Below are 101,017 nucleotides of genomic sequence, written 5' to 3'. Positions count from 1 at the left end.
CTTTGTCGATTCGAAGCGCGCGGCTTATGTTTTATCGTTTTAGATGCTAAGCAAAACGGTATAAGGTAAATATTGTTATAAGAAGGTGCCTTCGTTATGCTCGCCCTTCAGTTGAATCATGCTGTTGCCAGCACCTGGAGGAATGTATGACAAGTCGCCCTTCCCTGTTCAAGCGAGCCAGCCGTTGGGGTGGAGCCCTGCTGCTGAGTGCTGGTCTGTCGATGGGGCATGCCCAGGCGGCTGATCAGGAGCTGCTCAATTCCTCCTATGATATTGCCCGTGAGCTGTTCTCCGCCTACAACGAGCTGTTCGTGGAGAGCTGGAAGAAGCAGACCGGCAAGACCGTGGAGATCAAGCAGTCCCATGCCGGCTCCTCGCGTCAGGCGCAGGCCATCATCCAGGGCCTGCGAGCCGATGTGGTGACCTACAACCAGGTGACCGATGTGGATATCCTCCACGAGCGAGGCAACCTGATCCCGGAAGATTGGCGGGACCGTCTGCCCAATGCCAGCTCGCCCTACTATTCGACCATGGCGTTCCTGGTCCGCAAGGGCAACCCGAAGAATATCCAGAACTGGGACGATCTGGCGCGTGCTGACGTGAGCTCGGTGCTGCCCAACCCCAAGACCTCGGGTAATGGCCGTTACAGCTACCTGGCAGCCCTGGCCTACGCTCAAAAGGCCTTTGGCGAGGATAAGGCTGCCATCGACAACTACCTGCGTACCTTCCTCGGCAACGTGGCTGTATTCGACACCGGCGGTCGCGGTGCCACCACCACCTTCATCGAGCGCGGTATCGGTGATGTATTGCTGACCTTCGAATCCGAGGTCAACAACATTGCCGCCGAGAACCCGGACTACGAGGTGGTGGTACCCAAGATCAGCTTCCTGGCCGAGTTCCCGGTCACCTGGGTTGACCGCAGCGTCAAGCACAACGGTACCGAGGAGCTGGCCAAGGCCTACCTTGAAGGTCTGTATACCGAGGAGGCCCAGCGTCTGATCGCCGGTTTCTACTACCGGGTGCATGATGAGAAGGTGAAGGCCGAGTTCGCTGACCGTTTCCCCGAGCTGGAACTGGTGTCGGTGGAGCAGATCGGTGGCAGCTGGGAGAACGTGATGAAGGAACATTTCGCCAGCGGTGGTAAACTTGATCAACTCCAACGTCGGTAATTAGCCTTCCTCAGATGAATCGATCTTTATTCGGCCTGTTGCCAGGTCGTTCCAGCCAGCCCGGCAAGCGCGTCTTGCCGGGTTTTGCTTTGAGCCTAGGTATTTCGCTGTTCTTCATCAGTGTGGTGCTCATCCTGCCGATCACCGGCCTTGTTGTTCATACGGCGGGCATGGGTTGGGACCAGTATTGGGCCGTCATCACTGATGAGCGGGTGGTCGCTTCCTACAAGGTCACCCTGTGGACCGCGGCGCTGGCCTCGGTGATCAATGCGCTGGTGGGGCTGCTGCTGGCCTGGGTGCTGGTGCGCTACGAGTTTCCCGGCAAGCGCATCATGGACGCGCTGGTAGACCTGCCTTTCGCCCTGCCCACGGCGGTGGCCGGCATTACCCTGGCCGCGCTCTTTGCCCAGGATGGCTGGTATGGTCAGATCTTCAGCCTGCTCGGCATCAAGGTGTCCTTCACGCCGCTGGGTATCATCGTGGCGATGTCCTTCACCAGCCTGCCCTTCGTTGTGCGTACCGTCCAGCCGGTGCTCGAGGATCAGGCCCCGGAGGACGAGGAGGCCGCAGTGAGCCTGGGGGCGAGCGACTGGACGGTGTTCCGGCGCATCCTCTTTCCGGCGATCTGGCCCGCTCTGCTCACGGGCTTCGGCTTGTGCTTCTGTCGGAGTCTGGGCGAGTTCGGTGCTGTCATCTTCATTGCCGGCAACATGCCCTATGTCAGCGAGATCACCAGCCTGATGATTTTCGTGCGACTGCAGGAATTCGACCATGCGGCGGCCAGTGCCATTGCCTCCGTGGTACTGATGGCGTCGCTGGTGCTGCTGCTGCTGATCAACCTCTGGCAGGCGCGCTACCTGCGCCGGTTGCATGGGAGATGAGCATGCAGCAACGTAGAACAATGCGGGCCGGTGATCAGCCGCTGGTGAAGTGGACGCTGATAGGTCTGGCCATCATCACTACCCTGTTGATGCTGGTGATTCCGCTGGTACTGATTTTCGACATGGCGTTTTCCGCCGGCGTTGGCAACTATTGGGATAACCTGACCAACCAGTACACCCGCCATGCGATCGGGCTGACGCTGCTGGTGGCGGCGCTCACGGTGCCGATCAATCTGGTGTTCGGAGTGTTTCTGGCCTGGCTGGTTACCCGCTTCGAGTTTCCCGGCCGCAAGGTGCTGATCACGCTGATCGACATTCCCTTTGCCGTCTCGCCGGTTGTGGCCGGTTTGCTCTATCTGCTGCTGTACGGCAGCAACGGCTGGATCGGCAGCTGGTTGACGGAGAATGACGTACAGCTGATGTTCTCCTGGCCGGGCATTGTCATGGTCACGGTATTTGTTACCTGTCCCTTCGTTGCCCGCGAACTTATCCCATTGATGCAGCAGCAGGGTGGGGAGGAAGAAGAGGCTGGGGTTGTCCTGGGTGCCACCGGCTGGCAGCTGTTCCGGCGTATCACCCTGCCCAATATCCAGTGGGCGCTTCTGTACGGCGTGGTATTGACCAACGCCCGCGCGGTGGGCGAGTTCGGTGCAGTCTCGGTAGTTTCCGGCAATATCCGCGGCGAGACCAACACCCTGTCGCTGCACGTCGAACTGCTGTATCAGGATTACAACGTGGTAGGTGCCTTTGCCGCCGCCTCGCTGCTGGCCGGCATTGCCCTGATCACCATTGTCGTCAAGAGTTTTGTGGAGTGGCGCCAGGCCCGACAGCGTGCCCCCCTGGCTGAATTATCGGATGGTCGCTGATGAGTATTTCCATTGAAGGTATCACCAAGAACTTCGGTTCCTTTCAGGCGCTGAAGACCATCTCCCTCGAGATCCCGGATGGCCAGCTGGTGGGGTTGCTCGGGCCCTCAGGCTCAGGCAAGACGACCTTGCTGCGCATCATCGCCGGGCTCGAATCGGCTGATGAGGGGCGCATTCTGTTCCATGGCGAGGATGTCACCCGGCTGCACGTGCGCGAGCGGCGCGTTGGTTTCGTATTTCAGCATTACGCCCTGTTCCGCCACATGACGGTTGCGCAGAACGTGGCTTTCGGGCTGGATGTTCTGCCATCCCGCGAACGGCCGCCGGCCGCCGAAATACACAAGCGCGTGCAGATGCTGCTGGAAATGGTTCAGCTCGGACACCTGGCCGACCGGTACCCGGCGCAGCTGTCGGGCGGACAGAAGCAGCGTATTGCCCTGGCTCGGGCGCTGTCCATGAAGCCGCAGATACTGCTGCTGGACGAGCCTTTCGGCGCGCTGGACGCCAAGGTGCGCAAGGATCTGCGCCGCTGGCTGCGTACCCTGCATGAGGAATTCCATTTCACCAGCGTGTTCGTGACCCATGATCAGGAGGAGGCACTGGAGCTCTCCGATCAGGTCGCGGTCATGAGTGCGGGCAAGATCGAGCAGGTGGACACCCCGCAGAAACTGTATGCCCAACCTTCCAGTCGCTTCGTGTTCGACTTTCTGGGTCAGGTCAACGTATTCCGCGGCGAAAGGTCGGACAGCACGCTGCGCCAGGGTGATGCCTGGGTTCGCTTGCCGGACGCAGCCGGCGCTACCAGCCTGCAGCTGTACATGCGCTCCCACGAGGTACGTCTGCAGACCACGCCCGCAGCACACGCCTATCTGCCGCTGCGCATCGAATCGGTCAGTCTGGTCGGCGCGGAGGTTCGGCTGGAGCTGTCCCCGGTTGGCTGGGCCAGCGATGAACCCTGGGAAGTGGGCATCACCCACGCCCAGTTCAATACCTGGCAGCCCCAGCGTGGCGACCAATGCTTCGCTGTGCCGCAGGTGGCCCACCTTATCGAGGTCGATGCCCATACACCCCATACCCTCCGCTGGGAAGCAGGGGAGATGGACGACCCCGCCGCGATGATATGAGCCAGTCGTGATATTGGAATGTCATCGGGATGACATTTTTTTTTCCGGTGATACCATGGCAGCGCGCCCTGTTCGGTGCGTTGCAAGAGGGCTGTCATGGGGACGGCCACAAAGGATGGTTGGAGTAAGGGATAATGTACAAAACACTACTGGCGGTGCTGATTGCCGGGGCAATGGTCTCCGGTGTGCAGGCTGCAGAGAGTCATGTGAATGGCTATCTTTTCGGCCATGTTGGCCAGGCCGACTATGATACCGGCAGCTTTTATAGCGGGGTTCCGGGCTCATTGGACGAAAAGGATACTGCGTTCAAGATCGGAGCCGGTGTCCAGCTCAACAGTTACGTAGGCATCGAGTTCCAGTACGTGGATCTGGGTGAGCTTACTTTCAAGACTGCCGGGTTCAGAACAAGGGATAGTGCGGATGGCCTGGGCGCCAACCTGGTAGCTACCCTGCCGCTCGATCGCTTCAAGCTCTACGGTAAAGTGGGTTATCACAAGATGAAGTACGAGGTCACCGAGAAGGATGGTTTCGGCAGCTGGAATGAGTCCGAGAAGGAGTGGGTGACCTCCTATGCGATAGGTGCGACCCTGGCACTGACGCCTGCTTTTGAGATCGTCGCTGAGTATGAGCGTTATCAGGATGTCGCTGACAATTTCAACGGCAGCGGATTTGATGCTGACGTGGATCTGGCCTCCATCGGTCTGCGTTACAACTTCTGATCCTCCCGCCCGGGTCTGGGCCCGGGCGTCCTGCCTTCCCCCGCACCATTCGACGACTTTCCGGTCGAAATTCCCCCAAGTGCTCGATTCTTTGCTCTATAATCGCGCGTTTGCGTAATGCCCGGCCCCTGCGCCGGACCGATTGAGGGCCAATCATCGTGATCAAGACGCCGTATTACCTGATCGACAAGAGCAAGCTGCTGCGCAACATGGAGAAGATCGCCTATCTGCGCGAGCACTCCGGGGCAAGGGCGTTGCTCGCTCTCAAATGCTTTGCCACCTGGTCGGTGTTTGATCTGATGAGCCAGTACATGGACGGCACCACCTCGTCCTCCCTGTACGAGGTCAAGCTGGGCAAGCGCAAGTTCGGCGGGGAAACCCATGCCTACAGCGTCGCCTATGCCGACGACGAGATTGAAGAGGTGCTGGCCCACTCGGACAAGATCATCTTCAACTCCATCGGTCAGCTGCAGCGCTTTGCCGACGCCTCTGCCAACCATGTGCGCGGCCTGCGTCTCAATCCCCAGGTCAGCAGTTCCGACTGGCTGATTGCCGACCCGGCACGCCCCTTCAGCCGCCTCGGCGAGTGGGATGCCGACAAGGTTGAACAGGTGATGCCCCTGATCTCCGGCTTCATGATCCACAACAATTGCGAGAACAGTGATTTCGACCTGTTCGACAGCATGTTGCAGAAGATCGAGGAGCGTTTCGGCTCGCTGCTCGAGCGCGTGCAGTGGGTGAGCCTGGGTGGCGGTATCCACTTCACCGGCGAAGGCTATCCGCTGGACCGTCTCTGTGCCCGCCTCAAGGCCTTCGCCGAGCGCTATGGCGTGCAGGTCTATCTGGAGCCGGGTGAAGCGGCCATCACCAACAGCACCACCCTCGAGGTCACGGTGCTCGACACCCTGTACAACGGCAAGCAGCTGGCGATTGTCGACAGCTCCATCGAGGCCCACATGCTGGATCTGCTGATCTACCGGCAGCAGGCTCGCATGGAACCCTGTGACGGCCCCCATGAATACATGGTCTGTGGCAAGTCCTGCCTGGCGGGCGATATCTTCGGCGAGTTCCGCTTTGATCGGGAGCTCAAGACCGGTGATCGGCTGTCGTTCATCGATGCCGCCGGGTACACCATGGTCAAGAAGAACTGGTTCAACGGTGTGAAGATGCCATCCATTGCCGTACGCCACCTCAACGGAGAAGTTGAGCTGGTACGCGAGTTTGGCTACGACGACTTTGAAAGCGGCCTCTCCTGAGGTCATGGTCCCCAAGCCCAAGGAGGCGTATAGAGGAAAAGTAATGAAAAGAAACGTTCTGATTATTGGTGCCGGAGGGGTTGCCCAGGTGGTGGCGCACAAGTGCGCTCAGCACAACGACATACTGGGTAACATCCACATCGCCTCGCGTACTGTCGAGAAGTGTCAGCAGATCGTCGACAGCGTACGGGAAAAGGGCAGCCTGAAAACTGCTGGTGAATTGCAGGCTCATGCCCTGGACGCGCTGGATATCGAAGCGACCAAGGCCCTGATCGCCGAGACACAGTCGCAGCTGGTCATCAACGTCGGATCGCCTTTCATTAACATGTCGGTCTTGCAGGCCTGTATCGAGACCGGCGCGGCCTACCTCGATACTGCCATCCACGAGGACCCGGGCAAGATCTGCGAAACCCCGCCGTGGTACGCCAACTACGAGTGGAAGCGCCGTGAGCTCTGCGAAGAGAACAAGGTCACTGCGATTCTCGGTGTGGGCTTCGATCCGGGTGTGGTCAACGCCTATGCGGCGCTGGGCATGGATTACTTCGACAGCGTCAGCGATATCGACATCATCGACATCAACGCCGGTGACCACGGGCACTACTTCGCGACCAACTTCGACCCGGAGATCAACTTCCGCGAATTTACCGGTCGTGTCTGGAGCTGGCAGAACCGCCAATGGGTGCAGAACAAGATGTTCGAGATCAAGCGCACCGATGATCTGCCGGTGGTGGGCAAGCGTACCAGCTACATGACAGGTCACGACGAGCTGCACTCGCTGTCCAGGAACCTGGATGTACCCAACATCCGCTTCTGGATGGGCTTCGGCGACCACTACATCAACGTCTTCACCGTGCTCAACAGCCTGGGGCTGCTTTCCGAGCAGCCGGTGACCACCGCTGAAGGTCTGGAAGTGGTGCCGCTGAAAGTGGTCAAGGCCGTGCTGCCCGATCCGGCCTCGCTGGCCCCGAACTATACCGGCAAGACCTGCATCGGTGACATTCTCAAGGGCAAGAAGGACGGCAAGGACAAGGAGATCTTCATCTACAACGTGGCCGACCACAAGGAAGCCTACGAGGAAGTGGGCAGCCAGGGTATTTCCTACACCGCCGGGGTGCCGCCGGTGGCTGCGGCCATCCTCATCGCCCAGGGCGTATGGGATGTGCAGAAGATGGTCAACGTCGAAGAGCTGGACTGCAAGCCTTTCATCAATCTGCTCAACGACATCGGTCTGCCGACCCGCATCAAGGACGAGGAAGGCGATCGCCCGCTGAGCTACTGAGCTCTGGCGCTCGTGTAACCTGAACAATCCCCGGCCTTGGCCGGGGATTGTCGTTTATGACTGTCAGTCCAGTCCCTGGGTTTCTGGCGTACATCCAGCAGATTGCCGTCAGCATCCGAGGCTCAGCCCAACCCGCGGATGTGCGGAAAAAACGGAGCAGGGGGATGGTCGGATTATTCACCGGCGGCCTGATGGGGTAATATCGACGACTTTCCGGGCAGGTAGCTGTCGCAACAAGGTTCTTTCACATGACGTCCCTATCCGTGGCGCCGACGCTGTCCGAGCGTCTGGCTGGTATTGCTGAGGTCGAGTGCGTGATTCCCGACATGAACGGAATTCCGCGCGGCAAGCTGGTCAACGCCCAGCCCTATCTGCAGGGACGGCGGGTCCAGATGGCCCACGGCGTACTGGTGCAGTGTCTGACCGGGGAGTACCCGGAGCCGCGCTACTACGGATACGATGACAGCGACTTCATCCTGCACAGCATTCCGGAGCAGGTGCATGTGACCCCCTGGACCGCCCAGCCCCGCGCCCTGGCGCTGTGCGAAGCATTGGAAATGGATGGAACGCCCTCGCGCCTGTCTTCCCGCAGCATGCTGCAGCGGGTGGTCGAGCGTTATCGGAGCCGTGGCTGGTTCCCCAAGGTGGCCACCGAAATCGAGTTCTACCTGTTCGAGCACAATCCCGATGTGCAGCAGGCGTTCCAGGCGCCGGTAGGACTGGATGGTCGTCGGGAGGTGGGCAATCAGGCCTTTGCTGCGGGTTCGGCGCATGCACTGCAGCCTTTCTTCACCGAGTTGAAGGAGGGGATGGCCGCGCTGGGCATTCCCTGTGAGGCGGTGATGCACGAGATGGGGTTGAGCCAGTATGAGGTCAACTTCATCCATGACGACCCGCTGCTGATTGCCGATCAGACCTTCCTGTTCAAGTTCATGCTCCATGAAGTTGCCCTCAAACATGGACTGATTGCGGTCTGCATGGCCAAGCCGCTGTCGAAGATGCCAGGCTCTTCCATGCATATCCATCAGAGTGTGGTCGATGGGCAGGGACAGAACATCTTTACCAATCCCGATACCGGAGAGGCCAGCGAGCTGTTCGCGCATTACCTGGGTGGCCTGCAGGCCGGGCTCGGCGATCTGATCCTGCTGATGGCGCCCAACGTCAACTCCTATCAGCGTTACTGCCATGTCTATGCTTCGCCAAACAACCTGTGCTGGTCCCAGGACAACCGGCGTACCGGTCTGCGGGTGCCTTCCAGCGACCCTGCTGCCCGGCGGGTGGAGAATCGCGTACCCGGGGCCGATGCCAACCCCTATCTGGCGATTGCCGCCACCCTGTCCGCCGGACTGCACGGCATAGAGCGCCAGCTGCATCCCGATCTGCCTGCCCAGGGTGATTTCGAGGTCCCGGACGATCTGCGCCTGAGCTGCACCCTGCATCGGGCCATCCGCCGTCTGCAGGTCAGTGAAGTGGCCCGGGATTTCTTCACCCCCGAATTCATTGACGGCTACCTGGCCTGCAAGCAACTGGAGCTGGAGAGCTTTCTGGACGAGATCAGTCCGTGGGAGCGGCGATATCTGAGCCAGGTGTAGCTTTCAGGGGCAATGTCCCCACGACACACAATGTCGCAGGTTGCTGGTAGGCTGTGGAAAGCGCCCTGTCCATGGACTGAATCAACGGAGCCTCCATGTCACACACCCCGGATCTGACTCCCGGTCTGATGATCATCCACGGCAATCGCCTGGAAAGCCTGCGTGAGCTGGTCGTCGACTGGCTGCGCGCCCACCCGTTGGGGCCGCTGGAGAACGAGGTGATGCTGGTGCAGAGCAACGGTATCGCCCAGTGGCTGCAGATGGCGCTGGCGGCGGATCCGGAGCAGGGTGGCTGCGGCATTGCCGCGGCTCTGGATGTGCAGCTGCCGGCGCGTTTTCTCTGGGACACCTACCGCAACGTGCTCGGACGGGAGGCCGTGCCCGAGATGTCCCCGCTGGACAAGGAACCGCTGACCTGGCGTCTGATGCGGCTGTTGCCGGGCCTGCTGTCGCAGCCATCATTTGCTCCGCTGCAGCGGTTCCTCGCCGATGATGCGGATTGTCGCAAGCGCTACCAGCTGGCCCAGCGCTTGGCGGATCTGTTCGACCAGTATCAGGTGTACCGGGCCGACTGGCTGAACGACTGGGCGCAGGATCAGGATCGCATAGGGCTGGCCAGGGAGGGCATGCTGCCGCTGGAGGCGGAGTCCTGCTGGCAGCCTGCGCTCTGGCGGGCGGTACTGGCGGATGTCGGTGCCGAGCGCCTGAGTGACAGCCGCGCCGGTATCCATCCGCGATTTGTCGAGCAGATGCTCGGCGCTGATCAACGTCCGGCGGGATTGCCCCGGCGGGTAGTGGTCTTCGGTATCTCCTCCCTGCCGGCCCAGACACTGGAGGCGCTGGCCGTCATGGGGCGTTTCAGTCAGGTACTGCTGGCGGTGCTCAACCCCTGCCAGTACCACTGGGGCGATATCGTTGCCGATCAGGACCTGCTGCGGCATCAGTATCGCCGCCAGCAGCGGCGTCCGGGTGTGCCGCTCGAGCTGGATGAGGCCTTGTTGCATCAGCATGCCCATCCGCTGCTGGCGGCCTGGGGCAAGCAGGGGCGTGACTATATCAACCTGCTTGACCAGCATGACGAGCGCGCCAGCTACGAAGCGCGGTTCGCCGCCATCAACGGCGGCCGGGTGGATCTGTTCGAGCCGCCCCCGGGTAACAGTCTGCTGCAGCAGTTGCAGCAGGACATCCTCGAATTGCGTCCCCTGGCCGAGACGCGGGAACGCTGGCCGCCGGTGTCGGCGGATGATGGCTCACTGCGTTTCCAGGTGGCCCACAGCGCCCAGCGGGAGGTGGAGATTCTGCACAACCAGCTGCTGGACGCCTTCGCCCGGGACCCGCAGCTGCGACCCCGCGACGTGATCGTCATGGTGCCGGACGTGAATACCTATGCCCCCCACGTGCAGGCGGTGTTCGGCCAGTATCCGACCGATGATCGCCGGCATATCCCCTTTACCCTCGCCGATCAGGGCCAGCGTGGTCGCGAGCCCCTGCTGATTGCCCTGGAGCACCTGCTGCGGCTGCCGGACAGCCGCCTCAGCGTGAGCGAGGTGCTGGACCTGCTGGATGTCCCGGCCGTGCGGCATCGACTGCAGCTCACCGAAGCCGATCTGCCGGTGCTGCAGCGCTGGATCCGCGGGGCCGGCGTGCGCTGGGGCCTGGATCAGCAGCGCCGCGCCGCCCGGGGGCTGCCGGCCGGGCTGGAAGCCAACAGCTGGCGCTTCGGCTTGCGGCGCATGCTGCTGGGCTATGTCAGCGGGGATGCTCCCGCCTGGCAGGGCGTGGAGCCCTATGACGAGGTCGGTGGGCTGGACGCGGCACTGGTCGGCCCGCTGGCGCAGCTGCTGGAACGGTTGGATCGGCATGAGCGGGCGCTGGGCGAATCCCTGTCGCCAGCGCTGTGGGCCGAGCGCCTGCTGCGCCTGCTCGAGGACTTCTTCCTGGCCGAGAGCGAGCGAGACCAGCTGCTGCTGGCGCAGCTGCAGGAAGCGCTGGAGCACTGGCTCGAGCTCTGTGACTCGGTCGGGCTGGATGAGCCGCTGCCGCTGACCGTGGTGGCCGAAGCCTGGCTCTCGGCGGTCGGTCAGCCCTCGCTGAGTCAGCGCTTTCTGGCGGGGGCGGTAAACATCTGCACACTGATGCCGATGCGCGCCATTCCCTTCCGCCATGTCTATCTGCTGGGCATGAATGACAGCGATTACCCGCGCGCCCAGCCGCCGCTGGATTTCGATCTGATGGCCCGCGACTATCGCCCCGGTGACCGATCCCGGCGCGAGGATGACCGCTATCTGCTGCTCGAAGCGCTGCTGTCGGCACGGGATGTACTGAGCATCAGCTGGGTTGGTCGCAGCATCCGCGACAACACCGAGCGTCCCCCCTCGGTGCTGGTCGGGCAGCTGCGCGATCATCTGGCGGCCGGCTGGCAGCTGGACGGCGGCGGCGACCTGCTGGCCGCGCTGACTACCGAACACCCCCTGCAACCCTTCAGCCGGCGCTACTTCGAGGGGCGCGGTGATCTGTTCAGTTATGCCGGTGAATGGCGCCTGCTGCATGGGACGGAGGCGGGTGAAGAGCAGGCGGATGTGCCGCTGGAAGAGTTGCTGCCGGACGGGCCCCTGGATGCCAGCCTGCTGCAGCGGTTTCTGCGCAATCCGGTGGAGCAGTTCTTCGCCTGGCGGTTGAAGGCCTTCCTGCGTGAGGAGCAAGACAGCATAGAGGACGACGAGCCCTTCGCCCTGGATGGGCTGGAAAGGTATCAGCTCAGCCAGTGGCTGCTCCAACAGGCTCTGGTTGACGGAGGGGCGACCTGGGAGCAGCAGCTGGAACAGGCGGCCGGCCGCCTGCAGGCGCGGGGGCAACTGCCGCTGGCCGGCTTCGGCAGCCTGGCGCAGCAGCAGATTATCGGCCCGCTGCGCAAGCAGCTGGAGCGCTACAGCCTGCAGCGGCAGCAATGGGATCAGCCGCTGGAGCAGCCCCTGACACTGGCCTGTTCGGACGCTGTCATCCAGCTGACCGGTGCGCTGGGCCAGGTGCGCAGCTCATCCAGCCGTGACGGCCTGACCCGCCTGGTATTGACGCCCGGCAAGCTGCTGGATGCAAAGGGCAAGCTGCGCTGGTCGCGATTGATGGCTGACTGGTGCCTGCATGTGCTGGCGGCGGCCAGCGGTCATACGGTGCGCAGCTGTCTGGTGGGCGCCAATGGCACCGTCGAGATGGCACCGCTGGACCCGCAGCGGGCCGAAGAAATTGTCGTCGCCTGGCTGTCGGCCTGGCGCGAGGGTATGCGCCGGCCTCTGCCGGTTGCTGTGGAGACGGCATTCGCCTACCTCTGCGCCAGGGAAGATCAGGCCGAGCAGCGGGCCCGGGAGTGCTATCAGGGCTCGGGCTATTCCGTGGCCGAGGTGCAACGCAGCCCGGCGCTGCAGCGCACCCATGCCGACTTTGCCAGCCTCTGGGCAACCGGGGAGTTCGAGCACTGGGCGCGGCAGCTGTATCAACCGCTGGTGCAGGCCGGCCAGGACCGACTGCTTGAGTACAGCATGAGCGTGGAGGAGTCGGCATGAGCATGGAGCGACCACTGGCCCTGCGCTGTCCGCTGCGTGGCAGTCGCCTGATCGAAGCCAGCGCCGGCACCGGCAAGACCTTCACCATTTCCGCTCTCTATCTGCGCCTGGTCATCGGCCACGGTGGTGTGGACGGCTTCGTGCGGCCGCTGCTGCCCCCGGAAATCCTGGTGGTGACCTTCACCGACGCGGCTACCCAGGAGCTGCGTGACCGCATCCGCGCCCGTCTGGTCCAGGCGGCCAAGGCCTTCCGTGGCGAGCTGGAGGACCCGGACCCGATACTCTCGGGCCTGCTGCAGGACATGGATCCCGAGCAGCACGCCGCCTGCGCGCATCGACTGGAAATAGCCGGGCAATGGATGGATCAGGCGGCTGTCTCCACCATTCACAGCTGGTGCCAGCGCATGCTGCGCGAGCACGCCTTCGACAGCGGCAGCCTGTTCGAGCAGACGCTGGAAACCGACCAGAGCGAGCTGCTGGCCGAGGTGGTGCGCGATTACTGGCGTACCCACTGCTACCCGTTGCAGGGCAGCGCGCTGGACTGGGTCAACAGCCACTGGGGCCATCCGGACGAGCTGGCGCGGCGGGTGAGGGTATGGCTGGATACGGCGGGCAGTCCGGTCGAGCAGGACCTGCAGGCGCTGCTGGCCAGCCGTCTCGAACAGGCGCAGCAGCAGCTGGCGCAGATCCGCGAGCCCTGGGCTGATTGGCTGGACGAGCTGCAGACCTTTCTGGCCCAGGCCTGCGAGGCCGGCAGCTTCAATGGCAACAAGCTCAAGCCGACCATCTACGAGCCCCGTATCCAGCAGCTGCGGGCCTGGTGCGAAGGCCGTGGCACTCTGGATTTCAAGAAGGGCGAGCAGTTCAAGCGCTTTACCCACGAAGGGCTGCAGGATGCCTGCCGCAAGGGCGTCCAGCTGGAGCTGCCGGCGGGCGTCTGTGCTGCTCTGGACGCCATGGCTACCCTCGAACAGCGGCTGGCGCAGCTGCCGGATCCCGCGCAGGATGCGCTGGAGCATGCCGCCTGGTGGATCGGCCGCCGGCTGGAGCAGGAAAAACAGCGGCGTGCGCAGATGGGCTTCGACGACATGCTCAGCCGGCTGGATACCGCATTGCAGGGTGCCAACGGGCCGCGGCTGGCCGAGGTGATCCGTCAGCAGTTCCCGGTGGCCATGATCGACGAGTTCCAGGACACCGACCCGCTGCAGTACCGTATCTTCGACAGCATCTATCGGGTAGGACTCAACGATCCGGACAGCGCCCTGCTGCTGATCGGTGATCCCAAGCAGGCCATCTATTCCTTCCGCGGGGCCGACATCCATACCTATCTGCGCGCCCGCGATGCCACCCATGACCGGCACGAGAACCTGGACACCAACTTCCGCTCCAGCCAGCAGATGGTCAGCGCGGTGAACGGGGTGTTCAGACTGGCCGAGGAGCAATGGTCCGAGGGCGCCTTCCGTTTCCGCCACGGGCACGGCAATCCGCTGCCCTTTCTCCCGGTCCATGCCCGGGGGCGCCGGGAGATCTGGACCTGCGAGGGCCGTCCCGGCGCGGCCCTGACCGTGTGGCACCGCTCCGGTGAGCGGGTATCGTCCGAGGATTACCGTCAGGACATGGCCCAGCGCTGCGCCAGCGTCATGGTCGCGCTGCTTCGCGGCGGCCAGGCCGGGCATACCGGCTTCATGGATGCGGAACAGCGGCTGGTGCCGGTGCGTCCGGCGGACATGGCTGTGCTGGTGCGCACCGGCCGCGAGGCACAGATCATCCGCCAGGCTCTGGCGGAACGGGGGGTACGCAGCGTCTACCTGTCGGACAAGGACTCGGTACTGGCCACCCAGGAGGCGGCGGATGTGCTGCGCTGGCTGCGTGCCTGCGCCGAGCCGGGCAATGACCGACTGCTGCGCGCCGCTCTGGCCAGCGCAACCCTGGCGCTGAGCTGGACCGAGCTGGAACAGCTGAATCAGGACGAACGCCGCTGGGAGCGCTGGGTGGAGCAGTTCCGCGAGTATCGCCAGTGCTGGATGCGCCAGGGCGTACTGCCCATGCTGCATCGGCTGCTGCACGAGTTCCGGCTGCCGGCCAGGCTGGTGCAGCGCGGTGATGGGGAAAGGCGCTTGACCAACCTGCTGCATCTGGCCGAGCTGCTGCAGCAGGCTGCCCGCGAGCTGGACGGCGAGCAGGCGCTGATCCGTTACCTGAGCGAGGCCATCCAGCGGGCGCTGGATGGCGCCGGGGGCGATGAACAGATACTGCGCCTGGAAAGCGACGCGGACCTGGTCAAGGTGGTGACCATTCACAAGTCCAAGGGCCTGGAATACCCGCTGGTATTCCTGCCCTTCATTGCCGGCAGCCGACCCGTGCGTGCCGGTGAACCGGTGCGCCTGCAGCAGGGCGGCCGGTCCCGGTGGGTGCTGGAGCCTGACAGCGAGCAACTGCAGCAGGCGGACCGGGAACGCATGGGCGAGGATCTGCGACTGCTCTATGTGGCCCTGACCCGGGCCCAGCATGCCTGCTGGCTGGGGCTGTCCGATCTGCGCCGGGGCCGGGCCAGGGACTCGGTGCTGCATGAGAGTGCCATCGCCTGGTTGCTCGGCGGAGGCGAGCAACTGCAGGAGCCGGAAGGCCTGGCGCGCTGGCTGGCCGCCTGGCAGCAGCTTGACGGCATCAATGTGGTAGCCGCCCCCGAGCCGGATGATCAGCACTATCAGCCCGTGCAGGCCGAACAGGTTGAGCTGCATGAGCGTACACCGGCCCACGCTCCCTTCGAGCACTGGTGGATCAGCTCCTACAGCGCCCTGGCCATAGGTGGAGAAACCCCGGACTCGCCCCTGTCCGCGCAGATGGGCGACGACGAGCGCCGGGCGCAGTTTTTGCCGCTGCGGGCGGGGGAGACGCCGAGCATTCACCGCTTCCCCCGGGGCCCGCAGCCGGGCACCTTCCTCCACGGGCTGCTCGAGCTGGCCGGGGCCGAGGGCTTCAAGCGCTTCGCCGATCCCCAGCTGTGCCGGGAGCGGCTGCGGCCACGCTGCCAGCGGCGCGGCTGGGGTGACTGGAGCGAGTGTCTGGCGGACTGGCTGAGTGCACTGATTGCCCGTCCCGGACTGGTGCCCGGCACTGCGCTGGCGCTGGCCGATCTGCGGCCGGGGCAATACCAGGTGGAGATGGAGTTCCTGTTCAGTGCCCGGTGGGTGAAGGTCCAGCAGGTGGATGAGCTGGTGTGCAGGGCAACCCTGGCAGGACAACCCCGGGCCGCGCTGGTCGCGGATCGGCTCAACGGCCTGTTCAAGGGCTTCATCGATCTGGTGTTCGAGCACGAAGGACGCTATTACGTGGTCGACTACAAATCCAACTGGCTGGGGGGCGACGCCTCGGCCTATACCCAGGACGCCATGACCACCGCGGTGCTCGAACACCGCTATGACCTGCAGTACGTGTTCTACCTGCTGGCGCTGCACCGCCAGTTGCGCGCCAGACTGCCGGACTACGACTATGACCGCCATGTCGGCGGCGCGCTCTACTGGTTCATCCGCGGCAGCGGCGGGCAAGGCACCGGGCTGTGGCACGATCGTCCACCCAGGGCGCTGATCGAGGCGCTGGACCGGCTGTTCGCCGGCCAGGCGCAGGGGAGGTGCAATCATGACGCGCAGTGATCTGCCGGCCGGGCAGCAGCTGGATCTGCTCGATGCCGTGGCCGCCGAGCCGCCGCAGTTGACTCTGGATCAGCTGCTGCATCAGCTGCAGCAGTGGGTCGAGGTGGGCTGGCTGCGGGCGCTGGATCGGGCGCTGGTAGTGTTTCTGCTGGACAGCCAGCCGGATACCCATCCGCTGGTGCTGCTGGCCGCAGCCCTGACCAGCCATCAGCTGGGCCATGGGCACGTCTGCCTGGACGTGGCCGCCACCCTGGACAGCCCCGACCTGAGCCTGTCACTGCCCCCGGAGGGCCAGCAGGCCGGGCGGGACGTCCTGCTGCCCTCGGACCTGCTGCAAGGCGTCGAGGCCGACCACTGGTGCCGACAGCTGGCCGCAAGCCCGCTGGTCGATGCGCAGGCCGCCGAGCAGGGCGAGCGGCCGCTGGTATTGCAGGGGCGGCGCCTGTACCTGCGTCGCTACTGGCGCTATGAACGCCAGGTGGCGAGCATCCTGCGTCAGCGTCTGGCAACCAGACTGCCGCTGCCCCAGGGTCTGCCGGAACAACTGCAGCGCCTGTTTGCCGGCAGCAGCCAGCAGCCGGACTGGCAGCGCCTGGCCTGTGCCCTGGCCGCCCGGGGGGCGTTCAGCATCATCACCGGTGGCCCGGGTACCGGCAAGACCACCACGGTAGTACGTCTGCTGGCGCTGCTGCAGGGGCCGGCGGTGGCTGCCGGGCAGCCGCTGCGCATCCATCTGGCGGCTCCCACCGGCAAGGCGGCAGCGCGGCTGACCGAGTCCATCGGGCGACAGGTCGGTGATCTGCAGGTGGACGAGGCAGTGCGTGCGCAGATCCCCCGCCAGGTCACCACGCTGCACCGGCTGCTCGGCAGCCTGCCGGATACCCGCCATTTCCGCCACCATGCGGGCAATCCCCTGTTGCTGGATGTGCTGGTGGTGGACGAGGCCTCGATGATCGACCTGGAGATGATGGCCTGTCTGCTTGACGCGCTGCCGCCCCGGGCGCGGTTGATCCTGCTCGGGGACAAGGATCAGCTGGCCTCGGTGGAAGCCGGGGCCGTACTCGGCGATCTGTGCCGTGATGCCGACGCGGGCTGCTACAGCCCGGACACCCTCCAGTGGCTGGAGCAGGTCAGCGGCCAGTCGCTGGCCGCGGCCGGCCTGCAGGAAGGCGATGAGCAGCGCCAGCCTCTGGCCCAGCAGACGGTGATGCTGCGCTACTCCCACAGGTTCGGCGCCGGCAGCGGTATCGGCCGGCTGGCCCGGGCAGTAAACCGGCTGGACCCGCAGCAGGCCCGAGCGGTGCTGGCGGACTCCGGGTTTGCCGATGTGGGTTCGCGTCTGGTGCAGGGGCCGGGTGATGCCGCCTGGGCCGACCTGATACTGGGGCAAGGGCATCAGCCCGGCTATACGGCCTATCTGCAGGAGCTGCGCCAGCGCCCGGCAGACTCCCTCGAGGCGACGGACCCTGAATGGGAGTGCTGGGCACAGCGGGTGCTGGCGGCTTTCGATCGATTCCAGGTGCTCTGCGCGGTGCGCAAGGGCCCCTGGGGCGTGGAGCAGCTCAACCAGCAGATCGCTGCCTTGCTGCACCGGCGCGGCTGGCTGCCCGAGCCGGTGGGCTGGTACGAGGGGCGTCCGGTGCTGGTCACCCGCAATGACTATTCCCTCGGCCTGATGAACGGGGACATCGGTATCGCCCTGAGGATCAGGGAGCCGGCGTTGCAGCCGGGGGAGCGCGAGCGCATGGTGCTGCGGGTGGCCTTTCCCCGTACCGATGGCTCCGGCGGAGTGCGCTTTGTGCTGCCCAGCCGCCTGACCGCCGTGGAGTCGGTGTTCGCCATGACGGTGCACAAGTCCCAGGGCTCGGAGTTCGCCCACGCGCTGCTGGTGCTGCCGGACAGCCGCAGCCCGCTGCTGACCAAGGAGCTGGTCTACACCGCCATCACCCGGGCCAGCGGACACTTCACACTGGTGGAAACCCGCAGCGGGATCTTCGAGGCGGCGGTGACCCAGCCAGTGCGGCGTATCAGTGGTCTGGCGCTGGAGTGGGGCTGACTTGCCGGCAACTTTTCATGATAGACTCGACGGGCTCCTGCAGGTCTGCCGGAGCCCGTGTGACCGGTGACGCTTCCTGCCTGACGTCATCCCTGTGCCGATCCCCGCTGCCCTGATGTCACTGAACTCAGAAGCAGACGACGGGTCAGTTATCAGGGCAGCCTGCCTGGCTGCCGCAAGTGGATCACCGCTGTTCACGGTGCCCTGTTTTCTGAATACATCACTGCCTGCTCAAGCTTCATCGCCGTCTGCCACAACCTGTGGTCTGCTGTGGCCATGATCGCGCCGCGCCTCCCTGTGCGCCGCAGGCACGTATCCATTCTTTGAAGGTTAAGCATGACAAAGATCAATGCGTTCCGGGAAATCGAGCGCAAGCTGGCCGACAGCCTGGCGCAGCTTGAGGCGACCAAGAAAACCGAGCGTCAGCGCGAGACCCGGGAATTTGCCAGCGAACTCAAGACCCTGATGAAGGAGTACCGCATGTCCGCCGCGGATGTGCTGAGTATCCTGAACGCCACCCCTGAAGCGCGCTGAGCCAAGCTCGTTCGCACACCGCCGCGGGGGGGCATGGTGAAACAGGATTATCGGGCGAGCTGCACGAGTGCCTGGATGATTTGCAGGACTACCTGCCAGATGCGTTACCATGACTGGCGCACACGCTTTATCCGTCAGCAGCTGCAGTGATAGCTGGGTGCGGCAAGCAGAACGCTATACAAGGAGTACGTCATGGCAATCCAGCCTCCGAAAGATCTTCCATCCGAGCCGACCAATGACGACGGCATTCCTGCACCGACCGGGGAGGCCAACCTGATCGATACCGACTATGTGATCGGGCAGGACAACTTTTCAGGGCAGATCACCCTGAGTCTGGACATCCACAGCAAGGTCTTCCTGATCTCCGCCGGCAGCATCCTGCTGTTCGTGCTGCTGACCCTGGCACTGCAGGAGCAGGCCTCGGAGGTCTTCACCGGCCTGCGCGGCTGGTTGACCAGCAATCTGGCGTGGTTCTTCATCAGCGCCGCCAATATCTTCGTGCTGCTGTGCCTGCTGCTGGTGTTCTCGCCACTGGGCAAGGTGCGCATCGGTGGCAAGGATGCGATACCCGACTATTCCTACGTGGGCTGGTTTGCCATGCTGTTCGCTGCCGGCATGGGCATCGGCCTGATGTTCTACGGGGTCGCCGAACCCATGGGGCATTTCAATGCGGCCTTCGAGGGGGTGACCCTGGGGGAGACCGGTGAGCGCACCGACTGGGCGCCACTGGGCGGTGCCGAAGGGGATGCCCGGGAAGCCTTCAGGCTGGGCATGGCGGCCACCATATTTCACTGGGGCCTGCATCCCTGGGCGATCTACGCGGTGGTGGCGCTGTCACTGGCGATCTTCGCTTACAACAAGGGCCTGCCCCTGAGCGTGCGTTCGATCTTCTATCCGCTGCTGGGTGAGCGCATCTGGGGTTGGCCGGGCCATGTGATCGACATCCTGGCGGTGTTCGCCACCATGTTCGGCCTGGTCACCTCGCTGGGTCTGGGGGCGCAGCAGGCGGGGGCCGGCATGAACCAGCTGTTCGGCATTCCCAGCGGCAACCTGACCATGGTGCTGCTGATCATCGCCATCACCGCGGTGGCCCTCTGGTCGGTCATTGCCGGAGTGGACAAGGGCGTTCAGCAACTGTCCAAGGTCAACATCGCTCTGGCCTTCCTGCTGCTGTTGTTCGTCATTGTCTGCGGGCCGACGCTGGCCATCCTGAAGGGTTTCTTCAGCAACCTGGGCGCCTACGCCAGCTATCTGCCTGCTCTCGCCAACCCGGTGGGGCGCGATGATGCCAACTTCAGCCAGGGCTGGACGGCCTTCTACTGGGCCTGGTGGATCAGCTGGTCGCCCTTCGTCGGCATGTTCATCGCCCGCGTCAGCCGGGGACGCACGGTGCGGGAGTTTCTGATATCCGTGACTCTGGTGCCCTCGCTGGTGTCGGTCCTCTGGATGACTGCCTTCGGCGGTACCGCCATAGATCAGCTGCTGAGCGACAACTTCACCGGGGTGCGGGATGCGGCACTGGAGCTGCAACTCTTTACCATGCTCGGCCAGCTGCCGCTGTCGGCCATTACCTCCTTCATCGGTGTGGTGCTGGTCATCATGTTCTTCATCACCTCCTCCGACTCGGGATCGCTGGTGATCGACGCCATCACCGCTGGTGGCAAGATCAACGCGCCGGTCGGCCAGCGGGTGTTCTGGGCAATAGTGGAAGGGGTGCTGGCCATCGCGCTGCTGCTCGGTGGCGGCCTGGTTGCGTTGCAGGCGATGGCGGTATCCACCGGGCTGCCCTTCACTCTGGTATTGCTGGCTGGCTGCGTGGCCATCGTCAAGGGGTTGATGAGCGAGCCGCGCTAGCTCACAGCGGCGACCTCAGCAACAGAAGTCGCCCAGCCGATGCGCCGGTGAGAAGTGGGTCGCCACCTGGGCCTGGAACAGTTCGGCGGTGGCCAGGGCATCGGTCAGGGCGTGGTGCGCCTGATACAGCGGCAAGCCATAACGCGAGCGGCTGTCGGCCAGGCGAATGGATAAAGGCTGTTTGCCGGCGAGCCGCTGCCACCAGCCCAGCCGCCGGCGCGGGTGCAGGTTCGCCTCGATCTGCATGGTGTCGATCATCGGAAACTGCAGCCCCTCGCCCAGCACCCGGGTGGTGGCCCGATCCAGGAAGGGCCGCTCCATATTGCGAAAGTGCACCACGGCTATGCGCCCGGCAAGCTGTTCCAGCAACCCCTGCAGAATGTCCTCGAAGCGCGGCGCGCGCTGGATATCGGCATGGGTGATCTGGTGAAACGTGACCGAATCTGCAGTCAGATCCCCCACCGGTCGTACCAGCTGGTACCAGGCCTGATGGCTGCGTATCCGCTCCAGAGTGAAGGGGATCAGCCCAATGCTGACAATGGCATGCTGGCTGGGATCCAGCCCCGTGGTCTCGATATCCAGCGCGGCGAACTCCAGCTCGGCCAGGGGGGTGTCGGCACCCGGCCAGTCGGCACGGTAGAAGTCGCGCAGCAGCGGGTGCCGTGCCGTCTCCGCGCGGCTGGCCAGATACTGCGGCCAGTCCGTCGGTCGCCGTAAGGCCGGACGGTTCATGAGGGCCGTCCCGGCGCGGTGAGCGGATAGCGGAAGCGCAGGAATTTCTGGGCATGGCTCAGGACCTGAAAGGCGTCCTTGAGGCCGTGACGCTCGGCTGCAGAGACATTCTCCGGTTCGATATAGTTGTTGGGTTCGCGGCCTTCCTGGATGTCCAGCGCCTGGTGACGTATGCGTGCCAGCGACAGGAACTCCAGCGCATAGCGCAGCCGCTCCACCTGCTCCCGGGGCATCAGACGGGTCTGGGCAATATCATCCAGTCGATCGTGGGAGTTCTGCGCAGTGGAACCAATGGCCAGTGCGTGTACCCGGATCAGATCAGTCAGCGGCGCCGTTCCCCGGCCCTTGAGGTTGATGATGTTGCGCTGTTTGCCATCCTGTTCCATGACAAAGGTGCGAAATATCCCCAGCGGCGGGGTGCGGTTCAGGGAATTGCGCGCCATCAGCGCGAGGAAGTTCGGATTGCGGCTGGCTTTGTGGGCGATCAGTTCGCGCAGTTGCTCCACATGATCAGTCTGGCCGCTGACCGAGTCGAGGTCAAAGAAGATATTGCTGTTGAGCAGGGCCTTGGGGTTGGGTCTTTCGATCCATTCGCTGAAATAGCGCTTCCAGACCGCCAGCGGCTGGCGCCACTTCGGGTTGGTGGCCATGATCTCGCCCTTGCAGTAGCTGTAGCCGCAGGCGGCCAGCCCATCGCTGACAAAGGTCGCAAGCCGCAGAAAATAGTCGTCATGCTCAGCCGGCTCAAAGCGGTCGTCCAGCACCAGCGCATTATCCTGGTCGGTAACAATCAACTGCTCGTCACGGGCCATGGAGCCCAGCACCATGAAACTGTAGGGCACTGGCGGCGGTCCCAGCTCCTTCTCTGCCAGATCGATCAGGCGCTGGATGAAGCTGCGTCCGATACTCGACAGGGCGCTGCCGATCATCCGGGCGGTGGCTTCGTCCTCGACCATGCGCACAAAGGTGGCCCGCACATCCGGCAGCAGCTCCTGCAGCTCACTGACCGACTGGCGATTGAAGATGTCGTTGACCAGATACAGGCTGTTCTGGGACTGATAGCGGATCACATCGGCCAGATTGATCAGCCCCACCGGCCGGCGGCGGCTGAGGATCGGCAGATGGTGGATGTTGTGCCGCAACATGCAGAGGATGGCGTCCAGCACCGAGGCATTGGCCTGCAGGGTAATCGGCTCGGGGGTCATGATGCTGTGCAGGGGAGTTTCCGGCGGCAAGGCGGCGGACACCACCCGGGTGCGAAAGTCGCGGTCGGTAATGATGCCCGCCACGCGCTGCAGTTCCGGTTGCTGTGGATCCGGCTCGGTAATCAGCAGCGCCGAGACGCTCTGCTCGGTCATCACGGCAGCGGCGCGGTGAATGCTCGACTGGGCATCCAGCATGACCGGTGGCCGGCTGATCAGCCTGTTCACCCGCACCTTGATCAGCTCACTGGCCCGGCCCTGGGACTGTACCGCTGAACGCAGCCGCCCTGCGCCCTCGGTATCGACAAAGTCGGCGAAACTGTCGTGCTCATCGCACAAGCGGAAGAACAGCTCGCCGGGGATGAAGTAGATCAGGCTGTCTTCCAGTGCCCTGGCCGGGAAGCGTACCCGACGGTTACGGCGCAGGCCTGCCTGGCCGAAGATGTCACCTTCCCCGAGACGGTTGAACAGCTCGCCGTTGGGTCGGTAGATCTCCACCGCGCCACTGCGGATATAGTGCAGCTCGTTGAGGGGAGCGTCCTTGTCCAGAATGGGGGAGCCCGCCTTGAAGTAGCGCACCTGGGTCTGACTGGCGATCTCATCCAGGGTCTCGTCGGGGAGTTCGTCAAAGGGCGCGAAACGGCTGAGGTGGTCGCGGATCTCGATCAGTTCGACTTGCATGGGCATCTTCCGGCCAGAACATTGGCATCAGTGTAATGCCTGTGCGCGGGGAATGCCCGAGGGCGGCCCTGTCGCCTGGCGGCGACAGGGCCGGGAGGATCAGCTGTCGAAGCCGGGGCTGTCCCGTTGTGCCTTGCGCAGCAGCGCCGGCCAGGCCAGATTGGCCCCTGCGCCCTTGGTGACCTGACGCATGCTTTCGATGGCTCCGTCCAGAATGCTCTGGGGAATCGGGATCAACTCGCTGCCGCCGGCCTGGGCGTTGATCTGGATCTCGCAGCAGCGCTGCAGGGTGTGCATCCCCAGGAAGGCCTCGGCCACGTCGCGGCCGACGGTCATCAGCCCGTGGTTGCGCAGCACCATGTTCTTGGCCCTGCCCAGATGCTGCTGCAGACGCGCCTTCTCGTCCTCGCGCAGGGCAACGCCCTCGTAGTCGTGGTAGGCCAGACTGCTGAGTACGAACAGCGCCTGCTGGGAAATCGGCAGTATGCCGTTCTTCTGCGCCGAGACGCCGACGCCTGCCGCCGTATGGGTATGCAGGACGCAGCCCGCATCGTGACGTACCTCATGCACGGCGCTGTGGATGGTGAACCCGGCCGGGTTGATCTCGTAGGGCGAGTCCATCACCTTGTTGCCCTGCAGGTCGATCTTCACCAGATTGGAGGCGGTGATCTCCTCGAACATCAGCCCGTAGGGATTGATCAGGAAATGCTCGGTACCGGGAATCTTGGCCGAGATGTGGGTGAAGATCACGTCATCCCACCCGTTGAGCGCGACCAGACGGTAACAGGCGGCCAGATCTACCCGGGTCTGCCACTCTTCGGCGCTGACCTGATTGCGGACGTCCAGCACCGGTTGTTTCTGCACTGCATTCATTGGCTGTTCCCTCGTGATGATAGGTCATCAGGCCGGCATCTCGCCGGCCTGACATTCATCGCAGTGTAGATGAGGTCATCGCCTGCGACTGTCACGCAGATGACAGTGGTTGCAGCTGTCAGGTCCGGGGAGTGACTCTGAGCAGGGCGCCGTTGCCACCACGCATGCCATCCTCCAGCAGCCACAACGCGCCATCCGGGCCCTGTTCCACCTCGCGGATACGCCTTTGCATGTCATAGCGCCCTGCTTCCCGGGCGGACTCGTCCTCCAGCGCCACCCGCACCAGCGACCGGGAGGACAGGCCGCCGATGAAGGCGTTGCCCTGCCAGTCGGGGAAGAGTTCGCCGTCATAGATGACCAGCCCGGCGGGGGAAATCACCGGGGTCCAGGTGATCAGCGGCGCCCTGAATTCGGGGCGAGTGTCGTGATCCGGGATGGGGGTGCCGTCGTAGTGCTCGCCGTTGGAGACCAACGGGTAGCCGTAGTTCTCACCCTTGATGATCAGATTCAGCTCGTCCCCGTCCTTGGGGCCCATCTCGTGGGCCCAGAGACGACCCTGCGCATCGAAGGCCATGCCCAGGATGTTGCGGTGACCGAGGCTCCAGATCTGGGCCGCCACCTCACCCTGATCAACGAAGGGGTTGTCTTCAGGCAGGCTGCCGTCGTCATTCAGACGGATGATCTTGCCCAGGTTGCTGTTCATATCCTGTGCCGGATCGAACTCCTGGCGCTCGCTGGAGCTGATCCACAGCTTGCCCGCATCGTCGAACAGCAGTCGGTAGCCGAAATGACCGCCACCTCTCATCTTGGGTACCTGACGCCAGATCACCTGCAGGTCCTCGAGGGCGCCGCCCCCGTCGTCATCCAGCACCAGGCGGGCACGGGCCACAGCGGCCCCACGGCCGCTGTCGTCGGCTTCCACATAGCTCAGATAGATCATCTGATTGCTGGCAAAATCCGGATGCAGTATCACATCACCCAAACCGCCCTGACTGACCAGTTCAACCTCGGGTACGCCGCTGATGCTGCCGGTGCTGTTGGCGGTAAGGTCGTGCAGGCGCAGGGCGCCGGCCATCTCCGTCACCAGCAGGCGCCCGTCAGGCAGGAAGGTCATGGCCCAGGGCGCATCAAAGCGGGTTATCTCGGCTACCTCGAAGGGCAGATCCGCTGCTCCCGGGTTGGCCGTGGGCTCGCCAGCCGCGGCCAGGCGGGCGGCAGTCTCCTCGGCTTGCTCGGCGACAGCCGCTTCATCCTGACGGTCGGTCGGGCCCGCCGATTCACTGGCGGCAGTAGTGGTATTTGCCTGGTACGGTGTGTCGCTGGCCTTGTCGCAGGCGGACAGCAGCCCGAGCATGGCCAGGAAAAGCAGGGAATGGCGAAAACGGGGCATGGTCGCTCCTGTTCTGATCTTGAAGGGGTCGGCTATTTGAACCTGTACGCCGGCAGAGGTTGCGCAATCCCCATGATAGCCAATGCCGTGCAGCATCTTTGGCCTCCAGCCGGCTACACTAACTGCAATTGACCACATGGCGGGAGCAGGGCATGGACTGGCGAGGCAGACGGCAGAGCAGCAATATCGAAGATCGGCGTGGGCAGCCCTTGAGTGCCGGCGCTGGCGGCGGCGGGCTGATCCTGCTTCTGTTGCGCATCCTGCCCTGGTTGCTGCGCACCCGCCTGGGTCGGATCGTGCTGGCGGTGGGGGTGGTGGTCTTCTTCGGCGCCAGAATGCTGGGCATAGATCTGCTGCAGCTGGGCGGCCCTGTTCCCCAGCAGACCGCCAGCTTCTCCGCCGAGGAGCAGCAGCTGGCGGAATTCGTCTCCGTGGTGCTGGCGGACACCGAGCAGACCTGGCAGCGCATCCTGGCCGAACAAGGGCAGCGGTACGAGGAGCCGGTGCTGGTGCTGTTCAGCCAGCGGGTGGCCTCGGCCTGCGGCACCGCCAGCTCGGCGGTAGGCCCCTTCTACTGCCCCGCCGATCGCAAGGTGTACCTCGATCTGAGCTTCTTCCACGATCTGGATCGCCAGCTGGGCGCCCCCGGGGACTTTGCCCAGGCCTATGTCGTCGCCCATGAGGTTGGGCATCACCTGCAGACACTGCTCGGCATCTCTCAGCAGGTGCGTGATGCCGGGCGCGGCAAGTCCGCCGCTGTGGTCAACGCCCTGTCGGTGCGTCAGGAGCTGCAGGCCGACTGCCTTGCCGGGGTGTGGGGCCATTCCGCCCACCGCTTCAGCGGCATGCTCGAGCCCGGTGATCTGGAGGAGGCCCTGCAGGCCGCCGCCGCCATCGGCGATGACCGGCTGCAGAAACGCAGCGGCGGCGACGTGGTGCCGGACAGCTTCACCCATGGCACCTCTGCGCAGCGGGTGACCTGGTTCAAGCGCGGCTTCGAAAGCGGCGACATGCGTCAGTGCGATACCTTCTCGGGGCAGATCTGACCCTCGGGCTCTGGCGGTGGCATCTTTACCGGGGTGGCGGTACTGTCAGGGCATATTCTGCGGAGGATAAGAACAATGTCAGTCGAAGCGCAGTTCCGTACGCATGAAGTCCATAACCAGCCTGACCCCATGCCCGGCTACAACCTCTGGCGCAGCGATCTGCCGTTGCAGCAGGCAATTGCCCGGCACGGTGCCGAGTGGGCGGCGGACAACCTGGATGCCATGGGCCAGCAGGTCGGGCATGAGCTGATGGAGGCCGGCGAACTGGCCAACCGGCACAGGCCCGAGCTGCACAGTTTCGACCGTTATGGTCGGCGCATCGATGAAGTCGAGTTTCACCCGGCCTATCACCAGTTGATGGCCGCGGCCATGGCCAACCAGATGCACAGCTTCGCCTGGAACAACGCCGAGCGTCCCGGAGCCCACGTTGCCCGAGCCGGATTGATGTATCTCTACGGCCAGGCGGATGCCGGCACCTGCTGCCCGCTGACCATGACCTACGCCTCCATTCCCGCGTTGCGCCACAGCCCTGAACTGGCCGCACAGTGGGTCCCGCTTCTGCTGTCCTCCGACTATGATCCGCGCACCCTGCCTGCCGAGCAGAAGCGTGGTTGCACCATTGGCATGGGCATGACGGAAAAGCAGGGTGGCTCTGACGTGCGCAGCAATACCACCCAGGCACTGCAGCAGCCCGACGGCAGTTATCGGCTGATCGGCCACAAATTCTTCTTCTCCGCCCCCATGTGCGACGCCCATCTGGTGCTGGCGCAGACCGGGCAGGGCATCGGCTGCTTCCTGCTGCCCCGGGTGCTGCCCGATGGCAGCCTGAACGCGGTGCGGATCCAGCGCCTCAAGGACAAGCTGGGCGACTGGAGCAACGCTTCTTCCGAAGTGGAGTTTCTCGGCGCTACCGCCTGGCTGGTAGGGCAGGAAGGGCGGGGTGTGGCCACCATTCTGGAAATGGTGGCACTGACCCGACTGGACTGCATGATAGGCTCGGCGAGCATGATGCGACAGGCGCTTACCCAGGCGTTGAACCATGTGCGCCAGCGCGCGGCCTTCGGCCGCCTGCTGATCGATCAGCCGCTGATGCGTAACGTGCTGGCCGATCTGGCGCTGGAGAACGAGGCTGCAGTGGCACTGACCATGCGGGTGGCCGCGGCGGTGGATGCCTCCCCGCGGGACGAGCAGGAAGCCGCCTTTGCGCGCATCACCACCGCTATCGGCAAGTATCTGATCTGCAAGCGCGGCCCGCTGGTGACCAATGAGGCGCAGGAATGCCTCGGCGGGCTTGGCTATGTGGAGGAAAATATCCTGCCGCGCCTGTACCGCCAGGCGCCGCTGAACTCCATCTGGGAAGGCAGCGGGAACGTGCAGTGCCTCGACGTGCTGCGTGCCCTGCGCCGGGAGCCGGAGACCCGGGATGCCCTGTTTGCCGAATTGACCGCAGCCAGAGGCTTGAACAGCGATTATGACCGCCAGCTTGACTGGCTGGCGCAGGGCTTTGCTGATCCGAACGAGTTGGAAATGCGTTCCCGGTTGCTGGTCGAGCGCACCGGCATGGCCCTTCAGGCCTCCCTGCTGCTGCGCTCGAGCCAGCCCGGGATTGGTGATGCATTCTGCCGCGCCCGACTGGGCGCCGAGCGCGGCTTTGCACTGGGCTGTCTGCAGCCCGGAGATCCGGTGGATCTGTTGATAAACAGGGCCATGCCGCAGTGGGGCGGCTGATTGGGGAGAGCGGAACACAAAAAAACCTACCGCTAACGGATGGGATTTGTGTGTTTGGTGGTGGGGCGGCAGCCCGCGCCAAACGACCGTTGAAAGTACGCGATACCGGCGTTCCGGCAAGTTGATAAGTTCTGCTGGCTGCTGCGAAAAGCGGGGGTTGGCAGGCCAGAGGCGGCGGACGATCAAGCGGTTTTTCCCGTGGATCGGTCACCGATATGGCCGTTCAAATTCGTATGCTTCTCTGGTCCGGTTCGATTCCGGAATCGGGAATTGAACCTGCGTCCGTCCCCCCGACCAAGAGCACACCCATTCACACCCATTCCGGGGTAAGGCAGCCCGGGGTGCGGGGAATTGCACCTTCTATCGCCGCATTATATGCGGTGAATAGCTTGCGCATGCGGAGAATGAAGCCCATAATCTCCGCATGAACAGCGGCGATTACAAGTACATCTGGCAGGCCGGCGACTGGCCGGACTGGCGCTTCGACCTGGCGGCGCTCGCTGGCCCTATGGCGGATGTGAGTCGTGCTCAAGGGCTCTTGCTGGGGCGTCTGGCCGACGTGGGCATGGCGCTGCGCGATCAGGCCAGCCTGGCGGCGCTCACCGAAGACGTGGTCAAGACCAGCGAAATCGAGGGCGAGCAGCTCAACGTCGAGTCCGTGCGCTCAAGCATCGCTCGCCGGCTGGGCGTCGACATCGGGGCGTTGGCTCCAGTCGATCGTCATGTCGAAGGCGTGGTGGAGATGGTGCTCGACGCCACGGTCAACTGCGCGGCGCCGGTGACCCGCGAGCGGTTGTTCGGCTGGCACGCGGCGCTCTTTCCCACTGGTTACTCCGGCCTCTCCAGGATCAAGGTCGGCAGTTGGCGCGACGACGCCAGTGGCCCCATGCAGGTGGTCTCCGGCCCCATCGGCCGCCAGCGCGTGCATTTCGAGGCGCCGCCCGCCGATCGACTGGAGACCGAGACAGGTCGTTTCCTCGAATGGGTCAATGCGGACTCGGGTGAGCCACCGCTCGTCAAGGCGGGGCTTGCCCATCTGTGGTTCGTGACCTTGCACCCGTTCGACGACGGCAACGGCCGTATCGCCCGGGCCATCGGCGACCTGCTGTTGGCGCGCGCCGACGGCAGCCCGCAGCGCTTCTACAGCCTGTCGGCGCAGATCCAGCGGGAGCGCAAGGCCTACTACGATATTCTGGAGCGCACCCAGAAGCGGTCCATGGACGTCACCGAGTGGCTGGCCTGGTTCCTCGACACCCTGCATCGCGCCGTCGATCAGGCGCAGCACACCCTCGATGCCGTGCTGACCAAGGCACGCTTCTGGCAGCACTGGGCAGCCACACCTTTGAACGAGCGACAGGTGAAATTGCTCAACCGGCTACTCGATGGCTTTGAAGGTAAGCTCACCAGCAGCAAGTGGGCGGCGATCGCCAAGTGCTCGCCAGACACGGCGCTGCGCGACATCAACGACCTGCTCGCGCGCGGCGTGCTGCGGAAATCGAATGCGGGCGGGCGCAGTACCAGCTACGAGCTGAACGATCTCCCGTAGTAACCGCGCGTCTTCTGAATTGACTTGGCTGGCGGACCGAACAGCGCCTTCCTGGACTCCTGCCAACTCATGCGGAAGGAGACCAAGATGGACGTCGTTCACCTCAATCAAAAACAACTGGCCGCCCGCTGGAGTATCAGCGAAGCCACCTTCGAACGCTGGCGTAGCGTGGGAATTGGGCCGAAATTCCTGAAACTCTGTGGTCGGGTGATGGCACCCCGCACCAAACTGCTATTTGAAAGTACGCAATCGAAGCGCTGCGGGCTGCCGCGAACCAGTGCGAACTCCATCGAAAAGCCTGCCGGATTGTAGACCTGCAAGCAGGTTTTCTAGCTGGGCTGGTCGCCGGGAGCGGGCGTCAAACTCGTCTGCGATTGGAGGCCGGTTCAATTCCCAAACCCGGAATCGAACCCGCGTCCGCATGGTGGTTCAAACGGAGGGCTCGGCGACTGCGTCATTGTCGGCGGCGGGGTCGGTGAGCCTCCGAATCGTCAGGGCACAGCGTTGCTCAATCAAGGTATTGATTTGCTCAACCACGGCATTGCCAGCAAAACGGTGTCCGGGGTCAGACTGGAGCTTGCGCGCCGTCGCCGGCAGTAACTTTGCCAACTCCAGAATGCGCCGTTTGGCCTGCGCCTTGGTAAACCCTACGCCTTCTGCAAACTGCTCCCAATGCCGCGCCTGGACTTCGCTGAATTTGTACTTGCTGCCGATTTTCATCGCCATCTTCTGCGTCAGGGTTGGATACACCGCCGTCGAGAGCGTGTCGTAAAACGGTGCCAGAACGGGTGTCTTGCCTGAGTACAGCAGAGAGAAATTCTTGGCGTGCGCATCATGGTTACCGATCAGCGCATTGAAGATCACGTAATCGAGCAGTCGCAGGACTTGCGGCGCACTGGGGCGCGTCGCACTGCGCACCAGATCAAAACACTGCACCAGATCCGGGCCACCTTCATTCTGGTATTTCATTTCCGGCACCACGCCCAGTGCCTGGCAAAAGTCCTCTTGATGAAGACGTTGCCGCTGCCCCTGGGCATCGATCAGTCGGTCGTAGCGCTCAACCAGTAGAAAGGAGCGATCCAATACCTGGTGAATTTTTGACTTTGCCGGTTTGAGCTGCATGGCCTCAGCCAGTGCCATGCAAAATCCTTCGTTGATCACGCTGTCTTTAACAGCGTGGATGGCCGGTTTCAGGATGTGCGAGCTAGGCGTGCCGTTGAGGGGCAGCCCGATGCGCGCGCCATCGAAAACCACTGGCAACTTGTCTTGGGCGCCAGCCAAGGACAGCCGCAAGCCGTCTTTGCCTGCCAGCATAGGTCGATGCGGCAATTCATCCAGGATGGCAACGACTTCGTCGTCGCTCAGCCATTGAACGTCATCGCTGCGTGTTGGCACAGGCAAAGCCTGGCCGGGCTCGAGGAAGGTCACGGCCCCGGCGCATTCGCCGCCGATGTGGTCCAGCAGCGCAAAGTCGTTTTGGCCAGACACCTGGAACTGCTGCGCAATCACGCGGCGCATTTGCCCTTCAGGTAGAAGACCCGCAAAGAAGGGACGCGTTTTGCGATCGTCGAACGGCTCTGCTTGCAGGGGGAGTGAGGCGGACAAGGCAACGGCGTCTTTGTGTGACAGCCAACCGGGGGCGTAGCAAAAATTTAGCCGCCCATCGACCAGCGCCAGCGTGCCGACACGATCTGCGAATAGCCAGACTTCCAGCTCAGGCGCCATGGTCGCCACCCTCATGTTGATCATTGGTCACAGATGATGGCAACCCGCTCAACTGGACTTCTCCACCCAATGCATCAATGACCCGCAGTACGTTTTCCAGTCTTAAGGTGGGCTTGCCTGCTTCAAGGTCGACAATGAAGCGCACACCCACCCCAGCCGCCAGTGCCAACTGGGGCTGGGTCAGCCCGAGCTGCTTGCGAGCGGCACGCAGTGCACGCCCCAGTTGTTGAGGAGATCGAATGGATGTCATGGTTGCTCAGTTTCCCGTTCGGGAAATTATCGGGCACAACCGGACTAAGTGCAAGAGATATTTCCCGATCGGGAATGTTCGGTGTGCTTAGGGCATGATTCGGGCCTTTGCTTCCCGATCGGGAAATAATGAACCGCTCTCAATTCCAAATTGACACCCATTTACACCTAATGTGGCGCGGTTTTCAAAACTGCGCCACGAATTCCTCTTTGCGGCGAATGGGGCTGCGCCACATATCGCTTGGCTCACGCGCGGAACAGCGCCTTCATGGACTCCTGCCAACTCATTCGGAAGGAGACCAAAATGGAAGTCGTTCACCTCAATCAAAAACAACTGGCCGCGCGCTGGCATCTCAGCGAGGCCTGCCTTGAGCGCTGGCGCAGCGAAGGCATCGGGCCGAAACTCATGAAGCTGAAGGGGCGCGCGCTGTACAGGCAGGTCGACATCGAAGCCTACGAGGAGTCGTGCCTGGCGACGTCGACCAAGACCTCAACGGCTCAAGCCAGTGCTGGCTGATGTGTTCGGTTTAGTCGGCAGTTATTGATAAGTGCCGACGTTTTGCAACATGAAGGGGGCTCTCGACGGCCGTAATGGGCCGCATTGAAAGTCCGCAGTCCACAAGCTTGGACTGAATCACACCGGGTTTTATGGAGGCCATTTCGTTTAAGTCAGGCGGCCATGGCCTGTCCGATCCGCGCACGCTGACGCGCGCTGCCCGTGACTATGTCGAGTGTGCAAATTCCGCTGGGCCATTACAGACACGAACAGAAAGCAGGGTAGGTCTGCTGGCTCTACGCGAGGGACGTTTGCCCACTCCGGTAGCCAATGCTGCAATCCAACCGCTTGATTCGTCCGCGCGTAACCTATTGACCTGTAACAGGGTCTGTCACGGACTTTGCGGACTTCGTGCCAATTCCGGAGAGCGAGTCCGGAGCGAGGAATGGCCAGGAGAGAGTGGAATGTGGCCGGGAACGGCTAATTCGGGCGGCTGGCGAAGTCCGCAGGCTTCCGCAGAAATCCTCAACAACACGCGGGAGCTGGCGCGATCAGGCAAGAAAAAACCCCAACCGCGAACGGTTGGGGTTTGCTTGTTTGGTGGAGCCGGGGGGATTTGAACCCCCGTCCGCCAGTCCGCCACTATCGGTTCTACATGCTTAGCCATCTCTATTTAGTTAACTCGTCGCGGCCCGAGTGGCAGGGCGCTAGGAGCGAGCTGTATGAGTTTTAGCCGTTACGTCTACAGCGAACTTGGCGGCGATCCTGTTCTATATGACAGCCAGATCTTCGGGTTTACAGGCATCCCCTAGAGGCTGCTGACCGACTTAAGCGGCCAGGGCGTAGTTGTCGTCGTTGGCAACTATTAGTTTGCAACAGTGGATTTACGAGTTCTGTTACCAACTCGGCATGCCCCTCAAGCTTTGTAACCGTCGTCGAATCCTGATCGGCCCCAAAACCCTTGGTACTTGTGTTGCTCGATGAATCAGACGCCATTCTACGGGAAAGGTTCCCCGACGTACAGCGGCGGCGCTCAGCGGTTGGCTTCGCGTACCAGGCGCTGCTTCTCGCGATCCCAGTCCCTGTCCTTCTCGCTGGCGCGCTTGTCGTAGTCCTTCTTGCCCTTGACCAGGGCAATCTCGCACTTGACCAGATGTTTTTTCCAGTAGAGCGCCAGGGGGACGCAGCTGTAGCCCTTCTGCTCGACCCCGGCGATGATCTTTTCCAGCTCCTTGGCGTGCAGCAGCAGCTTGCGGGTGCGCGTAGGGTCGGCAATGACGTGGGTGCTGGCGGTCTGCAGGGGGGTGATGTGGGCGCCGAACAGGTAGGCTTCGCCATCCTTGAGCAGGATGTAGCTGTCCACCAGCTGTGCCTTGCCGGCGCGCAGGCTCTTCACTTCCCAGCCGGCCAGGGCGATGCCCGCCTCGAAGCGCTGTTCGATGAAGTACTCGTGTTTGGCCCTTTTGTTAAGGGCTATGGTGCCGCCGGTGGGCTGGGATTTCTTTTGTTTGCTCATGGGCGGGTATTATAGGGACTGGCGCGTTCTTCGGCTATCACGTTGAAGTGATGACGGCAGCGGTTGGAGTCGTCCTTCGTGCCGGGTCGCCGGGCAGGCGGTGAGGAATTGCCCCTGCACCCTGTGGTCTATTCGCTGGTAGGCTATGTTCTGCCCAAGCAAATTCCTGAGCAACTAAGTGATCATTTATGACGCATATCAAGCGTTCGGCTCTGTTGCCATTTCCAGCAGAGCGTCTGTATGACCTGGTGAACCGGGTCGAGCATTACCCCGAATTCCTCCCCTGGTGCAGCAAGGCGGAAGTTCTCAGCGAGAGTGACGAGCAGATGCGCGCCCGGCTGACCGTGGGCAAGGCGGGGATCCATCAGAGCTTCACCACCCGTAACGATCTGGTGCCGGGCAAGCGCATCGACATGCACCTGGAGGACGGTCCCTTCAGTGAGCTGCACGGGGTCTGGGAGTTCCAGGCGCTCAACGAGCAGGCCTGCAAGATCACCCTGGACCTGCAGTTCAACTACTCCGGCACGCTGGTAAAGGCGACGCTGGGCCCGCTGTTCAACCATGCCGCCAATACCATGGTAGAGGCGTTCTCCAAGCGGGCGCACGAACTCTATGGTTGATAAGGGCATCAGTGTCGAGGTGGCCTATGCGCTGCCGGACAAGCAGAAGGTGATACGGCTGACGGTTCCGGCGGGCACTACCATGCTGCAGGCGGCACAGCTGTCACGTATCGCCGAGCACTTTCCGGGGCTGGATGTGGAGCACAGTGCCATGGGCATCTTCGGCAAGGCGGTGGCGGCGCCGGCCGAGCGGGTGCTTGAGGATGGTGAGCGGGTGGAGATCTACCGACCGCTGATTGCCGACCCGAAGGAGGTGCGCAAGCAGCGCGCCGCGCGGGCCAGGGAAGGTCTCAAAAGCGAGTGAGCCGGGGAGCGGGGCGAGCCGCCGCTCCCGGGATATCATTCGCCGGTGCCGAGCGGGGCGCCGAGGTCGATCGGGTAGCTGCGGGCTGCCGGTTCGACGTCCTGTGTCGCGGAATCGGCGGTGTTGCCCATGATGGCCTCGTCGCGGCTGGTGCCGGGGACAAAGTCGCCGGCCAGACCGACCAGACGATCATTCTCGAACATCAGGCTGATACGTTCCTGCTCGCGCGGGTTATGCCCCGACTGCATGCTGTACAGGTAATCCCAGCGGTTCGGTTCGAAGGTGTCCTGGATGAGCGGGGTGCCCATGATGAAGCGCACCTGGCGGGTGGTCATGCCGGGGCGCAACTGGTCCACCATTTCCTGGGTAACGACGTTGCCCTGTTGAATGTCGATCTTGTACACGCCGGGGAATCCGCAACCGGAAAGGCTGGCGCTGGCGGCACAAAATACCAGGATACAAAGGGCACGGTTCAGACTATTTGGCATCGCGTGGTAACATCCACTATCGAAAGTTTGCTGAATGGCCCTGAATCATACCCGACAGATCCAGCGCTGCGAAGCATTGTGGAGAGAAACTGAACCATGGTTGAAAATCACGAACTGCGTAAGGCCGGCCTCAAGGTCACGCTGCCGCGAGTCAAGATTCTGCAGATGCTGGCCAATGACGATGACCGGCACATGAGTGCGGAGGATGTCTACAAGGCGCTGATGGAAGCGGGGGAGGACGTGGGTCTGGCAACCGTTTATCGGGTGCTGACCCAGTTTGAATCCGCAGGTCTGGTGGTGCGCCACAACTTCGATGGCGGACATGCCGTTTTCGAACTGGCCGATGGCGAGCACCACGATCACATGGTCTGTGTGGATACCGGCGAGGTGATCGAGTTCTTCGATCCCGAGATCGAGCGGCGCCAGGAACAGATCGTGCGCGAGCACGGCTACGAACTGGTCGACCACAATCTGGTGCTCTATGTGAAGAAACGGGATATCTGATCCCTTCCTGCCGATCGGTCGGGTCTGTCGTCAGGCCTGACCGGTTCTCGGAGCAGCCAGTTCGGCCGCTTCCTCTTCCTACCGCGCCAGCTGCCGGCGGGCGTGGGCCAGCGACTCCTCCGTCAGATCCACTCCGCCCAGCATGCGGGCCACTTCCTGAACCCTGTCCTCCCCCTCCAGCCTGTCTATGCAGGTGCGGGTCGAATCCCGTCGCTGCTCCTTGCGCACGAACAGGTGTTGATGCCCCTGGGCGGCGACCTGCGGCAGGTGGGTGACGGTCAGAACCTGGCCACGCTCGCCGAGATGACGGAGCAGTTTGCCGACGATCTCGGCAGTCGGGCCGCCAATGCCTACATCCACTTCATCGAACACCAGGGTCGGTACCCGGGAGGTCTGGGCGGTGATCACCTGGATGCCCAGGCTGATGCGTGACAGCTCGCCACCTGAGGCCACCTTGGCCAGCGGCTTGGCCGGCTGACCCGGGTTGGCGCTGACCAGAAATTCGACGTTCTCCAGTCCCTGCAGGGGGTACTGGGCGCTGGTGATCGGACGCAGTTCGACCTGTACCTGGCCGCCCGGCATGCCCAGCTGCTGGATCTCGCCGGTCACCGCCTTGGCCAGCTTCTGCGCGGCCTTATGGCGGATCGCGGACAGCTTCGCGGCCAATTGCTGATAGTGCTCGCGGTACGCGGCCAGCTCCTCGGTCAGGCGGTCCTTGTCCGCATCGCTCTGCTGGATGCCTTCCAGCTCTTCAATCAGGCGTTGCTGCAGGGCCGGCAGCTCCTGGGGCAGAATCCGATGCTTGCGCGCCAGGTCGTGGATCACGCCCAGACGCTCTTCAACCTGTTGCTGGCGCGCCGGGTCCGCCTCGAAATGATCGAGGTAGCGACTGAGTTCTCCGACGGCCTCCTCGATCTGGATCTGCGCGCCGGTGAGCAGGTCGTGGGCCTCGCCCAGGCTGCGGCCATGGTGATGCAGGCCGTTGAGGCGGTTGAGACAGGCGCTGAGCGCCTGCAGCACGCTGCCGTTATCGCTTTCACTGCAGATATTGATGATCTGCTGGCAGGACTGCATTATCTGCTCGGCGTTGGCCAGCTGGCGTTGTTCGCTTTCCAGCAGCTCCAGCTCGCCGTCCTGCAGGCTGAGATTATCCAGCTCCTCCAGCTGGTAACTGAGCAGTTGCTGGCGGGCATTCTGCTCCTCGCTGATGTTGCTGGCCTGTTCGAGGGCCTGTTCGGTCTGCCGGCAGCGCTGGGCAGCCAGCTGCACCTGCCGCGCCAGCTCGCTGGCGCCGGCATAGTCGTCCAGCAACCGGCGGTGGGTGTCGGTCTTGAGCAGGGACTGATGTTCATGCTGGCTGTGGATGTCGATGAGCATCTCGCCCAGCGCCTTGAGGTCCTGTTGCGGACAGGGGCTGCCGTTGATGTAGCCCCGGGAGCGGCCTTCGGCGGTGACTACTCGGCGCAGTATCACCTGATGCTCGTCACTGGCCAGGTCGCGCTGCTCGAGCCACTGTTGCGCTTCCGGAATGTCGCTGATGTCGAAGGTGGCGAGGATGTCTGCCTTGTCCGCACCGGGTCGCACCGCGCCACTGTCGGCGCGGTCGCCGAGGGTCAGGGCCAGGGCGTCCAGCATGATGGATTTGCCCGCACCGGTTTCGCCGGTGATCACGGTCATGCCGCGATCGAGCTCCAGTTCCAGATGATCGACGATTGCGTAGTTATTCACCGCCAGGTGCAGCAGCATGGAGTCATCTCCGCAGGCTTGTTGTTCTGGTTGTTTATACAGTAGTCGTGGTTTGTTGTTCAACCCCCTTGAACATCCCTCCGGCAGCCCCATATAGAGGTCATGCGCGTGGCCTGAGGGCCTCGTCACCCATTTGCTGACAGGAGGAGACATGGTGGACGAACAGAAACAGGAGCTGCAGGACGAGGAGATCGGAACCGAGCAGCAGGAAGCCGCGACTCCGGCCGGGGATGACCCCGCTGCCCGTATCGCCGAGCTCGAGGAGCAGCTGGCTGCCGCACAGGACCAGGCGCTGCGTGCCGTTGCCGACGCGCAGAACGCCCGCCGCCGGGCAGAGCAGGAAATCGCCAAGGCGCACAAGTTTGCCCTGGAGCGGTTTTCCATGGATCTGCTGGCGGTGGTTGACAGCCTGGAGCGCGGTCTGGAGCTGTCCAGTAACGAGGATCCCGCCATCCAGCCCATGCGTGAAGGCATGGAGCTGACCCTGAAACTGTTCACCGACACTCTGGCGCGGCATCAGGTGGTGGCTGTGAATCCGGAGGGTGAGCCCTTCAACCCCGAGCTGCATCAGGCGATGGCGATGGAGGCCAGCGACAAGGTCGAGCCCAATACCGTGCTCAAGGTGTTCCAGAAGGGTTACACCCTGAACGAGCGCTTGCTGCGTCCGGCCATGGTGGTCGTAAGCAAGGCCGGGTCTGGCCAGACTGGCGGAACAATTGACGAACAGGCGTGAAGTTGTACTTGAAATAGCATTTTCCGGCCTTATCTAGAGTTCAGAGCAGATTGAACAGCGCCGCCGGGTACGTGCGGCCAGCATATTCGGAGACATAAACACATGGGTAAGATCATCGGTATCGACCTGGGGACCACCAACTCCTGCGTCGCTGTCATGGAGAACGGTGCCGCCAAGGTCATCGAGAACGCCGAAGGCGGGCGCACCACTCCGTCCATCGTCGCCTACACCAACGACGGCGAGACCCTGGTCGGCCAGTCCGCCAAGCGTCAGTCGGTTACCAACCCGCACAACACCCTCTATGCGGTGAAGCGCCTGATCGGTCGCCGCTTCGATGAGGACGTGGTGCAGAAGGACATCAAACTGGTGCCCTACAAGATCGTCAAGGCCGACAACGGCGATGCCTGGGTCGAAGCCAAGGGCGAGAAGATGGCGCCGCCGCAGATTTCCGCGGAAGTGCTGAAAAAGATGAAGAAGACCGCCGAGGACTACCTGGGCGAGCCTGTGACCGAAGCGGTCATCACCGTTCCGGCCTACTTCAACGACAGCCAGCGCCAGGCGACCAAGGACGCCGGGCGTATCGCCGGTCTGGACGTCAAGCGCATCATCAACGAGCCCACAGCGGCGGCGCTGGCCTACGGCATGGACAAGGCCCGTGGTGACTCCACCGTGGTGGTCTACGACCTGGGTGGTGGTACCTTCGACGTGTCCATCATCGAGATCGCCGAAGTGGATGGCGAGCACCAATTCGAGGTGCTGGCGACCAACGGTGACACCTTCCTCGGTGGTGAAGACTTCGACATGCGTCTGATCGACTATCTGGCAGACGAGTTCAAGAAGGAAAACGGCGTTGATCTGCACAACGATCCGCTGGCGCTGCAGCGTCTGAAGGAAGCAGCCGAGAAAGCCAAGATCGAGCTGTCCTCCAGCCAGCAGACCGATGTCAACCTGCCGTACATCACTGCTGACGCCTCGGGTCCCAAGCACCTGCAGGTCAAGGTAACCCGGGCCAAGCTGGAGTCGCTGGTCGAGGATCTGGTCAAGCGCAGTATCGAACCCTGCCGCATCGCCATGCAGGATGCCGGTCTGGACGCCTCGGAAATCAACGAGGTGATCCTGGTCGGTGGTCAGACCCGCATGCCGCTGGTGCAGAAGACTGTTGCCGAATTCTTCGGCAAGGAGCCGCGCAAGGACGTCAACCCGGATGAAGCGGTAGCCGTTGGCGCTGCCATTCAGGGCGCGGTACTGGCCGGTGACGTGAAGGACGTGCTGCTGCTGGACGTGACTCCGCTGTCGCTGGGTATCGAGACCATGGGCGGTGTGATGACCACCCTGATCGAGAAGAACACCACCATTCCGACCAAGAAGTCGCAGGTGTTCTCCACCGCGGACGACAACCAGACAGCCGTGACCATTCATGTGCTGCAGGGTGAGCGCAAGCAGGCTGCGCAGAACAAGTCGCTGGGTCGCTTCGATCTGGCCGACATTCCGCCGGCGCCGCGCGGTGTGCCGCAGATCGAGGTCAGCTTCGACATCGATGCCAACGGTATCCTCAATGTGTCCGCCAAGGACAAGGCTACCGGCAAGCAGCAGTCGATCGTCATCAAGGCCAACTCCGGTCTGTCGGATGAAGAAATCGAGAAGATGGTGCGTGATGCCGAGGCCAACGCCGAGGAAGACCGCAAGTTCGAGGAGCTGGTGACCGTGCGCAACCAGGGCGATCAGCTGGTGCATGCCACCCGCAAGACCCTGTCCGAAGCCGGCGACAAGGCCACCGAGGAGCAGAAGGCCGCAATCGAGAAGGCGCTTGCCGATCTGGAAGAAGCGGTCAAGGGCGATGACAAGGCAGAGATCGAAGCCAAGATCAATGCGCTGTCCGAAGCCTCTGCCCCGGTTGTGCAGAAGATGTATGAAGAGCAGGCAGCCCAGGGCGATGCCCAGGCCAATGCCGGCGAGGGCAAGGCTGACGCAGATGATGTGGTCGATGCCGAGTTCGAAGAAGTCAAGGACAACAAGTAGTCCTTGGGTGTTCCGGGCCTGCCTCAGGGCGGGCCCGTGCACAGCGCGGCAGGGCAACGCGGGAGCTTATCCCGCGTTGCTGTTTGTGCCGTAGGATATTCCAAAGGAAACAGGACATATGGCCAAGCGTGACTATTACGAAGTGCTGGGCGTGGAGCGCGGCGCCAGTGAAGCCGAGCTGAAAAAAGCCTATCGCCGGTTGGCAATGAAATATCACCCGGATCGCAATCCGGATGACAAGGAAGCGGAAGAGAAATTCAAGGAAGCCAACGAGGCTTACGAGATTCTGACCGACGCCAATAAGCGGGCGGCCTACGACCAGTACGGTCATGCCGGCGTGGATCCGAACATGGGCGCCGGTGCCGGCGGTTTCGGTGGTGGCAATTTCTCCGATATCTTCGGCGACGTGTTCGGCGATATCTTCGGGGGTGGCGGTCGCGGCCGTTCCTCGGTGCAGCGCGGCAGCGATCTGCGCTATACCCTTGAGCTGGACCTGGAAGAGGCTGTGCGCGGTACCACCGTGACCATCAAGGTGCCGACCCTGGTGGGCTGCAAGACCTGTGACGGCAGCGGTGCCAAGAAGGGCACCAAGCCGACCACCTGTACCACCTGTGGCGGTCATGGTCAGGTGCGCATGCAGCAGGGCTTCTTCGCTGTGCAGCAGACCTGTCCGCGGTGTCATGGTACCGGGCAGATGATCAGTGACCCCTGCCGCGACTGCCATGGCCAGGGCCGTGTGGAAGAAACCAAGACCCTGTCGGTCAAGGTGCCGCCGGGCGTGGATAACGGCGATCGCATCCGTCTGGCCGGGGAGGGCGAGGCCGGGGTCAATGGTGGGCCCACCGGCGACCTCTATGTGGTGGTGTCGGTGCGAGAACACCGGATCTTCCAGCGCGATGGCAAGAATCTCTATTGCGAGGTGCCGATCAACTTTGTCGAAGCGGCACTGGGTGGCGAGCTTGAGGTGCCGACTCTGGACGGCCGGGTCAAGCTGAAGATTCCCGAGGGAACCCAGACCGGCAAGCTGTTCCGTCTGCGTGGCAAGGGCGTGGTGCCGGTGCGTGGTGGTGCCCCCGGCGACTTGCTGTGCCGAGTGGTACTGGAAACCCCGGTTAATCTGACCAAGCGGCAGCGCGAGTTGCTCAGCGAATTGCGTGATACCCTGCAGGCTGAGGGCAGCAATCAGACGCCGCGAGCCAAGAGCTGGTTTGAGGGCGTGAAAAATTTCTTTGAAGACATGAAGTTCTGACCGGGGAAAGCATGAGAAGAATAGCGGTAATCGGCGCAGCCGGGCGCATGGGCAAGACCTTGATCGAGGCCATAGGCCAGGCTGAGGGGGCGCGACTGACTGCCGCCATCGAGCGGCCGGAGAGCAGCCTGATCGGCGCTGATGCCGGCGAGCTGGCCGGTGTCGGTCGGCTGGGCGTGGCCGTCGTCGGGGATCTGACCCAGGTGCTCGACGATTTTGATGTGCTGATCGATTTCACCCATCCGACCAGTACCCTGGTCAACCTGGAAATCTGCAGCGCCGCGGGCAAGGCGATGGTCATCGGTACCACCGGCTTTTCCGAGGAGGAAAAGCAGTTGATCAGCCGGGCGGCCGAGCAGGTCCCGGTGGTCTTTGCGCCCAACTTCAGCGTCGGCGTCAACCTTACCCTCAAGCTGCTGGACATGGCGGCCCGGGTCATGGGCGATGAGGCGGATATCGAGATCATCGAAGCGCACCATAGGCACAAGGTAGACGCTCCCTCCGGTACTGCGCTGCGCATGGGTGAGGTAGTGGCTCAGGCGCTGGGGCGAGACCTGCAGAAGGTCGCGGTGTACGGCCGCGAAGGCCAGACCGGCGCCCGTGATCGGCAGACCATCGGTTTCGCCACTGTGCGCGCCGGGGATGTGGTGGGTGATCACACCGTGCTGTTTGCCACCGAGGGTGAGCGGGTGGAGATCACCCACAAGGCCTCCAGTCGCATGACCTTTGCAAGGGGCGCGGTGCGTTCGGCCATCTGGCTGGCTGCCCATGATAGGGGGCTGTTCGACATGCAGGATGTACTCTCGCTGCGTGATTGAGACTTGCGGTACAAAAAGAGCCCGGTCAGATGTTCTGACCGGGCTCTTTTTGTTACTGAATGCTGCTCAGCTCTGACGCAGCTGATCGCGGGCCATCTGATCCAGTGTCTTGGTGTTGCGCAGCAGATAGAAGGCTGCAATGGTGGGCACCCAGTTGTCGTGGTGGTTGATCAGTCGCGGCTGGATGAAGCCGTACTGCTTTTCCAGATCCTGCAGCGTCGGGTCCAGATCCGGCAGCAGCTCCCGGAGGGTTGCGGCTCGCGCGGTAATGCGTGCATCTATGGTGTTGAAGATGCCTTCACTGGTCTCCATGAAATACACGCCGATCGAGCTGAACATGTTGTTCTGGTACAAAAGCAGGATCTGATTGGTCTCCAGGCTCTGCTGGTGCAGCGCGAGCAGACGCTCATCGCCTCCTGCAGCGGCGCTCGCGTAGCGTGCCGCAATAGCCTTGTCCATCTCTGCATGGGCCATCATGGTGCGGTTGACGGTGGCCAGATGATAGTGCGCTTCGTCCTCGCTCTGGTTCTCGATCTCGCGGATCAGGCTGACGAACTGGTTATAGGGCGCGCGTACATCGCTGGGGTTGTCCAGCTGACGCAGCAGTTTCTCCATATTGAGCAGGGCTTCGTTGTAGGCTTCCCGGTTGCCCGGTTCGCGTACCCGCTCGTAGAGGTTGTTGTCGATCAGCAGATAGGTGGCCGCGCGGTAGCCTTCACTGCGCAGCTCGTGAAGACTCTGAGCCAGCTGTGCATCGGCCTGGGCCTGGGCAGCAAGTCCGAGGAACAGCAGGAACAATACATACTTCAGATAGGTTTTCATGGTTGAAGTCCCTGTTCTGGTTGTTGAGCCTTGTGCCGAGCCGCCCGGCCAGCAACGGGGTGCTGGTGCGCCTGCACAGGTTCGTGATCCAGATGCAGTTTTAACACGTCCGCCGGGATTATGAAACAGAACGGCAGAACGTCTTGGTCGTGTGGATGTAAGGGGATAACCGGTGTGGATATTTATTGGTCAAGCCGGTAAAATATCGGGCTAATCTGTCTATCTCAGCGCGTATCTGACAATGCCTTTGCAGTGGGGTGAAGTGGAAATCACATCATTCCCGCTTTTGTGCAGCCCGCGTTCGGCAAAAACGTGTCAGTCTTTCGGAGGTTTTCTTGTCCAAGCCCGCCATTCTTGCTCTCGCCGACGGCAGCATCTTCCGTGGTGAAGCCATCGGCGCCGACGGCCACAGCGTCGGCGAGGTCGTATTCAATACGGCCATGACCGGATACCAGGAGATCCTCACCGATCCATCATACGCGCGTCAAATTGTCACGCTGACCTACCCGCATATCGGCAATACCGGTACCACCCCGCTGGATGCCGAATCCGACCGTGTCTGGGCTGCCGGTCTGATCATCCGGGATCTGCCGCTGATCGCCAGCAACTGGCGTAGCCGTCAGCCGCTGGGCGAGTACCTGAAGGAGAACGGTACCGTCGCCATTGCCGGTGTCGATACTCGTCGCCTGACCCGCATTCTGCGGGAAAAGGGGGCGCAGAATGGCTGCATCATGGCAGGTGCGGATGCAACCGAAGAGAAGGCGCTGGAGCTGGCCAGGGGGTTTGCCGGCATCAAGGGTATGGATCTGGCCAGGGAAGTCACTACCACCAGCGTCTACGAGTGGCGGCAGAGCGCCTGGGATCTGGCTACCGACAGCTACCCCGAGATAGACGCAGCGCAGCTGCCCTACCATGTGGTGGTCTATGATTACGGCGTCAAGCACAACATTCTGCGCATGCTGGTAGCGCGCGGTTGCCGCCTGACCGTGGTGCCCGCCCAGACGTCCGCTGCCGATGTGCTGGCGCTCAATCCCGATGGCGTACTGCTGTCCAATGGCCCGGGAGACCCGGAGCCCTGCGACTACGCCATCCGCGCCATCCGCGAGCTGCTGGAGACCGATACCCCGATCCTGGGCATCTGTCTGGGTCACCAGCTGCTGGCCCTGGCCTCGGGCGCGCGCACGGTCAAGATGCCCAGCGGGCACCACGGTGCCAACCACCCGGTACAGAATCTGAAGACCGGTGAGGTCATGATCACCAGCCAGAACCACGGGTTCGCAGTGGACGAGAGCGCCCTGCCGGCCAACGTGCGGGCAACCTACAAATCACTGTTTGACGGCACCCTGCAGGGGATCGAGCGCACCGACAAGGAAGCCTTCAGCTTCCAGGGTCACCCCGAGGCCAGCCCCGGCCCGGGTGACGTGGCTCCGCTGTTCGAGCGTTTCATTGCAGCCATGGCCAAGCGCGCCTGAGTCGCCGGCACACCCAAGGATTAATAGCACACATGCCAAAACGTACTGACATCAAGAGTATTCTGATCCTCGGCGCCGGGCCCATCGTCATCGGCCAGGCCTGCGAGTTCGACTATTCCGGCGCCCAGGCCTGCAAGGCGCTGCGCGAAGAGGGTTTCCGGGTCATCCTGGTGAACTCCAACCCGGCCACCATCATGACCGACCCGGCCATGGCCGACGCCACCTATATCGAGCCGATCAAGTGGCAGACCGTGGCGCGGATCATCGAGAAGGAGCGCCCCGACGCCCTGCTGCCGACCATGGGCGGCCAGACCGCACTGAACTGCGCGCTGGATCTGGAAAAGCACGGCGTGCTGGAAAAGTTCGGCGTCGAGATGATCGGAGCCAATGCCGACACCATCGACAAGGCCGAGGACCGTTCGCGCTTCGACCAGGCCATGCGTGCCATCGGTCTGGAATGCCCGCGCTCGGGTATCGCCCACAACATGGACGAAGCCTACGGCGTGCTGGACAAGGTCGGCTTCCCCTGCATCATCCGTCCCTCCTTCACCATGGGCGGCACTGGCGGCGGTATCGCCTACAACCGTGAAGAATTCGAGGAAATCTGCACCCGCGGTCTGGATCTGTCGCCGACCAAGGAGCTGCTGATCGACGAGTCGCTGATCGGCTGGAAGGAATACGAGATGGAGGTGGTCCGCGACAAGAAGGACAACTGCATCATCGTCTGCTCCATTGAAAACTTCGACCCGATGGGCGTGCATACCGGTGACTCCATCACCGTGGCTCCGGCCCAGACCCTGACCGACAAGGAATACCAGATCATGCGCAACGCCTCCCTGGCGGTGCTGCGCGAAATCGGTGTGGAAACCGGTGGTTCCAACGTCCAGTTCGGCATCAACCCGGTCGACGGTCGCATGGTGGTCATCGAGATGAACCCGCGCGTGTCGCGCTCCTCGGCGCTGGCCTCCAAGGCCACCGGCTTCCCGATTGCCAAGATCGCTGCCAAGCTGGCCGTGGGTTACACTCTGGACGAGCTGAGCAACGACATCACCGGCGGCCGTACTCCGGCCTCGTTCGAGCCGTCGATCGACTACGTGGTAACCAAGGTACCGCGTTTTGCCTTCGAGAAATTCCCCAATGCCGACGCCCGCCTGACCACCCAGATGAAGTCCGTTGGCGAGGTCATGGCCATCGGCCGTACCTTCCAGGAGTCCATGCAGAAGGCCCTGCGCGGTCTGGAAGTGGGTTCCTGCGGCTTCGATCCGCAGCTGGATCTGGGCGCAGCCGACGCCGCGACCATCCTGACCCGCGAGCTGACCGTGCCGGGTGCCGAGCGTATCTGGTACATCGGTGATGCCTTCCGTGCCGGCATGAGTGTCGAGCGCATCTTCGAGCTGACCAAGATCGATCCCTGGTTCCTGGTGCAGATCGAGGATCTCATCAAGGAAGAGCAGCACCTGAGCCAGCTGGGGCTGGCCGACGTGGATCGCGACCTGATGTTCCGCCTCAAGCGCAAGGGCTTCTCCGACACCCGTCTGGCACAGCTGCTGGGCGTGAGCGAGAAGAACCTGCGTTCGCAGCGCCACAAGCTGGGTGTGTTCCCGACCTACAAGCGGGTGGATACCTGTGCCGCCGAGTTCGCCACCGATACCGCCTACATGTACTCCACCTATGAGGAAGAGTGCGAGGCCGATCCGACCAGCCGTGACAAGATCATGGTACTCGGCGGCGGCCCGAACCGTATCGGCCAGGGTATCGAGTTCGACTACTGCTGCGTGCACGCGGCGCTGGCCATGCGCGAAGACGGTTACGAGACCATCATGGTCAACTGCAACCCGGAAACCGTTTCCACCGACTATGACACCTCCGATCGTCTGTACTTCGAGCCGGTGACCCTGGAGGACGTGCTGGAGATCGTGCGGGTCGAGCAGCCCAAGGGCGTGATCGTGCAGTACGGCGGTCAGACCCCGCTGAAGCTGGCCCGCGCCCTGGAAGAGGCCGGCGTGCCGATCATCGGCACCAGCCCCGAGGCCATCGACCGTGCCGAGGACCGTGAGCGCTTCCAGCAGATGGTCGAGCGTCTGAAACTGCGTCAGCCGCCGAACGCTACCGTGCGCAGCGAAGACGAGGCCATCAGCGCCGCAGCGAAGATCGGCTACCCGCTGGTGGTGCGTCCTTCCTATGTGCTGGGTGGTCGCGCGATGGAAATCGTCTACCAGGAAGAGGAGCTCAAGCGCTACCTGCGTGATGCGGTGAAAGTGTCCAACGACAGCCCGGTGCTGCTGGATCACTTCCTCAACTGCGCCATCGAGATCGATGTGGATGCGGTGTCCGACGGTACCGATGTGGTCATCGGCGCCATCATGCAGCATATCGAACAGGCTGGCGTGCACTCCGGCGACTCCGCCTGTTCGCTGCCGCCGTATTCGCTGTCCCCAGAGATCCAGGACCAGATGCGCGATCAGGTTAAGCGCATGGCGCTGGAACTGGGCGTGGTCGGTCTGATGAACGTGCAGCTGGCACTGCAGGGTGACACCATCTACGTCATCGAGGTGAATCCACGCGCCTCGCGTACCGTGCCCTTCGTGTCCAAGTGCATCGGCCAGTCCCTGGCGCAGATCGCTGCCCGCGTCATGGCTGGCAAGACCCTCAAGGAGCTGGGCTTCACCCAGGAGATCATCCCGAACTTCTACAGCGTCAAGGAAGCGGTGTTCCCCTTCGCCAAGTTCCCGGGTGTCGACCCGATTCTCGGGCCGGAAATGAAGTCCACCGGTGAGGTCATGGGTATCGGCGACTGCTTTGCCGAGGCCTTTGCCAAGTCCCAGCTTGGCGCCAGCGAAGTGCTGCCGACCTCAGGCACCGTGTTCATCAGCGTGCGCGAGGATGATAAGCCCTTCGTCGCCGACATGGCCCGCGAGCTGGTTGATCTGGGCTTCGAGATCGTCGCCACCGCCGGAACTGCCCAGGTCATCGAGGCCGCCGGTCTGCCGGTACGTCGGGTGAACAAGGTCACCGAAGGTCGTCCGCATATCGTCGACATGATCAAGAACGACGAAATCCGTCTGGTGATCAACACCACCGAAGGTCGTCAGTCGATCGCGGACTCCTATTCCATTCGCCGCAATGCGCTGCAGCACAAGGTGTACTCCACCACGACCCTGGCCGGTGGTCAGGCTGTCTGCATGGCACTGAAATTCGGACCCGAGCGGGCGGTGCGCCGTCTGCAGGATCTGCACGAGAGATTGTAAGCATGAAGTATCCCATGACCATTCAGGGCGCCCGCGCCCTCGAGGAAGAGCTCAAGCACCTCAAGACGGTGATGCGTCCGCAGATCACCGCCGCCATTGCCGAGGCGCGAGAGCTGGGAGACCTGAAGGAGAACGCCGAGTATCATGCCGCCCGCGAGCAGCAGGGCATGGTGGAAGCACGCATCAGTGATATCGAGGGTCGTCTGTCGGCGGCCCAGGTGATCGATGTGACCACCATTCCTTATACCGGCAAGGTCATCTTCGGCACCACGGTCACCATCGCCAACGTCGAAACCGATGAGGAAGTGACCTATCGGATCGTCGGCGAGGACGAGGCCGAGATCAAGGAAGGCAAGATCTCGGTCACCTCGCCCATTGCCCGGGCGATGATCGGCAAGGAAGAGGGTGAGATCGTGGTGGTCCGTACCCCCAGTGGTGTCGTGGAGTACGAAATCGTCGAGGTCCAGCATCTGTGATGCCGGACGCTGCCTTGCCGGCCATGCGCAGTGGCAGGGTGGCCTGGCAACTGGCCCAGACCCTGTGGGTAGGCGGTGTCTGGATGCTGCATTTCGTTCTGCTGCCGGCGCTGGAGAAGTTCGGTCTGGCGCCGCTGCTGGTGCAGGAGATCGCCGGCTTCATGCGTCCGCTGGTGGTCGGCTTTGCCGTCGCCTGTGTGCTGCTGCAGTGTCTGCTGGCCTGGGTGGTGTTGCGCCGCCCGGTATGGCGGGATCTGCGCGGGCAGATGCTGTTGCTGGTGCTGGTCGCGGCGGCTGGCTTCTTTCTGGTGGTGCCGCTGCCGCGGGGTGATTACTGGCAGCTGTTCAGCTATCTGGTCATTGCCTTTGCCGGGCTGGTGCTGATCCTTCAGCCCCGGCCGGACGAGGAAGTGCCGCGCCGGGGCGAGGCTGCTCAGAAGTCCTTGTAGCGCACCAGATTGGACAGGTTGGGGTTGGGGGTCTTGCTGCGGCGCAGCAGTATCACCATCTTGCCGATGACCTGTACCAGCTCGGCACCGGTAGCCTGGCATATCTCGCTGACCAGCAGCTGCTTGGTCTCGCGATCGCCGACCGTGACCCGGATCTTGATCAGTTCGTGATCGTTCAGAGCACGGTCCAGCTCAGCCAGAACGCCCTCGGTGGTACCCTGTTCACTGACAATGACCACCGGTTTGAGGTGGTGACCGATGCGTTTGTAGGCCTTCTTCTGTTCAGAGCTGAGCGCCATAATAATCCGTATGATTCCCGTTTGATGAGTGTCTGTTGTCAAAGGGCTTAGTATAACCGGCGGCGCTGGACGCTGCATGAGGTATTCCGTGGCAAGATCAAAGACCAGCAAGGGTTGGCTGAAGGAACATTTTGACGATCCCTATGTGAAGAAGGCCCAGAAGGACGGCTATCGCTCCCGTGCCAGCTACAAGCTGCTGGAAATCCAGGAGAAGGACCGCCTGCTGCGTCCCGGCATGACCGTGGTGGATCTGGGCGCCGCCCCCGGAGGCTGGTGCCAGGTGGCCAGTCGCCTGATCGGCGAGAGGGGCCGTATCATCGCGTCCGACATACTGCCGATGGACGGCATCGCCGATGTCACCTTCATCCAGGGCGATTTCACCGAGGACGAGGTGTTCGAGCAGATCCTTGCCGCGATCGGCGGTCAGCCGGTTGACCTTGTTATTTCCGATATGGCCCCCAACATGAGTGGTACACCGGCTGTGGATCAGCCGCGTGCCATGTATCTGTGCGAGCTGGCGCTGGACATGGCGGCCAGGGTGTTGCGCCCGGGTGGCGACTTCTTGATCAAGGTCTTCCACGGTGAAGGCTTCGATGATTACTACCGGGATTTGCGCACACGCTTCGACAAGGTGCTTACCCGCAAACCGGGCGCGTCCCGGGACCGGTCGCGGGAAACCTACCTGCTGGGGCGCGGCTTCAAGGGCGAATGACTCTCAGGATGACACAGGGCGTTACACTGCTGAAACTGCCGCCATGGTGGAATCTGGTGTAATGTAAACAGGTCGGATAAACAGACGAAATACAGCCATGCCCCGACCATCATGCGGGGCAAGAGGATAGCGATTTGAACGACATGGCGAAAAACCTCATCCTGTGGTTGATCATTGCCGCGGTGCTGGTGACCGTGATGAACAACTTCAGCACCACCGCCGAGCCCCGCACGATGAACTACACCGAGTTCCTCGAGCTGGTGAACGATCGCCAGGTCGAGCGGGTGACCGTCGACGGTTTCGTGATCACCGGCAAGCGCCGTGACGGGGAGACCTTCAAGACCGTCCGGCCGGCCATTCAGGACAACGGCCTGATCGGCGATCTGCTGGACAACAACGTGGTCATCGAGGGCAAGCAGCCCGAGCGTCAGAGCATCTGGACCCAGCTGCTGATTGCGAGCTTCCCGATCCTGATCATTATCGCCATCTTCATGTTCTTCATGCGCCAGATGCAGGGCGGGGCGGGTGGTCGTGGTGGGCCGATGAGCTTTGGCAAGAGCAAGGCGCGGATGCTGTCCGAGGATCAGGTCAAGACCACCTTTGCTGATGTCGCCGGCTGCGACGAGGCCAAGGAAGAAGTGGCCGAGCTGGTGGAGTTCCTGCGTGACCCGGGCAAGTTCCAGCGCCTGGGTGGTCACATACCCCGTGGCGTATTGATGGTCGGTCAGCCAGGTACCGGCAAGACCCTGCTGGCCAAGGCGGTTGCCGGCGAAGCCAAGGTACCCTTCTTCACCATTTCCGGTTCTGACTTCGTCGAAATGTTCGTCGGTGTCGGCGCCAGTCGTGTGCGTGACATGTTCGAACAGGCCAAGAAGCATGCGCCCTGTATCATCTTCATCGATGAGATCGATGCCGTGGGCCGCCATCGTGGCGCCGGTCTGGGCGGGGGTCACGATGAGCGCGAGCAGACCTTGAACCAGTTGCTGGTGGAAATGGACGGATTCGAGGCCAACGACGGCATCATCGTCATCGCCGCCACCAACCGCCCTGATGTGCTGGACCCGGCGCTGCTGCGCCCCGGTCGTTTCGACCGCCAGGTGGTGGTGGGGCTGCCGGATATTCGTGGCCGCGAACAGATCCTCAAGGTGCACATGCGCAAGGTCCCGCTGGGTGACGATGTGGTGCCCTCCGCGATTGCCCGTGGTACACCGGGTTTCTCCGGCGCCGATCTGGCCAATCTGGTCAACGAGGCGTCCCTGTTTGCCGCCCGCGCCAACAAGCGGGTGGTGGAAATGGCCGAATTCGAGCTGGCCAAGGACAAGATCATGATGGGTGCCGAGCGCAAATCCATGGTCATGTCGGAGAAGGAAAAGCTCAATACCGCCTACCACGAGGCCGGTCACGCCATTGTCGGTCGTCTGGTGCCCGAGCACGATCCGGTCTACAAGGTGTCCATTATTCCCCGTGGCCGCGCCCTGGGTGTGACCATGTTCCTGCCGGAGGAAGACCGTTACAGTCTGTCCAAGCGCGCATTGATGAGTCAGATCTGTTCGCTGTTCGGCGGTCGTATCGCCGAGGAAATGACCCTGGGTTTCGACGGCGTCACCACCGGCGCCTCCAACGACATCATGCGCGCCACCCAGCTGGCCCGCAACATGGTCACCAAGTGGGGACTGTCGGAGAAGCTCGGTCCGCTGATGTACGCCGAGGAGGAGGGTGAGGTGTTCCTCGGGCGCAGTCAGGGCGCCCAGGCGACCAATGTCTCCGCCGAGACGGCACGCATGATCGATGAGGAAGTGCGTCGCATCATCGATGATTGCTACAGCACCGCCAAGCGCCTGCTTGAAGAAAATCGTGACAAGCTCGATGCCATGGCCCAGGCCCTGATGAAATACGAGACCATCGATCTGGAGCAGATCAACGACATCATGGCCGGCAAGCCGGTGCGTGATCCCAAGGGCTGGAGCGACGATGACCGTCGTGGTCCCGGGGCGGCGGCACCGACCACGGATGACAATCTCGACGCCAAAGATGAGCCCCGTGATGACGGGCTTATCGGTGGTCCGGCCGGCGAACACTGAGACAGGCATGAGCGAAACACGCAATAACTCCCGGTTGTCCTGCGGCGACCGGGAGCTCGACCTTTCCCGTACCCATGTCATGGGTATTCTCAACATGACCCCCGACTCCTTCTCCGACGGTGGCCGCTACAACCGCATGGACGCCGCGCTGCAGCGGGTGGAGCAGATGCTGGCTGCCGGTGCCACGCTGATCGATGTGGGCGGCGAGTCCACCCGTCCCGGCGCTGCCCTGGTCGGCGTGCAGGAGGAGGTGGATCGGGTGGTGCCCATGGTGGAGGCCATCCGCGCCCGCTTTGACACCGTGGTATCGGTGGACACCAGTACGCCCGAGGTCATTCGCGGCTCGGCGGCGGTGGGTGCCGGTCTGATCAACGATATCCGGGCTTTGCAGCGCCCTGGTGCGATGGATGCAGCGGTGGATACCGGCCTGGCGGTGTGTCTGATGCACATGCAGGGCGAGCCGCAGACCATGCAGCAGGCGCCGGAGTATGCCTCGGTGCTGGAGGCAGTGAACTCCTTCCTCGAACAGCGTGTCCAAGCCTGCCTCGACGCGGGGATCCCCCGTGATCGCCTGGTACTGGATCCCGGATTCGGTTTCGGCAAGACACTGCAGCACAATCTCGAACTGTTCGATGCCATGCCGCAGGTTCGCCCGCTGGACCTGCCCCTGCTGGTCGGCGTGTCGCGCAAGAGCATGATAGGGCAGGCACTGGATCGCCCGGTTGATCAGCGCCTGGCCGGCGGGCTGGCGTTGGCGACGTTGGCGGTGGTCAAGGGAGCGCGTATTATCCGCGTCCATGACGTCGCGGAAACGGTCGACGCGGTACGCATGACTGAGGCGGTGCTGGCAGCCGGACGGAGCTGAGTCGGGTATCGGGCACCCACACGCTATTCTGAGCAGGATACTCAACAATGGAAAAACGCTACTTCGGCACCGATGGCATCCGCGGGCTGGTCGGAACCCACCCCATCACCCCCGAGTTCATGCTCAAGCTGGGCTGGGCGGCTGGCACCGCCTTCCGCAACAATGGCCACTGTCGCGTGGTGATCGGGAAGGACACCCGCATTTCCGGCTACATGTTCGAATCTGCCCTCGAGGCCGGCCTGTCTGCCGCCGGGGCCCAGGTGCAGCTGCTCGGTCCCATGCCTACCCCGGCCATCGCCTATCTCACCCGCACCTTCCAGGCCGATGCCGGCATCGTCATCAGCGCGTCGCACAATCCCTATTACGATAACGGCATCAAGTTCTTCTCCGCCGAGGGTACCAAGTTGCCCGATCAGCTCGAGTTCGAGATCGAGCGGCTGGTTGATGCGCCCATGCAGGTGGTCGAGGCCAGCCAGCTGGGCAAGGTGGCGCGTCAGGAGGATGCCTCGGGGCGTTACATCGAGTTCTGCAAGAGCAGTGTGCCGACCAGTACCAGCTTCAAGGGGCTGAAGATCGTCCTGGACTGCGCCCACGGTGCCACCTACAAGGTGGCGCCGGCGGTGTTCCGGGAGCTGGGCGCCAGTGTCAGCGTGATCGGAGCCACCCCCGATGGACTGAACATCAATGACGGCGTCGGCTCGACTCATCTTGCCGCGCTCAGCCGGGCGGTGGTGGAGCAGGGCGCCGATCTGGGTATCGCCTTTGATGGTGACGGCGACCGGGTCATGATGGTCGATGCCGCCGGCAATGAGGTGGATGGCGATCAGCTGCTCTACATCATGACCCTGGATCTGTACGAGCGCGGCGTGCTCGAAGGCGGCGTCGCCGGCACCCTGATGACCAATCTGGGTCTGGAGCTGGCCCTGCGCGAGCGGGACATTCCCTTCGTGCGGGCCAAGGTCGGCGACCGTTATGTGATGGCCGAACTCTACCAGCGTGGCTGGTATCTGGGCGGGGAGTCCTCGGGGCACCTGGTGTGCCTGAAGCACACCACTACCGGTGACGGCATCATCGCCGCACTGCAGGTGCTGCGCGCCCTGCGCATGTCCGGCAAGAGCCTGGCCGAGGCCTGCAGCGGCATGAACAAGTGCCCGCAGAAGCTCATCAATGTGCGCTACCAGAGCAATGGCGGCTCGCCGCTGGATGCGCCAGAGCTGCGGGAAGCCGTCGCGGCTACCGAGGCGCGACTGGCAGACACCGGGCGGGTATTGCTGCGTCTGTCGGGCACCGAGCCGGTGATCCGGGTCATGGTCGAGGGGCAGAATGCCGCCCAGGTGAACCAGGAAGCCGAAGCGCTGGCGGCTGTGGTCAGGAAAATGTTCGCCGCAGACTGAAATCGCGGTTGTCTACGGGTGGCATTCTGGTTAACATTGGCGCCCGCTTGAGCAGAGAGGTTAGGCATGCGTCGTCCGCTGGTCGCCGGAAACTGGAAAATGCACGGTACCCGGCACTCCGTAGCTGAGTTGCTTGCGGGGCTCAACGCCCAGCAGTGGCCCGAGCAGGTCGACCTGCTGATTGCCCCGCCGGCGCTGTTCATTCAGCAATGCCGTGAAGCACTGGGCAGTTCGCCGCTGCAGCTGGCTGGTCAGGATTGTGCCTGGCAGGCCGAGCAGGGCGCGCTGACCGGTGAGATTTCTCCGGCGCAGCTGCGTGATGCTGGTTGCCAGTATGTGCTGGTCGGCCATTCCGAGCGCCGCAGCCTGCTGGGAGAGAGCGACGAGCTGGTCTGTCGCAAGTTTGCCGCCGCGCTGGCCTCCGGGCTGCGACCGATACTCTGTGTCGGCGAGACCCGCGAGCAGCGGGATACCGACGAGACGGCGGATGTGGTCGGGCGGCAGCTGCAGGTGGTGTTGGACCGCTTCGGTGTCGGTGGCCTGGCCCAGGGTGTGATTGCCTACGAGCCGGTCTGGGCGATAGGTACGGGTCTGACCGCCAGTCCGGAGCAGGCGCAGGAAGTGCATGCGATGATTCGCGCACGCCTGGCGCTGCTGGATGACGAGCAGGCTCAGCAGGTACAGATTGTCTATGGCGGCAGTGTCAAGGCGGATAATGCCCAGGCCTTGTTCAGCATGCCGGATATCGACGGAGGGCTCGTGGGTGGAGCCTCTCTCAATGCAGATGAATTTGGCGCGATAGCACGTGCCGCGGGACAAGTTTAATGATTGAAACCCTTGTTGTGATCGTACATCTTCTGGTTGCCATCGCCCTGGTCGGCTTGATTCTGATCCAGCAGGGCAAGGGCGCGGAGACCGGTGCATCCTTTGGCGCTGGTGCTTCCGGTACGGTTTTCGGCAGCCAGGGTTCGGCGACTTTTCTGAGCCGCTTGACAGCTGCGCTGGCCACTGTATTCTTTCTGACCTCGCTGGGTCTGGCCTATTACGCCAGCCACAAGGCGGGCGAGATCCGTGATGCGGGTTTGCCGGTACCGGCGCTGCAGAGTCAGCCGGTCGCGCCGATCAGCGAAGATGTACCTGTTCTCGAAGAGCAGGCTCCTCAGGCTCCCGTCCAGGACGATGTTCCGGTACTGGACTGAGCCAACAGTTTTGCGGAAGTGGTGGAATTGGTAGACACGCTATCTTGAGGGGGTAGTGCCTTAGGGTGTATGGGTTCGAGTCCCATCTTCCGCACCAATCAGACAGGGCCTGCAGCAACGCAGGCCCTGTTCTTTTCCGGCAGAAGGGCGTCCGGTTGTCATATGCAGCCGTCGGGCGTATAATTTCTGCCTCGGATTCGCCGCGGGGTGGAGCAGTCTGGTAGCTCGTCGGGCTCATAACCCGAAGGTCGTAGGTTCAAATCCTGCCCCCGCAACCAGTTAAAGCCCCTTCAGAGGGGCTTTTTGTTAACTCCGGATTTCATCCCTGGATGAAGTGGCCGGAACCAGGATGGGCTTTCAGGCCCATTTTTTATTCGTGAAGAAAGGCGGTTGAATTTGTCCGGCAAGCTTACCGAGTTGGAGAACATGCTGATCCCGGTGGTCGAGGCTCTGGGCTATCGTTGCTGGGGGATCGAATTTCTCTCGCAGGGGCGTCACAGCCTGCTGCGGGTATATATTGATCACCCTGACGGTGTCAGTGTGGAAGCCTGCGCGACCGTGAGTCGCCAGGCCAGCGCGGTGCTGGACGTGGAAGATCCCATCAGTGGCGACTATACCCTGGAGGTATCCTCTCCCGGGATGGACCGCCCGCTGTTCACCCTGGAGCAGTATGCTGCCTATGCAGGCGAACAGGCGAAGATCCGCTTGCGGGTGCCCTATGACGGGCGCCGCAATTTTCAGGGTGTCATCCGCGGGGTGGAAGGCGATGATGTGGTTCTTCAGGTAGAAGATCATGAATACCTGTTGCCCCTGGACAGTATTGACAAGGGCCATATCGTTCCGCGGTTTTGAGCATATTTCGGGCTCCAGTGGCCCCAATGGATGGCGTTAGGCGAGGCATACGATGAGCAAAGAAGTGCTACTGGTTGTGGAATCCGTTTCCAATGAGAAGGGCGTGCCGCCCGGAGTCATATTCGAGGCTCTGGAGCTGGCATTGGCCACGGCTACGAAGAAGCGCTACGAAGAGGAAGTGGATATCCGCGTAGCGATCAATCGGCAGACCGGCAACCATGATACCTACCGCCGCTGGACCGTGGTCGCTGACGAGGACTTCGAAGAGCCCGGCATGCAGCTGACCCTGGATCAGGCCCAGGAGCGCGACCCGGCCCTGCAGATCGGAGATGTGGTCGAGGAAAAGATCGAGTCGGAAGAGTTCGGCCGTATCGCCGCGCAGATTGCCAAGCAGGTGATAGTGCAGAAGGTGCGGGAGGCTGAACGGGCGCAGGTGGTCGATGCCTATCGTGATCGCCTCGGCGAGATCATCAGCGGTACCGTGAAGAAAGTCACCCGTGACAGCGTGATCGTCGATCTGGGCAACAATGCCGAAGCGGTGCTGCCGCGCGAGGAGATGATCCCCCGCGAGACTTTCCGTACCGGTACCCGCATCCGCGCACTGCTCAAGGAAATCCGTGTCGAGAACCGCGGCCCTCAGCTGGTGCTGTCCCGCGCCTGTCCGGAGATGATCATAGAGCTGTTCCGCATCGAGGTGCCGGAGATCTCCGAGGAGCTGATCGAAGTCATGGGGGCCGCCCGCGATCCGGGTTCGCGGGCCAAGATCGCTGTGCGCTCCAAGGACAAGCGCATTGATCCCCAGGGCGCCTGCATCGGCATGCGCGGCTCGCGGGTTCAGGCTGTTTCCGGCGAGCTGGGCGGTGAGCGCGTGGACATAGTGCTGTGGGACGAGAACCTGGCGCAGTTCGTCATCAACGCGATGGCGCCGGCCGAGGTCGCCTCGATCATCCTCGATGAGGATACCCGCACCATCGATATTGCCGTGGCCGAGGACAACCTCGCCCAGGCCATCGGCCGCAGTGGTCAGAACGTGCGATTGGCCAGCCAGCTGACTGGCTGGACCCTGAACGTGATGACCGAAGACGATATCCGCGCCAAGCAGGAAGCCGAGACCGGTGACGTCCTGCGCAGCTTCATCGAGGAGCTGGACGTGGATGAGGAGTTGGCACAGATTCTGGTTGACGAAGGCTTCACCTCGCTGGAGGAAGTCGCCTACGTACCCATGGAAGAAATGCTCGAAATTGACGGTTTTGACGAGGATATCGTCAACGAGCTGCGCTCACGGGCCAAGGACCGTCTGTTGACCAGGGCCATCGCCAACGAGGAGAAACTTGAGGAAGTCCAGCCTGCTGACGACCTGCTGAACATGGAAGGCATGGATCGCGCTCTGGCATTCCAGCTGGCCGGCCGGGGCATCCTGACCATGGAAGACCTTGCCGAGCAGTCGGTGGATGACCTGCTGGATATAGATGGAATCGATGAAGCCCGCGCCGCAGCCCTGATCATGGCCGCGCGGGCGCCCTGGTTTGAATAACCGGTCGGCTGGCAGCAACACCCGGCGGTAACGCCCGGCCCCCGACTGAGGAGAAAGTGAATGGCGGAAGTGACGGTCAAAGAGTTGGCTCAGGTAACAGGTACTCCGGTTGAACGCCTGTTACAGCAGATGCAGGAAGCAGGGTTGCCGCACACAGGTGCCGAGCAGACTGTTTCCGACGAGGAAAAGCAGCGCCTGCTGGCGCACCTGAAGAATGCCCACGGGGAAGGCGGCAACGAGCCGAAGAAGATTACCCTGAAGCGCAAGACAGTCAGCACCCTGAAGGTCGCTGGCAGCAAGACGGTCAACGTCGAAGTGCGCAAGAAGCGCACCTACGTCAAGCGTGACGAGGTGGATCTGGAAGCCGAGCGCCAGCGCGAGCTCGAGGAACTGCGTGCGGCCGAGGAGGCCCGTCAGGCCGCTGCCGAAGCCCGTCGCAGGGCTGAGGAAGAGGAAGCACGCAAGGCCGAGGAAGCCGCTCGCGCTGCGGCCGAGCAGGCTGCACAGGCGGCACAGGCCGAAGCCAGGGTTGAAGAACAGGCCACCGCGGCAGAGCCGGCGGCAGCGCCCGCTGCTGCGGCCCCGGTTGCCGAACAAGAAGCTCCGGCCCCGGCACCTGCTCCCGCTGCTGCTCCGCGCAAGAAGGAAGAGCAGCGTCGTCGGGACCGCGCCGATGAAGACGAGCGCAGTCGCAAGCGTGCCGGTGGCCCCAGCAAGGGCCGCATCGCTCCCCGCTCTGCCGATGACGATGAGGGCCTGGCCCGTCGTCGCGGTGGCGGCGGCAAGCTCAAGGCACAGAAGAAACGTAATCAGCACGGCTTCGAGAAGCCGACAGGGCCTATAGTGCGAGAAGTAGTGATCGGTGAAACCATCACCGTGGCCGAACTGGCCCAGAAGATGTCGGTCAAGGCGGCCGAAGTCATCAAGTACATGTTCAAGAACGGCACCATGGTGACCATTAACCAGGTGCTGGATCAGGACACCGCGTCCATCATCGCAGAAGACATGGGTCACCAGGTCAAGCAGGTCAAGGAAAGCGATCTCGAGGATCGCCTGGCCGAGGCCATGCAGTACGAGGGTGAGGAAGTCACCCGCGCTCCTGTGGTCACCGTCATGGGCCACGTGGACCACGGCAAGACCTCGCTGCTCGACTACATCCGGCGTACCCGTGTAGCCTCCGGTGAAGCCGGTGGCATTACCCAGCACATCGGCGCCTACCACGTGGAAACCGACCGCGGCATGGTCACCTTCCTCGATACCCCCGGTCACGCCGCCTTTACCGCGATGCGTGCCCGTGGTGCCAAGTCCACCGACATCGTGATCCTGGTGGTCGCTGCTGATGATGGTGTGATGCCGCAGACCGAGGAAGCAGTGCAGCACGCCAAGGCCGCCGGCGTGCCCCTGGTGGTGGCGGTGAACAAGATCGACAAGGAGCAGGCCGACCCGGACCGCATCAAGAACGATCTGGCAGCCCTCGACGTCATCCCGGAAGAGTGGGGTGGTGACACCATGTTTGTCCATGTCTCGGCCAAGGTCGGGACAGGTATCGACGAGCTGCTCGAGGCAGTACTGTTGCAGGCCGAGGTTCTCGAGCTCAAGGCGCAGCCCGATGCCCCGGCACGTGGCGTGGTCATCGAATCCCGTCTGGACAAGGGCCGTGGCCCGATCGCCACCGTACTGGTCCAGAACGGCACCCTGCGCCAGGGTGACGTGGTGCTGGCCGGCGTCAACCATGGCAAGGTGCGCGCCATGCTCGACGAGAACGGCAATAACGTGCGTGAGGCCGGCCCTTCCATCCCCGTGGCCATCCTCGGTCTGGATGGCACGCCTGACGCCGGTGACGAGATGACCGTGGTCGCCGACGAGAAGAAGGCGCGGGAAGTAGCGCTGTTCCGTCAGGGCAAGTTCCGCGAAATCAAGCTGGCCCGCCAGCAGTCGGCCAAACTGGAGAACATGTTCGAGAACATGGGTCAGGGCGAGAAGAAGACGCTCAACCTGGTGATCAAGACCGACGTGCGCGGTACGCTGGAGGCACTGCAGGGCTCGCTCAGCGAGCTGGGTAACGACGAAGTTCAGGTCAAGATCATTTCCGGGGGCGTGGGTGGTATCACCGAGACCGACGCCAACCTGGCACTGGCATCCAACGCCGTGATCTTCGGCTTCAACGTGCGGGCCGATGCGTCGGCCCGCAAGGTGATCGAGAGCGAAGGTCTGGATCTGCGCTACTACAGCGTGATATACGAGATCATCGAAGACGTGAAGAAGGCCCTGTCCGGCATGCTCGGCAGTGACGTGCGTGAGCAGATCCTCGGCGTGGCCGAGGTACGTGACGTGTTCCGCTCGCCCAAGTTCGGCGCGGTGGCCGGCTGCATGGTCATCGAAGGTACCGTATACCGCAACCGTCCGATCCGCGTACTGCGCGAGGACGTGGTCATCTACGAAGGCGAGCTGGAATCCCTGCGTCGCTTCAAGGACGACGTCGGTGAAGTGCGCAACGGCATGGAGTGCGGTATCGGCGTGAAGAACTACAATGACGTGCGCATCGGCGACCGTATCGAGGTCTTCGAGCGGGTTCAGGTGGCACGTACACTGTAAGCTGGCGACAGGCATACAGACTGAACGCGACAGGCGGCCCGGAAGGGCCGCTTGTCGTCTGTCGGTCCCGTACAGGGCTGTCCGCAGCCGATAATTGGTTTGCAGCTTGCCGCTGAAGGCTTGCAGCTAGAGGTTCAGATATATGGCCAGAGATTACAGCCGTACCCAGCGCGTGGCCGATCAGATGCAACGCGAGCTGGCGTTGCTGATCCAGCGCGAAGTCCGCGACCCGCGGGTGGGCATGATCACCGTCACTGCGACCGAGGTCAGCCGTGACCTGGCGCACGCCAAGGTGTTCATTACCCTCATGGGTGATGCCGGCGCCGAGGATATTGCCGAGAATCTGGAGGCGCTCAAGGATGCTTCGGGTTTCCTGCGAATGCAGCTCGGCCGGGTGATGAAACTGCGCACCATCCCGCAGTTGCATTTCTTCTACGATGAGAGCGTGCGCCGTGGCGTGCACCTGTCCTCGCTGATCGAGCGGGCGGTAGCCGAGGATCGCCGCCATGCCAGGGATGATGAGGAATAGCGGTGTCGGCTCCACGCAGCAAACGCCGTGATGTCGACGGCATCCTGATTTTCGACAAGCCGCTGGGCATGAGCTCCAATGCTGCCCTGCAGAAGGTGCGCTGGCTGTTCAATGCCAGCAAGGGCGGACATACCGGCAGTCTCGACCCGTTGGCCAGTGGTGTCCTGCCGCTGTGTCTTGGGGAGGCCACCAAGTTCTCCCAGTACCTGCTGGATGCGGACAAGACCTATGTCACCGAGGCGCGTCTGGGCATGACCACCAGCACCGGTGACGCCGAGGGCGAGGTGCTGGAGATGCGTCCCTGCCAGGTCTCCCTGGCCGATGTGGAGGCGGTGCTGCCACGCTTCACGGGTGATATAGAGCAGGTCCCGCCGATGTATTCGGCGCTCAAGCATGATGGACAGCCGCTGTACAAGCTGGCCAGGGCAGGGGAAACAGTGGAGCGCAAGCCGCGATCTGTTACCATACGCCGATTGACCCTGCTGGGACTGGAAGGGGATCGCCTGCGTCTGGAAGTGCAGTGCAGCAAGGGCACCTATATCCGTACCCTGGTCGAGGATATCGGCGCGGCACTGGGGTGTGGCGCCCATGTTGCCGCCCTGCGTCGCAGTCAGGCCGGCCCCTTCGATCTGAGTCAGGCGGTGACCCTCGAACAGCTCGAGGCACTGCATGCCGAGGGTGGCGCCACCGCGCTGGACCATCTGCTGCTGCCCTCCGACAGCGGACTGCTGGACTGGCCGGAGGTCAATCTGACCGAGCAGACCGCCTATTATCTCAATCACGGGCAGGCGGTGCGGGTGCCGGGAACCCCGGCTTTCGGCATGGTGCGGTTGCGTGACCACAACGGCCGCTTTATCGGCATCGGCGAAATGACCGATGACGCCCGGGTAGCGCCCCGGCGGTTGATGCGCTTCAATGGTTGAACATCGCAGGTGCCCGGCACCTGCAGGAAGTTGACCCGAGTGGGTCGCAACGAGGGTGGCTGTCAACAGGCACGGTCATTACTCGATTCAAAACACGGGACATTGTCCCGGCCTGTTACCTCAGAGGAAAGCTGTCATGGCACTGAGCGTTGAAGAAAAAGCTGCAATCGTTTCCCAGTATGCGCGTGGAGAAGGCGACACCGGTTCTCCTGAAGTCCAGGTAGCTCTGTTGACTGCAAACATCAACAAGCTGCAGGGGCACTTCAAGGACAACAAGAAGGATCACCACTCCCGTCGCGGTCTGATCCGCATGGTTAACCAGCGTCGCAAGCTGCTGGACTACCTGAAAAGCAAGGATCTGGGCCGTTACAGCAGCCTGATCAGCAGCCTGGGTCTGCGTCGCTAAGACCAGCCCCGTTTGGACATGGCCGGGTCCGAAACCCGGCCGTGCCCAGAGTTTCCCGAAGGGCAAATACAGTAAATAAAGAGAGAGAAGACACCGTGAAACCGGTCATCAAACAGTTCAAGTTGGGCAATAACACCGTGACCCTGGAGACCGGCCGCATCGCGCGCCAGGCCTCGGGTGCGGTTCTGGTCAGTATCGATGACGCCGTCAGCGTACTGGTAACCGTGGTCGGTGCCAAGAATGCCGAGGCCGGTCGTGACTTCTTTCCGCTGTCGGTGCACTACATCGAGAAGACCTACGCGGCAGGCCGTATTCCCGGTGGTTTCTTCAAGCGTGAAGGGCGTCCCACCGAGAAGGAAACCCTGACCTCCCGCCTGATCGACCGTCCGATCCGTCCGCTGTTCGCCGAAGGCTTCATGAATGAGGTGCAGGTGATCTGTACCGTGGTCTCCACCGACAAGACCACCGATCCGGACATCGCCGCCATGCTGGGCACCTCCGCTGCACTGGCCATCTCCGGCATTCCCTTCGACGGCCCGATCGCCGGTGCCCGCGTCGGTTTCGACGACGTGCAGGGTTATGTGCTGAACCCGACCTACGAGCAGCTGAAGACCTCCCGCCTGGACATGGTGGTAGCAGGTACCGAGGACGCCGTGCTGATGGTCGAATCCGAGGCCCAGGAGCTGACCGAGGACCAGATGCTGGGTGCGGTACTCTTCGCCCACATGGAATTCCAGCCGGCCATCCAGGCCATCAAGGAACTGGCTGCCGAAGCGGGCAAGCCGGCCTGGGACTGGCAGCCGGCGCCGGAGAACACCGCGCTGCTGGACGCGATCAAGGCCCAGTTCGGTGCCGCCATCGCCGAAGCCTACACCATCACCCACAAGCAGTCGCGCTACAACCGTCTGGACGAGCTGCGTGATGCCGCTATCGCCGCCCTGGCTGGTGAAGAAGAGGGCAAGCCCTCCGCCGGCGCCGTGAAGGACGCCTTCGGCGAGATCGAATACCGCACCGTGCGCCAGAGCATCGTCGACGGCAAGCCGCGTATCGACGGCCGCGACACCCGTACCGTACGCCCGCTGAACATCGAAGTCGGTGTGCTGGCCCGTACCCACGGTTCCGCCCTGTTCACCCGCGGCGAAACCCAGGCCCTGGTGGTGACTACTCTGGGTACCGCCCGGGACGCGCAGCTGCTCGACACCCTGGAAGGCGAGAAGAAGGACGCCTTCATGTTCCACTACAACTTCCCTCCCTACTCGGTAGGCGAGTGCGGACGCATGGGTGGTACCGGTCGCCGTGAAATCGGCCACGGTCGCCTGGCCCGTCGCGGCATCCAGGCCGTGATGCCCGACATGGACCAGTTCCCCTACAGCATCCGCGTGGTGTCCGAGATCACCGAGTCCAACGGCTCCAGCTCCATGGCGTCAGTCTGCGGTGCCTCCCTGGCGCTGATGGATGCCGGTGTGCCGCTGAAGGCGCCGGTGGCCGGTATTGCCATGGGTCTGGTCAAGGAAGGTGACAAGTTCGCCGTGCTGACCGACATCCTGGGTGACGAGGACCACCTCGGTGACATGGACTTCAAGGTCGCCGGTACCGAGAAGGGTGTTACCGCCCTGCAGATGGACATCAAGATCAAGGGCATCACCGAGGAGATCATGGAGCAGGCTCTGCACCAGGCCCACGAAGCCCGCCTGCACATCCTCAAGCAGATGAACGAAGTGCTGCCGGAGTCGCGCAAGGAGCTCTCCGCCAACGCACCGACCATGATCAGCATGAAGATCGACTCGGACAAGATCCGTGACGTGATCGGCAAGGGTGGCGCAACCATCCGCGGTATCTGCGAAGAGACCGGCGCCTCCATCGACATCACCGATGATGGTACCGTGAAGATCTTTGCTGCCAGCAAGGACGCCGCCAATGCCGCCAAGGCCCGTGTCGACGCCATCACCGCCGAAGCGGAAATCGGCAAGGTCTACACCGGCAAGGTCGAGCGCATCGTTGATTTCGGCGCCTTCGTCAGCATCCTGCCCGGCAAGGACGGTCTGGTACACATTTCCCAGATCGCCAACCAGCGCATCGAGAAGGTTACCGACGTGCTGCAGGAAGGTCAGGAAGTGAAGGTGCTGGTACTGGACGTGGACAACCGCGGCCGTATCAAGCTGTCCATGAAGGACGTGGAAGCGGCCGAAAACAGCGGCGTCTGATATCCGCAGCTGCAGTCAGCCAAAGAAAAACCCGGTGCCGCAAGGCCCCGGGTTTTTTTATGCCTGGATCTCAGCCCGGTCCGGGCTCGTCCTTCGGGTCCGACGCCAATGGCCGTTCCACAGCGGTCTCCGGCTCCAGTGGTTGCGCCGGGTCGCCGTCCCAGGGCTTGCCGTCCAGCGGCTTGCGGCGGGCCAGCTCGGCCTCGTCGAGACCCTTGCCGGCGCCGATGCGGTTGGCCGGTACTTCGTCCAGTTCGGTGTCGGCAGCCGGTTCGACGGGGCCCCGCTCCTGGGGCGAACGGGCGCCGTCATCAGGCATCAATGTCTCGGGCGCCGCGTCATCTGCGGTAGGCCCGTGGCCCGGAATGGCGGCTTCGGTCAGGCCGGCGTCGGCACTCCTGTCCCCGGCTTCATGTCGGGACGGCACCTCGCCGATGGGCCCCACGGGGCTGTCTGTGGGGGCATCCCGGTAGTCCTGTTCAACCTGCCGGCGGGCACTCTCGGTGAGCAATTGCTCATCCGGTTCATGGCGATCTCTGTTCATCTTCACCTCCGCATCCAGTTACTTCGGTTGACGTCGATGCGGTGCAAAGATTCAGATTTTCGCCTCAGATGCGCCGGACCACCGCATGGGGATCGAAGTCATACCAGTGACCGTCGCGCAGGTCGCCGGTGGTGTGTTCCAGATCCAGGGCGCCGAACCGGCGCAGCACCGCCACGGCCGATTCCCGGGTATCGCCGTCCACCCGTACCGCAACCAGCACCCCGGGTTCGCGCTCGGTGACCTCCGGCTGCTGCGTGGAGGGCTGGCCGGTCTGTTCGTCGACGTCCGACTCCTCGTCGGTACTGCTGACCGCCCCGACCAGGGAGCCGGTGTAGGCGCCCACGCCGGCGCCAATGGCGACACCGACCGGACCTATGATCGGAGCCGTGGCCGCGCCGGCAATGGCCCCGACAGTGGCACCAATCGCACCACCGCGGGCCGCGCCGCCGCCGGCATGGCGGGCGCCCGCCGAGCTTTCATCATCTCCCCCTATGGGGTAGAGACCATGCTGTCCATGGGGATTGAGATAGAAGGCGGCCAGCGCATCCGCTGCAAAGCCGGCCTGACGCAGGGCAGCCAGGGCCTCATCGGCCCTGTCCTGCAGTTCGAATCGTCCCGCTATGATGTCATGCATGGGCGTCGCCTTGGCAGAGAAGGTGGTCTGGGCAGCATAGCAATGGAATTTTCGGCAAACCAAGCGGCAGCCTGGCTCGGGCTTGCCCGACGCCCCGGTGTGCGGCAGCATCGACTCAACAAAAACGGGAGGATAGAGCGTGCAGCGTCTTTTTGTCGGCCTTGAATTACCCCGGTCCGTGGCCGAACAGCTTGGTCGGGTACGGGTGGCGTATCCCACGGCGCGCTGGCATCCGGTGCAGGCGCTGCACCTGACCTTGTGCTTTATCGGTGAGGTGGATGCGCAGACGGCCACGGCCATGGCCGGGGCATTGCACGACCTGCCCGATCCGGAGCTGAGCCTGACCATTCGCGGCGTGGGCTATTTCGGCACCCCGGAGCGGCCCCGAGTGCTGTGGGCAGGGGTAACCGCCGAGGCCGCGCTGATGCAGTTGCAGGAGGAGGTGGAACAGCGTCTGGCCCCTGTGGGGCTGGTGCCGGATACCCGTGCCTATCGGCCGCATATCACCCTGGCCAGGGTCCGGCAGGGCGGCGAGCTGTTACGGGCGTTTCTTGAAGGTCACGGGGATCTGGCGTTGCCCCCCTTCGCGGCAGACCACCTGAGTCTGTATGTCAGTCGCGGGGGAGAGGGTGGCGCACGCTATGAGGTGATCGAGCGCTTCAGCTGGCTGAAGCGCTGATCAAGCGCCCGGTCAGTCGCGCGCCAGTGCCAGGGCCACGCCCTGGCCGCCGCCGATGCAGAGGGTTGCCAGCCCCTTGCGGGCGTTGCGGCGCTGCATTTCATGCAGCAGGGTCACCAGAATCCGGCAGCCGGAGCCCCCGATCGGGTGGCCCAGAGCGATGGCGCCACCATTGACGTTGACCTTGTCCAGATCCCAGCGCAGTTCACTGGCCACAGCCAGCGCCTGGGCGGCGAAGGCCTCGTTGGCCTCGACCAGATCCAGCTCATCGACCTTCCAGCCGGCCTTGCTCAGGCAGCGCTGGGTTGCACTGACCGGGCCTATGCCCATGATCGCCGGATCGACACCGGAACTGGCGCCGGCGGCGATGCGGGCCAGTACCGGCAGGCCCAGCTCGGCCGCTGTCTCGGCACTCATCAGCATGACGGCAGCGGCGCCGTCGTTGAGACTGGAGGCGTTGCCCGCAGTGACGGTGCCGTCGTTGCGGAACGCCGGACGCAGCTTGCCCAGTGACTCCAGGGTGGTACTGGCACGGGGCTGTTCGTCCTGATCGATGCGCAGCGGCTCACCCCTGCGCTGGGGTACCTCCACCGGAGTGATCTCGTCGGCAAATCGACCGGCCTGCTGCGCGGCGACTGCCTTCTGCTGGGAGGCCAGGGCAAAGGCATCCTGCTGCTGGCGACTGATCTCGTAGCGCTCCGCCAGGTTCTCGGCGGTGATGCCCATGTGGTACTGGTTGAAGGCGTCCCAGAGGCCGTCATGGATCATGCTGTCCACCAGCTGGCCGTTACCCATGCGCTGTCCGGTACGCGAGCTGGGCAGCAGATGCGGGGACAGACTCATGGACTCCTGGCCACCGGCAATCATGATCCGTGCGTCGCCGCAGCGGATCGCCTGGGCAGCCATCTGTACCGCCTTGAGGCCCGAGCCACAGACCTTGTTGATGGTCAGCGCCGGTACGCTGTGGGGCAGGCCGCCATGCACCGCGGCCTGGCGGGCCGGGTTCTGGCCGCAGCCGGCGGTCAGCACCTGGCCCATGATGACTTCATCCACGCTGCCCGGCTCCACACCGGTCTGCTCCAGCAGGGCGCGGATAACGGTCGCACCCAGCTGGTGTGCCGGAACACTGGCAAACTGGCCACCGAAACTGCCAATGGCAGTTCGGGTGGCGGCGACGATCACGACCTCTTGCATGGCGAACTTCCTCGAAGCAATCTGACGAAGCGGCAAGAATAGAGGCCCTGACCGGGTTGGACAACCATATTTACTCAGCTGCCCCTGTTGAGACGGTTCTCGATCAGGCTGTCGACCACCGAGGGATCGGCCAGGGTGGAGGTGTCACCGAGATTGTCCAGCTCGTCGCAGGCAATCTTGCGCAGGATGCGCCGCATGATCTTGCCGGAACGGGTCTTCGGCAGGCCGTTGGTGACCTGAATATAGTCCGGTCGGGCAAACGCACCCACCTGCTCGCTGACCGCCACCTTGAGCTCGGTGAGAATATCCTCGGTCAGGGTAACGCCCTGCATGGGCATGACATAGGCGTAGATGGCCTGACCCTTGATATCGTGCGGACAGCCGACGACGGCGGCCTCGGCTACCCAGTCGTTGAGAACCAGGGCGCTTTCCACTTCCGCAGTACCGATGCGGTGGCCCGAGATGTTCAGCACGTCATCAACCCGGCCGGTGATCCAGTAGTCGCCATCGGCATCCCGACGCGCACCGTCTCCGGTGAAATAGACGCCCTTGTAGGTGCTGAAGTAGGTTTCCACCAGGCGCTGGTGGTCGCCGTACACGGTACGGATCTGGCTCGGCCAGGATTGCTTGATCACCAGGTTGCCATCGGCGGGGCCTTCGAGCTCGTTGCCATCGTTGTCTACCAGTGCCGGGACCACACCGAACAGCGGGCGCATGGCGGCGCCGGGCTTGAGGTCGCAGGCGCCGGGCAGCGGGGCGATCAGGATGGAGCCGGTCTCGGTCTGCCACCAGGTATCGACAATCGGGCAGCGACGCTGGCCAACGACCTGGTAGTACCATTCCCATACCTCGGGGTTGATCGGCTCGCCGACACTGCCGAGCAGGCGCAGGGACCGGCGGGAGGAACTCTTGAGCGGTTCCTCGCCCAGTGCCATCAGAGCGCGGATGGCGGTGGGGGCGGTGTAGAACACATTGACATTGTGCTTGTCGATCACCTGCCAGCAACGGGAGGCGTCCGGGTAGGTCGGCACACCCTCGAACATCAGGGTGGTGGCGCCATTGCACAACGGCCCGTAGACGATATAGGAGTGGCCGGTGACCCAGCCGACGTCGGCTGTGCACCAGAATACCTCGCCGTCCTGGTAGTCGAACACGTAATGATGGGTCAGTGCCGTGCTGACCAGGTAGCCGCCGGTGGTGTGCAGCACACCCTTGGGCTTGCCGGTGGAACCCGAGGTATAGAGGATGAACAGGGGGTCTTCGCTGTCCATCGGTTCGGGGGCGCAGTCCGCGCTGACCTCGGCGCAGGCTTCGTGATACCAGATATCCCGCTGCTCGACCCAGCCGATGTCGGCGCCGGTACGTCTGACCACCAGCACACTGTGCACATCCGGACAGCTGGCAAGCGCCTTGTCGACGTTCTGCTTCAGCGGCACCCGGCGCCCGCCCCGTACGCCTTCGTCGGCGGTGATCACCAGTTCGCACTCAGCATTCTGGATGCGATCTCGCAGCGCGTCCGGGGAAAAACCACCGAATACGACAGAATGGATGGCGCCAATGCGGCTGCAGGCGAGCATGGCGAAGGCCGCTTCGGGGATCATGGGCATGTAGATGCACACCCGGTCGCCCTTGCTGACGCCGCGCTGCTTGAGCACGTTGGCCAGGCGGCAGACTTCCTCATGCAGCTGGCGGTAGGTGATGTGTCGCGAATCGGCGGGGTCGTCGCCCTCCCAGATGATGGCGGTCTGGTTGGCGCGTTTCTTCAGGTGGCGGTCGATGCAGTTGACACTGACGTTGAGCTTGGCGTCGATGAACCAGGCGGCTTCGCCCTTCTCCATGTTGCTTTCGTGAACCTTGCTCCAGGGTTGCATCCATTCCACAAAGCGGTTGGCCTGTTCAGCCCAGAACATATCCGGTTGCTCGATGGACTGACGATACATGCGCTCGTAACCGTCACGATCCAGATGGGTTCTGTAGAGCGGATTCTCGGATACCTTGTGGTTCTGAATCTTGTACATGGATCTTCCTCGATATTGTTATTGTCGGGCTCGGTGGCCTGAGGTTATACAGCGCGAGGGCTGTGCACATCCCAAGATTTGACTAGAAGCGGGTGCAATACAACCCTGCTTTGGTCGGATACGATGGGGGCTGCTGAGGGATCGACCGGTTGCTGCCAACCGGTCGCCACCGGATTCAACCCAGCGTGCAGCGCAGGTTGTCGATCAGGCGGGTGCGGCCGAGGAAGGCCGCCGCAAGAATGGTGATGTCGCGGCTGTGTTCATCCGCCGGTTGCAGGGTAGTGGTGTCGCGCAGCTCCAGATAATCGGGACGGAAGCCGGCCTGCTGCAGCTGCTGGCGGGCTTCTTCCAGCAGTGTGTCGAAGTCCCGGCGCCCGGCCAGCAGCTGGCCGGCCAGCTGCTGCAGCGTCTGGTACAGCTGCGGCGCGACGCGGCGCTCGTTCTCGTCCAGATAGCCATTGCGCGAGGACAGCGCCAGACCATCGGCGGCGCGGACGATGGGCGCGCCCATGATCTGGACCGGCAGGCACAGATCCAGTGCCATCTTGCGGATCACCGCCAGCTGCTGGAAGTCCTTCTCGCCGAACACGGCCACGTCCGGCTGAACCATGTTCAGCAGCTTGGTCACCACAGTGGCCACCCCGTCGAAGTGCCCCGGACGACTGGCGCCGCACAGACCGTCGGATACCACCGGCACGCTGACCAGGGTATGGCCTTGCATGCCTTCGGGGTACATCTCGTTGACGCTGGGGGCGAATACCGTATGGGCTCCGGCGTCCAGCAGGCGACGCTGATCGTCGGCGAGGGTGCGCGGGTAGCTGTCCAGATCCTCGTTCGGCCCGAACTGCAGCGGATTGACGAAAATGCTGACCACCACATGGTCGGTGCGCTGCAGGGCCATTTCCACCAGGGCAATATGGCCCTCATGCAGGTTGCCCATGGTGGGTACCAGCCCGATGCGCTTGCCTTCCTGACGCGCCCGCGCCAGGGCGGCCCGCAACTGCGCGACCGTATGTACTGTATTCATGCTTTCAGAACTCGTGTTCGGCGGAGGGGAACTCGACTGCCTTGACCGCCCTGACATAGGCGGCGATGGCCGAAGGGATATCAGCCTGGCCAGCCATGAAATTCTTCACGAAACGGGGCAGGCGACCGGTGATCGACAGGCCGAGCATGTCGTGCACCACCAGAACCTGGCCATCGGTGCCGCTGCCGGCACCGATACCGATAACCGGGATATTCACTGCCTCGGTAATGGTACGCGCCAGCTCACTGGGTACGCATTCCAGCAGCAGCAGGGCTGCACCGGCGGCCTCCAATGCACGGGCGTCCTCCAGCATGGCGCGAGCCTGGTCTTCCTCGCGGCCCTGGACCTTGTAGCCGCCCAGTACGTTGACCGTCTGCGGAGTCAGTCCCATGTGCGCACACACCGGAATGCCGTTACGCGTCAGGGTGGTAATGATGTCGGCCAGCCAGCGGCCGCCCTCCAGCTTTACCACATGCGCGCCGGCCTGCATCAGCCGGGCGCTGTTGCCCAGTGCCTGCTCGAGGGTGGCGTACGACATGAAGGGCAGGTCAGCCATGATCAGGGAGCCGCGGTTGCCCCGGCTGACGGCGGCGGTGTGATAGGCCATGTCCTCCACCGTCACCGGCAGTGTGCTGTCATGGCCCTGCAGTACCATTCCCAGGGAGTCACCGATCAGCAATACCTCGACCCCGGCCGTGCTTTCCAGATGGGCGAAGGTGGCATCGTAGGCAGTCAGACAGGTGAACTTCTCCCCGGACTGCTTGAGCTTGTTGAGGGTGGTCAGGGTAATGTCAGACATGGCAGATTCCAGTAATTCGGCCTTCTACAGGCAACATGGCTGTGATCGCCAGACAGGCGTGCTGACTGACGTTCCGGCTGCCGGGGCCCCTTGCGGCCTCGACAGTATAGTCTTCCTGACTTGAACAATGGTGCTCCACAATCATGATTCAGGCCCGGCCGGCGGTTCCGCAAAGGCGTTCCAGACCGGTATCGGGACAGTGCTGCAGCAGGGACTGCAACGGTGTTCCGTCGGGCATGATCAGATCCGCCGTCAATTCTGCCAGCGGATAAAGGACAAAGGAACGGGCGTGCATATGATAATGCGGGACCTGCAATCGAGGGGTGTCGATCTGCCTGTCCCCGTACAGCAGGATGTCCAGGTCGAGCACGCGCGGGCCCCAGCGTTCGGCCTTGCGTACCCGGCCGGCCTGCAGCTCGATAGCCTGCAGCGCATCCAGCAGGGATTCGGGCTCCAGCTCGGTCTCCAGCAGCGCCACCGCATTGATGAAGGCAGGTTGGTCCTGTGGCCCCAGCGGGGCACTGCGGTACAGCGAGGAATGGTCCAGCAGCCGTGTCTGCGGCAGGACGGCCAGTGCCGTCAGCGCGCGGGTGACCTGAGCCACCGGGTCAGCCTGATTGCTGCCCAGGGCAATGTAGCAATAGGGCATCAGGAGGCCGCTCCACTCCGTGGTTTGCGTTTGCGCGGTGCTCTGGAGCGCTTGCGCGGTGCATCGCCGGCGCTGAGCTGCTGGATCATGCGCCGGCGGTGTTCCGGGGAGGCATCCTGATACTCGGTCCACCACTGGCCCAGGCCGTCGGTCTGTTCGCCAGCGGCTTCGCGCAGCAGCAGGAAATCATAGGCGGCGCGGAAGCGCGGATGTTCGAGCAACTGGTCGGCGCGACGGCCCTGGCGTCGTTCCAGACGCGGCTGCAGGTCCCAGATCTCGCGCAGCGGGACGCTGAAACGCTTGGGAATAGCGGTGTGGCGGCACTGTTCGATCAATACGTCGTGAGCGGCCTGTTGCTGGGCGGGGATCAGCGGAATGCCCTGGCTTTCCAGTTCCCGGGTGCGCTGGGGCAAAGCCGGCCACAGCAGCGCGGCAAACAGGAACGCCGGAGTGACCGGACGCCCCTCGTTGATACGCTGGTCGGTGTTGCGCAGGGCCTGGCGTATCAGCTTCAGGGTGTACTCCGGCTGCTCGTCGATGGCCTCGTCGGTATCCGGGAACAGGGGGGCGAACAGGTCATATTCCAGCAGCAGATCGAAAGTGCGTTCACCCTGCCCGCCGAGGAACAGCTTGAGCACTTCATCGAACAGGCGGGCCGCCGGAATGTCATACAGCAGCTCCGCCAGCTCGGCGATGGGAGCGGCGGTGTGGGGCTCTATTTCAAAGTCCAGCTTGGCAGCGAAGCGTACCGCCCGCAGCATGCGCACCGGGTCTTCCTGGTAGCGCTGAACCGGGTTGCCGATCAGCCGCACCCGCTGGTTGCGGATGTCCTGAACGCCATTCACATAGTCATGGATGGTGCCGCGGGTGACATCGTAGTACAGGGCGTTGATGGTGAAGTCGCGGCGCTGGGCATCATCCTCGAGGCTGCCATAGACGTTATCGCGCAGCAGACGCCCGGACTCGCTCTGCAGTGACTGGTCGCGGCCGGCTTCCTGATCCTCGGAATGCCCGGCGCGGAAAGTGGCCACCTCGATGATCTCGCGACCGAAGAATACATGGGCCAGCTTGAAGCGCCGGCCGATCAGCCGGCTGTTGCGGAAAGTGGCGCGAACCTGTTCCGGGGTGGCACTGGTTGCCACGTCGTAATCCTTCGGGTCCAGGTCCAGCAGCAGGTCGCGTACACAGCCGCCGACTACGAAGGCCTGGTAGCCGGCCTGCTGCAGCCGTTCCACCACGGTGACCGCGTTGCGGCTGATCTGGTTGCGCTTGAGGGAGTGCTGGCTGGCCGGGATAACGGCAGGCGTAGTACGCCTGTGGGCGGGCCGCCCGAAGGGAGAGGGTAGTCTTTTCAGTAACTTGCGAATCATATGAGTGGGTAGTCCACCGGCGTTTCCAGCCCGGGCCTCCAGCCTTCGGGTTTGACGGTCAGGGCGCAGGGTTTGTTTGCTCAGGCGCATCTACTTGCGCAAATGCCGCGTCGCTGGGGCCGCGAGGTGCCGGGGCCGCAAAAGAGCTGACGTTAACATGCATGTCGGTCGCGGGCAAAGCATCGCGGGGCTGCATGTTCGGATTCAAGTAGTGTGTCTGAATGACAGGATGGACATTCTAGCGCGAATACGGCGCGAAGAGTAACAAATGGCAGGAAATCGAAGCGGGAAGGGATTGCGGGAGGAAAGCTCAAGGGGAGTTTTCACTCCCCCTAATGGTTTCTTGTTATTGTTTTCTGAGCTGTTTCTTGTTCTTTTTGGCTGGGCGACAGTGCCACCCTGTGAACCCATCCCGGGTTGCCTAAAGCAAGCGGATTGCTTTGGATGCGCAGGAACAGCTCTGGTCAATCTGACATCGGTCCGGTGGGTTGCTCTGGCAACTTTTATTCTTCTCGGTCCAATCGAACATTATGTTCGCCGGCTGAAGGTTTCCCATTCTCCAAAAAAATCAGTTTGCTGCACTCGCACGTTTTGTTCTTGTTATGTGTGGAGCTGAATCTTGTTCTTGTTATGGGGTACTGCCTGGTTTTTATTTTTGTTCTGCCAATAACAAAGCACTTGCCGTGCCAGTTTCTGAAATACCTTTAAAATCAGTGGCTTGCGATTATTGGTTGGGCTGGTGGGCGGGACGCGAGGAGGGAAGTGTTACCGTTCGCCCCGTGAAAGTGTTACCGGGTGTGGGGCGAAGGTAACAGTTTGTGCGGTAACACTCGGGGTAACAGAGGGCGGGCTCAGCTGGTGGTCTTCTTGCGTGGGATGCCCAGGCGTTGACGGCGCTCCCAGAGACATTTGCGGCTGATGCCCAGCTTGTTGGCCAGCTCGGTTTCGGTCATGTGCTCCTGGTGTTCCAGCACGAAATGCTGGAAGTAGTCTTCCAGTGAAAGGTTCTCCGCCGGCTCGGTACTGCTGGTCTCCGGCCCGCGCATGGATTCCAGCGCGGTGGCGGCGTAGGAGCTGCGTTCCTGGCCGATGTCGGGTTCGATGCCCAGCAGGTCCGGGGTGATCTCATCTTCGTCACAGAGGATGGCCGCACGCTCGACCGCATTTTCCAGCTCCCGCACGTTGCCCGGCCAGCGATAGCGACGGATGGCCTCGGCGGCTTCCGGGCTGAAGTGCAGGGACGGCAGATTCATGCCGGCCCCGATTCGGGCGAGCAAAGCCTGGGCAATCAGCATGATGTCGTCGCCACGTTCGCGCAGCGGCGGCAGCTGCAGCTCGATCACGTTGAGGCGGTAGTAGAGGTCCTCGCGGAACAGGCCCTGGTGCGCCAGTGCCTTGAGGTCCCTGTGGGTGGCGGCCACCAGCCGCACATCGACCTTCTGCGACTGGACCGAGCCGACCCGGCGGATCTCGCTTTCCTGCAGTACCCGCAGCAGCCTGGCCTGGGCCTCCAGGGGCAGCTCGCCGATCTCGTCGAGGAACAGGGTGCCGCCGTTGGCGGCTTCCACCAGGCCGGTACGGCCGGCGACCGCGCCGGTAAAGGCGCCCTTTTCGTGCCCGAACAGCTCGGATTCGATGAGGGTTTCCGGAATCGCCGCACAGTTCACCGAGATCATCGGCGCATGGGCCCGGGGGGAATTCTCGTGCAGGGCGCGGGCGACCAGTTCCTTGCCGGTGCCGGATTCGCCGCGGATCAGTACCGTGGACATGGTCGGCGCCACCTTGCGGATGCGCTTGAACAGAGTCTGCATGGCCGGGCTGGCGCCGATGATGCCCATGTCCTGTGGGCCCTCTGCGGCGACGGGGGCTTCACGCTCGGTCTGCTCGGGTTGACGGTTGGTTTCGATGATGCGGGCCACTGCCTGCAGCATCTCGTCATGGTCGAAGGGCTTGGCGATGTAGTCCACCGCGCCCAGCTTCATCGAATCCACCGCCGAGCGCAGGCTGGCATAACTGGTCATGATCAGCACCGGAGTGCTGGCGGCCAGGCGGATCAGCTCGGTACCGGGCTCGCCCGGCAGACGCAGGTCACTGATGATCAGATCGAAGTCACCCAGGTTGTAGCTCTCTACGGCCTCATGTACGGCACCCGCTTCGCTGACCTGGTAGTGGTGGCGCTCCAGCAGCCGCCGTAAAGCGGAACGGATGATGGGTTCGTCTTCAACAACCAGAATATGCGACATATCTACCTCTTGCGATTGCTTCCGCGGGTCAGGGCTGCGACGCGCTGCCGGGTATGTTGCGGCGCACCATCAGTCAGCATTGTCCGGCGCGGAAGAACCGGAACTAAAGACGCCGTGGCGGGGCAGGGTAATCGTGAACCTGGTCCCCCGCCGCGTGGCGTCATCGATTGGGCTGTCTACAGTGATTTGACCATAATGCTCCTCGACTATCGAGTACACCAGGGCCAGTCCCAGCCCGGTGCCCTTGCCGGGCGCCTTGGTGGTGAAGAACGGTTCGAACAGGCGATCTTTGAGTGTCTGATCAATGCCGCTGCCCTGATCTTCCACTATCCACAGAATCTGATGTTCGTCCTGAATGGTTCTGATGGTGACCTGGTCACCATCCTCGCTGGCATCCCGTGCGTTGCCCAGCAGGTTGATCATCACCTGCGCCAGGCGCTGGCTGTCCCCGGCCACGCGGTGGGATGCGTCACACAGGTTAACATACTTCACATCGGGGCCCCTGCGGCTGAGGGACAGCAGGTGGATTGCCTCGTTGGTACAGGCCTTCAGGTCCACCTCGTCATCGGTACTGTAGTGGCGACTGCCGACGTGGGCGAAATTGACCAGTGACTGCACTATGCGCGACACCCGCCGGGTCTGGTCGACGATCTGCTCGGCGGCTTCGTGGATTTCCGGCTGTTCCGACTCCTCACGCAGGTTCTGCGCCAGGCAGGCGATACCGGTGATGGGATTGCCTATCTCGTGGGCCACGCCGGCGGCCAGGCGCCCGATGGAGGCCAGGCGTTCCGAGTGCACCAGCTCCTCTTCCAGCAGCTGGGTTTCGGTCTGGTCCTCGATCAGCAGCACCAGGCCACCACGGGCATTGCCGGGCTCGTCGATGGCGGCCTTGTGCAGGCTGAGCCAGTGGGTATTGCCGTCGATGATCAGTTTCTGCTTGTACAGGTGGGCCGATTCATCGGCGACGAACTGCAACAGCAGCTGGTTCCAGGGCGCGGGCAGGCTTTCCAGGCGGGAGCCGACCACGCCGTCCGCCTCGACCCCGGTCAGCGCCTGCAGGGCCCGGTTCCACATCAGGATCTCGTTATCCTCGGCCAGGGAGCAGACGCCCATTGGCAGGTCCTGCAGAGTCTGGCGGTGATAGCGGCGCAGGGCGTCCAGCTCGGCGGCCAGGCCGGTAAGCCGCGAGTGATAGTCCTCCAGCCGGTTCTCGATGAAGTGTATGTCCTCGGTAACGTAGCCCCGGGTGATCTTGAACGGCAAGAAGGTTTCGATCATGTCCTGCGCTACCGCCGGGCCCATCAATCCCGAGAGGTTGGCCTCAAGGCGGTCGCGCAGGCGGCGCAGGGCGTATGGTCGGCGCTCATCCAGCGGCAGCTTGAGGTCGCGCAGGGCCTGCTCTACCTCCTGCTGCGCTGCGCGATTGCCCAGGGGTTTGGCCAGCTGCTGGGCAAACTCCTGGGGCGAGCTCGCTACCAACTCCATACGTTGGGGCCGGCGCACATTGTCCACCAGACAGGCTTCAGCGGCACTGACCTCCTCGGGGGAGCGCCGGGTGAAAAGGGATACCAGGGTGAATACCATGATGTTGGTCGCCAGCGAGGCGATGGCAGCGATATGCCAGGATTCCTCGTCGAAGGTCAGCTGCACATTCATCACGTGCAACACATCAATGCCAGTGAACAGCGGCAGCAGCAGGGTCACGGCCCAGACCAGCATGCCGGCCATAAGTCCGCCGATGAAGCCCCGGTGATTGGCCTGGGGCCAGTAGAGCACCGACAGCGCCCCGGGCAGAAACTGCACGGTAGCGACAAAGGAGGTGATGCCCAGGTTCGACAGGTGCTGGTCGGTGCCCAGCAGCCGGTAGAAGGCGTAGCTCGCCATGATGATGGCGGCGATCAGGGCGCGTCGGGTCCACAGCAGCCAGCGGTAGATGTTGTTGTCCGCGCTGGGCTGGTACACCGGCAGTACCATGTGGTTGAGCACCATGCCCGACAGCGCCAGGGTGACCACTATGATCAGGCCGCTGGCGGCGGATATGCCGCCGATGAAGGCTACCAGGGTCAGCCAGTTCGCGCCCGACGACACGCCCAGGGCCAGGGTGAAGTACTCGGCGTTGGTCGGCACGTTCAGATACAGGCCGGCCCAGAGGATCGGCGGGACCGCCAGGCTCATCAGCAGCAGGAACAGCGGCAGCCCCCAGCTGGCGGTACTCAGTGCCCGCGGGTTGAGATTCTCGGTGAAGGCCATGTGATACATGTGCGGCATGACGATGGCCGCAGCGAAGAACACCAGCAGCAGGGTGCGCCAGGGGCCTTCCTGCAACGGGCTGTGCAGGGTCTTCAGTGCCTCCTGGTTGTGGCTCAGCCACAGCTCCAGCCCGGCGGGGCCTTCGAAGACCACGAACAGTGCGTACAGCCCGACTGCCGACAGGCAAACCAGCTTGACCACGGACTCGAAGGCGATGGCGAACACCAGCCCCTCGTGCTTTTCCCGGGCCGAAATATGGCGGGCGCCGAACAGGATGGCGAACAGCACGATCAGCAGGCAGAAGCCGAAGGCCACCGGATGCTGACCCGGCTCCAGGGTGAGTATCTGCACCGAATCGGTCACCGCCTGGATCTGCAGCGCCAGCAGCGGCAGCATGCTCAGCAGCATGAACAGGGTCGTCAGGGTGCCGGCCCAGGTGCTGCGGAAACGGAAGGCGAACAGGTCTGCCAGAGACGACAGCTGGTAGGTGCGGGTGATGCGCAGTATCGGGTTGAGCAGGACCGGTGCCAGCAGGAAGGCCCCGCAGACCCCCAGATAGTAGGTCAGGAAGCCATAACCGTACTGATAAGCCAGACCGACAGTGCCATAGAAGGCCCAGGCGCTGGCATAGACGCCAATCGACAGGGTGTAGATTGCCGGGTGACGCACCAGTGAACGCGGCAGAATGCCCCGCTCGGTGGCCCAGGCCACGCTGAACAGGAGGATAAGATAGAGAACGCTGAGCAGTATCAGCAGGCTGAGTTCAAAGCTCATCGGTGTCCCTTGGGCTCTGCAGCAGCATGCCGGCGATGATCAGGATCAGCCAGAGTACATAGGGACGGTACCAGGCACCCATGGGCTCTATCCACCAGTCCATGATGGCCGGTGAGAACAGGTAGATGCCGATGACCAGCAGCAGCACCAGTCGGTAGATATACATGGGGAGTTGTCCTCGAACGCTGCTTCGATGGTAATCAGGCCGGCTGGGCTTGTCACCCCTGCAGGGGGGCCGGGTCGAGGATCTGCCGGGTAGCGGGCAGTCTGTCCGGGCACCAGTGCTCGACGGCCCAGGCCAGCTGCTCGTCCACCGGGGCCCGGCGCAGCTCGGCAGGAACCGCGGGCAGCAGAAGGCGCAGTGCCCGGAACAGGGTCTCGGCGGCCTGATCGGCCTCCAGGGGCGTGGAACCCAGGCGTTTGCTGAGCTTTTCGCCATCACGGCGCATGATCAGCGGCACGTGCAGATAGCGCGGAGCGGGCTGCTGCAGCAGATGATAGAGCCACAGCTGGCGTGGCGTGGAGTCCAGGAGGTCGGCTCCGCGAACGATGTCGGTCACCCCCTGGGCAATATCGTCCATGACGACCGCCAGCTGGTAGGCGACAATGCCGTCGCGGCGGCGGATGATGAAGTCGCCGCAGCTGCTCTCCAGCGACTGACTGACCTGGCCCTGCAGGCGGTCGACGAAGCTCAGGGGGCGGTCATCCACCCTGACGCGCACGGCGTGGTCCGGGGCAAAGCGGAGCCGGCGCGTACGGCAGGTACCGGGGTAGACGCCATCATGGGCGATGATCTCCCGGCGCGGGCAATTGCAGTAATAGGCCAGATCGCTGTCGAGCCATTGTTCGATGGTGTGCTGATAATAGTCCAGCCGCTCGCTCTGGTAGATCACCTCGCCGTCCCAGTGCAGGCCATAGCTGTGCAGCGTATGGAGTATGTGCGCGGCGGCCCCGGGGAGGTTGCGGGGGGTATCCAGATCTTCCATGCGCACCAGCCAGGTGCCACCCTGATGACGGGCATCCAGATAACTGGCGACGGCAGCGAGCAGCGAGCCGAAATGCAGAAAGCCACTGGGGGTGGGAGCGAAGCGGCCTATGTAACTGGAGGCAGGCATGGGGCGGATTCAGTGGCAGACAGCGCAGAAGCGGGCTGCCTGCCAGGTGAAAGGCGCGGGGATCAACCGCCGATCTGCTTTTCCTTGATCTCGGCCAGGGTCTTGCAGTCGATGCACAGGGTGGCCGTGGGGCGGGCTTCCAGACGGCGGATACCGATTTCCACGCCGCAGGAGTCGCAGTAGCCGTAGTCGTCATCCTCGATGCGCTGCAGCGTCTGATCGATCTTCTTGATCAGCTTGCGCTCGCGGTCACGGGTGCGCAGCTCGAGGCTGAACTCTTCTTCCTGGCTGGCGCGGTCCGCCGGATCGGGGAAGTTGGCGGCCTCGTCCTGCATGTAGGACACAGTGCGGTCAACTTCTTCCATCAGTTCGCGCTTCCAGCTGTTCAGGATGTCAGCGAAATGGGCGAGCTGACGCTCGTTCATGTACTCCTCGCCTTTCTCTTCCTTGTAGGGAACAAAGCCGCGAATCAACAATGCGTTTTTTTCTTTGGTATTGCTGGGCATAGACAGCCTCACTCTTAGCTCAATCATCCTGTGCCAGGTCGTAAACCTTGTGCGGACCGGCGGGGGTGCGGCCTGTGGCCTGCAAGCGGGCAAAGCTACCAGAACGTGAACGACCGCGCTACTTTTTGCCGATGCTCGCCCGGGCTGCACGATTTCAGCATAGCCCGAAAGACCATGCTCGTGGGGATTCGACCGCTTCGGATCGCCGGCGTTCGCGCGGCGGAACATTATCTGTGCAACCACGGTATCATGGACGCTTTTGTCGCCCTGCGGGGCAGAGGTAGAGCATGGTTGAACGGCGCTGGGCACGGCGGATCGGTGAAATAGAACCCTTTCATGTCATGGCTGTGCTGGACAGGGCCAAGGCGCTGCAGGCGGCTGGCCACGATGTCATTCACATGGAGATCGGGGAGCCGGATTTCGGTACCCCCGAGCCCATCATGCGAGCGGCCCAGGCGGCGTTGAACGCCGGGCATACCAGCTACACCCCGGCACTGGGGCTGCCGGAGCTGCGCGAGGCCATCGCCGGCTTCTATCAGCGACGTTACGGGGTGGACCTGGACCCGCAGCGGGTGATCATCACCCCGGGCGGCTCCGGTGCGCTGCTGCTGGTCAGCGCGTTGCTGGTGGACGCCGGCAGCAAGGTACTGATGGCGGACCCGGCCTACCCCTGCAACCGCCACTTCATGCGCCTGGTCGAGGGAGCGGCGAAGCTCATCCCCACCGGGCCGGAGAGTGCCTATCAGCTGACCCCGGAACTGATCGAGCAGCACTGGGACGCGGACAGCGCCGCGGTGCTCAGCGCGTCGCCGGCCAACCCTTCGGGCAGCGTACTGAGCCGCGCACAGTTGCAGGGGCTGGCGCAGGTCACTGCCCGTCTGGGCGGCGAGCTGATTCTCGACGAGATCTACCATGGCCTGACCTACGGTTGTGACGCCCCCAGCGTGCTGGAGGTGGCACCGGATGCCTGGGTGCTGAACAGCTTCTCCAAGTACTTCGGCATGACCGGCTGGCGCCTGGGCTGGCTGATTGCACCCCTGGATGCGGTACCGGAGCTGGAGAAGCTGGCGCAGAACTACTACATCTGCGCGCCCCATCTGGCCCAGCAGGCGGCACTGGCCGCCTTCAGCGAGGATACTCTGGCCATCTGCGAGCAGCGGCGCGAGGCCTTCCATCGGCGCCGTGACTTCCTGCTGCCGGCCCTGCGGGAGCTTGGGTTCGTCATTCCGCATACACCCGAAGGCGCCTTCTATCTTTATGCCGATGTCAGCGGCTTCGGTGGCGACAGCCAGCGCCTGTGCCAGCATCTGATCGAAACCGAGCATCTGGCCATCACCCCCGGCCTGGACTTCGGCCATCATCGAGCGGCCGAACATGTCCGTCTGGCGTATACCGCCGATGTGCCGCGGCTGGAGCAGGCCGTTGAGCGTCTGCAGCGGGGGCTGCGGAGCTGGCACCGATGCTGATTCCCTTTGCCCGGGAGCTTCGGGAAGCGACCCTGCTGCGCCGTTACAAGCGCTTTCTGGCGGATGTACGCCTTGCCGATGGCCGTGAGCTGACCCTGCACTGTCCCAATACCGGCTCCATGCTCAACTGCGCCGAGCCCGGCAGCCGGGTGTGGGTGGACCTGCATCAACGCCCGGGGCGCAAGCTGCCGGGCACCTGGGAGCTGGTGGAAACCGCGCCGGGGGAGCTGGCCTGCGTGCACAGTGCCCGGGCCAATGCGGTGGTGGCCGCCGGGCTGGAGGCCGGGCTGATCACGCCGCTGGCTGGTATTCAGGGAGTGCGTCGGGAAGTCACCCTGGCCGCCGGCGGCAGCCGGTTCGATTTCCTGCTCGGCGAGGGAGAGGACAGCTGGGTGGTTGAGGTCAAGAGCGTGACGCTCGCGCTGGGTGGAGGGCAGGGCGCCTTCCCCGATGCGGTGAGCCTGCGGGGGCAGAAACATCTGCGCGAGCTGATCGGTCTGGCCCAGTCCGGGCAGCGCAGCTGTCTGCTGTTCTGCGTGATGCACAGTGGCATACGGCGGGTGCGCCCGGCGGACGAGATCGATCCCGTATATGGTGCGCTGCTGCGTCAGGCGCGGGCGGCGGGGGTGCTGGTGCTGGCCTGGTCAGTACTGCCGACGCCTTCCGGTCTGCAGCTGGCGGGCGAGCTGGTGGTGGATTGTCAGCCCTGAGGAAGGGCTGACAGCCACAACTGGCCATCGGCGAGATGGCAGGGGATGGGAGTGAGGCTGGCGCCGCTGCAGGGGCCGGCGACGCACTCCCCGGATTCGGGCAGGAAGAGGGCGCCATGGCTGGCGCACTGGATCAGGCGGCCACTCCGGTCGAGGAACTGGTCGGGCACCCACTCCAGCGGAATGCCACGGTGCGGACAGCTGTTGCGGTAGACGTGGACCTGCTGGCCCTGGCGCACCGCGAACAGACGCTGGCCCCGGACCTCGAAACCCTTGCTGCCGGGGTCTTCCAGCTCGTCCAGACGGCACAGGGCAATGGCGTTACTCACGGGTTTCACCGATCAGCAGGGCCGGGCTGTAGCGCAGGGTGTCGAGGATGCCGCTGGCCAGCTGCTCGGCGCGCTCGGCCAGGGAATAGTCCTCCGGACGCAGCAGCCAGGTGTCCAGTATGCCGATCACCTGCGCCTGGATGCAGGCGGCGGCCATGGGCACATCCAGGCGTTCGGGCAGCTGTCCGCGGGCAATGGCATTGCGCAGTGAACCTTGCAGCTTGATCAGGGACTGGCGTCGCAGTTCGCGCATGTGTTCACGCAGATCACACATGCGGTCGGTATACTCGCACTTGTGGAAGACGATCTCGTTGATGCGGCGGGTCGTCGGGTCCAGTTCGTTCTGGCGGAATATCTCGGTGAGCAGGACCTGCAGTTTGCCCAGGGGATCCTCCTCGTCCGCGTCCCGAGTGGCCTCATCCAGATGCTGGATGGGCATGCGGGCCCGCAGCAACAGGGCGTCAAACAGTTCATCCTTGTTCTCGAAGTGCCAGTAGATGGCGCCCCGTGTCACCCCCGCCCGTTTGGCGATATCCGCCAGCGAGGTATGTGCCACCCCCTTGCGGGAAAAGCACAGCTCCGCCGCGTCTATGATCTGCGCGCGGGTTTCCAGGGCTTCCTGTTTGGTGCGTCTTGCCATTGGGTTCTCTAGTGCTGCTGGCCGGGAAGGCCGCAACGGGAGGGAAAGTGTGTGATAAATGTTAACCAATGTGAAAACAACTTACAAACATTCGTGAATGTAAGTATTATTCCCAACCTGCCATAAGAACTCTTATTACACATCTGTATTGCGTTGATCGTAATGCCCGAAGAGGTGCCTCGCCCATGCCACTCAAGCCAGCCCGTGCTGCCCTGATACCCCTGTTTGCCGCCATGGCACTGCTTGCTGCCTGCGACAACCAGCAGGAGTCAACCGAAGCCTCCGCTGCCGCGCCCCAGGTCGGCGTGGTCACCGTCGAGGCGCAGCATTTCGTGATGACCACCGAGCTGCCGGGGCGTACCCGAGCCTATCGCGTTGCGGAAGTGCGTCCGCAGGTGAGCGGCATCATCCAGAAGCGTCTGTTCGAGGAAGGCAGCGAGGTGAAGGCGGGGCAGCAGCTGTATCAGATCGACGACGCCGTCTACGCGGCCGCGCTGCAGAGTGCCGAGGCCAGTCGCCTGTCGGCCGGCACCCTGGCTGACCGCTACGAAGTACTGGTGAAGGACCGGGCCGTCAGTCAGCAGGCCTATGACGAGGCCCGTGCGGCGAAGCTGCAGGCCGAGGCGGCACTGGAGCGAGCGCGCATCGATCTGCGCTACACCCGTGTATCCGCGCCGATCTCCGGACAGATCGGACGTTCTGCCGTTACCGAGGGCGCCTTGGTCAGCAACGGTCAGGCCCAGGCGCTGGCGACCATCCAGCAGCTCGATCCCATTTATGTGGATGTGACCCAGCCCGCCCGGGAACTGCTGGCGCTGCGCCGAGCCCTGGACAGCGGTCGGCTGCAGAAGGCCGGCGACAATGCTGCCCGGGCAGTCCTGCGGCTGGAAGATGGTTCCGAATACGAGCATGAGGGCAAGCTGGAGTTTTCCGAGGTCAGCGTTGATGAGGGCACCGGCTCGGTGACCCTGCGGGCGGTTTTCCCCAACCCGGACCGCATCCTGCTGCCGGGCATGTTTGTCCATGCCCAGCTGATTGCCGGCGCGCGCAGCGACGCCATTCTGGTACCGCAGCAGGGGGTGACCCGCAACCCCCGCGGCCAGGCAGTGGCAATGGTGGTCAACGATCAGAACCAGGTCGAGCAACGCATCATCCAGACTGATCGCACCGTCGGCAATCGCTGGCTGGTCAGCGACGGGCTCAAGGTCGGTGATCGTCTGATCACCGAGGGACTGCATATGGTCCAGCCGGGCATGCAGGTTGAGCCGGTACCGGCCGCCAACGTGGATGACACTACCGGAACCGCCGCCACATCCGGACAGGAAGGGTAATCTCCATGCCTCATTATTTTATCGATCGCCCGATCTTTGCCTGGGTGCTGGCGATCCTGGTGATGCTGATGGGAGGGCTGGCTATCCTGGGACTGCCGGTCAACCAGTACCCCAGCATCGCGCCGCCGGCGGTGAACATCGCCGTCAACTACCCCGGCGCATCGGCGCAGACGGTGCAGGACACCGTGGCTCAGGTTATCGAACAGCAGATGAACGGCATCGATGGCCTGCGCTACATGAAGTCCGAAAGCGGCTCCGACGGCAGCATGCGCATCACCGTTACCTTCGATCAGGGGGTGGATCCGGACATCGCCCAGGTCCAGGTACAGAACAAGCTGCAGCTGGCCACGCCCATGCTGCCGCAGGAAGTGCAGCAGCAGGGTATCCGTGTGACCAAGGCCTCCTCCAACTTCCTGATGGTCGTCGGTCTGATTTCCACCGATGGCCGCATGGGTAACGAGGACCTTTCGGACTTCATCATCTCCACCCTGCAGGACCCGATCTCCCGGACCTCCGGCGTGGGCGACTTCCAGGTGTTCGGCTCGCCCTATTCCATGCGCATCTGGCTGGACCCGGCGAAACTCAATCGCTATCAGCTGACCCCGGTGGATATCCGCAACGCCATCGCCAGTCAGAACGTGCAGGTCTCCGGCGGCCAGCTGGGTGGTGCTCCGGCGGTACCCGGTCAGCAACTCAACGCCACCATCATCGGCAAGACCCGCTTCGAAACGCCCGAACAGTTCCGCGAGATCCTGCTGAAGGTGGACAGCGATGGTTCCCAGGTGCGCCTGGGGGATGTGGCTCGGGTCGAGCTGGGCGCGCAGAACTCCGCCTTCAGGGCGCTGTATAATGGCCAGGCGGCCACGGGTATTGCGATTCAGTTGGCTACCGGTGCCAACGCGCTGGAAACCACCAAGGCGGTCAAGGAGACCATTGACAACCTGCGTCCGTTCTTCCCCGAGGGCGTGGATGTGGTCTATCCATTCGAGACGGCGCCGGTGGTATCCGAGTCGATCTCGGGGGTGGTGCATACCCTGATGGAAGCCATTGTGCTGGTGTTCCTGGTCATGTACCTGTTCCTGCAGAACTTCCGGGCCACCCTGATTCCCACTCTGGCGGTGCCGGTGGTGCTGTTGGGTACCTTTGGTGTCCTGGCGGCCTTCGGCTTCAGTATCAACATCCTGACCATGTTCGCCATGGTGCTGGCTATTGGTCTGTTGGTGGACGACGCCATCGTGGTGGTGGAGAACGTCGAGCGGGTGATGGCCGAAGAGGGGCTGTCGCCGGTGGAAGCGACCCGCAAGTCGATGACCCAGATTCAGGGCGCGCTGATCGGTATCGGTCTGGTGCTGTCGGCAGTGTTCGTGCCCATGGCCTTCTTCGGTGGCTCCACCGGGGTAATCTATCGTCAGTTCGCCATCACCATCGCCTCGGCAATGACGCTGTCGGTACTGGTCGCGCTGATCTTCACCCCGGCCCTGTGTGCCACCATCCTCAAACCCATTCCCAAGGGCCATGCCCACGAAAAGCGCGGCTTCTTCGGCTGGTTCAACCGTACCTTCGAGCGCGGGGTCGACCGCTACAAGCATGGCGTAGCCGCCGTACTGCGGCGCAAGGCGCCCTATCTGCTGCTGTACGCGGTCATCGTCGGCGGCATGGTGGTGCTGTTCGGCAAGCTGCCCGCCTCCTTCCTGCCGGATGAGGACCAGGGCGTGATGTTCGTTCAGGTCCTGGGCCCGGCAGGCTCGACCATGGAGCGGACCCAGAAGACCGTAGATGCGATGCGCGAGAAGCTGCTGACCGAAGAGGGTGACATCGTGCAGTCGGTGTTCACTGTTACCGGTTTCAGCTTTGCCGGGCGTGGCCAGAACGCAGCCATCGCCTTCGTTGGGCTCAAGCCTTGGGACGAGCGCAGCGAAGCCGGTATGAGTGTGTTCGATCTGGTGGGGCGGACCGAGCAGCTTTTCGCCGGTTTCCGTGACGCACAGGTCATGGCCTTCGCACCGCCGGCGGTGATGTCGCTGGGCAACGCCACCGGCTTCAACTTCTTCCTTCAGGACAATGCCGGCGTCGGCCACGAGGTACTCATGCAGGCGCGCAACCAGCTGCTCGGGCTGGCCGCGCAGAGCGAGGTGCTGACCGCGGTACGTCCCAACGGCCTGAACGACGAGCCGCAGTACCGACTCATCATCGATGACGAGAAGGCCCGCGTGCTGGGCGTCTCCCTGAGTGACATCAACGCGACCCAGTCCATCGCCTGGGGCTCGAGCTATGTCAATGACTTCATCGACCGCGGCCGGGTCAAGCGGGTGTACCTGCAGGGCGAGGCCGAGTCGCGGATGAATCCGGAGGACATTGACAAGTGGTTCGTGCGCAACGACCGTGGCGAGATGGTCCCCTTCAGCGCCTTTGCTACCGGCGAGTGGGTCTACGGTCCGCCGAAACTGGCTCGCTATAACGGTGTGTCCGCCATGGAGATCCAGGGTGAGGCGGCGCCGGGCTACAGTACCGGCGAGGCCATGGCCGAAATCGAGCGGCTGGCCCAGCAGCTGCCGCCGGGGGTTGGCGTGGACTGGACCGGCCTGTCCTACGAGGAACGCCTGTCCGGCGATCAGGCGCCGGCGCTGTACGCCCTGTCGCTGCTGGTGGTCTTCCTCTGTCTGGCAGCGCTGTACGAGAGCTGGTCGATTCCCTTTGCGGTGATGCTGGTGGTGCCCCTGGGGGTCATCGGTGCGCTGCTGGCGACCATGGGGCGCGGGCTGGATAACGACGTGTTCTTCCAGGTGGGCCTGCTGACGACCATCGGTCTGACGGCCAAGAACGCGATTCTCATCGTGGAGTTTGCCAAGGATCTGCACGAGCAGGGCATGTCCCGGGTCGACGCTGCGGTGGAGGCTTGCCGCATGCGCCTGCGTCCGATCATCATGACCTCGCTGGCCTTCACTCTGGGCGTGGTGCCCCTGGCCATCACCAGCGGCGCCGGCGCCGGCAGCTCCCATGCCATCGGCACCGGGGTGATCGGCGGCATGCTGACGGCTACCGTGCTGGTCATATTCTGGGTTCCGCTGTTCTACGTTCTGGTGTCCTCGCTGTTCTCGCGCCGGGATGCCCACAAAACCGAGGAGAAGGCACAGTGAAGCGTTCCCTGATCTGTCTGGCTGTGCTGGGTGCGCTCAGTGGCTGTTCCATGATTCCCGAATATCAGCGACCGGCGATGCCGGTGGCCGATGTCTGGCCCGCGGGTGAAGCCTACGGTGAGCGCAACTCGCAGACCGAATCGATGGACCTGGGCTGGCGCGAGTTCTTCCTGGATCCGGCGCTGCGCAAGCTGATCGAGGTGGCCCTGGAAAACAACCGCGACCTGCGCATAGCCGCGCTCAATGTGGAAGCCTACCGGGCGCTCTACGGTATCCAGCAGTCGGCGCTGTGGCCCTCGGCCTCGGCCGATGCCAGCGGTACCCGCAGTCGCACCCCGGAAACCCTCAGCCCGACCGGCCAGGCCAGTACCGGCGGTCAGTACTTCGCTACCCTGGGCGTGGCCTGGGAGCTGGACCTGTTCGGCCGTCTGGATGCGCTGAGCGAGCAGGCACTGCAGGAGTTCCTGGCCAGCGAAGCGGCCCGGCGCAGCGTGCAGGTCAGTCTGATTGCCGGTGTCGCCAACAGCTACTTCAACTGGCAGGCCAATCGCGAACTGCTCGATGTGACCAGTCGCACCCTGCAGGCCTACGAAGACAGCCTGGCCCTGGTGCAGCGCAGCTACGACGTCGGCGTCGCCTCCACCCTGGAACTGACCCAGGCCCGTACCGCGGTGGAAACCGCCCGGGCGGCGCTGGCCCAGTACCGCCGGCAGGTCGCCCAGGATCGCAACGCCCTGACCCAGCTGCTGGGCCAGAACGTGGCACTGGATGAGCTGGCCGGCGGCCGGCTGGATATGGACCTGCTGGCCGAACTGCCGGTGGGGCTGCCCTCGGAGCTGCTGTTCAAGCGCCCGGACATCATCGCTGCCGAGCACCAGTTGCTCGGCGCCAACGCCAGCATAGGTGCGGCCCGCGCCGCCTTCTTCCCGAGCATCGGTCTGACCGGCGCGGCGGGCTCCGCCAGCACCCAGCTGTCCGACCTGTTCGGCAGTGGCTCGGGCTACTGGAGCTTCACGCCGAGTATCAGCGTGCCGATCTTCACCGCCGGGCGCCTGAAGGCCAACCTGGACTACGCCGAGATCTCCCGGGATATCCGCGTGGCGCAGTACGAACAGGCGATCCAGGATGCCTTCCGTGATGTGGCCGATGGTCTGGCCGCCCACGAAACCTATGCCGAACAGGTGCAGGCCCAGCGCAACCTGCTGCAGGTGAGCGAGGAGTACTATGCCGTTGCCGAACGCCGCTATCGCACCGGCGTGGACAGTCACCTGACGCTGCTCGACGCCCAGCGTCAGCTGCTGTCTGCGCAGCAGCAGTGGGTCAATGACCGGCGCAATCAGCTGATCAGTGAAGTGAACCTGTACAAGGCGCTGGGTGGCGGTTGGCAGGTACATGACGCAGCGGCCGCTTCGGCTGAGCCTGAGGCCTGAAGCAGTAGCGGTTCGCCTCCAGTACGACCTGGCGGAGGACCAGCCACGAGCTTGCTGGTCAAACGGATTCCGATAAAAAAATGGCCCGCTCAGAGAGCGGGCCCAAATCCGTGATTAGCCTGATGAGGAGATAACCGTCCGTCTTGCGACTTTCCGTTACCCAAGCCATCTCTCGATGACTTGCTGCCAATAATAATGTTTCTCATTTGCATGTCAAGAACATTATTCAGATTCAGTGGGCGACCAGTTGCTTGTAGTGGGTCAGCTCCCGGTTCATCAGGTCGATGCGGCGTGCCATGCTCTCGATCAGGCTGTGGGCAATGCGGGGATTGCTTTGCATCAGGGCCAGGAACTGCTCCTTGGGAATCATCATCACCGTGGTCGGCGTGCTGGCGATAACGGTGGCCGAACGCTTCTCCCGGGTGAAAAGCGCCATGGCGCCGAAGATCTCGTCACGTTGTACATCCCCGACCTTGATGCCGCCCACGAAGGCTTCGGCGTGTCCTTCGGTAATGATGAACACATGATCCGCCTCGTCCCCCTCACGGATCAGCTCGGCGCCGGCGGGGAAGTGCTGGAAGCCGGTGACCGGACGGACTTCGGCCGGCTTGCTGCGCGCCAGGGCATCTGACATCAGGGCCGCCTGACCCAGAATATACTGGGTGAACAGCTCCTGACGCCGGTTGCTGGCATGGATATGACGGAACAGCGACTCGCGGTCATAGGGCACCAGCACCAGCGGCTCCTCGCTGCGATAGGTGCAGGGCGCCGCATTGAGACCCTGGCGCAGGCCGATCAGGTCCCCTTCCTGTATGTAGAACAGGGGCTTGCCATCGATCAGCGCGTGCAGCAGACCGCTGCGCAGCAGGTAGAGATTGCGATTGCTGATGACCTGATAGAGGTCTTCCACTGCGTCCAGTGCCATGGGCTCGGCGCAGGGCTCCAGTCCATCGAGCAGCTGCGTGGGAATGCCCTGCAGTGTGCTGATCAGCTTGGCTGCATAGGGTGGTTGGTCGCCGATGAGATACATAACGAGTTCCTTAATCCTGATCCTTGGCTAGCGATACCATACTGCAAATGTTTCCGCTTCCGCCAACGCAAAAGCGCGCAGGCGTTGGCAAAAACCGAACATGAAGTGCCCCTACCGGGTCAGGGGTGTTGCTGCTGCTCGAGTTCGTCGAGCAGCTGCTGCTTGTATGCGGGATCCAGCCGGTTCCAGTGCACATCCTGAAGGGCGCCGGCGATGGCGAACAGCAGGGTGCGCGAGGCGCGGAACCCGCGGGCACGAACGGCGCAGTAGGCTGCCACGGGCCCGCGGCGGCGCAGCTCTGCGGCGTCATGGATGCCGGTGGCGCGCAGCCACTGGACCGAGGTCTTGCCCAGATTGCGCAGCGTGATGAGATCAGTGTCGGTCATGTGCGCCTCCCTGCAACGACAGGAGTGACATGCGTGGATATGCGGACGGGCCGACCGCAGCGGTCGGACGGCGTTGAAGTCTTGGCATGGTCGGGCTTCTTCTTTTTATAGGTTCCCGACAGCCAGTCTAGTTGGGGGTGGCCGGTCCGTACAGCCGGCCGCCGGCGTCAGAGCTGGTGACGCAGCCGTTCTGTGAGCTGGTCGATACTGTCGGGCCTGTCGGTGGCCACGGTCAGGGTAATCTGGCGCTCCTCCTCACTCAGGGGCTCGAGCTGCTGCAGCTGCTGATGCACCACGTGGATATCCGCATCGGAGGGGTCGGCGCCCTTGCGCTGGCGTTCGTTGAGCCAGATCTCGATGGTGTCCAGCGGAGCAGTGCAATGCAGAATGATGCAGGGAACGCCCTGATCTTCAATGGCCTGGCGTGACAGCTGGCGCTGGTGACGGCGCAGGTGAGTGGCATCGATGATCACGGGGTAGCCGGCGGCCAGAACCTGCCCGGCCAGCTGGGCCAGGCGGGCGTAGGTCTGCTCGCTCATCTGCGCGCCGTAGAGCGTGGTCTGCTCGCCACTGGTGCTGGCCTGACGGAACAGGCGCTTGCGCTCGACATCCGAGCGTATGCGAATCATCCCGAAACGGGCGACCAGCTCCGCACCTATGCTGCTCTTGCCGGAGCCGGATACCCCGTGGGTAAGCACGCCGAAGCGGGTAGGGATGCCGGTGTAGCTTTCGGCCAGGGCAATGTAGCTCTGGTAGCGCGCCAGTATCTGCTCGCGTTCCTGGGCGCTGGTGTTGGGTCCCAGATTGAACAGCGCGACCTTGGCACGGACCATGGCCCGGTAGGCCTTGTAGTAGTCGAGCACCATCAGGCCGGCATAATCGCCGGTGCTCTCGAGCCAGGCATTGACGAAGCGTTGGGAGAGATCCTTCAGGCCGCGGTCTTCCAGGTCCATGGCCATGAAGGCGACATCGGCCATGATATCGGTCCAGCGGAAGGCGTCATTGAACTCTATGCAGTCGAACAGGGTCACTTGTCCGTCGATCAGGGTGACGTTGTCGAGATAGATATCACCATGACATTCGCGGATCAGTCCGTCGGCTTTCCGCTGCTTCAGTTGGGGAATCAGCCGTTGGAAGGTAGTATGCGCCCAGTGCTCGAGCTGTTCGAGCTGCTGCAGGTCATCCGCATCGCTGAGCATGGCCCGGATCTGTTCGAAGTTCTGTGCCACGGGAGCGTGCACCTGCTCCGGTTCACCCCAGGGCGTGCCCGCTGCAGCCACATCAATGCGCTGATGAAAGGTGGCCAGCGTGGCGGCCAGGTCGTCGATATGCTGGCTGGTGAGACCGCCGGCGCGCTGCAGGTTGCTGAGCAGGTCCTGCTGGCGGAACTGCCGGGTCTTGACCATGTATTCGATAATCGGGCCGTCGCCGTCAAGACGGGGCTGATCTTCGCTGCCGCGGATGGCGATCACGTCGAGATAGAGGTCCGGCGCCAGCCGCCGATTCAGGCGCAGCTCCTCGGCACAGTAATGGGCCCGCTGGTCCAGAGTGGAAAAGTCGAGAAAGCCGAAATTGACCGGTTTCTTGATCTTGTAAACGAATTCGCCGGTCAGCAGAACCCAGGAGATATGGGTTTCCATCAGCGTGAAACCGCTGACAGGATGATCGTACAGCGCTGGGTTTTGCAGCGCATTCAGCAGTGTCTGGCTCACATCGGATCCTGTAGTGTACGGGCAATCCGGGCATTATGAAGGCTGGCCGCGGCAAGGCCAACCGTTGTTGCGCCCATCCTAGGCTGGGCGTTGTTTCCCGAGAAATGGGGTAGACAGGGAATTATGGGTAGAAAACGCAGTAAAAGGCCGGCCCGCAAGGTCGGATTCTGGCGGCGCTGGTCGGGCCTGCTGTGGAAGCTCGCACTGGTGGGTGTTGTGGCGCTGGCGGGGCTTGTCATCTATCTGGATGCGGTCATCCAGGAGAAGTTCTCAGGCAAGCGCTGGGCAGTGCCGGCCAAGGTATTTGCACGGCCGCTGGAGCTCTACGCGGGCCAGCAACTGACCCGTGACGATTTCGTTACGGAGCTGACCGCGCTGGGCTATCGACGGGTCAACGCCGTCGCCCAGCCTGGCCAGATGTCGGTGGCCAGCGGGCGGGTGGATGTGTACACCCGGGGCTTCCAGTCATTCGAGGGATCCGAACCGGCGCAGCGCATCAGCGTACGCTTCGATGGCAAGCAGATCGCGGGACTGTCGGGCAACGGCGACGTGGTCATGGCTCGGATCGAGCCGTTGATGATAGGTGGCATCTACCCGGCCCATAACGAGGACCGCATCCTGGTTCGCCTGGACCAGGCGCCGCCCTACCTGATCGAAGCGCTGGTGGCGGTGGAGGATCGCGAGTACTTCCAGCATTTCGGTGTCTCGCCCAAGGGCATCGCCCGGGCTGCCTGGGTCAACCTGACCGCCGGTGGGGTGGTGCAGGGCGGCAGTACCCTGACCCAGCAGCTGGTGAAGAACTTCTTCCTGACCAACGAGCGCAGCCTGATCCGCAAGGGTAACGAGGCGATCATGGCTGTGCTTCTGGAGGTGCATTATTCCAAGGAGGAGATCCTCGAAGCCTATCTCAACGAGGTATTCCTCGGTCAGGACGGACGTCGCGCGGTGCACGGCTTCGGCTTGGCCAGTCAGTACTATTTCGCCCAGCCGCTGCACGAGCTGCAGCTGCACCAGGTGGCGCTGCTGGTCGGCATGGTCAAGGGACCCTCGCTGTACAACCCGCGGCGCCAGCCGGAGCGGGCCAAGAAGCGTCGTGATCTGGTCCTCCAGATGCTCGAAGAGCAGGGCGTGATCACCGCCGAGCAGTCGGCCGCTGCCATCGCGCAACCCCTGGACGTCACCGTGCGCGGCAGTCTGGCGGACAGCAGCTATCCGGCCTTCATGGATCTGGTCAAGCGGCAGCTGCGCGAGGACTACAAGGACGAAGACCTGACCAGTGAGGGGCTGCGCATCTTCACCAGTTTCGATCCGCTGCTGCAGATGAAGGCGGAGAAGGCCATTGCCGACTCGCTGAAAGGGCTGGGTGACCGCGGCAACGAGATGGAGGCCGCCATGGTCGTTACCGGCGCCCAGACCGGGGAGATCCTGGCGCTGGTCGGCGGTCGCAACCCGCGCTTCTCCGGCTTCAACCGGGCGCTGGATGCCTCGCGGCCGATCGGTTCGCTGGTCAAGCCGGCGGTGTATCTGACGGCTCTGGAGCAGCCGCAGCGCTATTCGCTGATCACCCCGGTGGAGGATGCGCCCATTACCCTGGATGCCGAACCCGGCAAGACCTGGTCGCCGCAGAACTACAGTCGTCAGAGCTACGGCATAGTGCCGCTGCACCAGGCGCTGGCCCAGTCCTACAACCAGGCCACGGTGCGAGTGGGCGTGGATGTGGGCGTCGACCGGGTGCTCAACACCATCGAACGCATGGGCGTACGCCATGGCTGGCCGGCCTATCCGGCCATGCTGCTGGGCTCGGGGGCAATGACGCCGCTGCAGGTGACCGACATGTACCAGACCATGGCCAATGGTGGTTTCAATACACCCCTGCGGGCGATCCGCAACGTGTTGACCGCTGACGGCGAGCAACTGCGGCGCTATCCGTTCGAGGTCGAACAGCGTTTCGATTCGGCGACCATCTTCCTCATGCAGGAAGCCCTGAGTCGGGTAATGACAGACGGTACCGGGCGCTCGGCCTATAATCAGATTCCGTCCAGCATCCGCCTGGCGGGCAAGACGGGCACCACCAATGACCTGCGTGACAGCTGGTTTGCCGGCTTCTCGGATGATCTGGTGGCTGTAGCCTGGCTTGGTCGGGACGACAACGGCCAGACCCGACTGACCGGGGCCACCGGTGCGCTGCGGGTGTGGACGGCGTTCATGGCCCAGGCCAATCCGCGCAGTCTGTCCAACGCGCCACCCGAGGGCGTGGTCTATGCCTGGGTCAACCGGTTGACCGGGGAAGGCAGCGATCCGAGCTGCCCGGATACGGTGCAGGTGCCCTTCCGCGCCGGCTATGAGCCGCTGCCGGGACCCGGATGCCAGCCGTTGATCGATACGGCACCGGTACGTGAGGGAGCTGGACGGGTAATGGATGTCATCCGTGGATGGCTGCAATGAACATGAGGAATGAGACTATGGGTTTCAAGCAAGTTGGTCTGCTGTTCGGCTGTGTGATGCTGGTGGCCGGTTGTGCCGGCACCGGTGGTTATGCGCCGGTGGTGGACTCCGGGCGGCCGGTCTCCAATGAGGATATGCAGACGGGGGCAGGGGGACGTGGTCAGGGCCAGCCCGCCATAGTCCAGCCCAGTCCGCAGCAGGACGATGGCGGTGTGATCGTCATGGTGCCGGACGGCATGGGGGGTTCCAGCGCCGTACAATCCTACCCCCTCGACAGCTCGCCGGTCAGCAGTCAGCCCCAGGGCAGTCAGTCGGCACCGAGCAGCGGGTCATCCGGCGGAACTCTGCAGGATGACGAGAATCTTTCCGGCCCGGTGCTGGCATTGCTGACCTCGGCACGGCAGCAGGAAACCAGTGGCGATCTGGGTAGCGCCTCGGCCAGCCTCGAACGCGCCCTGCGCATCGCTCCCCGCGAGCCGCAGGTGCTCTACCGTCTGGCACAGGTGCGGCTTGAGCAGGGCGATGCGGCGCAGGCCGAGCAGCTGGCCCGTCGTGGCCTGTCCTATGCTGCTGGTCGGCCGACCCTGCAAGCCGGCCTCTGGGAGCTGGTGGCCCAGGCCCGCGAGCGCCAGGGCGATGCAGCCGGTGCCGCCGAAGCCCGTCAGCGCGCGCGGGTCGCGCTCTGATGCAGGCCTGGCATGAGCTGGCCGACGAGCTTCTGCTGCTGCAGCGGGAACTGCAGCAGCTCGGGCTCTGGTCGCTGCAGGCACCGAGCGCAGCTGCACTGGCCAGCCGTGAACCTTTCTGTGTTGATACCCTGGCCTTCGAGCAGTGGCTGCAGTGGGTCTTCATTCCCCGCATGGCGCAGATCGTGGAGCAGGGGCAGGGCATGCCCGGTGGTTGCAGCATTCAGCCGATGGGTGAAGAGGCCTTCGCCCATCTCGGCCGCCAGGCCGGTGATCTGCTGCTGATCCTCGGCCGTATCGACAGGGTTGCGACGCGGCTGGCCGTTCAGCCCTGATCCTTGCAGTGCTGCTCCAGGTTCGCCTGGGTGTCGGCGATCAGTCGCTGGCGTTCATCCTCCCCGATCCGCTCCACCTCACCGTCGGCATTGGTGCGTCTGAGCCTGGGGTTGTCCTGCAGGGTCTTCAGGTCCGTCCGCAGCTGCTGGCAATAGGTACGCAGCTGTTCGGCCCGGGCCTGTTCCTGCTGCCGTTGCTGGGCCTGTGCCTCTGTCTGGGCGGGGTCAACCGTTGCTGGCGCAGCCGGTTCGCGCAGCTCACCGCCGATCGGGGCGGGGGCGCGGATATCCCGCTGCTGGTAGGGGGTATTGGCCGGCGGCAGCTGGCTGAACTGCACTCTCCCTTGTGCATCCGTCCACTGGTAGATCTGCTGGCCCGCGGCGCTGGTGCAGAACAGCGCCAGAGCCATGAGTGTCATCGACTTTCGCATGTGTTCCCATCCCTGTATTGAGCATCGAAGTAAGGCTACTATAGCCAATTGCCGAAACCGGGGTATATGGCAATGTCCGGGTCGTGCAGGAAGCTGCGGCTTTCGTCTCAAGTTGACTTGACTTGACGGTCTCGAATGTAAACAATTCGAGGTTCTCATGAGCATGCTGTGATCGGGGCCTACTCGGCCGCCGGGGCAGTCTGCTTTGTTGCTCAATCCGGGAGGCGACGATCCTCATGCTCCCGGCCTGGCCCCGTACGCGTTACCTCGCGCTGGGTGAGACGCTCCCGCTACCTGCGGTCGGGCAGTCTCCATTGCACGCAGTCAAGCTGTTGCATGACAACCACCGTTGCCAATGCACTGCCGAGCAGTAAACAGGTATCCTGCCGCTCGCCCGTGGGTGAACGGTATGCTAGAGGTGATTCAAAAGTGGAACTTTTATCCGGCGCTGAGATGGTCGTCCGCTCCTTGCGTGACGAAGGTGTTAAGTTTATTTACGGGTACCCCGGCGGTGCCCTGCTGCACGTGTATGACGCGATTTTCCGTCAGGACGACGTGACCCACGTTCTGGTGCGCCATGAGCAGGCGGCGGCCCACATGGCCGACGGCTATGCCCGGGCCACCGGCAAGCCGGGCGTGGTGCTGGTGACTTCGGGTCCCGGCGCAACCAATACCATTACCGGTATCGCTACCGCGTACATGGACTCCATCCCCATGGTGATCATTTCCGGACAGGTGGCCAGTCACCTGGTCGGTACCGATGCGTTCCAGGAAACCGACATGGTCGGTATTTCCCGCCCGATCGTGAAGCACAGCTTCATCGTCAAGGATCCGCGCGAGATTCCGGAGATCATCAAGAAGGCCTTCTATCTGGCACAGACCGGTCGTCCCGGCCCTGTGGTCATCGATATTCCCAAGGACATGACCAATCCGGCGGAGAAGTTCGAGTACAGCTACCCGAAGAAGGTCAAGCTGCGCTCCTACAATCCGGCCGTGCGCGGCCATTCCGGACAGATCCGCAAGGCCCTGGACCTGCTGGTCGAGGCGCGCCGCCCGATCGTCTACTCCGGTGGTGGTGTGATCATGGGTGGTGCTGCTCGTCAGCTTACCGACCTGTGCAAGGAGCTGGGTGTACCGGTCACCAATACCCTGATGGGTCTGGGCGGCTTTCCCGGCACCGATCGCCAGTTCCTCGGCATGCTCGGCATGCACGGCAGCTATACCGCGAACGTCGCCATGCACCATGCGGATGTGGTGATGTGTGTCGGTGCGCGCTTCGATGACCGGGTAATCAACGGTGCATCCAAGTTCTGCCCGAACGCCAAGATCATCCATATCGACATCGACCCGGCCTCGATCTCCAAGACCATCAAGGCAGACATTCCGATCGTCGGTCCGGTCGACAGCGTCCTCAACGAGATGCTGACCATGACCCGTGAGCACAAGCTCAAGCCCAAGGCTGAGGTGCTGGCTGCCTGGTGGAAGCAGATCGATGAGTGGCGCGGTGACGGCAAGCTGTTCCCCTATGACCAGGGTGATGGCAGTGTCATCAAGCCGCAGACCGTGATCGAAACCCTGTGGGACGTGACCCGGGGCGATGCCTATGTCACCTCCGACGTGGGTCAGCACCAGATGTTCGCGGCCCAGTACTATCCGTTCGACAAGCCCAATCGCTGGATCAACTCCGGTGGCCTGGGCACCATGGGCTTCGGTCTGCCGGCGGCCATGGGCATCCAGCTGCATCATCCGGACGCCGCCGTGGCCTGTGTCACCGGCGAGGGCAGTATCCAGATGAACATCCAGGAGCTGTCGACCTGCCTGCAGTACGACCTGCCGGTGAAGATCATCACCCTGAACAACCAGGCCCTGGGCATGGTTCGCCAGTGGCAGGACATGCAGTACAACAGCCGTTACTCGCATTCGTACATGGAGTCGCTGCCCGACTTCATCAAGCTGACCGAGGCCTATGGCCACGTCGGCATGCGCGTGGAGAAGCTGGAAGACCTGAAGCCGGCGATGGAAGAGGCCTTTGCCCAGACCAAGCGACTGGTATTCATGGATATCCGCGTGGACAACACCGAGCACGTCTACCCGATGCAGATTGCCGGCGGATCAATGCGTGACATGTGGCTGAGCAAGACGGAGCGTACCTGATCATGAGACACATCATTTCCGTACTGCTGGAGAACGAGCCCGGTGCGCTGTCCCGTGTGGTCGGTCTGTTTTCCCAGCGCAACTACAACATCGAAACCCTCACCGTGGCTGCCACCGAGGACCCGACCCTGTCGCGTCTGACGCTGACCACCATCGGCCAGGAAGAGGTCATCGAGCAGATCACCAAGAACCTCAACAAGCTGATCGAGGTGGTGAAGCTGGTCAATCTGTCTGAAGGCGCGCACATCGAGCGCGAACTGATGCTGGTCAAGATCAAGGCCACCGGCGCCCAGCGCGCCGAGGTCAAGCGCACGACCGACATCTTCCGCGGCCAGATTGTGGATGTCACCAGCAGTGTGTATACGGTCCAGCTTACAGGGACGTCTGATAAACTGGACAGCTTCATCGAAGCGGTTGGCCCGGCGTCGGTCCTGGAAGTCGTGCGCACCGGTGTATCCGGCATTGCGCGCGGTGAAAAGGTTCTGAGCATCTGAATAAATGAGAGCGGCCGTACAACGGCCGCATAGCAAGGGGATTTACATGCAAGTTTATTACGACAAAGACTGTGATCTGAGCATCATCCAGAGCAAGAAAGTGGCCATCATCGGCTACGGCTCCCAGGGTCACGCCCACGCCTGCAACCTGAAGGATTCCGGTGTCGACGTAACCGTGGGCCTGCGCCCGGGTTCCTCCTCCATCGCCAAGGCTGAAGCCCATGGTCTGAAGGTCACCGACGTGCCCGCCGCTGTGGCTGCCGCCGACGTGGTCATGATCCTGACTCCTGACGAGTTCCAGGCTCAGCTGTACAAGCAGGAGATCGAGCCGAACCTGAAGCAGGGTGCCACCCTGGCCTTCGCCCACGGTTTTGCCATCCACTACAACCAGATCGTGCCGCGCAAGGATCTGGACGTGATCATGGTTGCTCCCAAGGCGCCCGGCCACACCGTGCGTTCCGAGTTCGTCAAGGGCGGCGGTATTCCCGATCTGATCGCCATCTACCAGGACGCTTCCGGTAACGCCAAGAACGTTGCCCTGTCCTACGCCAGCGGCGTTGGCGGCGGCCGTACCGGCATCATCGAAACCACCTTCAAGGACGAGACCGAAACCGACCTGTTCGGTGAGCAGGCTGTTCTCTGTGGTGGCGCGGTGGAGCTGGTCAAGGCCGGTTTCGAAGTACTGACCGAAGCCGGCTACGCGCCGGAAATGGCCTACTTCGAGTGTCTGCACGAGCTGAAGCTGATCGTCGACCTGATGTACGAGGGCGGCATCGCCAACATGAACTACTCCATCTCCAACAATGCGGAGTACGGTGAGTACGTGACTGGCCCCGAGGTGATCAACGACGAGTCCCGTGCTGCCATGCGCAACGCTCTGAAGCGCATCCAGTCCGGCGAATACGCCAAGATGTTCATCGCCGAAGGCTCCCTGGGCTACCCGTCCATGACCGCTGCCCGTCGCAACAACGCTGCTCACCCGATCGAGCAGGTTGGTGAGAAGCTGCGCGCCATGATGCCCTGGATTGCATCCAACAAGATCGTGGACAAGACCAAGAACTGATTCCGGTTCGGGGTAGGAAAAACGCGGCTTCGGCCGCGTTTTTTTATGGCCCGGCCCATGAGGGCTGGCTATCCGGCGGCCAAGTTTGCGACACTGCATGCTCAGTTTGCATGTTCAAGGTTCCAAACATGAAAGACGATCTGCAACAGGACAACGGTTTCGAGGCTGAAGGTCCCCACACGCTGCTCCCCATTGACGAGCATATCGAGGAGGTGCCCGGCCCAGATGGCAAGAAGGTGCGCCACCGCGGCATCTACCTGCTGCCCAACCTGTTCACCACCGCTGCACTGTTCTCCGGCTTCTACGCCATTGTCAGCGCCATGAATGGCAACTTCTCCCATGCGGCCATCGCCATTTTCGTGGCCATGGTACTGGACGGTCTGGACGGTCGCGTCGCGCGGCTGACCAATACCCAGAGTGCCTTCGGCGCCGAATACGATTCGCTGTCGGACATGGTCGCCTTCGGTGTGGCGCCGGCGCTGGTCGCCTTTACCTGGGCGCTGGATGGCATGGGCAAGGTCGGCTGGATCTTCGCGTTCATCTACGTGGCGGGAGCGGCCCTGCGTCTGGCTCGTTTCAATACCCATATAGGGTCGGCCGACAAACGCTACTTCACCGGGTTGGCCAGCCCGTCCGCCGCCGGCCTGGTCGCGGGTATGGTGTGGTCGCTCAGCGATTTCGGTATCGAAGGGCAGGATATCGCCTGGCTGGTGGGCATCCTCACCGCTCTGGGCGGTCTGTTGATGGTCAGTAACGTGCGCTATTACAGTTTCAAGGATCTGGATATGCGCGGGCGCGTGCCTTTCTTCGTGATCCTGCTGGTGGTGCTGATCTTTGCGGTGATCTCCACCGATCCGTCGCGCATCCTGTGGCTGATCTTCATTGCCTATAGCGTCTCCGGCCCGGTTCAGGCGCTCTGGCGCTGGCGGGGCAAACGGCGTCGGGCAGACGAAATCGAGCCGGCTGAATAAAAGGGCTTGACGAGGCGGCGAATGGGTCTATAATTCGCCACCTCATCGCCGCGGCGGCCGGTTCAATCCCGTCACCGAGGCAGTGAAAAAGGTTTTGCGGAAGGCGTTGACAAGGGGTTCTGATCCTGTAGAATGCGCCTCCCTGAAACGGCAAGCGAGCAGCTTCCGGGTCGATCGCCAGGCGGTTTCGAGGCAAA

The 101,017-nt window shown here is 63.0% G+C and carries 84 protein-coding genes, 2 tRNA genes, 1 other RNA gene and 1 pseudogene; 57 read left to right on the top strand and 31 right to left on the bottom strand.

What is annotated here, in order from left to right:
- Positions 1-146 precede the first annotated feature (146 nt).
- From cysP to VF673_RS11170, 13 genes are all read left to right on the top strand, one after another.
- Positions 147-1,169, top strand: a complete 1,023-nt coding sequence (gene cysP / locus VF673_RS11230) for a thiosulfate ABC transporter substrate-binding protein CysP (protein WP_440291996.1) — start codon at positions 147-149, stop codon at positions 1,167-1,169.
- A 14-nt stretch (positions 1,170-1,183) separates the two neighbouring features.
- Entirely contained in the window at positions 1,184-2,050 is an 867-nt protein-coding gene (gene cysT, locus VF673_RS11225) for a sulfate ABC transporter permease subunit CysT (protein WP_440291995.1), read from the top strand.
- Positions 2,051-2,052: 2 nt separating this feature from the next.
- The gene (gene cysW, locus VF673_RS11220; protein WP_440291994.1) at positions 2,053-2,916 is read left to right on the top strand and encodes a sulfate ABC transporter permease subunit CysW; all 864 of its coding nucleotides are present in this window, start codon (positions 2,053-2,055) and stop codon (positions 2,914-2,916) included.
- Positions 2,916-4,040: a sulfate/molybdate ABC transporter ATP-binding protein gene (locus VF673_RS11215; RefSeq protein ID WP_440291993.1), complete on the top strand. Its 1,125-nt coding sequence runs from the start codon at positions 2,916-2,918 to the stop codon at positions 4,038-4,040. Before cysW ends, VF673_RS11215 begins: the two co-directional genes overlap by 1 nt.
- Before the next feature lie 134 nt (positions 4,041-4,174).
- Complete coding sequence (locus tag VF673_RS11210) at positions 4,175-4,759, top strand: porin family protein (protein WP_440291992.1); 585 nt, start codon at positions 4,175-4,177, stop codon at positions 4,757-4,759.
- Positions 4,760-4,917: 158 nt separating this feature from the next.
- Complete coding sequence (gene nspC / locus VF673_RS11205; RefSeq protein ID WP_320331938.1) at positions 4,918-6,015, top strand: carboxynorspermidine decarboxylase; 1,098 nt, start codon at positions 4,918-4,920, stop codon at positions 6,013-6,015.
- Positions 6,016-6,058: 43 nt separating this feature from the next.
- On the top strand, positions 6,059-7,294 hold the full coding sequence (locus tag VF673_RS11200; RefSeq protein WP_440291991.1) for a saccharopine dehydrogenase C-terminal domain-containing protein: 1,236 nt from the start codon (positions 6,059-6,061) through the stop codon (positions 7,292-7,294).
- Positions 7,295-7,542: 248 nt separating this feature from the next.
- The gene (locus tag VF673_RS11195) at positions 7,543-8,886 is read left to right on the top strand and encodes a glutamine synthetase family protein (RefSeq protein ID WP_440291990.1); all 1,344 of its coding nucleotides are present in this window, start codon (positions 7,543-7,545) and stop codon (positions 8,884-8,886) included.
- A gap of 95 nt (positions 8,887-8,981) precedes the next feature.
- Positions 8,982-12,446, top strand: a complete 3,465-nt coding sequence (recC, locus tag VF673_RS11190) for an exodeoxyribonuclease V subunit gamma (RefSeq protein ID WP_440291989.1) — start codon at positions 8,982-8,984, stop codon at positions 12,444-12,446.
- Positions 12,443-16,099: an exodeoxyribonuclease V subunit beta gene (gene recB / locus VF673_RS11185; RefSeq protein ID WP_440291988.1), complete on the top strand. Its 3,657-nt coding sequence runs from the start codon at positions 12,443-12,445 to the stop codon at positions 16,097-16,099. The genes recC and recB overlap by 4 nt, the downstream gene beginning before the upstream one ends.
- The gene (gene recD, locus VF673_RS11180; protein ID WP_440291987.1) at positions 16,086-18,155 is read left to right on the top strand and encodes an exodeoxyribonuclease V subunit alpha; all 2,070 of its coding nucleotides are present in this window, start codon (positions 16,086-16,088) and stop codon (positions 18,153-18,155) included. The genes recB and recD overlap by 14 nt, the downstream gene beginning before the upstream one ends.
- A gap of 336 nt (positions 18,156-18,491) precedes the next feature.
- Positions 18,492-18,689: a hypothetical protein gene (locus tag VF673_RS11175; protein ID WP_440291986.1), complete on the top strand. Its 198-nt coding sequence runs from the start codon at positions 18,492-18,494 to the stop codon at positions 18,687-18,689.
- Positions 18,690-18,881: 192 nt separating this feature from the next.
- Complete coding sequence (locus VF673_RS11170) at positions 18,882-20,543, top strand: BCCT family transporter (RefSeq protein WP_440291985.1); 1,662 nt, start codon at positions 18,882-18,884, stop codon at positions 20,541-20,543.
- Between the two features lie 15 nt (positions 20,544-20,558).
- On the opposite strand, the gene VF673_RS11165 is transcribed toward VF673_RS11170, so the two are convergent.
- The 4 genes from VF673_RS11165 to VF673_RS11150 form a co-directional block, all read right to left on the bottom strand.
- Positions 20,559-21,275 carry a 3'-5' exonuclease gene (locus VF673_RS11165; protein WP_440291984.1) on the bottom strand — a complete coding sequence of 239 codons (717 nt, stop codon included), beginning with the start codon at positions 21,273-21,275 and terminating at the stop codon, positions 20,559-20,561.
- The gene (locus tag VF673_RS11160; RefSeq protein ID WP_440291983.1) at positions 21,272-23,158 is read right to left on the bottom strand and encodes a DUF294 nucleotidyltransferase-like domain-containing protein; all 1,887 of its coding nucleotides are present in this window, start codon (positions 23,156-23,158) and stop codon (positions 21,272-21,274) included. Before VF673_RS11160 ends, VF673_RS11165 begins: the two co-directional genes overlap by 4 nt.
- A 99-nt stretch (positions 23,159-23,257) precedes the next feature.
- Positions 23,258-24,031: a class II aldolase/adducin family protein gene (locus VF673_RS11155; protein ID WP_090539642.1), complete on the bottom strand. Its 774-nt coding sequence runs from the start codon at positions 24,029-24,031 to the stop codon at positions 23,258-23,260.
- A 118-nt stretch (positions 24,032-24,149) separates the two neighbouring features.
- Positions 24,150-25,421, bottom strand: a complete 1,272-nt coding sequence (locus tag VF673_RS11150; RefSeq protein ID WP_440291982.1) for a PQQ-dependent sugar dehydrogenase — start codon at positions 25,419-25,421, stop codon at positions 24,150-24,152.
- A 152-nt stretch (positions 25,422-25,573) separates the two neighbouring features.
- Between VF673_RS11150 and ypfJ the strand changes: the two genes are divergently transcribed.
- From ypfJ to VF673_RS11130, 4 genes are all read left to right on the top strand, one after another.
- Entirely contained in the window at positions 25,574-26,467 is an 894-nt protein-coding gene (gene ypfJ / locus VF673_RS11145) for a KPN_02809 family neutral zinc metallopeptidase (protein WP_273124801.1), read from the top strand.
- A 75-nt stretch (positions 26,468-26,542) separates the two neighbouring features.
- Entirely contained in the window at positions 26,543-28,195 is a 1,653-nt protein-coding gene (locus VF673_RS11140) for an isovaleryl-CoA dehydrogenase (RefSeq protein WP_440291981.1), read from the top strand.
- A 424-nt stretch (positions 28,196-28,619) separates the two neighbouring features.
- A complete protein-coding gene (locus VF673_RS11135; protein ID WP_440291980.1) occupies positions 28,620-29,741 on the top strand; it encodes a Fic family protein in 1,122 nt (373 codons plus the stop codon).
- 87 nt (positions 29,742-29,828) lie between these two features.
- Entirely contained in the window at positions 29,829-30,053 is a 225-nt protein-coding gene (locus VF673_RS11130) for a hypothetical protein (RefSeq protein WP_440291979.1), read from the top strand.
- Between the two features lie 117 nt (positions 30,054-30,170).
- Here the strand turns inward: VF673_RS11130 and VF673_RS11125 are convergent, their stop codons facing one another.
- Positions 30,171-31,466: a type II toxin-antitoxin system HipA family toxin gene (locus tag VF673_RS11125; protein ID WP_440291978.1), complete on the bottom strand. Its 1,296-nt coding sequence runs from the start codon at positions 31,464-31,466 to the stop codon at positions 30,171-30,173.
- Complete coding sequence (locus tag VF673_RS11120; protein ID WP_440291977.1) at positions 31,456-31,716, bottom strand: helix-turn-helix transcriptional regulator; 261 nt, start codon at positions 31,714-31,716, stop codon at positions 31,456-31,458. Before VF673_RS11120 ends, VF673_RS11125 begins: the two co-directional genes overlap by 11 nt.
- A gap of 303 nt (positions 31,717-32,019) precedes the next feature.
- On the opposite strand from VF673_RS11120, the gene VF673_RS11115 reads away from it, so the two are divergent.
- Positions 32,020-32,232 carry a helix-turn-helix transcriptional regulator gene (locus VF673_RS11115; protein ID WP_440291976.1) on the top strand — a complete coding sequence of 71 codons (213 nt, stop codon included), beginning with the start codon at positions 32,020-32,022 and terminating at the stop codon, positions 32,230-32,232.
- Between the two features lie 577 nt (positions 32,233-32,809).
- Here the strand turns inward: VF673_RS11115 and ssrA are convergent.
- Positions 32,810-33,165, bottom strand: a transfer-messenger RNA (tmRNA) gene (ssrA, locus tag VF673_RS11110).
- Between the two features lie 79 nt (positions 33,166-33,244).
- Positions 33,245-33,727, bottom strand: coding sequence for an SsrA-binding protein SmpB (gene smpB / locus VF673_RS11105; RefSeq protein WP_440291975.1), 483 nt, complete (start codon positions 33,725-33,727; stop codon positions 33,245-33,247).
- Between the two features lie 188 nt (positions 33,728-33,915).
- On the opposite strand from smpB, the gene VF673_RS11100 reads away from it, so the two are divergent.
- Together VF673_RS11100 and VF673_RS11095 are read left to right on the top strand one after the other, a co-directional pair.
- Entirely contained in the window at positions 33,916-34,347 is a 432-nt protein-coding gene (locus VF673_RS11100; RefSeq protein ID WP_090539710.1) for a type II toxin-antitoxin system RatA family toxin, read from the top strand.
- Entirely contained in the window at positions 34,340-34,651 is a 312-nt protein-coding gene (locus VF673_RS11095) for an RnfH family protein (protein WP_273125724.1), read from the top strand. The genes VF673_RS11100 and VF673_RS11095 overlap by 8 nt, the downstream gene beginning before the upstream one ends.
- An 80-nt stretch (positions 34,652-34,731) precedes the next feature.
- Here VF673_RS11095 and VF673_RS11090 read toward each other — a convergent pair.
- Positions 34,732-35,139, bottom strand: a pseudogene (locus VF673_RS11090) (outer membrane protein assembly factor BamE); the annotation flags it as partial.
- Between the two features lie 96 nt (positions 35,140-35,235).
- Between VF673_RS11090 and fur the strand changes: the two are divergent.
- Positions 35,236-35,643, top strand: a complete 408-nt coding sequence (gene fur / locus VF673_RS11085; RefSeq protein WP_090539719.1) for a ferric iron uptake transcriptional regulator — start codon at positions 35,236-35,238, stop codon at positions 35,641-35,643.
- A gap of 78 nt (positions 35,644-35,721) precedes the next feature.
- Here fur and recN read toward each other — a convergent pair whose 3' ends face one another.
- Positions 35,722-37,389 carry a DNA repair protein RecN gene (recN, locus tag VF673_RS11080; protein ID WP_440291974.1) on the bottom strand — a complete coding sequence of 556 codons (1,668 nt, stop codon included), beginning with the start codon at positions 37,387-37,389 and terminating at the stop codon, positions 35,722-35,724.
- A gap of 151 nt (positions 37,390-37,540) precedes the next feature.
- Here recN and grpE point away from each other — a divergent pair, with 151 nt between their 5' ends.
- The 4 genes from grpE (at position 37,541) to dapB (ending at position 42,208) form a co-directional block, all read left to right on the top strand.
- A complete protein-coding gene (gene grpE, locus VF673_RS11075; protein WP_440291973.1) occupies positions 37,541-38,122 on the top strand; it encodes a nucleotide exchange factor GrpE in 582 nt (193 codons plus the stop codon).
- Positions 38,123-38,206: 84 nt separating this feature from the next.
- A complete protein-coding gene (gene dnaK / locus VF673_RS11070) occupies positions 38,207-40,141 on the top strand; it encodes a molecular chaperone DnaK (RefSeq protein ID WP_440291997.1) in 1,935 nt (644 codons plus the stop codon).
- Positions 40,142-40,259: 118 nt separating this feature from the next.
- Complete coding sequence (gene dnaJ / locus VF673_RS11065) at positions 40,260-41,390, top strand: molecular chaperone DnaJ (RefSeq protein WP_090539726.1); 1,131 nt, start codon at positions 40,260-40,262, stop codon at positions 41,388-41,390.
- Positions 41,391-41,401: 11 nt separating this feature from the next.
- Entirely contained in the window at positions 41,402-42,208 is an 807-nt protein-coding gene (gene dapB / locus VF673_RS11060) for a 4-hydroxy-tetrahydrodipicolinate reductase (RefSeq protein WP_440291972.1), read from the top strand.
- A gap of 66 nt (positions 42,209-42,274) precedes the next feature.
- Here dapB and VF673_RS11055 read toward each other — a convergent pair whose 3' ends face one another.
- Positions 42,275-43,030: a hypothetical protein gene (locus tag VF673_RS11055; RefSeq protein ID WP_440291971.1), complete on the bottom strand. Its 756-nt coding sequence runs from the start codon at positions 43,028-43,030 to the stop codon at positions 42,275-42,277.
- A 335-nt stretch (positions 43,031-43,365) separates the two neighbouring features.
- Here VF673_RS11055 and carA point away from each other — a divergent pair, with 335 nt between their 5' ends.
- The 4 genes from carA to VF673_RS11035 are packed head-to-tail and all read left to right on the top strand — an operon-like array spanning position 43,366 to position 48,675.
- Positions 43,366-44,502: a glutamine-hydrolyzing carbamoyl-phosphate synthase small subunit gene (carA, locus tag VF673_RS11050; protein WP_440291970.1), complete on the top strand. Its 1,137-nt coding sequence runs from the start codon at positions 43,366-43,368 to the stop codon at positions 44,500-44,502.
- Positions 44,503-44,534: 32 nt separating this feature from the next.
- Entirely contained in the window at positions 44,535-47,750 is a 3,216-nt protein-coding gene (carB, locus tag VF673_RS11045; RefSeq protein ID WP_090539730.1) for a carbamoyl-phosphate synthase large subunit, read from the top strand.
- Positions 47,751-47,752: 2 nt separating this feature from the next.
- Complete coding sequence (gene greA / locus VF673_RS11040; protein ID WP_273124263.1) at positions 47,753-48,226, top strand: transcription elongation factor GreA; 474 nt, start codon at positions 47,753-47,755, stop codon at positions 48,224-48,226.
- Positions 48,226-48,675, top strand: a complete 450-nt coding sequence (locus VF673_RS11035) for a DUF4149 domain-containing protein (RefSeq protein ID WP_235818641.1) — start codon at positions 48,226-48,228, stop codon at positions 48,673-48,675. Before greA ends, VF673_RS11035 begins: the two co-directional genes overlap by 1 nt.
- On the opposite strand, the gene yhbY is transcribed toward VF673_RS11035, so the two are convergent.
- The gene (gene yhbY, locus VF673_RS11030; RefSeq protein WP_440291969.1) at positions 48,660-48,974 is read right to left on the bottom strand and encodes a ribosome assembly RNA-binding protein YhbY; all 315 of its coding nucleotides are present in this window, start codon (positions 48,972-48,974) and stop codon (positions 48,660-48,662) included. The two genes, VF673_RS11035 and yhbY, sit on opposite strands and share 16 nt — an antisense overlap.
- Before the next feature lie 88 nt (positions 48,975-49,062).
- Here yhbY and rlmE point away from each other — a divergent pair, with 88 nt between their 5' ends.
- The 15 genes from rlmE (at position 49,063) to pnp (ending at position 64,268) form a co-directional block, all read left to right on the top strand.
- Positions 49,063-49,686, top strand: coding sequence for a 23S rRNA (uridine(2552)-2'-O)-methyltransferase RlmE (gene rlmE / locus VF673_RS11025; protein ID WP_440291968.1), 624 nt, complete (start codon positions 49,063-49,065; stop codon positions 49,684-49,686).
- 143 nt (positions 49,687-49,829) lie between these two features.
- Positions 49,830-51,767: an ATP-dependent zinc metalloprotease FtsH gene (gene ftsH, locus VF673_RS11020; protein ID WP_090539830.1), complete on the top strand. Its 1,938-nt coding sequence runs from the start codon at positions 49,830-49,832 to the stop codon at positions 51,765-51,767.
- Between the two features lie 7 nt (positions 51,768-51,774).
- Entirely contained in the window at positions 51,775-52,632 is an 858-nt protein-coding gene (folP, locus tag VF673_RS11015; protein WP_440291967.1) for a dihydropteroate synthase, read from the top strand.
- Between the two features lie 47 nt (positions 52,633-52,679).
- On the top strand, positions 52,680-54,026 hold the full coding sequence (gene glmM, locus VF673_RS11010) for a phosphoglucosamine mutase (protein WP_320332058.1): 1,347 nt from the start codon (positions 52,680-52,682) through the stop codon (positions 54,024-54,026).
- A 66-nt stretch (positions 54,027-54,092) separates the two neighbouring features.
- The gene (tpiA, locus tag VF673_RS11005; protein WP_440291966.1) at positions 54,093-54,851 is read left to right on the top strand and encodes a triose-phosphate isomerase; all 759 of its coding nucleotides are present in this window, start codon (positions 54,093-54,095) and stop codon (positions 54,849-54,851) included.
- The gene (gene secG / locus VF673_RS11000) at positions 54,851-55,225 is read left to right on the top strand and encodes a preprotein translocase subunit SecG (RefSeq protein ID WP_273124895.1); all 375 of its coding nucleotides are present in this window, start codon (positions 54,851-54,853) and stop codon (positions 55,223-55,225) included. The genes tpiA and secG overlap by 1 nt, the downstream gene beginning before the upstream one ends.
- 12 nt (positions 55,226-55,237) lie before the next feature.
- Positions 55,238-55,322 (top strand) — tRNA-Leu (locus tag VF673_RS10995).
- A gap of 104 nt (positions 55,323-55,426) precedes the next feature.
- Positions 55,427-55,503: transfer RNA gene (locus tag VF673_RS10990), tRNA-Met, on the top strand.
- Positions 55,504-55,621: 118 nt separating this feature from the next.
- Positions 55,622-56,077: a ribosome maturation factor RimP gene (rimP, locus tag VF673_RS10985; RefSeq protein WP_273124892.1), complete on the top strand. Its 456-nt coding sequence runs from the start codon at positions 55,622-55,624 to the stop codon at positions 56,075-56,077.
- Between the two features lie 52 nt (positions 56,078-56,129).
- Positions 56,130-57,611, top strand: a complete 1,482-nt coding sequence (nusA, locus tag VF673_RS10980) for a transcription termination factor NusA (RefSeq protein WP_440291965.1) — start codon at positions 56,130-56,132, stop codon at positions 57,609-57,611.
- Between the two features lie 60 nt (positions 57,612-57,671).
- Positions 57,672-60,206: a translation initiation factor IF-2 gene (gene infB / locus VF673_RS10975; RefSeq protein WP_440291964.1), complete on the top strand. Its 2,535-nt coding sequence runs from the start codon at positions 57,672-57,674 to the stop codon at positions 60,204-60,206.
- A gap of 142 nt (positions 60,207-60,348) precedes the next feature.
- A complete protein-coding gene (gene rbfA / locus VF673_RS10970; RefSeq protein WP_440291963.1) occupies positions 60,349-60,735 on the top strand; it encodes a 30S ribosome-binding factor RbfA in 387 nt (128 codons plus the stop codon).
- A gap of 2 nt (positions 60,736-60,737) precedes the next feature.
- Positions 60,738-61,658 (top strand): tRNA pseudouridine(55) synthase TruB, encoded by a 921-nt coding sequence (truB, locus tag VF673_RS10965; RefSeq protein WP_440291962.1) that lies wholly within the window; start codon positions 60,738-60,740, stop codon positions 61,656-61,658.
- Between the two features lie 136 nt (positions 61,659-61,794).
- Entirely contained in the window at positions 61,795-62,064 is a 270-nt protein-coding gene (rpsO, locus tag VF673_RS10960) for a 30S ribosomal protein S15 (RefSeq protein WP_320332060.1), read from the top strand.
- 95 nt (positions 62,065-62,159) lie between these two features.
- The gene (gene pnp / locus VF673_RS10955; protein ID WP_090539753.1) at positions 62,160-64,268 is read left to right on the top strand and encodes a polyribonucleotide nucleotidyltransferase; all 2,109 of its coding nucleotides are present in this window, start codon (positions 62,160-62,162) and stop codon (positions 64,266-64,268) included.
- A 70-nt stretch (positions 64,269-64,338) separates the two neighbouring features.
- On the opposite strand, the gene VF673_RS10950 is transcribed toward pnp, so the two are convergent.
- Entirely contained in the window at positions 64,339-64,812 is a 474-nt protein-coding gene (locus VF673_RS10950) for a hypothetical protein (RefSeq protein WP_440291961.1), read from the bottom strand.
- A 64-nt stretch (positions 64,813-64,876) separates the two neighbouring features.
- Complete coding sequence (locus tag VF673_RS10945) at positions 64,877-65,446, bottom strand: hypothetical protein (RefSeq protein WP_440291960.1); 570 nt, start codon at positions 65,444-65,446, stop codon at positions 64,877-64,879.
- 139 nt (positions 65,447-65,585) lie between these two features.
- Here VF673_RS10945 and thpR point away from each other — a divergent pair, with 139 nt between their 5' ends.
- Positions 65,586-66,125 carry an RNA 2',3'-cyclic phosphodiesterase gene (gene thpR, locus VF673_RS10940; RefSeq protein WP_440291959.1) on the top strand — a complete coding sequence of 180 codons (540 nt, stop codon included), beginning with the start codon at positions 65,586-65,588 and terminating at the stop codon, positions 66,123-66,125.
- A 12-nt stretch (positions 66,126-66,137) separates the two neighbouring features.
- Here thpR and VF673_RS10935 read toward each other — a convergent pair whose 3' ends face one another.
- The 11 genes from VF673_RS10935 to dksA all read right to left on the bottom strand — a co-directional run bounded on the left by VF673_RS10935 (position 66,138) and on the right by dksA (position 80,070).
- Positions 66,138-67,319, bottom strand: coding sequence for an acetyl-CoA C-acetyltransferase (locus VF673_RS10935; RefSeq protein WP_440291958.1), 1,182 nt, complete (start codon positions 67,317-67,319; stop codon positions 66,138-66,140).
- Positions 67,320-67,393: 74 nt separating this feature from the next.
- On the bottom strand, positions 67,394-69,337 hold the full coding sequence (acs, locus tag VF673_RS10930) for an acetate--CoA ligase (RefSeq protein WP_440291957.1): 1,944 nt from the start codon (positions 69,335-69,337) through the stop codon (positions 67,394-67,396).
- Between the two features lie 175 nt (positions 69,338-69,512).
- Complete coding sequence (gene panC / locus VF673_RS10925) at positions 69,513-70,364, bottom strand: pantoate--beta-alanine ligase (RefSeq protein WP_440291956.1); 852 nt, start codon at positions 70,362-70,364, stop codon at positions 69,513-69,515.
- Positions 70,365-70,368: 4 nt separating this feature from the next.
- Complete coding sequence (panB, locus tag VF673_RS10920; RefSeq protein ID WP_090539768.1) at positions 70,369-71,163, bottom strand: 3-methyl-2-oxobutanoate hydroxymethyltransferase; 795 nt, start codon at positions 71,161-71,163, stop codon at positions 70,369-70,371.
- Positions 71,164-71,311: 148 nt separating this feature from the next.
- On the bottom strand, positions 71,312-71,812 hold the full coding sequence (folK, locus tag VF673_RS10915; RefSeq protein ID WP_440291955.1) for a 2-amino-4-hydroxy-6-hydroxymethyldihydropteridine diphosphokinase: 501 nt from the start codon (positions 71,810-71,812) through the stop codon (positions 71,312-71,314).
- Positions 71,812-73,182 carry a polynucleotide adenylyltransferase PcnB gene (locus VF673_RS10910; RefSeq protein ID WP_440291954.1) on the bottom strand — a complete coding sequence of 457 codons (1,371 nt, stop codon included), beginning with the start codon at positions 73,180-73,182 and terminating at the stop codon, positions 71,812-71,814. The genes folK and VF673_RS10910 overlap by 1 nt, the downstream gene beginning before the upstream one ends.
- Before the next feature lie 851 nt (positions 73,183-74,033).
- Complete coding sequence (locus VF673_RS10905) at positions 74,034-75,425, bottom strand: sigma-54-dependent transcriptional regulator (protein ID WP_440291953.1); 1,392 nt, start codon at positions 75,423-75,425, stop codon at positions 74,034-74,036.
- A 69-nt stretch (positions 75,426-75,494) separates the two neighbouring features.
- Positions 75,495-78,449 (bottom strand): ATP-binding protein, encoded by a 2,955-nt coding sequence (locus VF673_RS10900; RefSeq protein WP_440291952.1) that lies wholly within the window; start codon positions 78,447-78,449, stop codon positions 75,495-75,497.
- Positions 78,439-78,615, bottom strand: coding sequence for a hypothetical protein (locus VF673_RS10895; RefSeq protein WP_036993100.1), 177 nt, complete (start codon positions 78,613-78,615; stop codon positions 78,439-78,441). Before VF673_RS10895 ends, VF673_RS10900 begins: the two co-directional genes overlap by 11 nt.
- Positions 78,616-78,667: 52 nt before the next feature.
- On the bottom strand, positions 78,668-79,564 hold the full coding sequence (gluQRS, locus tag VF673_RS10890; RefSeq protein WP_440291951.1) for a tRNA glutamyl-Q(34) synthetase GluQRS: 897 nt from the start codon (positions 79,562-79,564) through the stop codon (positions 78,668-78,670).
- A gap of 62 nt (positions 79,565-79,626) precedes the next feature.
- Positions 79,627-80,070 carry an RNA polymerase-binding protein DksA gene (gene dksA, locus VF673_RS10885; RefSeq protein WP_090539781.1) on the bottom strand — a complete coding sequence of 148 codons (444 nt, stop codon included), beginning with the start codon at positions 80,068-80,070 and terminating at the stop codon, positions 79,627-79,629.
- A 287-nt stretch (positions 80,071-80,357) separates the two neighbouring features.
- Between dksA and VF673_RS10880 the strand changes: the two genes are divergently transcribed.
- Both VF673_RS10880 and sfsA read left to right on the top strand, forming a co-directional pair.
- A complete protein-coding gene (locus VF673_RS10880) occupies positions 80,358-81,536 on the top strand; it encodes a pyridoxal phosphate-dependent aminotransferase (RefSeq protein ID WP_440291950.1) in 1,179 nt (392 codons plus the stop codon).
- Positions 81,530-82,246, top strand: coding sequence for a DNA/RNA nuclease SfsA (sfsA, locus tag VF673_RS10875; RefSeq protein WP_440291949.1), 717 nt, complete (start codon positions 81,530-81,532; stop codon positions 82,244-82,246). Before VF673_RS10880 ends, sfsA begins: the two co-directional genes overlap by 7 nt.
- On the opposite strand, the gene VF673_RS10870 is transcribed toward sfsA, so the two are convergent.
- A complete protein-coding gene (locus VF673_RS10870) occupies positions 82,237-82,575 on the bottom strand; it encodes a Rieske (2Fe-2S) protein (protein WP_440291948.1) in 339 nt (112 codons plus the stop codon). The two genes, sfsA and VF673_RS10870, sit on opposite strands and share 10 nt — an antisense overlap.
- A complete protein-coding gene (locus VF673_RS10865) occupies positions 82,568-83,215 on the bottom strand; it encodes a TetR family transcriptional regulator (RefSeq protein WP_090539787.1) in 648 nt (215 codons plus the stop codon). Before VF673_RS10865 ends, VF673_RS10870 begins: the two co-directional genes overlap by 8 nt.
- Positions 83,216-83,400: 185 nt before the next feature.
- Here VF673_RS10865 and VF673_RS10860 point away from each other — a divergent pair, with 185 nt between their 5' ends.
- From VF673_RS10860 to VF673_RS10850, 3 genes are read left to right on the top strand one after another with little or no spacing between them, the layout of a single operon-like run.
- Positions 83,401-84,546 carry an efflux RND transporter periplasmic adaptor subunit gene (locus tag VF673_RS10860; RefSeq protein ID WP_440291947.1) on the top strand — a complete coding sequence of 382 codons (1,146 nt, stop codon included), beginning with the start codon at positions 83,401-83,403 and terminating at the stop codon, positions 84,544-84,546.
- 5 nt (positions 84,547-84,551) lie between these two features.
- Entirely contained in the window at positions 84,552-87,683 is a 3,132-nt protein-coding gene (locus tag VF673_RS10855; protein ID WP_440291946.1) for an efflux RND transporter permease subunit, read from the top strand.
- The gene (locus VF673_RS10850; protein WP_320332073.1) at positions 87,680-89,113 is read left to right on the top strand and encodes an efflux transporter outer membrane subunit; all 1,434 of its coding nucleotides are present in this window, start codon (positions 87,680-87,682) and stop codon (positions 89,111-89,113) included. The genes VF673_RS10855 and VF673_RS10850 overlap by 4 nt, the downstream gene beginning before the upstream one ends.
- Positions 89,114-89,345: 232 nt before the next feature.
- Here the strand turns inward: VF673_RS10850 and VF673_RS10845 are convergent, their stop codons facing one another.
- The 3 genes from VF673_RS10845 to VF673_RS10835 form a co-directional block, all read right to left on the bottom strand.
- The gene (locus VF673_RS10845; protein ID WP_090539795.1) at positions 89,346-90,143 is read right to left on the bottom strand and encodes a cyclic nucleotide-binding domain-containing protein; all 798 of its coding nucleotides are present in this window, start codon (positions 90,141-90,143) and stop codon (positions 89,346-89,348) included.
- A 119-nt stretch (positions 90,144-90,262) separates the two neighbouring features.
- The gene (locus tag VF673_RS10840; protein WP_440291945.1) at positions 90,263-90,529 is read right to left on the bottom strand and encodes a TfoX/Sxy family protein; all 267 of its coding nucleotides are present in this window, start codon (positions 90,527-90,529) and stop codon (positions 90,263-90,265) included.
- Positions 90,530-90,696: 167 nt separating this feature from the next.
- The gene (locus tag VF673_RS10835) at positions 90,697-92,241 is read right to left on the bottom strand and encodes an AAA family ATPase (RefSeq protein WP_440291944.1); all 1,545 of its coding nucleotides are present in this window, start codon (positions 92,239-92,241) and stop codon (positions 90,697-90,699) included.
- Positions 92,242-92,364: 123 nt separating this feature from the next.
- Here VF673_RS10835 and mrcB point away from each other — a divergent pair, with 123 nt between their 5' ends.
- Genes mrcB through VF673_RS10820 form a run of 3 tightly spaced genes read left to right on the top strand, consistent with a single transcriptional unit; the run spans position 92,365 to position 95,707 of the window.
- Positions 92,365-94,686 (top strand): penicillin-binding protein 1B, encoded by a 2,322-nt coding sequence (mrcB, locus tag VF673_RS10830; RefSeq protein WP_440291943.1) that lies wholly within the window; start codon positions 92,365-92,367, stop codon positions 94,684-94,686.
- Positions 94,687-94,703: 17 nt separating this feature from the next.
- A complete protein-coding gene (locus tag VF673_RS10825) occupies positions 94,704-95,372 on the top strand; it encodes a tetratricopeptide repeat protein (RefSeq protein ID WP_440291942.1) in 669 nt (222 codons plus the stop codon).
- Positions 95,372-95,707, top strand: a complete 336-nt coding sequence (locus VF673_RS10820) for a YqcC family protein (protein ID WP_407046254.1) — start codon at positions 95,372-95,374, stop codon at positions 95,705-95,707. The genes VF673_RS10825 and VF673_RS10820 overlap by 1 nt, the downstream gene beginning before the upstream one ends.
- Here the strand turns inward: VF673_RS10820 and VF673_RS10815 are convergent.
- On the bottom strand, positions 95,698-96,138 hold the full coding sequence (locus VF673_RS10815) for a DUF4124 domain-containing protein (protein ID WP_177197854.1): 441 nt from the start codon (positions 96,136-96,138) through the stop codon (positions 95,698-95,700). The genes VF673_RS10820 and VF673_RS10815 overlap by 10 nt on opposite strands.
- Positions 96,139-96,567: 429 nt before the next feature.
- On the opposite strand from VF673_RS10815, the gene VF673_RS10810 reads away from it, so the two are divergent.
- The 4 genes from VF673_RS10810 (at position 96,568) to pssA (ending at position 100,820) form a co-directional block, all read left to right on the top strand.
- Positions 96,568-98,292, top strand: a complete 1,725-nt coding sequence (locus tag VF673_RS10810; RefSeq protein WP_273125265.1) for an acetolactate synthase 3 large subunit — start codon at positions 96,568-96,570, stop codon at positions 98,290-98,292.
- 2 nt (positions 98,293-98,294) lie between these two features.
- Positions 98,295-98,786 carry an acetolactate synthase small subunit gene (gene ilvN, locus VF673_RS10805; protein WP_273125264.1) on the top strand — a complete coding sequence of 164 codons (492 nt, stop codon included), beginning with the start codon at positions 98,295-98,297 and terminating at the stop codon, positions 98,784-98,786.
- A 46-nt stretch (positions 98,787-98,832) separates the two neighbouring features.
- Positions 98,833-99,849, top strand: a complete 1,017-nt coding sequence (gene ilvC / locus VF673_RS10800; RefSeq protein ID WP_090539813.1) for a ketol-acid reductoisomerase — start codon at positions 98,833-98,835, stop codon at positions 99,847-99,849.
- A 128-nt stretch (positions 99,850-99,977) separates the two neighbouring features.
- Entirely contained in the window at positions 99,978-100,820 is an 843-nt protein-coding gene (pssA, locus tag VF673_RS10795; protein ID WP_273125262.1) for a CDP-diacylglycerol--serine O-phosphatidyltransferase, read from the top strand.
- Positions 100,821-101,017: the final 197 nt, after the last annotated feature.

Origin of the sequence: Halopseudomonas sp. Lyrl_26 (assembly GCF_051948695.1) — a bacterium.
In the GTDB taxonomy this organism is placed as follows: Bacteria; Pseudomonadota; Gammaproteobacteria; order Pseudomonadales; family Pseudomonadaceae; genus Halopseudomonas; species Halopseudomonas formosensis.
The sequence above is the reverse complement of the archived record's forward strand: the minus strand, read 5'-3'. Positions and strand labels throughout refer to the sequence as shown.

Excerpts from the sequence above, each read along its gene's own strand:
- cysP (WP_440291996.1), top strand. The coding sequence starts at position 147 with ATGACAAGTCGCCCTTCCCTGTTCAAGCGAGCCAGCCGTTGGGGTGGA.
- cysT (WP_440291995.1), top strand. The coding sequence starts at position 1,184 with ATGAATCGATCTTTATTCGGCCTGTTGCCAGGTCGTTCCAGCCAGCCC.
- cysW (WP_440291994.1), top strand. The coding sequence starts at position 2,053 with ATGCAGCAACGTAGAACAATGCGGGCCGGTGATCAGCCGCTGGTGAAG.
- VF673_RS11215 (WP_440291993.1), top strand. The coding sequence starts at position 2,916 with ATGAGTATTTCCATTGAAGGTATCACCAAGAACTTCGGTTCCTTTCAG.
- VF673_RS11210 (WP_440291992.1), top strand. The coding sequence starts at position 4,175 with ATGTACAAAACACTACTGGCGGTGCTGATTGCCGGGGCAATGGTCTCC.
- VF673_RS11200 (WP_440291991.1), top strand. The coding sequence starts at position 6,059 with ATGAAAAGAAACGTTCTGATTATTGGTGCCGGAGGGGTTGCCCAGGTG.
- VF673_RS11195 (WP_440291990.1), top strand. The coding sequence starts at position 7,543 with ATGACGTCCCTATCCGTGGCGCCGACGCTGTCCGAGCGTCTGGCTGGT.
- recC (WP_440291989.1), top strand. The coding sequence starts at position 8,982 with ATGTCACACACCCCGGATCTGACTCCCGGTCTGATGATCATCCACGGC.
- recB (WP_440291988.1), top strand. The coding sequence starts at position 12,443 with ATGAGCATGGAGCGACCACTGGCCCTGCGCTGTCCGCTGCGTGGCAGT.
- recD (WP_440291987.1), top strand. The coding sequence starts at position 16,086 with ATGACGCGCAGTGATCTGCCGGCCGGGCAGCAGCTGGATCTGCTCGAT.
- VF673_RS11175 (WP_440291986.1), top strand. The coding sequence starts at position 18,492 with ATGACAAAGATCAATGCGTTCCGGGAAATCGAGCGCAAGCTGGCCGAC.
- VF673_RS11170 (WP_440291985.1), top strand. The coding sequence starts at position 18,882 with ATGGCAATCCAGCCTCCGAAAGATCTTCCATCCGAGCCGACCAATGAC.
- VF673_RS11165 (WP_440291984.1), bottom strand. The coding sequence starts at position 21,275 with ATGAACCGTCCGGCCTTACGGCGACCGACGGACTGGCCGCAGTATCTG.
- VF673_RS11160 (WP_440291983.1), bottom strand. The coding sequence starts at position 23,158 with ATGCAAGTCGAACTGATCGAGATCCGCGACCACCTCAGCCGTTTCGCG.
- VF673_RS11155 (WP_090539642.1), bottom strand. The coding sequence starts at position 24,031 with ATGAATGCAGTGCAGAAACAACCGGTGCTGGACGTCCGCAATCAGGTC.
- VF673_RS11150 (WP_440291982.1), bottom strand. The coding sequence starts at position 25,421 with ATGCCCCGTTTTCGCCATTCCCTGCTTTTCCTGGCCATGCTCGGGCTG.
- ypfJ (WP_273124801.1), top strand. The coding sequence starts at position 25,574 with ATGGACTGGCGAGGCAGACGGCAGAGCAGCAATATCGAAGATCGGCGT.
- VF673_RS11140 (WP_440291981.1), top strand. The coding sequence starts at position 26,543 with ATGTCAGTCGAAGCGCAGTTCCGTACGCATGAAGTCCATAACCAGCCT.
- VF673_RS11135 (WP_440291980.1), top strand. The coding sequence starts at position 28,620 with ATGAACAGCGGCGATTACAAGTACATCTGGCAGGCCGGCGACTGGCCG.
- VF673_RS11130 (WP_440291979.1), top strand. The coding sequence starts at position 29,829 with ATGGACGTCGTTCACCTCAATCAAAAACAACTGGCCGCCCGCTGGAGT.
- VF673_RS11125 (WP_440291978.1), bottom strand. The coding sequence starts at position 31,466 with ATGGCGCCTGAGCTGGAAGTCTGGCTATTCGCAGATCGTGTCGGCACG.
- VF673_RS11120 (WP_440291977.1), bottom strand. The coding sequence starts at position 31,716 with ATGACATCCATTCGATCTCCTCAACAACTGGGGCGTGCACTGCGTGCC.
- VF673_RS11115 (WP_440291976.1), top strand. The coding sequence starts at position 32,020 with ATGGAAGTCGTTCACCTCAATCAAAAACAACTGGCCGCGCGCTGGCAT.
- smpB (WP_440291975.1), bottom strand. The coding sequence starts at position 33,727 with ATGAGCAAACAAAAGAAATCCCAGCCCACCGGCGGCACCATAGCCCTT.
- VF673_RS11100 (WP_090539710.1), top strand. The coding sequence starts at position 33,916 with ATGACGCATATCAAGCGTTCGGCTCTGTTGCCATTTCCAGCAGAGCGT.
- VF673_RS11095 (WP_273125724.1), top strand. The coding sequence starts at position 34,340 with ATGGTTGATAAGGGCATCAGTGTCGAGGTGGCCTATGCGCTGCCGGAC.
- fur (WP_090539719.1), top strand. The coding sequence starts at position 35,236 with ATGGTTGAAAATCACGAACTGCGTAAGGCCGGCCTCAAGGTCACGCTG.
- recN (WP_440291974.1), bottom strand. The coding sequence starts at position 37,389 with ATGCTGCTGCACCTGGCGGTGAATAACTACGCAATCGTCGATCATCTG.
- grpE (WP_440291973.1), top strand. The coding sequence starts at position 37,541 with ATGGTGGACGAACAGAAACAGGAGCTGCAGGACGAGGAGATCGGAACC.
- dnaJ (WP_090539726.1), top strand. The coding sequence starts at position 40,260 with ATGGCCAAGCGTGACTATTACGAAGTGCTGGGCGTGGAGCGCGGCGCC.
- dapB (WP_440291972.1), top strand. The coding sequence starts at position 41,402 with ATGAGAAGAATAGCGGTAATCGGCGCAGCCGGGCGCATGGGCAAGACC.
- VF673_RS11055 (WP_440291971.1), bottom strand. The coding sequence starts at position 43,030 with ATGAAAACCTATCTGAAGTATGTATTGTTCCTGCTGTTCCTCGGACTT.
- carB (WP_090539730.1), top strand. The coding sequence starts at position 44,535 with ATGCCAAAACGTACTGACATCAAGAGTATTCTGATCCTCGGCGCCGGG.
- greA (WP_273124263.1), top strand. The coding sequence starts at position 47,753 with ATGAAGTATCCCATGACCATTCAGGGCGCCCGCGCCCTCGAGGAAGAG.
- VF673_RS11035 (WP_235818641.1), top strand. The coding sequence starts at position 48,226 with ATGCCGGACGCTGCCTTGCCGGCCATGCGCAGTGGCAGGGTGGCCTGG.
- yhbY (WP_440291969.1), bottom strand. The coding sequence starts at position 48,974 with ATGGCGCTCAGCTCTGAACAGAAGAAGGCCTACAAACGCATCGGTCAC.
- ftsH (WP_090539830.1), top strand. The coding sequence starts at position 49,830 with ATGGCGAAAAACCTCATCCTGTGGTTGATCATTGCCGCGGTGCTGGTG.
- folP (WP_440291967.1), top strand. The coding sequence starts at position 51,775 with ATGAGCGAAACACGCAATAACTCCCGGTTGTCCTGCGGCGACCGGGAG.
- glmM (WP_320332058.1), top strand. The coding sequence starts at position 52,680 with ATGGAAAAACGCTACTTCGGCACCGATGGCATCCGCGGGCTGGTCGGA.
- tpiA (WP_440291966.1), top strand. The coding sequence starts at position 54,093 with ATGCGTCGTCCGCTGGTCGCCGGAAACTGGAAAATGCACGGTACCCGG.
- secG (WP_273124895.1), top strand. The coding sequence starts at position 54,851 with ATGATTGAAACCCTTGTTGTGATCGTACATCTTCTGGTTGCCATCGCC.
- nusA (WP_440291965.1), top strand. The coding sequence starts at position 56,130 with ATGAGCAAAGAAGTGCTACTGGTTGTGGAATCCGTTTCCAATGAGAAG.
- infB (WP_440291964.1), top strand. The coding sequence starts at position 57,672 with ATGGCGGAAGTGACGGTCAAAGAGTTGGCTCAGGTAACAGGTACTCCG.
- rbfA (WP_440291963.1), top strand. The coding sequence starts at position 60,349 with ATGGCCAGAGATTACAGCCGTACCCAGCGCGTGGCCGATCAGATGCAA.
- rpsO (WP_320332060.1), top strand. The coding sequence starts at position 61,795 with ATGGCACTGAGCGTTGAAGAAAAAGCTGCAATCGTTTCCCAGTATGCG.
- VF673_RS10950 (WP_440291961.1), bottom strand. The coding sequence starts at position 64,812 with ATGAACAGAGATCGCCATGAACCGGATGAGCAATTGCTCACCGAGAGT.
- VF673_RS10945 (WP_440291960.1), bottom strand. The coding sequence starts at position 65,446 with ATGCATGACATCATAGCGGGACGATTCGAACTGCAGGACAGGGCCGAT.
- VF673_RS10935 (WP_440291958.1), bottom strand. The coding sequence starts at position 67,319 with ATGCAAGAGGTCGTGATCGTCGCCGCCACCCGAACTGCCATTGGCAGT.
- acs (WP_440291957.1), bottom strand. The coding sequence starts at position 69,337 with ATGTACAAGATTCAGAACCACAAGGTATCCGAGAATCCGCTCTACAGA.
- panC (WP_440291956.1), bottom strand. The coding sequence starts at position 70,364 with ATGAATACAGTACATACGGTCGCGCAGTTGCGGGCCGCCCTGGCGCGG.
- panB (WP_090539768.1), bottom strand. The coding sequence starts at position 71,163 with ATGTCTGACATTACCCTGACCACCCTCAACAAGCTCAAGCAGTCCGGG.
- folK (WP_440291955.1), bottom strand. The coding sequence starts at position 71,812 with ATGCCCTATTGCTACATTGCCCTGGGCAGCAATCAGGCTGACCCGGTG.
- VF673_RS10910 (WP_440291954.1), bottom strand. The coding sequence starts at position 73,182 with ATGATTCGCAAGTTACTGAAAAGACTACCCTCTCCCTTCGGGCGGCCC.
- VF673_RS10905 (WP_440291953.1), bottom strand. The coding sequence starts at position 75,425 with ATGTCGCATATTCTGGTTGTTGAAGACGAACCCATCATCCGTTCCGCT.
- VF673_RS10900 (WP_440291952.1), bottom strand. The coding sequence starts at position 78,449 with ATGAGCTTTGAACTCAGCCTGCTGATACTGCTCAGCGTTCTCTATCTT.
- VF673_RS10895 (WP_036993100.1), bottom strand. The coding sequence starts at position 78,615 with ATGTATATCTACCGACTGGTGCTGCTGCTGGTCATCGGCATCTACCTG.
- gluQRS (WP_440291951.1), bottom strand. The coding sequence starts at position 79,564 with ATGCCTGCCTCCAGTTACATAGGCCGCTTCGCTCCCACCCCCAGTGGC.
- dksA (WP_090539781.1), bottom strand. The coding sequence starts at position 80,070 with ATGCCCAGCAATACCAAAGAAAAAAACGCATTGTTGATTCGCGGCTTT.
- VF673_RS10880 (WP_440291950.1), top strand. The coding sequence starts at position 80,358 with ATGGTTGAACGGCGCTGGGCACGGCGGATCGGTGAAATAGAACCCTTT.
- sfsA (WP_440291949.1), top strand. The coding sequence starts at position 81,530 with ATGCTGATTCCCTTTGCCCGGGAGCTTCGGGAAGCGACCCTGCTGCGC.
- VF673_RS10865 (WP_090539787.1), bottom strand. The coding sequence starts at position 83,215 with ATGGCAAGACGCACCAAACAGGAAGCCCTGGAAACCCGCGCGCAGATC.
- VF673_RS10860 (WP_440291947.1), top strand. The coding sequence starts at position 83,401 with ATGCCACTCAAGCCAGCCCGTGCTGCCCTGATACCCCTGTTTGCCGCC.
- VF673_RS10855 (WP_440291946.1), top strand. The coding sequence starts at position 84,552 with ATGCCTCATTATTTTATCGATCGCCCGATCTTTGCCTGGGTGCTGGCG.
- VF673_RS10845 (WP_090539795.1), bottom strand. The coding sequence starts at position 90,143 with ATGTATCTCATCGGCGACCAACCACCCTATGCAGCCAAGCTGATCAGC.
- VF673_RS10840 (WP_440291945.1), bottom strand. The coding sequence starts at position 90,529 with ATGACCGACACTGATCTCATCACGCTGCGCAATCTGGGCAAGACCTCG.
- mrcB (WP_440291943.1), top strand. The coding sequence starts at position 92,365 with ATGGGTAGAAAACGCAGTAAAAGGCCGGCCCGCAAGGTCGGATTCTGG.
- VF673_RS10825 (WP_440291942.1), top strand. The coding sequence starts at position 94,704 with ATGGGTTTCAAGCAAGTTGGTCTGCTGTTCGGCTGTGTGATGCTGGTG.
- VF673_RS10820 (WP_407046254.1), top strand. The coding sequence starts at position 95,372 with ATGCAGGCCTGGCATGAGCTGGCCGACGAGCTTCTGCTGCTGCAGCGG.
- VF673_RS10815 (WP_177197854.1), bottom strand. The coding sequence starts at position 96,138 with ATGCGAAAGTCGATGACACTCATGGCTCTGGCGCTGTTCTGCACCAGC.
- ilvN (WP_273125264.1), top strand. The coding sequence starts at position 98,295 with ATGAGACACATCATTTCCGTACTGCTGGAGAACGAGCCCGGTGCGCTG.
- ilvC (WP_090539813.1), top strand. The coding sequence starts at position 98,833 with ATGCAAGTTTATTACGACAAAGACTGTGATCTGAGCATCATCCAGAGC.
- pssA (WP_273125262.1), top strand. The coding sequence starts at position 99,978 with ATGAAAGACGATCTGCAACAGGACAACGGTTTCGAGGCTGAAGGTCCC.